Origin of the sequence: Dysgonomonas sp. PH5-45 (assembly GCF_029893235.1) — a bacterium.
Classification (GTDB): Bacteria; Bacteroidota; Bacteroidia; order Bacteroidales; family Dysgonomonadaceae; genus UBA1309.
Genome location: NZ_JARXWE010000009.1, coordinates 1 through 81,703, shown reverse-complemented (window position 1 = coordinate 81,703; position 81,703 = coordinate 1). Strand labels below are relative to the sequence as shown.

The window sequence follows — 81,703 nt, the reverse complement described above, 5'->3', positions numbered from 1 at the left end:
GAAAGACAAACTGAGTATTAAAAAGAGGCTATATAAAGCAGCGCTGGATACTCAATATCTCAGGAAACTATTGAAAATTTGATGCGGTTGCCCTGAATGATTGTATATAAACTCTATTGAATGTATAGTTTTCTTTATCTTTGGCTGTATTAATATTCTTGTATAAATCTATTATTGTATCCGGTGTTACTGGTTTATTGCTTTTTCTGTACTCAATAATCAAATCGTTTATTTGCGTTCGGACTGCTATAATTAAATTATTATGCTGTTGGTTTTCTTTTTGTGTTTTTTTATTTGATGTTATAAGCAATCCGGATGCCTCATCGAATTCCGCCAGATCTGTGTATATCCCCAATGAAATATATTTTCTATTACCTTTGTCAGATAAGAGTATCTTTATCGGATATTTGCCAAATTTATTTGTGCGGCGATTATCAATGATTGATTTTATTATCATATTTCCTATTTTTTTTGCACAAAATTTGCACATTTTCATTCACAAATATGCTTATTTATGCTCAAACAACGTGCAAATAGGTGTATAAATAATCAGATAGAATATTTACAAGGGGTGCTTCATTTATAAAAAACGCCAGGAACCAGAGATCACCTCTAGTTCCTGACTAACCCTAAATTTCCGAGTGTTTAGAATAACTTCCTATTCTAAATTTAGAATGATGATTGAGTGGAAAAGTATTGTCCTAAAATTTTTAGAACAGTGTTTTTCGTTGTAAGATTAAATGATTTATTGTTCGTTTTCCTTAATCTTGAAATATTCTTTTTGAAATCCTTATATTCAAAGGTAGTAAGGAAAAGGAATAAATAAAAGAAGGTGAATACCCAACTTAGATTTTTGTCGAGTCTCACTTTTTTTAATCTGCTGCTATTTAGATGATTATTCGATAAGTTTCGGTTGAACCATCTAACTTTTTATGACAAAAAAGAAGGGGGATATAAGGGGTATTTGGTCTATTAATAAGTGTCTTCCGGACAGTTTTCGTTGAAAAAATCGAAGAAACTTCCATATTCTTTTATCCCTAATTTGCGGCGGATAGACGACTTCTTTGTGTGGATAGTATTTACTTTCAGTTTTGTTATAATAGATATTTCTGTATTGTTCAGGCCTGCATAACTCATACAGCATATTCTGAATTCGAGTTCGTCGAGCTCCGGGTATTTTGTTTGTATCTTATCAAAGAAACCATTTTGAACTTCGTTCATCGATTTATAGAGTTGATTCCAATCCATGTTTTCCTGTCCGTAAACTACTTCGTTAAATTTTTTGAGGAGTTTACTTCCTTTTTCTCTGTCTTCTTCTTTGAGGTAGCCCTCAAGCAAAGCTGCTTTTTTAAGAATATCGAAATGCTGAATCAATACATTTCTGAAAGATTTTTCTTTATGATTGAAGTTTTTAGCCATTTCTTTCATATGCAGTATCTTGTGCTCTGCATCCAGTAGCTCGGCTTTGTTTTTGAGGTTTTTCTTATAAAGAATAAGGACAACGATGAGGATTATCAATACGAGTGTCATTGTAGCAAGCAAATACCATTGTTTTTCTATCAGAAGACGGTTGTTTATGTTTTGTATTACCTCAAAATCGTATTTCTTTTGTACATCGTGTACAACTTGCTTGTTCCTGTTCATAAAGTTATCTTTCAGGTAATTTATGAATAGGTCTTTATATTCGAGCGCCTTCTCGTGGTTTCCGTCTATTTTTTCTATGTTGGCCAACAGTCCGTATATTATAGCTCTTTGTTCGGTATTATCCTCCCTTGTTTCGTTAATAGCCATGTTGGTATATATACGTGCCGAATCGTTTTGATTGTTCGACAGAAAAATATTGGCCAGATTGCAATAACTCATCACTCGCTCTTTGCTGCTGGGCGAATATGATATAGCGTGTTTTGCCACTTTTTTTGCGTTGTTTATATCGTTCATGCTTTTGTAGGCAATCCCCATATTTTGGTTGATATAAACATATTCGGAAGAATCATTATGGGTTTTGGCTAACAACAAGGCTTGATTGAAGTATGCGAAACAACTATCGTAATTGTTTTCCAGCAGATAATTAGACCCGATAAGGTTGCATGTTTTTATCTGGTTCTTATAGTTTTCCGAATTAAGAAAATGTATTCTTGCCTTTTTATATTGCTCGATAGCCTCTTTGGGGTATAGTTGTATGTAATATAATTCTCCAATTGCACTTTGCAGCAGTCCTTTAAGGTTTTCGTCGGTTATTGATTCGCCATGTTGTTGAGCGTCCATGTAAGATTCCATTGCCTCCTTATGTTGCTTCCGTTCTTTCAGAACTAATCCGGAGTAGTAGGCCGATCGGAAGGTATTAAAGTCATCTTTTTTGTTTTGGTAATATTTCTTTACACTAAATATTATGGTGTCCAGGCTGATGTCTTGTTTAGTTTTGTGTTTTGCCGATACACGCAGCAAAAGATATTTATTGTGTTGGTCATTGCTTAGCTTGCCTTCTTTGATAATTGAGTCGAGAAGGTGGAGTGTACTATTGGGATGTTTGTCTAAGATATTTTCGGCTTGCTCCAAAAGGGAGTTTGTTTTTTCGTAACGGAAGTTGCACGATGTAGCAAAAAAACCATAACAAACACAAAGAATAGTAAAAAGGTTTAGGGTCTTATTCATGTCTATATATTAAGGTGTTAGACACTGCAAAATTAATAATATTAAGACTTGTATCTTCATAAAATATTATTTTTTTGATGTTTAATAAAAATTAAGTCTGTGTGCGCATATTTTAAAACATATGTAAAATAATATCCAAATGAGAAGCGTTTACTATATTAGTGCTATCAAAAGTTTCGTTGATTTCTATAATATCGAATATTTAGTAAAAGAAACCATGTCATAAAAAATATAATGTAACTCTTCGTGTAGTTCCTAAGGTTTGTTTTTTCGGATCTTTAGAATATAAAATTTAGGAGATAAACAATTTTAAAATTGAATAGTATATGAGCAATATTACATCCTCCGAAGTGCTTGATTGGGCAAAAGAGTTTTTGGCAAAAGCCGAAAAAGAACTAACTCCCGCAGAAGTAAAAGAGCAAGTTAAGTACGCTTCTCTTATTCAGAAACCCGAAAATAAGACCTTATTGTCTAAAATGCTGGACGAATCGTCGCAGATTAAAGATAACAAAAAGCTGGCAAAAAGGATAAAATTGCTCATTGAAGAATATGGTGTTCCTGACTTTTTTAATGCTTTTGATAGGTTTACACTCCGCTTGTTTACCCTGATAGGTTATCGGTTTGATGCTATTGCGATACCTATTTTCAAAGACCGTTTACGGAAGGAAACCAACAAAATTATTATTGGCGAGGAGCGTCCTACACTGACAAAGCACCTGTCGGACAGATGGAACAGCAAAATAGGACAAAACGTAAACCTATTGGGCGAGGTAGTTTTGGGCGATAAAGAAGCCGATAAACGCTATCATCACTATCTGGAGGCACTGAAAGAACCAGATATTAACTATATTTCTATCAAGATTTCGGGGATTTATGCTCAAATACATTCTTTGAACTACGAGGACAGCAAAAAAGAGCTTTGTCGCCGGATAGCTACCATATATCAACAGGCAATAGATAATCCGTATGTGGATGCAAACGGCGTGAAAAAACCGAAGTTTGTAAATCTTGATATGGAGGAATATAAGGACACGGAACTTACGCTGGATGTCTTCAAGACCGTACTGAGTATGCCTCAGTTTAAGCATTATATGGCCGGAATTGTTATTCAGGCTTATTTGCCCGATGCGGGTTTGTTTCAGCAAGAATTATTGGAGTTTGCCCATCAGCGTGTGAAGGAAGGTGGTAGCCCTCTGAAAATGCGCTTGGTGAAAGGAGCCAATTTGCAGATGGAGAGCATTATTTCTTCTCTGAAAGGATGGCCTAACCCTGTTTTACCGACTAAAATTGAAGTAGATGCAAACTACTTCTATATATTGGATATCGCTTTGAAGCCCGAAAATGCTAAGGTGTTGCACGTAGGTGTTGCTTCGCACAACTTCTTTACACTTGGCTATGCTCATTTGTTGAGCAAGAAGAATGGGGTGGAAGACGAAGTCACTTTCGAGATGCTCGAAGGTATGGCCAATAACCTGCCCCGTGTGGTACGAGCCATGGATAAACAAATTATCCTTTATACGCCGGTTGTAAGGAAGGCTCAGTTCCTCAATGCTATTTCTTATTTGGTTCGCCGCTTGGACGAAAATACAGGCAAGGACAATTTTTTGAGCTATTCGTTCAACTTGAAGATTGATAGTAAAGAATGGCAATTTTTGGCCGATCAGTTTATGCAAGCTTATGCTTTGAAGGACAAAATTACGCCTACCGTATTTCGCACACAAAACAGGAATCTACCAACGAAGCCCGATGAAAATATCCTTATTTTCCATAACGAACCCGATACAGATCTCGATTTGACGCTTAACCGTGAATGGGCATTAAGTATATTGGAAAAATGGAAAAATGAGATTCGCTCCGAGAACTTTGTTGTTCCCGTACAGATAGGAGATAAGGAAGTTGTAACCGACAGCAAGAAGAAGTATTACGACCGCAGCCGTAATGATGAGGTTTGTGTTTGCGAGGCTAATCTGTCGTCTTTAGATCAGGTAAAAGAAATCATTTCAATTGCTGAAGCCGATGCTTCTCAGTGGAGAAAAACAACCATCTGTAAGCGCAACGAAGTGTTGCATCAGGTTGCAACAAACCTTTGCAACAAACGTGGCGATCTGATAGGTTGCATGGCAGCAATAACCGGTAAAACGTTTGCCGAAGGCGACGTTGAAGTGTCTGAAGCCATTGACTTTGCCCGTTTCTATCCGATCACGATGAAGCAATTCACTCAACTTAAATCAGTAGATATAAGTCCTAAAGGTGTAGTTTTGGTTGTTCCACCTTGGAATTTCCCTTTGGCAATACCTGTTGGCGGAGTTGTTGCAGCTTTGGCAGGGGGGAACTCGGTTATAATTAAACCCGCAACTGTGGCATTGCCGGTAGCTTGGGAGTTTGCAAAATGTTTCTGGGAGGCAGGCGTTCCTAAAGATGCTCTTCAGGTTGTATCTCCGGCCGAGCGTTCTACTCTCGACTATCTGACTTCGCATCCATCCGTGAAGCATATTATCTTTACCGGAGGAACTGATACAGCTTTCCGCCTTCTGAAAACTAATCCACGCAGACCACTTTCGGGCGAAACAGGAGGGAAGAATGCTATAATCTTAACAAGCAGCGGCGACCAAGACCACGCCATAATGAATGCCGTAGCATCTGCTTTTGGTAATGCCGGTCAAAAATGTTCGGCTTGCTCTTTGTTACTGGTTGCCAAGGAGATATATGAGGACGAAGATTTCAGAACCAAACTAAAAGACGCTGCCACAAGTATGTATGCCGGCAGTGCATGGGATACATCGAACATGGTTGGCCCAATGATAACCAACGATAATGATAAATTGCTTCATGCAATCAATAATCTGGAGCCGGGCGAATCGTGGCTGATTGCTCCGGGATTTGTGGATGAGAAAAAATATATACTCAAACCGTGTATCAAGTGGGGAGTGAAGCCCGGTAGTTTTACTTTCCGGAACGAATTGTTTGCCCCTCTGATGGGAGTGGTTTGTGTAGACGATTTGAAACAAGCCGTAGAATACGTTAACTCGTCGGAATATGGCTTAACATCGGGTTTGCAGAGTTTGGACGATGCCGAGATAGATTATTGGAAAGCCAATCTGGAAGCCGGAAACTTATACATAAACCGGGGTATTACCGGGGCTATCGTGAACCGTCAACCTTTCGGCGGAATGAAGCGTTCGGCCTTTGGCGGAGGCATCAAAGCGGGAGGCCCTAACTATGTGTCGTGCTTTGTAAACTTCTCCGAAAAACTTGTGCCGGCAACAGAACCAAACAAACCGATTGCTCCTTTCGATGGTTTATTGGCAAACGCTGAATGTAAAACACGTCTTAACTTTGCATTCAATAGTTATAGGGATGCTTGGGACAAGGAATTCTCGCAAGAGCGGGATATAAATAACCTGTATGGGGAATCGAACGTATTCCGTTACCTATCGCTCAAAAATTGTGCTTTCAGGATTCAACCAACCGATAATCTGTGTGATATACTTCTTGTAATATTGGCATCTGTCATAGCAAATGCCCCTCTTACCATAAGTATTGATAAAGACAACCAGCACGTTGAGTCTATAAAGCAAGCTGTGGCCACCCTTCCCGGCATCAGGATTATATACCAGAGCGAAGAGCAGTTTATCGCGGATATGGATAATTATGAGCGCATCCGTACATGTTCGGCCAACCTTTCGGACGCCGTTTATGACAAGGCGGCAGAATTGGGTAAGTATATTGCAACGACAGCTCCGCTTGTTGAGGGCAGAATAGAACTCCTTCATTATCTGAAAGAGCAGAGCGTAACTTACGAGTATCACCGTTATGGAAGTATATTTGGTGAGAAATAAATAATAAAGGTTTTTATCAACTATTTTGGGCATCGTTACCAAAAAACAAAGGAACTTATCTTCATTGACAAGTTCCTTTGTTTTTTATAGGGTAGATTTTTATTATTTCAGCTTACCTAAAGCTTCTTTCACCCGTCTGAAAGCTTCTATCAGCAATTCGTCGGAAGTGGCATACGAGAAACGGATGCAATCGGGCGACCCGAAGGCTTTCCCTCCAACGCAAGCAACGTGACCTTCTTCAAGAAGATACATAGCAAGGTCGGCCGAGTCTGCTATTGTACGCCCGTTATATGATTTTCCGAAGAAATACGAACATTCGGGGAAAGCGTAAAAAGCTCCGTCGGGTTTATTTATTTTGAAACCGTTTATATCCTTTACCAAATCGAAAACAAGGTTACGGCGGCGTTCAAAAGCTTCGCGCATAACTTCTACACACTCCTGACTACCTGTATAGGCGGCTTCGGCGGCTTTTTGTGCTATGGACGAAGGACCTGATGTATATTGTCCTTGTAGTTTATTGCAGGCTTTGGCTATCCATTTGGGGGCAGCAATCCATCCCAAACGCCATCCGGTCATGGCATATCCTTTAGACACTCCGTTGATGATAACAACACGTTCGCTAATTTCGCCGAACTGAGCTATACTCTCGTGTTTGCCTACGTAGTTGATATGCTCGTAAATTTCGTCGGCAATGATAACTATCTGTGGATGCTTGGCAAGCACATCGGCAAGAGCCTTTAGTTCTTCTTTCGAGTATATGCTTCCTGTTGGGTTTGATGGCGAGCAAAGGATAATAGCCTTTGTTTTGGGTGTAATGGCTTTTTCTAACTGCGCAGCCGTTATTTTGAAGTTTTGGTCAATTCCGGCAGTAATGATAACGCTCTTACCTTCGGCCAATTTAACCATTTCTACGTAGCTAACCCAATATGGGGCGGGTACTATAACTTCGTCGCCGGGGTTAACAACGCTTAGCACAACATTGCAAATGGCTTGTTTAGCTCCATTCGAACATATAATCTGTTCGGGAGCAAAGTCAAGGTTGTTCTCAACTTTAAGTTTATTGCAGATAGCTTTTCGCAGAGAAAGATAACCGGGAACCGGCGAGTAGAACGAAAAGTTTTCGTCTATCGCGTTTTTGGCGGCATCTTTGATGTGTTGCGGAGTATTAAAGTCGGGTTCGCCTACACTCAGGTTAATAACATCAATGCCTTGGGCTTTAAGCTCCGAACTTTTCTGAGACATTGCTAAAGTCTCCGATTCGGATAGGTTTGCAATACGGTTAGAAGGTAGATAATTCATTTGTTTATTTCTTTAGTTTTCTATTTCAAAATTTAAAATCCACAAATGTCTGAAAAATATTGATTGGCGGAATATTTTTTTATATGTTATGCAATAATTTATTCGCATAATAAGCCTCAAATAACTCAGATAAGGGTTAAATTACACAAAAAAGTAATCAGATTGAAAGTGTTTTATCTCCTTCCACCCAATATGCGGAGCATATAAAGGAACAGATTGATAAAATCAAGATAAAGTGATAAGGCTCCCATCAAGGCTATTTTCTGGGTGGTTTCGTTTATTTGGCTACCATGTGCTTGTATGGATTTTTTGATTCTTTGAGCATCATAGACTGTCAGTCCCGTAAAAATGAGTACCCCGGCATAGGTTGTGATCCAATATAAAGTGGAGTTTGCCCAAAATATATTTACAACCGATGCTATGACTAAACCAATCAGAGCCATCAGAAGTATGTTTCCCCACGACGATAGGTCTTTCTTCAGGAAAGTGCCTATCAAGGCCATTGTAGCAAACATGCCGGCCGTAACCACAAATGTGATGGCTATGGATGAGGCTGTATATAAAAGGAATACGAACGATAGCGTTGCTCCGTTAAGCACGGAATATATAACAAACCAAACTGTTGCCGAAAAAAAGGATAAACGGGTTATTCGTGCCGACAGATACCATACGATAGCAAATTCCCCGATAATTAGTCCGTAAAATACCATTTTGTTTGTAAAAATAGCATTCAAGAGGATAGGAGAGTTAACAACAACGTACGATGTAAGTGCTGTCATTATTAAAGCTAATGTCATCCATAAATAAACGTTACGGAATAACATTCTGCTGGCCGTTTTGTCTACCTCCTGTGTGTAGACAGCGTGTTTTTGTAATGATTCTGATTCCATTTCTTTTTCTGTTTTTTGCAAAGGGAATTTATGTCACAAAAAAGATTATATGTTACGCAGGGTATGCCCCATTTTTTCTTTTTTCGTTTTTATATAAAACGAATTGTGAGGATTGGGTGCTATTTCGATAGGGATATTTTCCACAATATTTAATCCGAAAGATTCCAATCCGATGCGTTTCACGGGGTTGTTTGTAAGCAGTCGCATTTTGGAGATGCCAAGCTCACGGAGAATACTTGCTCCTATGCCGTATTCGCGTTCGTCGGCTCTGTATCCTAAATGAAGGTTCGCATCTACTGTGTCAAGACCTTCTTCTTGCAGCTTATAAGCAGCTATTTTTGCCATTAGGCCAATTCCGCGACCTTCTTGGTTGAGATAAACGATAGCTCCTTTTCCTTCTTTTTGTATCATCTCCATGGCTTTATGAAGCTGTTCGCCGCATTCGCAACGTTTAGAGCCGAATATATCGCCGGTCATGCAAGAGGAATGAACCCGTACCATGAGTGGTTCGTCTTTTTCCCACGTACCTTTTATGAGGGCTACATGCTCCATTCCGTTCGATTTTTGTCTGAATGGTATCAGGCGGAAATCGCCATATTGGGTGGGCATACACACTTCTTCGCCACGTTCTATAATGCTTTCGCGTTCCAGCCGGTATCTGACCAAATCGGCGATAGATACCATTTTTATATCGAACTTCTCGCCAAACTCTTTCAGTTCGGGAAGCCGGGCCATTTCTCCGTCTTCTTTCTTTATTTCAATCAGAACGGCAACAGGATGCATACCTGCAAGCTTGGCAAAGTCTACCGCTGCTTCGGTGTGGCCTATACGGCTGAGAACTCCTTTGTCTCTTGCCCTTAAAGGGAAAACATGCCCCGGACGGCCAAAATCTTCGGGTTTAGCTTTTGGGTCGGCCAATGCCAGTATAGTCTGTGCACGGTCGTACGACGATATCCCTGTTGTGCATCCTTTTCCAAGGAGGTCTATCGAAACGGTGAAGGGTGTGGCATGTGTCGATGTATTATTTGTAACCATCATTGGTAAATCGAGTTCTTCGCAGCGCTCGTGGGTTAAAGGTGCGCAAAGCAATCCCCGGGCATGGGTCTCCATGAAATTGATTTTTTCGGGAGTCACGGCCTCGGCTGCAATAATAAGGTCGCCTTCGTTTTCACGGTCTTCATCATCTACAACGATAATGAAATTTCCTTTTTTAAACTCAGCAATAGCTTCGTCAATCGTGTTTAATACTATTTTGTCCATAAAACTAAAGGATTATGTGTCCGGATTAAAAAAAAATGAAATAAAAAGAATGATTTGAGGATTAATTTCCCGCCTTTTTTCTTTTTCGCTTAAATACCTTTACAAAGGTAGTTGTTATTTTGTTGCCAAAGTGTAGAATTTTATCGGCTTTTTTGTGCCCCAGAACTTTTATGGCAAACTTGCGGTAGGCATCGGGGTTGAACAGTGCTGAATCGTTGTTTGCCTTATAGGTGAGAAATACCCCTAAAGGAAACAGCACAAACGAACTGAGCCAAACTCCTGCCCATGCAACCCAAACCCCGTCGCGCGCCATTTTATAGCCAACATTATCTATTATATAATAAACAATGAATAAGACAACCGATATAACCACCGGCATACCCAGCCCGCCTTTGCGAATGATAGCACCCAGAGGCGCACCGATAAAGAAAAACACCAGACAGGCAAAAGAAAGGGTAAATTTGCGGTGAAACTCGGTATAATGCTGCCGTAGGCTTTTCTTTGAAATATCTTTAGGCATAGCCCGGTACATCAAATCGTCTCTTCTTATCTGAGCCTGTGCGGCGGCTTCGTTGTATACTTGCATGCGTTTGTTGTGGTCGAAGGTAGATAACAGCGAGTCGAAGTTAACGGCTTGTATGTTTGCCTGCTCTTTTTGCTGTTCGGTAGCCTTGTTATTGCTGTTAGGCGATGTGTCGGTGTTAAAGTCAGACAGAAAAATGCTCCGGGTTATTTCCCTGTCCAACATATTCATGCTGTCTACTACAACCGATATAGAGTCGATAGAGTGCGCAAGTTCGGATATACCTTTGGTTACTTGCGAGCCTTCCATAAACGATTCGTCAATCCGGTTAAAATTGGCGTCGAAGGGAATAACTATTTTCTTTTCTCTGAAATTTTCTCGTGTGTATGGTATATACGACGACTGCCCCGATACTTTCATATCTTGCGTGGCATTAGCAAATTGCTGTCCGCTATACAGGTTGAACAACAAAATGTCTTTGTTCTTCGAATCTTTTACTTTTGCCGAATCGCAAACAATAACCCTCATGTTATTAAATCCTTGCGATGTATCGTAGATCATCACATCAAATAAAGTTCCTGTTTCTTTATCTTTCGATTTAACATATATATTGAAGTTGTCAATGCCATTATAAAAAGCCCCTTCGGGAATTATCAGTTCGGGCGATTTGTTTTTGACGGAGCGCAAGAGGGTCGAAAACTTTACATTAATTACCGGGATCGCATTGTTCTGGAAAAAGAAAGCACCAATACTAACCATGCAAATAAAAATGATAAGTGGGCGCATGGTTTTCAGGAGAGGTACTCCGGCGGCTTTTGTGGCCAATAGTTCGAGGTTTTCGCCTAAGTTACCGAAAGTCATAAGCGATGCCAACAAAATGGCCAGAGGCAAAGCCAGCGATACCAAATTGAGCGCGGCATAGAAAAACAGTTCGGCAAATACTGATAGCTCCAGCCCTTTGCCTACCATGTCTTGAATATACTTCCAGAGGAATTGCATCAAAACGATGAACAAACAAATACCGAAAGTCATAATAAAAACCGGTAAAAATGTTTTAAGAATATATAAGTACAATCGTTTGATGCGTAACATCTTTTGGATATTCAGAAATTTGCAGACAAAGGTAGCAAAAAGCCGATAAACAGAAATAAGCAAACGGAAATATATCGTTAAAACATCTTATGCGGGTAAATATTTGAATATAAATCAATTATTTTAGAATATGAATGTGCGGGAAGGAAATTGAGTATTTTTTCAGCTTCAAACTTGCATGATTTAATTAATTCTTCTATTTTTGCACTCGCTAAACGAAGATGGCGGGATAGCTCAGCTGGTTAGAGCGCATGATTCATAATCATGAGGTCGGGGGTTCAAGTCCCCCTCCCGCTACTGAAAAGCAAAAGGTTTGCGCTTGAAGAGTAAGCCTTTTTTATCTTTATAGAGTTCGGGATGTAGCTCAGCCCGGTTAGAGTACACGTCTGGGGGGCGTGTGGTCGCACGTTCGAATCGTGTCATCCCGACTAATGGTTAAATAGTCTATATATCAGTTTATTAATCCGATATATAGACTATTTTTTTATTGCTATAAAATTAGTATATTTCGGATGTAAGACGATAAATCCAGATAAAAAACGATTAAAACGTCAAAATAACGTCAAAGAAAAAAAAGAAAATTATGGCAACACTGAGACTAATAATAGACAAACAACACCCAAATAGTAAAAATAAAGTTCCTATTAAACTCGAATTTGGAGCTAAATCAAAAAAAAGTCAAATTTCTTTAGATGTTTATGTGGATGCGGAAAACTGGGATAGTAAAGAAATGATTATTCTCCCAACAAAACCCAAGTCAAAAAAGAAAAATGTATTAATACAAAATGAATTTTCACGAGCAGAAGAATTTATTGAAAAACTAAAGTTAAAAGGTAAGTTTTTAGATAATGCTAAATATCTTAGAGATCAGTTTATTCAAAGCGATAAAGAACCTATTCTATTTTCTGAGTATTTTAGGGTATTTATTGGATTAAAAACAGGTAGAACAGCAGATATATATAGAGCGACTTTAAACAAAATAGAAAAACACTTCGGTTCCGATATCAGATTTACTGATGTTGATTATGCATGGCTCGATAAATTAGATAAGATAATGCAAACAGAAAGAACTTTAAATACCAAAGGTGAAATAATAAAATCCGGCTTAGAGGTAAATGCCAGGGCTATCCATTTCAGAAATATAAGGTCTGTTTTCAATTATGCAATTGACAATAACATAATTGGTTTGGAAATTTATCCTTTTAGAAGATTTAAAATAAAAAGAGAAGAGACTATTAAAAGAGCAATAAAAATTAAAGATTTGATCCTTCTATTTAATTATAAAGGCAGTAAACAAGAAAATTGGGCTGTCGATATCTCGAAAATGATATTTTATGCAATAGGTATAAATATAAAAGACTTATATCATCTCAATGATTTTTCTGGAACATATCTGAACTACAAAAGAGCGAAAACAAATAAACTCTATACAATATTTATAGAACCAGAACTAAAGGTATTATTAAATAAATACGCTTCCGAAAGAACTTTAATGTTCACTACTCAATTCAAGATGTATAACTCTTTTGGTAAAAAATTAAATGCTTACTTAGCCATTATCTGTACGAAGATTAACATCCCTAAGATAACGACCTATTCATTAAGGCATACATGGGCCACTTTAGCAGCGGAACTGGAAGTTCCTAAAGAAACTATTGCTGCCGCTCTTGGGCATGGAGGAAACACAATAACAGATGTATATATTAAATTCAATCAAAATAAGATAAACGAAGCGAACAGGAAAGTTATCACATATATAGAAAACACAAAAATAAAATATAATGCTATTTCATTAATTTTAGAGTGCTTGATAAGAAATAAAGAAGACGCGCAATAATAAACTTTGCGCGTCAACCAATTTAATAACCAAACATTAAAACTTATACTTGCCACTGAACCAATGGTAATTACCTCTTTGGTAATAAGGGTCGGTTTGTAACGGAATTTGTGGCTTTTTTCTTAAATCTAAATTATACTGGTATTCAAAACCAAGATTGTGATAAAAAATACCTCCTCCAAGACCTAAATACTCTAAAGTAGAATAAGATCCGGAAACAAAAGGTTGCCATACTTTTTCTCGGGTTGTGTTGATGTTTTTATATACCGGAGTGAATTCGTAATCTATTCCTGATAATTTATTATACTGAACAACAGGAAATAACCGCAATTTCCCTTGCTCTTTATTGTCAAACGCAACCAAATCGTATGATCGTTTTAATATATAATCGGCGATTATTGCGGCAGTATCGACTTCATAATAAATATATTCAGTTGTAATTCTAACACTTCCTGTATCTATGTACTGGATTTCAACCTCTTTCATTGGAAGTATTGGTTTTTCAGGTTTTTCTTCTTTTACTGGTATAAGCTGAGTGTCACTTACGGACCCGGAAGTTGACTCACCTGGTATATATGATACTTCATTTTTCAGATCGATGGAGGATCGACCTACAAAGAAGAATACCAATCCGCCAAGGATAAAAGATATTATTGATACGATGGTATATTTTTTCATTCACTGTATTTTTTATAAGCTTGACACATTGCTATATCATAAGGAACTCTTCCTGTTTTTTTAGCCATATCTTTGTACCCTGCACCATTATAATAAGTTGCTACAAGATGCCAGTTTTTCTCTTTGAGAGCCTTTTGGAGCTTAGGTAGAGCTTCTATATATTTGCACATTTGATAGACTTGTTTATCAAGTCCTGATTTAGCGTCATCCCACATTTCTCCGACCGAATTATACCCCAACATTTTATAATTGAAACCCATTATCTGCCCTAAGCCAATGGATGTGCTTTCCATGGCAGCATTTGGGTTTATTGCAAAAGCATCATTGAAAGCTATCCATTCTTTAGCCTGTTTCTCCACTTTATTGACAGACCACATACCTGTAGGTGCGTATGGTGCTTTCTTTCTAAACCATGCGGGTTCAAACTGAATCATAATTTTACCTGTTCGGAGATCGAAGCCTTGACCTGATGATTCAACATCAACAAATGCCTTTAGAGCGGCTTGTTCATATCCAAATAAAGCTGCATTTTTTATTATCGCATTAATTACTTCCTCTTTCATTTTCTTCAATTTCTATTATGTCGGTTTTTTTACCGAATATTTTGAATATGTTTACTTTTACATTCTTTCCTTTTGAGGCGAAATAGTTCACATAAATACTCTCCAGCTCAACTCCGTAAATAACCAAAAGTATGAGTATGGGTAGCAAATCTATACCAAACGGAAGCCCAAAAGCCTGACCAAATGTATAGGCTAATACAACCCATAGTATATAACTGCTTATTTTGTCAAGAGTCCTTCTGATCGCTCTTGATTTCTTAACAGCTTCTTTTCTGTATTTTGAAGCAGCTATACCAAACTTCAAATCTGTTATTGTGAGGACAAAAGCAAGAATCAATAGCCATTTAGCCCACAGGAAGAATTCCAATAATCCTACTAAAAAATGATCAGTATATGTCATTACTAATATATCATTATCTGTTATTACCATTTTATTTTAACTTTGCATCATTAGAAAATCATTTATTGATTGCCTCTCGGCTAAAAAGATGCGAAAGCAGATACCTTTCGTGTCTCAACTTACAGATACCGCAAATATCTGTATGGGTCGAGAGGTTTTTTATGGACTTATGTCTTCAACATCCACTAATTCGAAATCATTTTCGGTTTCTTTTCTATTTTTCTTAAGATGCGAGGTATATCCAAAGTATAAGTTCCCATAAAAGATTATGCTATCGTATTTCCTTTTCCAAGCTTTGCCCGGCCCCGGGTCGGCAAGGTCAGGAACCTGTTCTGTGAAAACAGGCTCCTCGATTCTTGTTACAATTTGTTTTTTGTCTTTTTCTTCCATATTATCCTAAATTACTAAGTGGGAAAATTTTATTGTAGTATGCAAATTGCGACCAGTTTGCCGCAGCTTTATAAGCATTAACCAGTCCATCAGGAACATAAACAGATACAGATGAAGTGATTAAGCCGTTTTGCTGCTGTAACATAGATAATGGAATCAAAGTACTTGACCTGATTACTAAAACTGCATCCGCGGCAAAAGGAGTACTACCAGTCCATTGTCCTTTACTATTCATTGTCGATAACTGTATTCCGGCAGGTTTATAACTTTCCGGCATGTCAATTCGTTGTATAGCCCTTTGATTACCACCAATATATAACCGAGAACCCGACACACTGTTACACCTTATGTTTCTGAGGTCAATATTTCTCACACCATTTTCTATAACTAACTCGGTGAAGTTATTGCCTGATGTATCGTTTATAATCAGATTTTGAAGTACCGGTAAGGCGTCCAATAGGTGTAACTTTCCTTTCAGCTGAGAAGTACCGTTGATTATCAGTGTTTCCAGATTCGGTAGAACAGGAAATGAAGAATCATACAATTCTTTTAAGGTAACAGATTTCACATCACTACCCCAAGAGAATGTTGCTTCTTGAGCATCATCTATAAGGGAATAAAATCGTTCATCGATATTTAGTGCCGAGTAGCCTTTCAATGGCAGTACAAACCTGTATACTTCAATGGAATTGATAATCTGTTTAGCAAGTATAATCCCTTTACGAGCCGTCTCAACATAGCGCCCCGAAAGCAAGAATTGTTCGATTGAATAACAGTTTTGCACCGTGTTATACCCAAATTTAGGAGCAGTATCAAGAGTTTCGGAATCTGTATATATGCCCAGCTTTTTCAGGGCTGGCAATGTATTTAATTCCGCTTTACCAGCCTGAATACTAACTTCGGTAAGGGTATCACAGTTGTTAATCATAGTACCTGTGCCACCCCAGTAACGGGCTTCATTAAATTTAACTACACCCGAATTGGTTAAGAATCCCGCTGGAATATTAGTAAATTGCACCTCGTCTTCGGATATTTCACCATCTTTGTTAGAATCGTATTTTGTAAGAGCCAGCTGTTTCATTCTCTCGTCTTCAAACTCTATCACATCCAAAACTACGTCATACGTTACGGTTAATTCAGGGAATAACTCCCGTACTCTATCTAACGTTGCTTGAGAAATAGAAGCAAAACGAATCTTACCCGTAACTACCGCAGTCGAAGTAGTATTACCATTAGCGTCCTCTCCACTCATACCGAGCAATGCTGTGATAGTTTTAGAAGATTCATCGTAGGCATTAATATTAGTAATACGAACCTTTCCGAGTACATTACCCGTAGTCTCAACAGCTTGTTTCACTAAAGCATAGCCGTCAACATGAGGCGTATTGTCCACGACAATAGTATTCAGCTTCGCATATCCTTCGACAATGAAGTTGACAAGGTTAGGTTGGTTTTTCAAATAAATAGCCGTAACAGTAGCAGGGAGATTCAGCGTTTCCAGTACTCCCTTACCCGGCAGGGCTACACCGGTAATGGCCGAACCTCTGGCCTCGACAGTTTTCAGTGAATAACAACGTCCCAACTCTAACGCTTGGTTCAAAACCTTACAGTTGGCTACATTGATAGTCTTTAATAAGGTGTTATTTCCCAGCGACAACGTTTTCAGAATGTTGTTTGCATATCCGACAGCAGTGTTACCCAATATAAGGTCTTCGAGAGCGACACATTCTACAACGTTTACCGATTCGCCTGGATAAGCCCCCGACAAATCTCCCAACGATTTTATACCTCTTGCACCATAAATGAACACCTCGGTATTGTTGTACTGAATATTCGGAGGGGTAAGCTTATAGGTTTGTCCCGTTTTCCCACGCCCAGCACTTAGCTGATAAGAAGATACCAAAGCTCTTACATACATAGGCATCCCGATACGGATGTTCAATTCCACTTTAGCAGGTACCGCCAGATTACCGGACGGGGTGTTTACACGAATATGCGCAAATTTTGCCCGATAGTCGCCTGTGAAATATTTGCCGTCCATATAGTAGAAACGATTCGTTAACCACCAAACACGGTGCCGCGAACGGCTTCCCTGTAAGGCATACAGATAAGAGTCATCTCCATCGTCAACCAACGGGCCGATGTACTTGAATTGTCCGTCGTGATTATAGACGGTTTCGCACCATTTTTCAGACTGTCTGTCCTGGAATATTTTCAAAGCGGCATCTAAAGACATCGCATTCTTAATCCGGAGTTCAGCATATAATTCTGCCAGTTCTGCCTGATAAGCAGCTTCAACCAATGTCCACAATTCTGAGTTCCAACCGTTCCAAACGTGAGAACTACCATATTCATCCTTAGTTTCGATATCATAGTTGAACGACATACGTCCCTCATTGTTGATACCGATAATGGTATCGTTGTCATAGAAAATAAAGTACCAGATCAAGTCGCCCGACGCGCTCTTCTCCCCATAAGTGGTTAACATCTGGTTTTTGGCCCGTTGGTCGATAGCCCCAAATAGTTCTGTTGCCAAGCAATAGAATACAAGCCACTTCTCATTAAAGTGATTCTTACATTCGCTCTTAAACTTTGTAGGATTTCCGATACAGGAAGCAACCCACGACCACAACGGTTTTATGTTGGTGGCATTATCGTTTCCGTCAGGATAGCGACCTTCCAAATCATTCAACCATGCCGGAATAGTCTCCCCCTTACCGTTTACGATGGTAGATGTCCAATCCGCACCTTTGAATAGGCAGATATTAGAGGTATTATTCAAAAACTCCCAACACTCCATGCCCGGCTGGAATCCGAACACCTGAGTAGACGACTTGTCATCATTGAAGTTATATTTACCTAAAAATGTAGGTGCATCGGATTCGTTTTGCTTGTGGAAGATAAGGCATGGATAACCGAATACGGTTGTACGCACCCTTTCATCATTGGCTTGTGGTGGTATGGTATAGTTCAATTTCCGCAGAGCTTCGTCCACAAGAACAGCCATACCCGTATTATGTGTACCGGACGATTCCGCAAAGTCGGCTTTCATACAGAACACCTTTGCCGGTATTTGGGTTCCCAACATAGAATAAGTAGGTGATGTTTGCCCCGTCTCGGTCATAGTGATAGGCTCTTGAAACTTGAACTTGTAGTTCTTACGTGGATATGCTTGTGAGGAAGTACCCTGTACGTCATTTTGGATATTCTTTCCCGACCACGATAGAGAAGGATTCTTCTTGTCCTCATACAACATATCGCAGTTTTTCTTATCCCCCTTGAAAGTAGGCAAATCGCCGACAATAGTTAAACAAGGAAGCCAATCGAGTGCCTTGGTATAATCAATCTCTCCAAAATCGTTCAATATATTATTGAACTGATATTTTTCTACTTTTTCATCGAAATTCTCAATATCAAAGATATAATTGCCGAATATCTGGTTAAAATCCAAACTGTTGTTATACCATCTGATAGTGTATAGCATGGTTATACATGCTCTGTCGCCTGTACCAACTGAGAATCCGGGAGAACTACTCTGTGACAGGTTGTCCGTTGACGAGAACTGTATCGATCCCGACATGATTCCATCAATGTACAACAATAGCAACCGGTTTTGATTGGTTCTCTGAACAACGAATGATACGCTTACTTTTGTAGAACTATCCAGATTGGCTGTGATTTCCGTTTGGGCCGATTTCAGGCGAATATAGTTAGGCTTCACCTCGATACCAATACCATCGGCAAAGCAACTCATGATAACAGCTTCGGGGTCTACTACATCCTGCGTAGCAAATTCCACAGTAAAGGTCATGCCCTCCTGAAGAATACCAACACCGAAAGGCTTTATAGCTACGTTTATTTTACTCTCGCCAATGAGCCTCAAATGGTTGTTCCCGTTTACGTCACGATGCCATCCGTCATCCGTCCACATAAAATCAGAGAAAATAGCATCGTAGTCTCCATATTTCCATGAAGCCCTGTCTGCTGCGGAGTTCGATTTGCCGATAGCAGAACCTTTGTACTGCAAGTTTCCAACCTCTTCCATGATATCGTATTCGGATGCTTCAACTTCGAAGGTAACCGCTTTCATTACTCCCCGACACTGTATCCTCAGTTGGAAAGTCCCCTGTTCTTGTGCTAAATAGGACCATATCTGGCGCGTACGTTCAACGTCCAATGTCTGAACAAGCACATTGTTTACTAACAACTCAACACGGGCTTTCTGATTATCCGGATCATAAATTACGAACGGAATCTCAACAATCTCGAATTGGCGGACTTTGGTTTTGTTGAAGGATATAACAATAGCCGGCTGAGATAGCCCCTGACTTGTGTTGATGAACTCATAATAAATCTCATTACTTTTCAGGTTGTAGCCGCCAACGGTACTCTCGGCGACAACCCGGATAGAGTTCGTACCCGGAACAAGTCCTGTCAGATTCTTCGTGAATTGCTTATTGGTAGAATCCGTTACATCGGGTGCTATTTCAGCACCATTTAACCAGAACCGGATTGTTTTGGTTCCCGTTCCTTGAACAACATAACGGAACTGAACGGGTTCCCTATCGTAAAAAATATCATCTGCAAATGTAGATGTCAGTAACAAAGAAGCTACCTGTATAGTGTAGTTCAGTGTACGGTAATTGTTGTAACTGTCGGTAACACGTATTCTCACAATATTGGAGCCGTCATTCAGATAACCTTTCAGGTTGATGGAATTATCACCCTGATTTATCGTATCCGTCATTACGGCAAAGTTATTTACAAGAATGGTAAGGGTACCAGGGCCTGTTTCGGAATCATCCTCAGTATCGACAGACGTCCAGTTATAGTTCAGTATAGCATCTTCTCCTTTGGAAACGACAATAGTAGTAGCCCCGATAGCTTTCATCTTCATAACGACTCCTGTTGACGGACCTGTTCCGCCACCACCTTTGGGGATGATCACACGACCGACTTCCACACCGTTAGATGTGCCGATAATGGCCATGTTATTTTCGTCAACGTCTTCGGACTCAAGACCATCAATCTTACCCAGAATAGCACTATTCACCGAATCGAATTTGATTTTCAAATCTTCAATATCAAGCAATAGCGGTGTAAGGTCACGTTTCAGGGCATACTGTGTCCAGCTGCCATTATTACCCCACGAACCGATAGTTTCACCGACAAACTGGTCCAAATACCAAACACCATCGTTTAACTTATAGGTGATGATTTGACCTATGATTCGATCGGGTGTTTTAACTGTATTACGGGCAGTTTCAGAATTGGTATATTCCTTATTTTCCTTGTAAGACAAATTTAGAATTCCCGAAGGCAGTTCAATAGCTTCTCCGACATCAGTTCCCTCAGAAGTCAGTTGTAGCTTATTTTCGTCAGTCAGGCGTACACCATCGGCTCTGGTTTTAAGAGCATCGCGAAGGTCTTTGTCTAAATTCGTCATAGACGTATTGATGTCCTTCACTGTGTCGTTTACAAGTTTGTTAAGTGTTTGCAAATCGGCACTCGTAGCTATTTGTACCCAATTAGAATCAACATTCCAATTAGTGATATCGGCTCCGATAAAGAAATCGTACACCCAACCAGTTTTTAACTTATATAAGATGAGCTGTCCCTGCTTTTTATCAGAATCTTGTACGGCTGCTCTCGCGCTGGTAGCGTTATCATAGTCGTATTTGTTTGTCTCCTCTGAGATGTTGAGTATACCACCCGAGCCTACGGACTCCCATGAAGAATCAGCCTTCCATGCATCGTCATTCGTAACATTAGATATGGTACAGTATTCTACGATCACCTTCTCCTTTGTCTGGTATACTAATATCTGGTCTCTACCTCTTGATGCGGCAGGAACCGCAAGCCTAGCTTGTTCGGAGTTAATGAATGTAAAATTACCTGTTTCAGCCGATACATTTAAAAAGGATGTTTTCGGTACTCTCTTTTTCAAAGCTTCTGTAATTGCCGCTTGGGACATAGGGGTAGTAGTGGAAGTTCCTTCCTGCTGAACGCAAGGATCCCCTCTGTATGGCAAATCATTCCAAGAACGAATGCCATCGCCAAGCTTATATTGGTCCGTATCTAATTCGTAACCAACTTCTCCTTCCATAAGGATCGGGTTGATTTGAGCCCAACGCTCTTTAGTGTCCCGCCTATGCTGAAATCTGTCCGCCATAATGTATTATTTGTTAATTATTCTTTTATATACTAACCTAGTGCGTTTCCACAATCAATTGTTCTAGCTCCTCCGTACCGTGAATCAGCTCTCCCACCGTCAAATACTCGGGAAGAAGACCCAAAGGCTACCCAATAATCATCATTGATCCAATCAGATATGTTGTTGCCGGTAAATTGTTCTGCAATCCAGTCTCCTGTCGATAGCTGATATATAACTACCTGTCCCGAAGCTCTCAGATAATCCGGAGTATCTAAACGCGCTTCCTTTTTATTTGCGTAGTTATATTTATCCTTCAGTTGGGAAACATTAAAAAATTCTTTTCTATCTGTTTTATCCTTTACCGCTTCTTTGATGTATTCATCTGCCTCAGTTCCGCCAATAGTTATATTTGTAGACCCAAAGAACATATCGAAATTGATCGTTCCTGCATCTATCTTCATCTCGACTTTAGCAATTCCATTATCCATAGAAAGCCCTTCGGGTCCACAATCGATATATGGATCCAAAAGTTGGCAAGGAATACTCTTTCCAATCTTTACCTCGCTTCCCTTTGATAGCTTTACCACTATGTTAAAAGCTCCGGCATTAAGGTTTCTGGTCTGATCAGCAGATAGATCTATTTGGAAGGTATTCTTATCTATATCCGATATTGTGGGTATTATTTTCCCAGAATAAGGAGTAAATAATTCTACTGTTTTAGTATATCCACTAATATCCAATAGCTCTGCCGGAGTCTTATTATCATAAGCAGCAAACTTAATATTCAGCGATTCTCCTTTATAAAACTTTAGTGTTGTCATCAGTTTCAGTTTTAGAGTTTTGATTATCACTGTTTTCTTTTTCGGTTTCAACAGCTACACGCTTGTTTTCGTCAGCAGCAGCATACGGATGTATGTCGGTGGCGGTTTCTACCGATATAGTACCTTGTGATTTACTATTGTTTATATTCGATATTATTTCTGTATCATTTTGAGGTATGTATGGAATTATTTTTCCAAAAACCTTAAGTCGTCCCAATTGTGCTGAACTCTTAGACTCTATCCCAATCCCATAAATGAACAAGCGCAACATCCTGTCAATAAAACCGTCCCATTTTTTTGCTTCGGATATAGCTTTCTCTACAGCGGAGCTAAACAGCAATTTCACAGTTATACCTGGTAAGTCTCCACTCGTTTTAACGGTTTCCGGTGAAAATGAAATAGTATGGCTTCCTCTGAATATCTCTTTAAGCATGAAATCCATGAGGTTCGTAACATTTTTCGATTCGTTTGCCTGTAATAGTTTTCCATCGGCATCACCATCTTCCCCTGCTAACACCTTGCCTCGCTCATCCCTACCCGGTAGAATATCGACAGACCCTTTCAAGAAAAGAAGGGGGTCTCCATAATAGCGGACGCTTTCCGCCCAGAGTGAAGCATGAAGCTCAAAATCTTCAATGGGTTTTTGAACTTTATTCCAAGCGACATCCCCTCTTTTGTAGGCAATAGGAATTTCTTTAAATCCGTGAGGTTTAGGATTAGCAATCAGTTTAAACTCATACCCATCTTTTTTGTACCTGTATTTTAGCGTATCATCCCAGACATCTAAAAATTCAGAAGAGCTGTCACCATCAATATCCGAATAGTATATACCGAAAAGGATCAACTCGTCATATTCATCGTAATGAGGCAATAAGCAATATCCGTCTTTCCACGAATAAACTTTCCAATCAAGCTCTCCCCTTTTGTTAAAGAATTGTAGCAGGGCTGTGTCTCCTGTTGTCAGTTGGTTTTCGACATTTTCTGATAAAGCAATATCCATATTTTTTGATATGTAAAATTGCTTCAGTGTAGTAAAGTATTTTTTATCCTCTGTTGTTTGGGTTTCGTTTGCGAGAGTCAGTTGGAGATCATTCCCTGTCAGGTGTACTTTCTGCTTTGTAGCGATAACTTCTTGGAAAGGAAAAGCCATGCGAGTTACAGGAATTGTATCTTCTCTCTCTCTTTCTACTTCTACAACATCTCCGTCTTCGTTTACTATATCCTCTTTGTAAGTTATCAGCACCTTTTTGTCATCTAATACAAAACGGCTATGTATCGCATGAGAATATGGATCCAATTCATCCAGAAATGTATCTTGGGATACGACATATTCCCTTCGCCTTGGTAAAGTGGCTATGGTTGCTACATCTGTAAATCCGCAGAGAGGAGATACATAAGGTGTAACTCCTCTGGTAAAAGGCTTCTTAATAAGAATCTTCTGTGGATTGCCTAACAACTCCTCTTTTGTACGTCCCATATTATATATAGCGTAATCGATGTTTATTTTTTATTATATGCGGCTTTCTTAGTTCTAAAGCCTCCCTCATTATCCAAGCCTCAGTAAAGTCTGGAGATTTATTTATCAGGGTTTTCATCTCTGATTTCTTTATCAAAGCTTTTTTCCCATCTGTACCATCTTCTTCCCAACGAAACGCTCTACGCTCCTGTTTCAAATGAGATTTTAGCGTCTTTATCTCTTTTACTTTTTTTACTTTATAATTTTTATTGAGTAGGGCTTGATTAAAAGAGTATCCCTTTTCTTTTATGCGATTAGCCCATTTGTCTGCACATTGGCTTTTCAGGTTCTTATAGTTTTCGGAATTTTCTACTTTCCCATTATTCAGGAACTCGTAAGCTCCTCTGAAGAATCCTGATAAATATGATCCGGAGCCATTATCGTCATACACAATCATCTTGTCGGGTATACTGTGTTTACGCTTTAACCGATTGATGATTGCAATAGCTACATTAGATTCGCATTGGGGTATTACCTCTATATCTATCAAATGAAATCCTTGCCATACATATATCACCATAGCATCGTCACCTTTGAGTGCAGCATCTATGGTCATGCACTTGCGGTCATTCACTTGCCGCTCCATATTATCCAATACAGCGTCCATGTCGGCAACTGACACCAGCTCATCATCCTCACTGGAAGCTACATTCCAGTTACCTAATAATAGTTGAGATGTAATAGTGTCTCCGGTAGTTGTCAATGAACCGAAATAGGACTGGTCTTCCCCACCTATCAAAGCTTTATTCTCTGCTAACACACCTTCGATGAACGTAAAGGACTTGATGAAATTCATCGGGTCAATTATTAGCCCTGTTTTCTTTCTCATCCTGTCAACAATAGGTTTGATGACATCTTTGCATTGTTCGTATACTTCTTCTTTTGTATCACCCCAAACAACACTTTCTACTGTTTTCCCTGTAATGTAGAAGTATCGTATTTTACCATCTCGGTCTGGTCTGATGAATCCATCGTCTCCGATATACCAATCGAGCCAAATACGAATCCAATGAGTAGAAGATGGGTTGCAAGAAGCTAAAAATTGTGGTCGTACAGAACATTTTCCCCCTGTCCGGTTACGTGAAAACAGATAAGCAAAAACAGGAAACTCTATTCCTGTAATTTCATCTATGTATATAGTTGTAATCTGCCGCCCTTTCCATATCTGCTCAATCACTTCCATATTTTGATTCTGTAAGTGGTTGAATTGGATAGTAGCTCCGCTTCCACATCTGAATTCGGCAGGATCGGTTTCTCTCCATGTTCCCGAAGCTTCAGGAAACAGAGCTTTGGCTGAATCTACAAGTCCTCCTTGCGATTTGGTATCTTTTAGTGTATTTCGAAGAGCCACTCCTCTGTAGTTTGGTTCATCAAAACCATACATGAATTTCATCAGATTACCAAAAGTTTTACCAGCACCGGCACCTCCTCCATTAAAGATGACATCGGCATTACAAGCTAAAACTTTCTGCTGAAATCCTGCTTGTGGTGCTATGTAATCCTTCGCTTCAGGTATATCTACATTAGCCTCAAAACGATTTATGAACTCATGTTTCTTCAAGTTACCTTAAAATATTGTACAGCAAAGAAAAAAGAAATTAGTTTCTTTTGCAACTATTTTAGTGTTTTTATTCACTGAATTAAAATAATCTTATATATTTGCACAAACAATTGTTTCAGAAGTAACTAATTTTTATGAAAGAAAAAATCTTACCCATACTTGAAAAAGCTGTAAAAAACAGCACATTTTCAGAGAGAACCTTTTCAGAAGTAGCTGATGCTATGGCTAAAGCTGCAACTACAGCAGGAATAACAGACGATAAGCTAGAAGCATTCGTAAATGATATGCTCCCCATGTTCAATACGTTTCAGGGGGATGTTAATAATCAGATTTCCGAAGCTGTGAAAAAGGTAAAACCTTCTAAAAAAGAAGATGGGAAAACAGAAGAACCCAAAAAGGAGGAAAAGAATGATCCAGACAAGCCTTTAACATCAAAGGATATCGCGGCAATCGTTGCAGAAGCGAATAAACCATTGATGGAGAAGATAAACGGATTTGAAACTTCTTCTAAGAGATCGGCTATCGCTCAGGATGTAAAAAAGCAATTGATGTCGCAGTATAAGATTAAGAGTGAACTGTGCGATAAAATAATCGGGCGCATCGAAATTACTCCTGAAAGTACAGTCGAAGATATTGCGAAAAACGCTTTGCAGGAATATAACGAATTAGCATCAAATTTTGGTCTTCAGGAGGCAACAACCGAAATACCGGGTTCTGACAGAACACCTCCTCCTCCGGATGTGAAAGATATTGATGCAATTCTCGATAAAATGACATAAAAAAAAATAATAAAAATGGCAATATCAGAATTAACAGGAACTTCTAAACAGACCATCATAACAGGTAATGACAATGTCGTTATCGTTGATGTCTTTCAGGAAGTGCGCGGTGGGCGTACACTCGATGTTTCCGGTTTTACAAAACCAGTAATCAATGCAGGGCATTTGGTTATAATGGAAACAGCGACTAAAGAATACAAGCCCATGCCTTTAGCTGCTTCAGGTACCGACTATGCTGCTCTTCCGGCAGGACACGAGTATGCAGGAGTTGTGATCCAAAGCAAAGAAACGAAGGACCCGAGAGTAGGAATTCTTCTAAGAGGAACTGTCAATTATAAGGCTGCACCTTATGACATGACCAGCATCCTTGACGATGTGAAGGAAGTGTTGAATCTTATAAAATTTGTGGAGGACTAACATTATGGAACAATCTTTATTTTTAGAATACATTATTTCCCATTTTCCGGCGTTGGTTCTTCGACATATTGAAAAACTCAATGGCAAGAATCAAACTGCCCTTACTTATCTACACAGAATTCTTCTTGATAAGAAGTTCTCTGTAGATGGCAGATGGGCATCTGTTATAGGTAATTACAACCGCGTTGCGGCTGATGTAGTAGCAATGGATTCCAGTCTTCCTTTGAAGAAAAGGGATTCTCTCGAAAGAGCTACAGGGAAAATACCTAAAATGGGTATGGAATTGTGGTTGAACGAAGAGCAAATGACCGAGATCGACACACTTATCGCTCTGAAGACACCTATAAACGAAATCATTGCCAAAATATTAGCCGATGTACCTCGTGTAATCGATGGTATTTTGGAGCGTTTGGAGTTGATGTTCCTCGAAGGATTATCGACAGGGATAACAGTACAAGACGACAACAAGAATGTGGGAACAGGAATCCGTCTTGACTACGGATATCTTCCTGAAAATCAATTTGGGGTAGCCGTGTTATGGTCAGATGCTGACAATTCAAAAGTGGTGGACGATATCAACCGTGTCAAAACTAAAGCAAGCCGCGAAGACGGAAATACTTTGGAATACGCTTACGGTGATTGGTACGCTTTCCAAAATCTTATCAAATCGAAGCAATTCAAAGAACAGTTTGCATTCAACAAAGGATTCGTAGGTAACAATATACCTACACCGACTATTGAACAGGCGAATACTGTATTCAAAAGTTTGTGGGGCTTCACTTTTACCGAGGTGAACAGGACTATCAAGCTGGAGAAGAATGGTGTACGTTCTACTATTACACCTTGGGCAGAAGGGCGAATTGTCTTCACTTCCGATTTGAAGGTTGGGGCTTTGGTTTGGGCATCGCTTGCTGAAGCTAACCGAAAAGGACAAATCAAAACAGCTACATATCAAACTGCGGATGAGTATATTTTGGTATCGAAATACCACACAATAAAACCATCTTTTGCGGAATGGACCGCTTCGCAAGCTCGTGTTTGTCCAGTAATAACCAATGTTGACCGTATTTATACGCTCGACACTAAAACAATTCAAGCATGAAGGTAGTAGCGTTGACAAACTTTAGGGACATTGACAATTTCACTAAATCGTATGTCGAGGGAGAAAGTTATGAATTTCCTGATAAAAGGGCTAAAGAATTGATCAAGTCTGGTTTGGTTCAAGCTGAGGGTAAATCTGCAAAGAAGGGAGACGAAGATATCTCTTCAAGAGAAGCAGAACTGATTGAGGCCAGAAAAGGTCTCGAAGGTTGGGCGAACCAACTTAAAGATCAAGAAGCAAAGCTAATTGAGCGCGAAAAAGAAGCAGTCAATACAGAAACCAAGTTATCTCAAAGAGAAACAGAATTGGAGTCTAAGGAGTCAGCTTTTAGCTCTAAAAAAGCCGAAATGGATTCCCAAGCTGAGGAGTTGGAAAATCTTAAAAGTGCATTAGAGTCACAGCAATCCGATCTTGAATCTAGGGAAGCAGCTCTTGTTGCAAAAGAAGAAGCCAAAGGTAAAAAATGACCGTAATTGATTACATAGAAGGATTAGTTGCATTCGAAGTTCCTCAAAAAGCTTCGGATGCCATCCTATTTGCTCGCGGAATAGATGGGGAGATGATAGCCTCCGACTTAACTCAAAAGCAAAGGGATCTTATATATGCTGATCTTCTTATGTATGGTATAACAAAGCCATCGTCATCCGGAGGTGAAAAGAAAGCACACGGAGGATTTTCCCATACAACCAAAAGCGAAACTTTCACCTACCGAGATGATTGGTTTAAAGCGGCAATGGCTATTTATAAGAAATATGGAGACCCTAAATATGATCCGGGATCTTTAGTGAAAATAACCAACGCATCGAGTAGATGGAAAAGAAGATGATATGGACTTTGTAGAATTTCCACATAGTTGTAAAGTATTCGATTCAATAGTTGATGAAACCCTACCACCGAGCCAAAGAGTTCCCGATGAGAAGGTTATTGTAGAAACGATATGTGACATACAAGCTGCGGGAAAGCCTACGGATTCAAACTATGCTATTGATGCAGACTATATTGTCTATATACCGATTATACGGATGCCTAAAATACAAAAAGGGTCTAAAATCGAATTACAGTACAGCGACATAGACAAAAGAACAGGTATAGTTAGGCAATACGAACCTAGTATGATGCTCGGGAACAGAATATGGGTTAAAGAAATTGATAACTGATGAAGATTAGTTTTAGTTCTTCTCCTAAAAATAAGGCGGTCGTTGAGGCCAGTATCACGAAAGTGAATCAGATGACCGAAAGCTTAATACTGAATGCTTACAAGCAAATTGGTCAGGCGAGTCTCGGTTACGCTGTCCGCAACAGAAAATGGGAGGATTATACCGGAAACCTTCAAGATTCTATGGGATACGGTATTTTCAAAAATGGTTCTTTGGTATTCTGGGAAACTTTGGATAGCAAGCAATATGAATGGCATTACGGACATCGGGTTACTAATGTTTCCGAATTCCCTTATGGAGCACAGGCTGCATTACAAGTGATGAACAATAATATCGACTTATTCTCCAATGGCTATAAGCTTCTGATTGTAGCTGGAATGGGGTATGCTTTAAATGTTGAAAACATCCATTTGCATGAGGTACTCACACAAGCTATGGCATTTACAGAAGATAATTGGAGAACATATTTTAAAGAAGTGGCATAATGGTAAACAAAAACTACAGCACTGAGCGAATTGAAGACACTCTTTGGGACTTGTGCCAGAACGTAGCACGTGTGTCGGACAAGGTGTTTGTTGGTAAACGCCCGGACTCGGCAGAATACCCAATGGAAACATTTGTTGTTGTGACAATGCTCACAGCAATGAAAGATTGGGAGGCTTATGGAAAAGGCGTAGTTCGTATAGCCATGTATGCAAAAGATTTACAGGGCGGAACTAAGAATAGTCCTGCATTAAAGAAAATGGGTGATGCCATAATGGAGCACTTACCTTATCAAACCGATGATTATCTGTTTGACTTCTCTAGTGAGAGCGGTTTTCCGGATAAGAGCGGATATAACATAAAAGCAATAAATGCTTATGTGGTAACCCTAACAAGAAAATAAAGGGAAAAACCCTCAACATATCGCACAGGAGTCGCAGACTCTTTTATGGGCTTGCGCACAAAAAAGTATTAACGAATAAATTTTATAAGTAATGGCAGATTTGAATCTAACCAAGCCCGCAGGGTCATTAGTGGCCAACTTAGGTTTATCCATCGGACAAGCCGGTATTTACTGGGCTGATAGAGGGATGGTAACGGATACTACCGTATGGACGCATTTAGGTGTCGTATTGGTAGGTACCGGTTCTATTACTGATGAGGCAGCAAGCAAAACAGATATAAATGTAGAGGAGTTGGACATTCCTATATATACAATCTGGGAGAAAAACGGAGGAATTATGTACGAAGGTGATATTCCTGACCTTTCTCTTGCTTCGGCTAAACTTCTGTTAGGAGCAGAACAGAGTACAACTTTTGACAATGTAGTAGGTCTATCCGGACAAGCTTTCGTCAAAGAAGGAATGTTTTGGTTGAAGCCTAAAGTTGGTGGTAACGGTATTGTATTTACGAACGCATCACTTGTTGCTAACATAACAGGTAATACGACTAAAACTGAAACTCTTAACATCCATATCCAAGTATCGGCAAATGCAGGTGGGGGTACTGGCTTCGAAGAAAAAGCTGTTCTGATGATCGGCAAGTAATAGACTTTCAAGTAATAAACCTAAACAGGGGGTGGGACATACTCCCGCTCCCTGTTTCCTTTTTTAATAAAATATATGCAAGAATCTACAATAGATAGTCAACATGAGCAGGGAGCTCTTCTGTTGAACAAAGCCATAGGTTTGAAAATAGGCAAATATACCTACCGATTCAAACCAATGAAAAAGTATACCAATTGGCGTATTTCCTTTCATCTGGTGTCTCAAAAAAGAGCTAATCCTAATTTAGCTGCTACTGTTGGAGCTATGAGATTCTATCAGAAAGAACAAGCCAAAGTATTATCCCTTGGGCTATTAAATAATTATTGGCTGATACTCTTTTTTCACTGGATACATTGGCGAATATTATTTCATCGCTTGTCGGAAGAAGAATACTCACAACTATTGTCAGCAGTTATTGATCGAATGGATGCAGGTTTTTTTTTGCTCAATATCGAGACAGCAGAGAGGATAAACTCATTGATGAGAAAGCAGACTCCGGAGGAAGTTTCAACTTCCCCAGCAGAACCGAAGCCGGATTAATGGCTTCCTTCATGGAAAAGTACCATGTTTCAAGAAAAGATTATATGAATATGCCTTGTGCTCTGATTTCTTTAATGATGTTGGATGCTCCAAAAGTATTATATGGTAAGAAATTGACCGACCACACAAAAGAAGAAATAGAAGAAGTCGCAATTCAAAACAGGGATAATCAGCCTACAGCTATGTCAATGGCACAAATATTAAATAAGGATGGCCACAAATAACGATTTAGGATCTTTATCCTACTCACTAAATATAGACATATCTCAACTTCCGGATACAATTAGGAACGTTGAGAAACAGCTATCTGGTATAAGCACTGTAGCTGATATATCTACTCGTGTAGATTCCAACCAACTGATTGGAGCAATAAAACAGGCTTTGATGGCAGAGGATTTCAAACTGAAGGTGACTTTGGACGATAGTTTCAAAAATACCATCAGTAACGCTGCATCCTTACTTAGTAATGCTACAAATGGAAGTGGGGGGACTAACACTACTGCCCAATTAGGATACATAGATACCCTTATCCAAAAACTAAAAGAACTTGAAACACAATATAAGAATTTACCTAAAGGAGCTGATACTTCCAGATTAGTTCAGGAGTTTTCATCGGTACAGTCTGAACTAAATAAGGCTGGTAAAAATTTGTCTTCCGTATTTAATAAATCTTGGGCTGATATAAACAAGATGGCCGAAAGCACTATTGGCGATCTCAAATCCAAAATAAAATCACTAGAGCAATATAAACTAAATATTCCCTTAAGCAATCCGGCAGAAATAACGAGGGTGAGTGACCTTATAAATAAATTGAAAGGTGACATATCCTCTCTATTTCAAACTCAACAAGTAAATCCTTTTCAACTACCCGAGAATTCAATTAAAGAAATAGAGGCTAAAATAAAAGCCCTTAGAGAAGTAAAGGATTTTGCCCCAATCAACTCGCAATCGTTTATAGATGCTGAAAAAGCAATAACCGGATTGCGAGATAAGCTTGCTTCTATCGGTCAGCTTAATCTACAACAAGCCTTCTCTTTACCCGAGCAATCTATTGAGGAAATCAAAAGAAAGCTGAGAGAGATTGAGGCTTTGAAAATAAAAGCTCCTATTAGTTCTTCCGATTTCAGTGACGCAACGAAAGAAATTGAGCGTCTTAAGAAGCTGCTTTCCGACATAAATAATCCACCTAAAGTCAACCGTTCATTCGCTGAAGTTATGGGTATGGGTACAAATACCCTTAACCAAATAACGGAAAAATTGAATGAAATACGCAGATTAAGAGGTGAAATAAATGTCAATAATCCAAACGGAATTTCGCAACTCAATTCGCTTAATAAAGCCGAAGCCGATCTGTTAAGGCTTCAGCAACAAAGATTAGGTGTCAATAAACAGATAAATGAGACTTACGCATCTCAAGCTAGTCTTGTAGACAATCTGACTTCTAAAGCTCTGGCATATTTCAGTCTTGAAAAAATGCAACAGTTCGCGAACAAACTGATTGAAATACGCGGAGAGTTTGAAAAACAGCAAGTAGCCTTACAGGTTATACTTCAAAGTAAAGATCAAGCTGATAAATTGTTCTCTCAAGTCGTTGATTTAGGGTTGAAATCACCTTTCTCAATCATGCAGTTGAACTCTTACGTGAAGGGGTTGGCAGCCTATAGGATTGAGACAGATCAGCTATTTAATACAACAAAAAGGTTAGCAGACATATCTTCGGGACTAGGAGTAGATATGGGTAGACTTATATTAGCTTACGGACAGGTGAGAGCGGCTTCTGTACTTCGTGGTCAGGAGGTCCGTCAATTTACGGAAGCAGGGATTCCCTTGATAGAAGCTTTAGCAGATCAATTTACTAATTTGGAAGGGCGTGTTGTATCTACGAATGAGGTATTCGATAAGATTTCCAATAGGCTAGTTCCTTTCGAAATGGTACGCGATGTATTGTTCGAGATGACCGATGCCGGAGGTGTTTTCTTCAATATGCAGGAGAAGCAAGCCGAGACTTTAGGTGCAAAATGGAAGAACTTACAGGATGCTATTGATGTAATGTACAATAGCATCGGACAGGATAATGAAGGCTTCCTAAAAGGTATGGCTGAAGGTCTAACTACTATGACCGAAAACTGGAGAGCCATCCTTGGTATATTAGAAAGCCTAATAACAGCTTTTGGGGTTTACCGTCTCGGTATCATGGCTACTGGAGGAAGTATGGATGCCTTGATCGCTAAAACAATGCTTTGGCACAGAGGTAGCGATGCTGCGATGAAGAAATTCATTGCTTCCCAAACAGGTATTACTGGTGCTTTTACGAGGATGGGAATTGCGGCTAGAGGTTTTGGCGCACAACTCAAAAACTTATGGGCTACCAACGGTCCTATGTTATTAACAGCAGCAATAGTCGGTATTGGAATTGCTATATACAACACTTACAGAGAATCGCAACGGCTGAAAAAAGAATTAACAACGATTGCTGAAGGTGGAGTTAAGGAGATGGAATCTCTTATCAAAGCACATGATGAGCTGATTGAAAAGTTGGATAAAACAACAAAAGGGACTATCGAATATAAAGAAACGAAAGATAAACTTTTATCTCAATTCGGGGAGTACTACGATAAAATGCGTGTTGAAGCTGAAGGGTATACATACATAGCAGAACAAGCCCAGTATGCTGCGGCATCCATCCAAAAAAAGATGAAAATGTCGGCTATGGAAAAAGCTATGACAGCCATTGAAGATTCAAAAGGAAAAGATCGTAATGAAGCTTATGCTGTGCTACTATCTAAACTACCAAATCCAAAAACTCTTAACAGAGGAGTAAATCAGAAAGGCGGTATCGAAGAAGAGCATATTAAGAATTTGGCAGATCAAATAGCTAGTAGAGTTCAATCTTCGGCTGACTTTAATTTTTTGAAACATGGGTATAGTGATTTTAAAAAAGAGGTCCTTAAAGTAACAAACGAAGTATCACGAGAATACGGATTGTCAAAAGAACAGCAGGTTTATCTATCATGGAATGCAAAGGAGTTAACAGATTATGTTGTTGCCGTAAAACAATACAATACTGAGATGGAACGTGCATCTAAAGTTAATGATGCTGTGTTTGGTTCTTCCACGATGATGAAGTCTATACCAGGTGATGCGCGATCTCCTAAACAACTGTTAGACGATTTCAACGAAGCTGAGAAAAAGATTAAAAAAAATCTCGAAGACCGAGAGAACCAGATAAGAAATAGTGAGAAAAATGAAAATATAGCTGCTGAAAAAATAAACCAAGCTCGGGCAGATTCGTATAAAAAATTAAAAGCACTATCTAAGAATTATAATAATTATAAACTATCCGAATATGATGCTGAATTAAAACGGGTAGAGGTTACTTCGTCTAAAATAAGAGATGCGGTAAAGAAAACATTGGGTTATGACAGCAAGTATTTCTCTCCTTTTAGTGCTTTCACGGATGCTAAGAGTATGCAGGATGCTTACAAGTCGCTCAAGGAAATTTTAGCGGACCCGACCAAAAGTGATGAAATTGTTAAGGATGCTAAAGACAGAGTTGAGGCTCTCAAAAAAGTAGCGGGGGAGCTAGGCGTGAACTTGGATCCTAAATCTTCCCAAAAAGCAGGAAAAGCAGGAAAAGCGGCAGAGGATGCCCGATTAGCCAAATACAAAGCTGAAATAGCGTTGGTAAAAGAAGCTAACGGTGCTTACAAGAAATATCTGGATGTGTTGGATGAGTCTAATGCTAAGGCTAAAGTCGAAGAAAACTTTGCCGCTCAATTCAAAGGTTTGGGTATCGATATAAAATATGCATCAAATGAATTAGCCTATTACCAATCTATATCGGACAAACTTTCAAAAGGAACTTCTAAGAAAGATGTTGCTTTATGGAACAGTGTCAATAAAGAAATTGGAGGTACTCAATCGGAAGAAGAAATAGAGGCGCTCAAAAAACAATGGCAAGACCTAAATGATCTTTTCGATCTCAAGAAAGAAGCTTATGCACTTCGCGATATGTATATGCAGAAAGGTGTAAGTAAAGAAGTTTCCGAATCGTTTGTAAAACAAATATATGGTGACATTCCTATTGAATTTGATAATTTTCAAGATGATGTTTCTGCTAAATTATCCGATGCTAGCAGCAATTGGGGTTCTGATGCTGGAAAAACTTTTAAAAAGAGATTTGGTCAGGAAGCTAAAAACTCATTCTTAGAGATGTTGGATAAATTCCAAACTACTCAACAAAAAATAGATGGTATAAACTATAAATACACTCAGATATTTAAGGATCTGGAAACCCAGAAAAGTAAAGTATCTGCGGAAGTGTATGCGGGTATGGTAGCCAATGCGGAAACAGCAAAAGCCGAAGAATTAGCGGCTGTTACTGCTACCGCCATTCAAATGACTGATGCATACCAAAGGATGTTTGGCAACATATCTGAAATGTCGGAAAAAGAGTTAAACTATCTCATTCAAAAATGGAAAACAGCCTTAGCGGAGGCTAAGCGAAATATGGATGGGACATTTTCTATACGCATTGACGGAAAAGAGTTTAAGACCACAGAACAACAAATAGCATCCTTCACCAAGAAAGTGTTGGCTAGTGAAAAAGAATTGCGCTCAAAGAATCCGTTTAAGATACTCATAGACAGCATAAAAGAACTTCAAGAAAACTCTCTCCTCAAAGGTAAACTGAATGACGAGTTATCGCTATTGAAAGCTGAAAGAGATAAAACAGATAACCCGGAAGATATAGATAAACTAAATTCAAAAATTGAGGAGACAGAAGATAAGCTGAAAAACTTAGATGCGCAGAATGCTACAACGTGGTCTAAAATGGCCGCAGGAATAGATAATGTGACTAAACAAGTTACTGATCTTGCTAATTCTTTTATCTCCCTTTTTGAAGCTCTCGGAGCAGATGAAGACACAACTGATACTCTTAATGACATTGTTGGTATTGTTGGTGGTTTAGGTGATACTGCATCAGGTGTAGCTCGAATAGCGTCAGGAGATATTATTGGAGGATTATCACAAGGCGTAAAGGGTATTGCTGGTGTTATCTCTTCCATTACATCTTTGAGTGACCGTAAGCATGAGAAACAAATACGCCGCTTACAAGAAGCCATTGATGCTTCTAAAATAGCATACGAACAACTAGGCAGAGCAGCCGCAAAAGCTCTCGGCAATGCCGAGTATGACACGAAAAAACTACAAATAGCTGAGCTAAAAAGGCAACAACAACTTATTCAAGGTCAGATAAAATCGGAGAAGGATAAAAAGAAAACCGACAAAAATAAAATCAAGAATTGGGAAGAAGAGTATCGCCAATTAGGTTATGAGATAGAGGATATTATAACAGAGATTACCGAAAGCCTCACTGGTAGTATCAAGGATATGGCTAATGAAATGACTAATGCGTTAGTCGAAGCCTTTGAAGCCGGAGATGATGCTCAAGAAGCTATGTTCAAATCCATAAAAAACAATCTCAAACAAACCATATCCAAACAGTTCCAGAAAACTGTTGTCGAGAGTGCACTTGCCCCTCTGTTCAAGAGAATGAATGAGATGTTGGGCATCGATGACCAGGGGAATGCTACTTACAAAAGATTTACTCCCGAACAGGTTAAGGAACTCATCGGTATGGCCGGAGATATATCCGAGGATGTGATGGATATCTTCAACTCAGGAGGATGGAAAGAGATATTCGATGCTCTTACCAACTCGGGAGAATTATCAGGCTTGTCGAAAGGAATACAGGGACTAACGGAAGATACGGCTCAGATTATCGAGGCTTACTTGAATACCATAAGAGATGTTACCATATCGATAATGATTAATAGTGAAAATCAATTGTCAGTATTGCAAGCCTCGCAACTAATACAGTCGCAAATACTAACGGAAGTTGCAACAATGAGTTCTGCCACTGTCTCTATGAACAACGCATTGAGGTCGGTCATAGCGCAGTCTAATGGAGATAATGGTGCCGGAATAAGAGTTTATATAAAATGAGGGTCACAGACCCTTTTGTTACCCATTTAACTATAAAACCAAAGAATGGAATTATCAGATTTATTATTAAATGAAGCTATAAATAAGGGACTTTGCAGACCTTGGCAGGAAAACTGGAAAGGTGACATGGACTCTCTTATGTCTATGTACAAGAGGGGTATAGATTTTTGTATCGAACATGATTATCCTTCGCTCGATATAATACGAAGGTATCTGAAAGGGAAAACTGAAGATTATAATATCTATGTCGATTCGGATTCGGAAGCAACTGTGTATGCCGATACTGTAGTCGTTCTCGGGGACAGTAAAATGAAAATATGGATTGCCGATTATGGAGTGGTGAGCCTATATCTTCTCCACAATTCAGAAGTATTGATATTTTGTGGCCCCCATTCTAAAATAAGCGTTGAAACATACAATGATTCTGTAGTAAAAGTGAGGAGGACAACAAATGTATCTGTTTACAGATACGATAATTCCATAGTCGAAGGTGATAACGTAAAAATATATAATCGTGAACGCAATGCAACGTAATTTTTTCATACAAAAAGCCAGTGACGAAGCGAAAGATATATTTGCCGAATGGGGAGTTGTTATAAACGCTACACGAGGACTGTTAGAGATACCCAATCCTAAAGAACCTTTTAGCCGTGATTGGGCTGAAAGTCAAGGCGTAGAATTATATATTCCTGATAAGGCCATATTCGCAGATAAAGAGGTGGAACTGGATGTAACCTATTATGGGGCTCATGGTAGAGACCAGTTCAACAAGTTTATAACATACCTTATTCAACCCGGTAAAAACCAATATACACAAGAGAACAGAGATGGCGTTTTTCAACTTTTCTCTCCTTACCGGAATACAGGGGCAAGGCTTACTTACAAAAGTATGTCGTTCTCGAAAGAAAAATATCGGGGATACTGTGTAAGCAAGGATCTGGTTCAGGCGACATTGAAATTCAGATGCCCGAATGGGTTATCTTTTGGAGCATCTACTTATGGAAGAGCATCTAATTCATTGACATTTGAAATAACAGAGGGTGAGAATATCGATGTTTTTTATTCTGATGGAACTCGGGATCTGGATAAAACCGAAACTTTTACGAAAGATAATATCCGATTCTGCATAATTAATCCGAGTAGTATTAACGCTATAAGGGTCACAGACCCATTTATTTAACTTAATTCACACAATCATGGAAACTTTTTATATACAACGTGGGGATGATGAGTCCATAAACATATATGACAAATACAAAGTAGATGTCAAGGATATAATATCACTGAAAAATCAGGAGGAGGTAGAGCTAGGTAACAGTACAGCTTTGTTCAATACTATAGTGGAAGTAGCTGTACACCCCAATCAGATGAACTTATTGTCGAATCTTACTTCATACATAAGTAACCGCACCAAAGGGCAGTATGACAAATCGGCAAGAGGTGAATCAAAGGATGGAGTTTTTCAATTAATAGATGTAGATAAGGCTAAAGGATATCGTCTGAGCTACATATCCATTAGGGATACCGGTAAAAAAGACGGTAAATGGAAACTACTGGAATTATTATTCCTGAATGAATTACCACAGTCTACCTTAGATGTATCTGATGGGTTATTCATTGGTAACTCGGCCAGTGATATCTATTTCTCAGATGGTACATTTCTAAAAGATATCCAAAATAGATATATCCCTAATACGAATGAATGGGCTTTGGTTGTTCAATCTGATGGAAGACCTTACGAAACCGGAACTCCTGTATTCGGAGGTAACAATTATGTCGAAAACTCACAAACAGTAGAAGTTCAGGAAGGGTTATACATATTACGATGTGAGATTTCCCATAACGGTCAAACATATCCTATCTCTAGCTATGATATGGGAAAAAGTTGGATTATGCTTAAGCCTTTACTTCAGGAGTTTATCAACCGCAAAGAAGCTATACTTAGATTTCCGGCGGATGTACCTGTTATGTACTATGCCAAAGAACTATTGCCTGAAATAGAACTTCCTGCGGGGTTCGGGATGTTGGAGTCAAAAGACCTTTTAGCTCTACAAGATATTTTAGAACAGGCAGATATGTGGAATGAGTTTTATAACAAAAATACTTTGTATGGTTTTGTAGAATACTTGGCTCTAAACACAAAAACTCCCCGATCTGCATTCTGGTGTAAAAACAAAAAGGGTGAAGTTACAGGATTCCAATTTATCCAAAAAGGATTCAGAATTATCGTAGAGCATATCCATGTAGAGGATTATACTTATTTACCGATAATCGGTATCTACAGAAACTAAGGTCAAAGACCTTTTTATTAGTCGTTTGAGAATTAAAAACAAACCATCATGTTGCTTAAAATATATAATCCATCAGGGAAACTCGTTACCGCAACTCAGGACTTCTCTTATTCAGGAGCTGCAATGGGCGAGAAGACCATATCTTCGACTTTACTTTCGGCACAGAAATTAAATCTTCCGCCGAATAGTTATGCAGAGTTCAGAGGAGAGAAGTATCTAGTTCGGAACGAACCGTCCATAAAACGAACATCGGCAACGGGTATAAGAGGTGATGCGTTTCAGACATCTATCGTTTTCACGTCCAAGCAATATGAACTTGTCGACTGCGACTTCATGGACTATGTGTTGAATGATGATATGTATTACACAGGTATGGATTCGTTTTCATTCTATGGAGATGTGTATGATTTGTGCCGACGTATACAGGCAAATCTGGATGGTCAGTATTCCGGAGCCGAAAGATGGGTAATACTTATGCCATGTAAAGGATATGACGACCCTCAACCTGTGACTAATATAGGCTGGGGCGACAGAATATTGGAAAGTGAGACTTTACAGATATCACCATCCAATGAGAATTGCTGGAATGCTTTGACTAGATCCAACAGCGACTTCGGTTTCTTTTTTTATTTGGATACTGCTAAGAAACTTATCTATGTAGGCGTAGAATACCCCGAATTCAGAGTAGAGAACGAGCTGATCACATTCGAATACGGAAAAGGTAATGGGTTATACGAAATACAAAGAGATGTAGAGGCAAATACCGTTATTACGAAATTACGCGTAAAAGGTAGTGACCGAAATATCGACCGGAATTATCTGAGAAACGAGTCATTTCCTCGATTCACGCAAAATTTGCAGCTACCTGTATTTAGAGACACCCGACATCAAGCCAGACCAACAGACTACTTGTTAGCTAATCAAAATCTGATAGACTATTTCGGTGTACGTCCGGGCAGTAAAACATTTGATGACATTTACCCATCTATCGAAGGTATGGTAGACGCTAATAACAATCCGATCGATACTATCGGGGGTGTAGAAGATATAGACGATACGATTAAGGAGAATGGGGATTTGGTACAATCCTACTTCTATGTGTACTTGTATGATCTGGGATTTGACATAAACGAATATCTCACATCAGAGGATGCGACCCTATCAATGAAAACCGGATATTGTGTTACCAATTTTAAGATAGTAGAAGCTTCTCCTTTGAGTTCTGCGGATCCGCATTATGCTGATGGTTGCCGATGGAAATTCAGATTAGAAAAAGATGTCACTTCATCCGCTAATTATATACTGCCTTCAGGCAATGTGAAACCCAAGAAAGGAGATAAGTTTGTTTTACTCTACATTCTTATGCCTGAGAGCTATGTAACTGGGGCCGAAGAAAGACTGGAAGAAGCGGCTCAGAAATATCTGGACGAGAACTCCCGCAGTAAAATATCCTATACAGTTAATCTGGATGAAATATATTTAGCAAATCGTCCGATTGTTGCCCGAGCCTTGAAAGAGGCTATAAGTATGCGAATCGTAGATAATGAGTTAGGTGATATGGAAGCGGACGATGGTAGTTTTTATACAGTCAAATCTGTTCAGAACCTTGTAATTACCTACAAAGCGGAACAACAGATCCCATCCTATCAGATAACGCTGGCGGAAAAAATAATATCGAATCCGATAAACCGTATTGAAAATGAAATAGGAAATATAGCCGAGAATGTTCAGAATAATGGTTCGCAGAATACAGTTAATCGCCGGAATGGTATTCGCAATAGTCGTAATCTCCGTGCTCTTCGGGATAAGATATTCGACACGGACGGCTACTTCGATCCGGAGAATATTCGTCCGAATAGTATTGAAACCGGGTACTTGGCAGTCGGAGCCAAAAGTCGGGATTTTACGACCAACAAAATAAGCATGAAGGCTTATAAAGAAGATGATGTATTTAAGGTGTCACTTTCTACAGGTTATATCAATCATCGTGCCCTTTGGTGGGGAGGTGGTGACGAAGCTCCCGCAGATGTCGATAAATTTACTTGGGGTATAAATGATGCTGCCAGTCAGGAATTATCTGAAAACGATAAAGATTATTATATCTATGTAAAAGCAGAACGGAGTACGGGGCTCGCTGAATGGTTCGTCTCAACCGACAAACTGCAATATGATTTTGACAAGGATTATTATTACTTGCTGTTAGGTGTTATCTATCCTGTTCAGGAAGACCGGAGAGATATATCTCTTGTAAATGGCATGGCTTATATATCAGGTGGAGCTATTTATGGAGATGTCATCAAATCGATCAACTATGTGGATGATGATTCTAATGAAGGTAGTATGTACGACTTGAACAATGGTAAAGTTCGGTTGGGAAATAAATTCAAAGGATTACTTATTGATATCGTAAATAAGGTATTTTTATTATTCGGAGTAACGTTAGAGTTTAAAAACGCTAATGATGAACTTGTCTCAAAAATTGATGGTGACACAGGAGCTGCCATGTTTGGGAAAGGGGCTAATACCTTTAGCGAGAACGGAGATGTATCGTTAAGCGGCGGTGTACATAAATTTAATGCTGATAAGTCTATGGATCTTGCAGGGGGTAATATCCTGTACGATTTATTAAATGGGTTGCGGCTAATGGGTAAATTTGAGAGTAATAAGGATGGTAACTGTATAGTTATTGATCCTGTTACTAGGTCTTTACGAATGTTGCATGGAGATTTAGTTATTTTTGAACTTGATTTCTTTGTTAATGACAGTTTTGCAGGACCACGTATGAAATTCTATTTGTACAATATGCAAACAGGAAAAATTCACACATCTGTATATATTGATGGGGGAGCAATAAAAATACAAAAATCTGATAATAAAGTATTTTTTATCGCAGATGCTTACCAATCTAAAATATGGATAGATGCGGAATCTCTTCCACAAGGCAGGGATAATGCTTATCCTAGAGAAGTATACATGGATGGTGAAACACTAAAAGTATTCCGATATACGGATTAAACTATCTATTATTTAGGCATATAAATCCACGATGTTTTGTCAACTGAAGCTACTGGGTATATATAATAGGAATCAGCATAGAACATATCTTTATTTTTATCTTTTGTGTATTTTTTAGATAAAGATGTAACAGTTTCACTATACCTATCTGTAGGTTGGTTTTCTATAACAACAGTAATTTCGGTTAGTTTATCGTTTGTAAACATATAATTTATGACATATTGCAAATTACCTTTTACTTCTTTGAAAGATGCTTCTGCTCCTTCGACAAGATCTCTTGTTTCGCTGGCTTTTACTTCTTGTTTACTTTTACCAAAAAGTAATAATGGTTCATTAAAAATAAGTTCTGCGTTTGGATTTATAGTTCCATTGTTCCCTCCATCATCAGTAATAGGGTCGTCACTAGAACAAGCTGTTAGTAGACAAATCGAAAACAGTATGTAAAATATCTTTCTCATCAGTATATAATTTTTTAGAACATTACAAATATATGAAAATAATCTATAACAAATTATTACCAACCAAAGGCTTTGTCGCCTTAAATTTATTCGGCGTAATATTTGCCCGAAAAGAGTATAAACCGATATCGGATAGAACAATCAACCATGAGTCCATTCATACAGCGCAGATGAGGGAAATGCTTTACTTGTTTTTCTATATCTGGTATGGCATTGAATGGGTTGTTCGGCTGCTACAATACAAAAATAAAAGGGATGCTTATCGTAATATTTCCTTCGAAAAGGAAGCCTATTTACATGATATGGATCCTGTATATTTAAAACACAGAAAACTTTATAATTGGTTCAGATTGGTTTAAGCAAAAACCGCTCCTATCTATCACAAATAAAGAAGCGGTCGATCGTGTTCTAAAAAAAATACTATGAAAACAAAATTTTCAAACTCATGGAATTACAAAAATAGTGGCAGCCTAACGATATCAAGCTTGCTTGAAATATCTGAGGCGCATCCTATTTTATACAAATATACAAATTAATTTGGTTTTAGTGTATAAAGCAACTAAATTTGTCTTTAACAATCAATCCTTTAAGTATGGGAAAAAATAATAACAAATCACTGAAAACCGGTAACTACGAATTCAGAGCCTATAATGAAAAAGTCGTAGTAGATGTAAAACGACCCAAGTATATCAAAAAAGGGGATGAGACCGTTCAGGATGGATTCTTACCTGTGCCTGTTTTTACGCTTGGGTACAGTTCGGAACAATTCGGGTATGGGCTTCTTCGTCATCTCATGGACCAGAAGGACGGGACTGCGTTGGAAAACTTCGGAGCAATATCGTTCGCCATGAATAGCTTGTTCGCTTCCAATGCCGAATTTCGTAACGAAGTGCAAAACCTGATAAATAAACACCTAAATCCTGATGGGCAAGAAGCAAACAACGGCTAAAAACCTAAAAGCAAATGCCGCTCGAACCAAAGACGATCTTATCTATGGTGCGTGTATGCTATTTCTGTTATATGGAAATAAACAAAGGGCTTGGCGCGAAACTGCCGGGTATATATCCGAAGCAGAAAACTCCAGTGCGGCACAACCTTTCTTTGCTTCCGAAAATGCCCAACGTAAACTGGCTCAGGCTCAAATAGAATTTGAGGAGTTGTTGGATAAACACCTGGCAGAATATGCCAAAAAGAAAGGATTGTTCTTCCCCTCCGAAGAAGCTGTCGGTGACGCTAATGCCCGAATGGAAGCAATACGTAAAAATCTGGAGGATGGTGTACGTACAAAAGAAGATGTACTCCTCGAACTAAACGACCTGATAACGACTACAAGTGACCCCTTTCTTAAGCGCGACTATTACAAAATGTATATTGATGCCACCAATATGAAAAAATCCGATGAGTCAAATGGCGCACAATCTTGCGTAGTCGTTCTCCCTGAAAAAAATAATATCAATCTATTGGGCTATGAGCTACACATATCTCCTGATAAAAAACAACGGTTTATGGAAGAAGTGAGGAAAGCCGGAATTGTGTTGGGTTAAAAATCTGTAGTAATTTCTTCGTCTTCACTTATAGCTGTCCCATCGGGACGAACAAATACCATCATCACTTCGACTCCATTTTCGAAATATAATCTTTTAAAATCGTCAATCGTTCGTGCGATACCTATCAAACAACTAAGATGTGGATTGTAGAAATTCACACTTCCGCCAGCATTGATAGACTTACTAAGCCTGTCTACAATTAGCTTTTGATATTCTTCTATATGCTTGTTAGGTATATCTAAAAAGGTCTTGTGGAGTCGTTGAACATCTTGAAGTTGCTGGGTCTTGTCCTCAGATTCTTCTATTATTTTACTGTTAGTTAGCCAATCGTTTATCTTCATGGTACTGCCTCCAATTTTCATCTGAAAGATATAAGTCCCTCTGAGATTGAACACCCTTTCTGTTGTAAAAACTCTATTTCTTCGCTGGATAGTTGGGTCGTATCCAAATCGGCAGATGCATAACCATCCTCAAATTCCAAAGGTTCGTTTGTATATTTACTAATAATTTCTAATACTTCAATCGTATCTCTTAACGTTTCTGGGTAATTCATAATACAACCTCCAATTCTTGTGATTAACTATTCAGGCTTAAATATATTCATTAATTCTGAAAGTACATATAAATCTTGTTTCTTACCAATGGATATAGCCTCATCAGAAGCGTTCATATCTGATAGAGTTACATACATTCTGGCATACGCCATACTTATCTCTGATAAACTTTGATAGAATTTATCTAAGCCGTCATATTGGTTTGATATCCAATTATTCAATTCTGCTATTTGAGCTTGACTTAAAGTTTTCATATATCGTAAATTTTAAATATTTCTTTCTTATAGATAATTTTGTAGAAAAATCATTACTGATTTCGCTCTACTAATCGCAATACACTACTGGCTATCCAAAGTTTACCTGTTGGCGTTCGCAATCCCTGATCGTTCAAACTATCGGCGATTTCTTGTCCTGTCATACCTAATTTTCGTAATCTGATTATTTCCGGAATAGCTTTTTTATTTGCCGGATCCTTCTGCGATTTTTGTTTGTTAGCCTCAGCTCCTTTTTTACGTCCTGCAAGCGTGAAATTACTGGACGTACCTTTACCTTTCTTGCCTATGGAACTACATATTGAGGAATATATTTTGTGCTGCTGTCTGTAATAACATAGATCCACTATAACTCTCTCGCTTAGAAGAGATACATCACAACAAACAATATTTTCAAAACCGATCTCTCTGCACACTCCTATTATTCCTTTGGGTGTGTCGCCCAAATGCTGCAATAGAGCTACCACTAATATTATTTTATTTTCGAGAGCATATTCCGCAGCTTGTTTTAGATTGGTTTTGCCGATATACTTTTCAATTATTTTTCCTTGGATACATTTTGAAACAAAACAGAAATCATATTCTACTTTTTTCTTTTGCTTATTAGGCGAGTAAAAAACATATTTTTTCATATCTATGCTCTATTTAATAGTCTGCCGACAGAACTGGGAATCCAAGGGCAACCTTTGGGTGTTCTGAATTCATTTTTATTTAGTTCGTCTGCAATTTCTTGTAGTGTGAGTCCATTTTTTCGTAATACTAACGCAAATGCAGCAGCTTTTTTATTTGCGGGGTGATTAATAGATTTTAAGCGGTTAGCCATAGCTCCTTTCTTTTGAACGTCATGGGTTAAAGCCTCCTCCCATCTAGGATTCCCTAATTTTACTCCATTCGATTTTTTTATATCTAACGCAGATCTGGTGCGTTGACTGGTGCGTTTCCTTTCATCTTGTGCGAGAATAGCCATTATTCCAATAGTCATAGAATTGGCGTCAGGCATATCACAGCAAACAAAATTTACTTTTGAATCTTGTAGTGTGAGAATGAAAGGAGCATTACGACTTAGTCGGTCTAATTTAGCAATCAAAAGTATTGCATTTTGTTTTTCACAGTCATCAATAGCCCGGATGAGGTTTGGACGGTCATTCTTTTTCCCGCTTTCAATATCTTGGTACTCAGTGACTAATTCCCCTCCGTGTATGGACAAGAATGTACCGACATCTTTTCGTTGTGCATTAAGACCAAGCCCCGATATACCTTGTCTTTGTGTTGATACACGATAATATGCTACATACTTCTTTTCCATATTGATTTATTTAAAAATTGGGTGATATTTTAAAAAAGTTCACGTTTCTTTTTGTTCAGTAAGTATATTATATTCTTAGGGTAGATAAATATTCAATTATATTTTGTCCACTATATTCAAACGCCATGAAGTCTTTTAACATATACGTGTTGTTTTTAAAAATCTCTTTACTTATAATATTTCCGTTATCGTCAAAAAAATGTGGTTGCCTTGCCCGTACATCCACCCATTGCCACATATATAGTCGAAAAACATATCCCATTGTATAATTACAGCATGACAATATACGCCGTTTGGGTAACTTCTTATTTTCTCATCAAAAGAAATACTGAATTTTTCAGAGGCATTATTCCTTTTAAAAATTAGAATAGCTTCATTTACTATTTTTGAAATTGTTATTGTCATAGCTTATTTAGGATTGAAAGGTTTGAAAATCTCTTTAAAGAATGAAAGGATCATTCCAATGACTATAATTATTAGTATAAACATGATTATTTTATTTTACAAGTTGATAACTGTATCTGTGAAGATTACGTTTGCTTAATAGCAAATACGCATTGCGAGTGTCTTTTTCTGTATCAAAATTAAGTACATCACAAAAATCCGTTTCATAGTTATTCAAAATTTATAGATTAGGCAGTAAACAAAATAGCATACTGCCTAATTCTGTGGTTATTAGAAAAGCAATACATCGTTATGTAAGTCAATAAACATCTCCGCAAATTGTTTTGCCCGTTCGGGGGTTTTAAAGCAAAGGTGGGAGCCGCCACCAGTGCAGGCATTCGAGTAATAGTACGTCGAATCGTTGAAACGGAAACCTTCTTTGTATTTCCAAAACCATGCATAATATTTTCTTTGGCTGTCGTTATCGTAGTCTGGGATAAAATTATCTTCTTTGTTCCATGCTTCGGCGATAACCCATAATCTATAGTTGCTTACTAATGCTTTTGCGTGTGTAGCCGGCAACATTGATACATCTGGTAAATTCGGCGCAATTTCTAAGTATTTACAGCAATTTTCGAATGTGCTTAAATCAATCTTTTTCATATTTTCTTTAGTTATTTGGTTTATATATTTTTCGGGGATTATGCTCATATCAGAACCGAACAGGTTGTTCCACTCAGTATAGGAGCTATTCAGATCGGAAGCAATACTTTGCATATCACTATCACTTAGTTGCATGACTATATCTTCGTCATACCCATAGTCAATAAGAGTTTGACGTGATATAGTGTGTATCTCAAATTGTTTGTTTAATCTGTCCATATTATTAATCTTTTAAACGTTGTTTATAAGTCTCTTAAATACTGCGTATTCTGTTTTATCCAGCGACATAAGGAAGCGCGCGCCATCAGCATATTCCTGTAGATCATCATCCCAACTCATGCACTCTTCAACTTTGTTCAAGATGGTAGTTAGTATAGAGTATTGAGCAGGAGTTAATTCCAATTTTATCTTTTCATAACTATTCAATTTTTAGATGTGTACAGAGAATAAATATAACCTTTGCCGCCTCTGTAGGCTATTCCGTTTTTAAGGTTTTTCATATTTTCGTTAGTGGATTCGGTTTTGTTATAATACAGGTCGAAAGAGTCGGATCCATTTTCATCTACAGAATAAAATTCTGTAAGGCGTTTAATTATTTCGGTTTCATCAACTTGATAACTACCATCTAAATAAATAACAGTTTGGCGGGTGTGTTCTGGATTTTGTATATCTATAAACAAAACCGTTTCGCTGTTGATCCTTAATTCATCCGGATCCCCTTCAAACCATGCTAACACGTCATCGATTTCGCATATCTCCATTGTTTCACGAACTAAATCGTTTTCGTATGCATTTTCCCAATTTATAATAGCTGTTTTCATTGTTCTAATCTTTGATAGGTTATTAACTAGCAAACTTTAATTTGCTTGATTCGATAAAGAAGTCTTCACCTTCGGTATATGATTTTATAAGCTTTTCGGCTTCGTCTTGTTTTTCTGTGGGTACTGGCTTTGTGCTGTTTTTATAATATCCGTAATCGGCTACACTATGCCCTTCAGACTGACAAAAACAAACTAACTGCTTTCTGTCATCGTAATAAAACAGAAGTACCTCGTTATATTTAGGACAATAACGAGGTACAATATATAATTTTGTTGTCATGGTATTTTAATTAAAATAGTAGTGATTTTTTAAATATAAGTGCGCTTCTGTATCCATCTCAGACCATTTCAATAGCTGTGCTTTTGCAATTCGTTTGAAGGTAAGTTTTTGAGGGTCGAATTCTTTTATAAATTCTATTCCCTTTTCGTTACTATGCTTTTTCAATACAGTCGCAAGCTGGTCAACTGTGCAAATGAATAGAGATTCATTATAACTAGCCCACATAAATTTAACAGCTATTATTATGCGACATCCATTAATAATGCCACTCATATAATCATTATTTGCTTTCATAATGTTAAAGGCTGGAACGTCTTGAATCATTAATAAATTTAGTTTCTGTCAATAATTCTAGTTGACTAATAGCTTCCTTCGCTTCCTTTCTCCATCTGTCAACAATACCAAAATGTTGTAAAGCTTCACCAAAATATACCTTGTTGAATTGGGTTTCTATCAATCCATTGTTTTTTTGTGCAATATAGCCTTGTATATTATCATATTCCTCGTCTGTTATTCTAAGATATTCAAGTGCAGTTTTTCTGTCTTGCGTAAACCAATAATACCCATTTTCTGTTGCATACATTGGTGCACCCGAATAATCTGAAAGATGCAAGTCAACAAATATTTTAAATTTAGGGAAATACTTCAATATCTCATCATGGCAGCAACCCCCGCAGCTATGATAATATTGTCCGTTTCCTTTTTTCTCATAAATATCAGCGGTTATTGCAAAATCTTGGTGTCCGTTTTTACATTCATCATTAAGTCTTATTTTTACAACTATCTTTTTACTTCCTACTATTTTAACAGTTGAGAATCTGAGATCATTAGATTGTTTCTTTGTATTTGTTGTCATATCTTTACACCTGTATAGGGCAGGATTTAATTTCCCCTATATGAATTGATTTAATTTTTAAATTGATTCGGTTTTTAACCGGTGTGCGTCTTTGGTCGGATTACACACCGGTTTATTTTTAGGTCCTTAAGGTTAACCAAATAACCAGAAGGAAAACACAGCCTTTTTAAGTCTTAGCTTCGCTTCTTTCTATTGTTCGCATCGTTCATTCGTCAACACCTAACTAAAGAAGACTTACAAACCAGAGTTAAAAGGCTGGGAGATTATTATAATCTATCTATAATGGTTATAATTAGAATTACACCAAAATAGACGAGAGCAGAAAAAGCAATATAAAATGTTGCTTTATCCAAAAACTTGACTATTTTTGCTTTCATACTTTTTAAGAGTATTAATAAAGCGGGGTTGTTAAGTTGTTCAGGCTCAAACCTCGCTTTGTTGTTAATAATTCAAGTTGATTATTACGTGTGTTTATTTCTATTCGGATAAGGATTGCGACCCTTGCAACACGTGTGCGTTATGCTATAACTCCGAAGTTGTTTAATATTATGGTTACTCTTTCCTGTCGTCCAGTTTCACCCGATCCCGTTAAACTCGGTTATCCATTTTTCAATACGTCAAAGGTCGCTAACCTGCATTAGGGTAAACGGTTCGATCCGTTTTCTCGGTTCTTATTTTAGGGAGACCGCTAAACCTTGTAACATCCAATAGTTAAGAGTTGATATATTAATTTTAACGTGTTTGGCAGGTAACACAGCCTGGCAGATTTTTAAACGTTATATGTATCTGCAAAACGGTTTTGGGTTTTATCATAACACCGTTGTGTTTCCCTTAACTTTCTAATACAAATATAGAACTTTAGTTTCGTTTATGCAAATAATAATAGAACTTTCTTTCTTGTTTAACTTTTATTAATAGAACTTTAGTTGTGTTTTCAGATATAAAGGTTTTCTTTTGTACAAAAAAGTATGGAAAGGAATATAAAAGATATAATCAAAGATATTTGTAAGCGAAAAGGAACTACTTTAAGGGCTTTAGCTGAGAGTATCGGGACTTCTGGCGATAGTTTAGGGACTACGCTCGCAAAGAATAATCCTACATTAGACACGCTTCGGAAAATATCTAAGGCTCTGGGTGTACCTATATCTGAAATAGTAGACGAGTCACAAAGGCCCCATGTTAATAACCTTTGCCCACATTGCGGAAAAGAAATACATATATCAGTATCATAGTTGTGGGACTTATGATAGTAGGTATTGTTGTGTTTTGGGATTCCTTAAAAAGATATTTAGATAATGAAAGAAACTAAAGTAAGTAATAGAAACATTATTATCCCTGGTATATTGTTACTAATAATTATAATTTTAGCAATTATACTAGGAATAATATCTAATCGCACGGAAGTAAGTACAGAAAATAACACTCCTATTGGAGTGGATTCTACCTATCAAAATAATAACGTTGAAACATCGCGCGGATATTCTACAGATCCTAACTACAAACCAACTGTCACGCCGGACGGTAAATACCACACAATAGACGGCAAAGCCAGACAAAGACAATACCAAGGAAGCAAAGAACAAAAAGAACATTTAGACGAGATGGATCGCAGAGGCTGGTAACTGTATCAGCGTGTTAACGCCTATAAAAGCTAACTACAATATAACAGAGAAAGATAATCACATTAAAACGCATCCGATTTCAAGATGTAATACACTGATAATAAACAGATTAAACCGAATGGTTAAAATCAACTCTTAAACGACCGTTTAAGAGTTGAAATATTAATAATGTTAACCTTGTAAAATATTGACTATCAGAATTTTATATTCATTGGTGGCTATTGCATACCCCGCCCCCGCTTTGTAGATTCGGAATACGCCCAACCCGATATCGCTTTTATTTTTTTTATTTTTTTCTGGATTTCTGATATTTATATTTAATATATTGAGTACCAGTTGTATATGTGTATTTTTAGCTTTTTATTCTTCTTATCCTATAATCTTATAAATGTAGAAACGCATTTTAAAGCCGAATAAGCCATTATTTTTATATCAGATGAAGTGATGGTCATCTAATGGTGTAAAGTTTAAAACTCAGTTGATATAATCACTAAATTGACTATGTTTTGACTATTAGTTATCCTGCTTTTATCTTAAAAGGATAAAATGCCTCCTGCTTTTTACCTTTCTATTATAAGAAGAATAGATATTCTTGTATATTTTTGATTATCAAGAGTAATTAAAATAAAAAGAGGTACGATTTGAACACTAAAAGATGTGCATTTCGTACCTCTTTTGTTGTTTTATTTATATCTTTGCTCACAATATGTCTAAATCCACTGAAATAGAGTCGAGAAATCCTTTTTTAGAAGGATTGTATTCCGTTAAGACTAAAAACAGGCAATCTGTTATAGCTAATGGCGGAGTCGTAGATGTTGTGGATACTAAGACAGGTGAAGTTCAAACAGGGTTCAATACGGTTAGCCGTATGAAATTGTTTGATGCAGAAGGTTTCATTAAACTGTATCCTGCCGGACTGATCGTGTTCGGTGATTTGTCTTCCCGAGCTCAGAAAGTATTGCTTTATTTTCTCTCTGAGCTGAAATATGAGGATACGGTTTATTTTGTACTGAACAAGTGCAAATCATACACCGGTTATACGGATAAAAGCCATATCTATAAAGCTATATCTGAACTTAAGGATAGAAAAGTTATAGCCTCGTCAGATAAACCCAAGTATTTCTTCATTAATCCTCTGATGTTTTATCGTGGGGATCGACTGAAGTTGATTCGGAATTAAACGTATTTGATATTTTTATTCTGCTTTTGCAGAATTAAATAATAAGAGTGGAATTTTCTAAAATGTTTCTGATTCTTCTGCCATTGTGCCATTATTCTGCTTTTCGCCAATAAAATTCCAATGTCTTTGGTGTAAAACCCTAATCTTTCAGCCTCATTGATTATAAAAACATGGCTTAAATATTGTTTCCCGCTACTTACTTTATCTTGACATTTGAATATCACAATACCTTTATTTCTGAGTATCCTGTAAAATTCTTTTAGGCTATCTATATAAAACTGATGTAACTCTTGTTCATTAGGAAATACCGAGAATCGTTTAGCTATTATGTTGGATGCATCATCTTTTTGTAAGGATTTACCCATAGTAGCCAAAAATGGAGGATCAAAAACAATAGTATCTACGCATTCATTATCTAAAGGTAAGTTTCGTGCATCTGATTGTATAACTCCTTCTACCTGAGGTGCAATGTCGAATTTCAACTTGGGCTCTTCTATTCCGGTTTTTCTATAAAAATTTCCAATACTGTAGGTAGGATCAACATCTACAAATCCTTTAGTAGAATGTATATCCAAAGCTGCTTTTATAGCCTCTCCGTCTGAGTTGAATATAGATTTAATCATTTTTTTTCTTGAATTATTAATAGCCAAATACTTTCTTGTGAACTGTGTGTACATTCCCTTGAACAGATTCTGTTCCTTTTTCAGCTCTTATGTTTTTACCAAGGTGGGTAATTATATAACCATTACGCACCAGATGATCGATCTTCCATTCGTTGTTCATCTTATCGTATGTTTTTGAAGTTTTTTTTGGGGGGGGGGGCACAGACCCTTTTATTTGAGTTTTATATTAAGTAATGTTGATCGTGAGAAGACCGAGTCTAAATGAAATCATTTGCTTTTTATATGTAAGTAGGAACCATCACTCTCTGGAGTCTTTGGCCAATCCCGATTTTTATTTATGATAAGTTTGTCCTCAATAGCTTTTTTAAGACTTAAGTAGTCTATTTTTTCTATGTCACATATACTGAACAGTAGTCCGAAACAATCGGCTATTTCGACTATATCTATCTTCCCTTTTTCTATGGATTCCTTCAATTCAGCAACCTCTTTACTTAAGTGGTTTACTTTTCCTACTGTAGTTTGATTAGGGAATTGCGTGGATGCCCATGATCCCCAAGTTTTAAATAATTTTTCCATTTTTAAATTCTGTTTTATTTTGTTCTGTTATATATTTTTTTGCTCTAGCATTGAGAGCTACCATTAAGTAATCCTGTGTTTGATCTTTGGATTGTAAGGATTTTAGAACATCTTCATCATAAGTTCCGGGTACTATCAAGTGATGGATTATCACTGTATTATTTTGCCCTTGACGATGAAGCCTCTTATTGGCTTGTTGGTACTCTTCGAGTGACCAAGGGATGCCGAACCATGCTACTATGCTTCCGCCATCCTGAAGGTTCAACCCATGCCCTGCGCTTTTGGAATGCGTCAGAAGAACAGGTATTTTACCATCGTTCCAGTCGTCTTCATCCTTGGCTGTTTTGAGTATTACAGGTTTATATGGTTTGAGCCGTTTCATAATCCGGTCTAAGTCACTCTGGAATTGGTAAAAGATAAGAACCGATTGGCCATTGGCTGTATCTATGATTTCTTCTAACCTATCCAATTTGGCTTCATGGACCACATGGTAATTCTTATTACTATATTTATTACAACCTTCGGGTCCGTTTTCTGAATAAAGAGCCCCATTAGCGTATTGCAAAAGTTTATTGGATAGAGCTGCCTTATTATCGGCGGTTATAACATCTCCATCGACAAAAGATAACACCTGTTCTTTTTCGAATTCCAAATAGGATTCCATTGTCTTGTCGTCAAGTGCTATTTCCTCCATACGTGAGAGAACCGGAGGTAATTCCAAGTAATCCTCCGTTTTCATAGAGATACAGATGTCACTTATTTTCTCATGTATAATTTCCTCGCTTCCTTTATTGAGCTTGTAGTTGAATACTACATGGCCATTAGATCTTCCGGGAGTAAAATATTTTGTCCTATATTGAGTAACATTCTTCTCCAATCTCTCTCCTTGGTCCAATAAATATACCTGACTCCATAAATCGATAAGTCCATTAGGGGCTGGTGTTCCTGTCAAGCCTACTACTCTGTCAATCTTGGGTCTAACCATTCGCAAAGCCTTAAAGCGTTGAGATTTTGGACTTTTGAAACTTGATAATTCATCGATAACCAACATCTCGAAAGGAAAATAGGATCCTCCGTAATAATTGACTAACCAGACAACATTTTCCCGATTTATGATGTATATGTCGGCATCTTGCTTTAAAGCTTCTTTTCGTTTTTTCTCGGGACCTAATACTTTGGATATAGTCAAATGCCTCAAATGTTCCCATTTGGTTATTTCTTTAGACCAGGTATTCTGCGCTACTTTAAGCGGAGCTATTATCAACACTTTCTTTACAGACAATAGTTCAAATATCAGTTCGTCAATGGCAGTAAGGGTAGATACTGTCTTACCAAGACCCATTTCGAGAAAGAGCCCTGATGCTGGATTGTCTATTATGTGTTGACGAGAATGATCCTGATATCCATGCATATCACTCTTTCTTAACATACCCAATCTGTTTTAAAAAGGTTTCAAGATCTCTTATAGTTTGGTCTAACGATTCCTGACTGTCGATAACACCAACGTTGAATCCCATGTCTTGTAGCAATTTGATTTTAACTTTCTGCATAAGTGAGGGTTCTTCTCCTGTCGTTTTAATCTCACGCCACCAAGTGAATCCTCCGGGTATTAGAATCTCCCTGTCCGGATAACCTGTGTCATAAAAAGAAGAAAACTTGATTGCTTTACAACCAAGTTTCTTACAGGCGGCAACGAGTTTTCGTTCTAGTAATTTTTCGTTCATAAAAGTTGATTAAGGTCGCAGACCTATTTATTATTTCAGCATGATATAACAGCAACCAAAAGCTACCTTTCGACAGCCGGACGATGCGCATTCACTTCTGTTATTTTGAGGGTTACTCGCGCGTACGCGCGTAGGGTGTATGCAATTAGGCAGCGATATACCAATATATAATACCTAATAAATATTACTATTAATATAAATATGTAACTTTGTAACTTTTATACTCCAAATTGTTTGTAATAAACACTTTGGAGAGTTACAAAACAGGTTACATTTATATAATTTATAGTAACTCTGTAATTAAAAAGGTTACAATTTCTTTAAAAATGTAGCTGATGTGTACCTTATTTTATTCGGTAAAAGCCCCTGACAGATTTGCCTTCGACCTTAATTACTTTTTCCTCCCAACCTTCAATTTTACGCATCGCATTTCGTATACGTTTTGCATCAGACGAAGCTATTTTTATGTCGCCATTGAAACGCTCACACCAAATATCAAGAACGGAGAACTTGTCTCTTTTTACTTCCCCTTTCGGTGCAAGTTCATCTCCGTTCAGGAATAGCTTACGAGAGCCGAGATCCATCTCCTTCCAGTTTTCGGGCCACTCTATGTCGAGGTATTCTCTTATAAGTTCTTCCCATTCATCAATACTTCGGTAATCGTCCTGCATTCTACGAGCCATAGCTTCCGTATTTTTGTCGAGGAATAAGGATTCTCCATTTTTATAGATTTGTACGGCTTCTGCCCAAATCTGGTCTACTTCGTCTTCCAATCGTCTAAAATCTTTTGTTGGCTCCTGAACATACGTCCTTATAGGCCAGAAACGTCTGTTGCCACTCGGATCATTCAGGAAGTTATAATCATTAGATGTTCCGAAGAATACACACTGACGAGGGAAATAGCCCTTTTCTTCTTTAAAGGCTAACCGACATTCGTCCTGTCGGGAGCTGATGAAGGATTTTACCTTTTCCGCATCTTTACCTCTGAATCCGGCAAGCTCCTGAATCTCTTTGATCCATACACCGAGAACCTGTTCAACATCTTGGTTTGTTCCTTTCAGGTCAAAGTTGTCGGAGAACCACCCTTTGTCGGATTTACCTAGTTTCTGAAGTGTGACGCTTTTCCCGACACCCTGCTCTCCGACAAGGACTGACACATAATCGAATTTTACACCCGGTTCGAAAATTCTAGCTACCGCAGCAACCAGACTTTTAAGCGTGACCGCTCTGGTATATGGTGTATCTGCCGCACCCAGATTATCAATAAATACGGTTTCTACTCTTTTGACTCCATCCCATTTCAGACTATTCAGATAATCACGTACCGGATGGTATCTGTGCATATCGAATGTGTTGAGTTTAGCTATTTTGAGCTTTGATTCGTGGGAGATATCGAAATTACGTTCGAACCATTCGCTTAAGTGCCCATTATCGAAGTTGTTCCAGATATTCATACTCTTATCGACTCTACGCCAAGGAAGATTGCCCATAACATCATTGGTATTCCTAAATTCGTTATATGCAAATTTTCCTTTAAATGCTTTGTGGTTTTCGAATATCAACCGGCAGTTGGTTATTGATGCTTTAGTAACACCTTTGGAGTCCACATCCAGTTTTTCTAGCCAAGTATCGTCTTCTACTTCAACAACATCTTCTTCCGTAAAATCTTCAAAATCTTCTTTTGCGGATTCCAGTCTTTCTTCGGCAATGGTTTTCCGAACTTCTCCATCTTTTGTTGCAAATTCCTGCATAGCGATATAAGATGGAAGTTTATTAGCCGGAGTATTTTCTTTACTATCAGTGTCTTTTATTCCAAATTTATGTACACGAACCAAATCGAAGGCATTACACAGCTTACCACTCGCAGGATCGGTCCCATGATGGGAAAAGGCAAAGAGATCATCGTAAACCACTAACCCCGCAGCCGTACTTCCATGCTTATAGGTAAATCTGTTCTCTACATCGCAAGCTTCGTATTCTTCAGCTAAGAATTTATCAATGGCTTCACTAATAGAGTAAGTGCGACAGAAAGCTCCCACGATCCCTTTTTTCTCGGTTGGTATTTCCTGTTTTTTGATTTCGGAATGCACGGCTTTATCTACTCTTTCGCTGATAGGCCAGCTACTAGCATCCGTCCAATCGGTATATGAATTTAGAATATCGTCTGCCGACATCCATTCTCCATCCGAATATTCGAAGATGTAATCTCCATCTTTTGGCGAACTCGGCCAATACATTAACCGGCAAACATCGAAGGTTGTATCATCGAAAGCGTTGATATCGTACTCATTAGCAATATAACGAGCGATTGGTTCGTATTCTTCACGCGAAACCTCTCTATCTAAAGGTACAATCAGACGCAGACGCGGTTTATCCGGAGAATGTTTATGAGTTGAATAGATAGCTCCGGCGAATCCCATTAATTTGAAATCAGCCCAAATATCCATTGTTCCGAAATCAATATCCAACGTAACGAGTTGTCGGTGAGAGACGTTTTCTATCTTACGTCTACCTCCGGCAATGAATCCGCCAACAAAACCTCCAATATCTTTTATATCGGATTGCATGGTTTTATTCATCCCCAGATATTGAGAAAACGTTTCATGTGTTCGATGGGTATCTTTAATCCGGTTCAAGAAAGCAGACCAATCAACTGTCTTATTTTTCCAATTGACTTCTTTACGGCTTCTTCCTATGGCGATATCTAATTCACCATCATATTTTATTTGTAGTTTATCACTCATATTTATTAATCTATAAATCCTTTTACGGTGAGAGATTCAGGGTCACAGAGTAATTTCAGATCTTTATTATTCTCATACTTTACGTAAATAGGTTGTTTACCGTTGATCAATTCGTCTTTATGGTAGGTTCGTCCCGATAAACCAGATTTGGTTAATACCAGATATCCCGAATTTTGATGTTTCATTATTCAAACAATTTTAAAGTTCTTTCAAAATCAGCTATGGTCTTAAAAATCATATAGGGTATTTGAGGAACAACGGCATTACCAAACGACTTTACAGATTCTTGCCTCCATTTATTCCACGGTTGCCAAGGGTTTCGGGGTTTTCGTCCATCAAGAAGGGCGTTAGTGTCCATCCTACCGGAAAGCCCATCATCTCTGCTACAAACAGGGGGTTGAGTTGGAAAGTTTTTCCAATTATTTTTCCATATTCCGGGCGTTTGGAACTGTGATACTTCGCTTGGATGAAATCTGGATATGTTGCCATTGAGTTGGTCGGGGTCGGAAGTAGGCTCAACGTTGCAAGATCGTGAAGCTCTACAGTCCAACCTTGGTTCAACTTTTGTAGTATACTCGGGGTAATCGATGTTCTCCCGTTTCGATGATTGTTCGCAAGCGGTGTTGGGAGTAATTTCATATTGTATAATATCTCCGGGAGTCCTTGTTGCTTGCTGTTCGGCCCTCTGCGTTTGAAATCCTGCGCTGTAGGTGTTGGAAGCAATACCTTGCTCAAAGCGGTTTCTGAATTGTTGTTTTTGTCTTTTAGCCTGTTCGGATGTATTCCCCCAGTCATCGTTGTTCGAACAGTAGGCAATAATCCAGATACGGTATCTTTGGTGCGGAGCGTTGACACCGCAAGCTGGCAGTAAGAACGGCCAGACTTCGTAATCCTCATTTTCCAAATCAGTGCACACCGTGTCGAGAACCAACCCTCCATTCCAACTAAGTAATCCACGAACATTTTCCGCAATGACCCATCGGGGGCGAATTTCTCTAATTGCTCTGAACATTTCAGGCCAAAGGTATCGGGAATCGTCTGTTCCATTGCGTAATCCTGCTGATGAGAATGGTTGACAGGGGAATCCACCGGTAAGTATGTCCACCCCCCCCTTGTGTGGGGTGAAGTCTGTTTCTTTAATGTTACCATAAGATATAGAGTTTGGAAAATGATATTTTAATATTTTATTGCAGAAAGGATCTACTTCGGAGTGGAACACATTATGCCATCCCATCCATTCAGCTGCAAGATCAAAACCACCTATACCGCTAAAAAGAGATGCATGATTCATATTTTCTTATCCGTTATATGTTTTATTAATCTATCCCGACCATCGGTAAAATAATCGGAGTCTTTTTCTATAATTACGACCTCATATCCTAAGTCGAAACAGGCAATTGCCAGACTCATGCTTCCTCCGTGAGTGTCTAATATTTTCCATCCGGGTTTGGCGTAGTCTAGCAATAAGCGTTTATATAGAAGCACTGGTTTTTGTGTAGGGTGAATCCGTTTTTCATTCAACTTCTTATTCCCTTGTTGTATTGTTGGTTCTTCTAAGCTTTTTGCTTGCCTGAATCCGCTCCATAGTAGTTTTATATCAATCTCAGAATCCAGTAAGCTACAATAGGCTCTTTCAAAACCTTTAAAACTTAATTTCTCGGGAACGCATTTATCCCATTTAATTCTTCCATTTCCAATGTTGGGAATATTCAGATAATCAATGCCCCATATAATCTGATGTACTGACACATCGAATAGTTTCTCAAAATAAGAAAGACCAGGAGTTTTTAGGTCCCAGTCTTTCTGCTTGTATTCTGATTTTCTTACATTGAGTGATTTGCCATTTTTCTGCTTTACAGGCATCACCGTTCTCTTTGTAAACGGCATTTTGGTAACATCCAACCCATAATCTACATCCGGTATTGCCAGATCAAATTGAAAAGGATAAAAAGTATCCATAATTTCATAACAATCGCCTTCTATAAGTGTTACGCATCCGAATGTCTCAGCTTTGAAATTAGATATCATCGGTTTCGTAACTCGATGATAGACATTACAGCATAATTGGCGATATCCATAAGAGTATCTTCAACACTTTCGGTATTTACCTGTGCCGATTGTTTTCGGATAGTTAGGGATTTCAGACGATTTAACTTGTCTTCTAAGCGAATACAAGGCATCGCTTCACCATACTCTTTGAAAGATTTTCCAAAGCTGTCTCCATAATCGGCATTCTTGCGTTCGTACAAATCCGACATTTCAGATGTTATGCCTTTAAATTGATCTATTTTAGGTGATTGATTTTTCATAATTCTTTTAATGTTGCTTGATTAATGTTTAGTTTTTAGGGTATAAAATACAGCCTTCAAGCCCACAATTCTCTAAGTATTTTACGTTTTCTTGACCATACGCTATTAAAATAGATCCAGCACCAGGGCTGTTTCCCATAGAACCGTCCGGTTTTATGAATTTTATTCGTTTACTCAGAAATAATATTGCATCAGCTCTTTTTAAGACATACTCTTGGCACCATTTGGAATCTGTACGATTATATACTAAAGCAATTCCATTCCCATGCTCAGATAATTTTTGCATAAATTGCCCAATCAAAGGATTCTCGTAAGGAGGATTAAGGAATATACGACCATGCCATGATTGGGTAAGACCATTGTCTCTTTTAGTATAGTATTTACAAGCTGTTTCTGTGATTATATTCTCTGGGGATGCAGGATCAAGATCAAAGGACCACCACCCACCTAAAGCTTCTATTATGTAGGGAGGAGTGTACCATTCGACAGTGCTTTTCTCTCCGTTTCTTTCAAAAGTTGAATTCATTATTATTGTTTAATCTCTTTTTTTTCTCTAAATACACATCCATGTCGTCAAGTCCACAAAACCCATTGCATTCTACTAATGGTTCAGGCTCTCGACCTTTGAACATTGATATATCTTTTACTTCCGGATAGTCCGGGTGTGGTAATAAGAACACAGGAACATATCCACCTTTCTTCTTAGCTTCATTGCTCTGGTCTTTACAAATGGTAACCGGTTCGCCTTTGAGATTCGTAAGTTCATGTTCTCTCATTGCCATCTTATAGAACTTATTGTATTCTTCTCTTTTTCTTTTTTGCCAATAACCAATTCCACCACGAGTACAACCTGTTTTATCACAGTTATTATTTTCATAGCCTTTTATATAGGGCTCCGGTACTTTAATTCCAGCGTTATCTAATATTTTAATACAATCTTTTTTGAAGTATCCATACAACAACAATGGATAAATAGCGTTAAGTTTAGGATTATTTAAAGTCATGGGAACGGCTCTTTTTATTGCTTCTTTCATATCGTACCCGAACACTTGATGTGCCCAAGTATTTTCTTTTTCCCATTGTTCTCTAACTTCCCTCTTTAACTTGGTTGAGCAAATTGCGCCTCCAGCAACACTGAGTGAAAGATATTTATACCAGACTTCCTCAATTGAGTTAAATTCTTTGCTCGATATAATTTCGATTTTAATGCCATACCATTTTTCACAATCTTTCAAAAAGCGGTATGTATCGTCATCCTCGTTCCTTGTATCTTGAAAGATTACTCTGACTCTATTAGCTCCGAAAAGATCAATCGCTAGTTTACAAGCGACAGCAGAGCTAGCACCACCAGACCACCATGCAATAATATCTTTATCCATTATTAATCTTTTTTGTAGAAGTCGGTAACGTAGCCTTCTGCGTTTAGGGGCAGATCTGGAGCCCACGGCATTGGACGACTCATTATTTCACACATTTCTCCTATGCTTCCAAAGCCTTCAATTATGTCTCCGATACCTTCGTCATGTACATGAAAAACAAGCGGATAGTTGGCTTCTTCCAGCCTGAGCATAGATTCGCATAAGCAGTCTCTCGCAATAGCCTGAGTAATGTTTTCGACAAATTTTCCTCCGTAAGAATCAATATCACCCCACTTGTTTTTATCATCGAGACCTTTGTACTGTATTGATTCTTTTGTTCCGAAAGCTGTCTGTTTTTGAATAACTCTGGGTTGTGGATATGCTAGAGAACGGCCTGATGGTAGTTTAGCGAATAGTATCCCTTTGCGCATATAAAAGGTTACTCCGTTAACTGTGTTAGGTTTACCTTCTTTTATTGTTAATATTACGGCCTTTTCTACGGTATACCAAAGTTGAACTATATTCTTATTGGATTTTCGCCAAGCTTTTACTATTCCCGGCATCTCTTCTTCTATCAGTTCCTTTTTGATATCCATAGCTTTTAAGGCTCCCACAGCACCTTGATAGCCAAGTGCTAGTTCTGCAACCTTTCCTCTACCCCTGAGATCTTTTGTTACTTTTTCCAGTGGTACACCAAACATAGCAGATGCAGATGCTTCGTATATCATTCCATGAGTTTTGAATACGTCCAATCTCCATCTTTCTTTCGCCCACCAAGCTAACACACGTGCTTCGATGGCACTAAAGTCAGCTACATATAGTCTATGACCATTAGAAGCTATGAAAGCAGTACGTATTAGCTGAGATAGCACATCGGAAATATTACCAAACGTTAGTTTAAGTATATCATATTCTTTATTATACACCAATTCACGGGCTAACTCTAAATCCTTTAGTAGATTTCGAACTAGATTCTGGAGCTGTACTATACGCCCTGCAAACCGTCCAGTTCTATTGGCTCCATAGAATTGCGTAAGACCTCTTATCCTGCCGTCTTTGCACACTGAATTTAGCATGGCTATGTATTTCTTGATAGAGGTTTTGGATAGTTGTTGCCGAAGTTCTAACAAGCGTTTGACTTTTTTATCATCAGCTCGATCAATCATATCAGGTATATCATTTTTCTTCAAAGATGTTATCTCCTCTGACATCTCTTCTGATAACCATGATTTAAGTTGGGCAGCACTATTGGGGTTATCCAGACCCGTTATATCTTTTGCTTCAGCTAATAATTCATCGGTACAAATATCATTGATGTATAGAGCTGATTCGACAAATGATAGGTCTAATGCGACTCCTCTTTTATTGATTTTCTGGTCTAAATACCATAATTGTCTTTCTTTTTCCGGTATGTCGAAAAATGCTATTTTCCGTCTTATGGCACGTTCTACCTCTACGTCCATACCATTGTACTCCTTATATAGATTCCATTTGTCTACGTCATGGTGGGGTAGATTACGAGTTCTTCCCTGATTTACTTTTGTAGGCTTACAGGGAACTGAAAAATAACGGATCAAAGCTTTACCAGCTTTCATTTTCTCTTCGGGCAACTGTAATACTTTGGATGCCATATCTAAGGAAAGAGGTAAACCGAGCATAGCCGATTTGACCATAGAGCATTCCCACTGAGTAACATCAAGATCCAAGTTGAAGTAAGAGGATATACAAGTTATTTCGAATGCTGCATTCCATGCTGTCTTGAGAATAGTTGAGTCCATTAAGGCTTCTAATATTCCATCCGGCAACTCTTCTTCTTGTGCAAGGTCAATAACTGCTACAGGGTCATCATCATAAGCAAATCCGAATAAGAGAATAGCAAAATCGGGAGCTTCAGCATATCTGTAAACTCCCGATTTCGTTAAATCCTCCGAACTATATGTCTCTATATCTATTGATAATGTTCTCATGGTAGTATAATGGGATTTAGTACAATAAGATGTGTAGGAGGAACAACAGCCGATATTTTGTCAGTGCCCTCCATGTATATTATTGAGTTTCCATTGTCTTGGATAACAACTCTACCATAAGGAACTTCTATTCTAAAATCGTTGGGGGCTATTATTAGCCAAAATTGTTTTATTTCCATAGATCATTTGTTTAGAGGTTGTACTTTCCACCAATTAAATTGAGAAGGATCCGCATTTGATTCTCGAACAAAATCTCCATGATCAACATATACGAATTTGTCTTCTTCCATTATTTTACAATAGCAATTTAGGTCATCAATTTGAGGAAGTTCAGATATAGTACAAAACGCTGTATCGTTTAATTTCAGGTCTTCTCTTTTACATGGGATTAACTCACAGGTAATTCTAAGCATTGATGAATGAAATGGGTAAACAGCATAATCGCCAGCTCCCATTACAATAAAATGACGACCATCGTTAAATCCGATTGCAATACCGTCTCCGAAATCGCAAGAATACAGGAGTATATTGCTTCCTGAGAGTATTTTGAAATCATTCATATCAGTAGGATATTTTTAATTTACTTGCCGTAATTCCTTGTGCTATTTTCTGCTTTTTTAAAGATTGTAAAAGGGCAAAAGGTTTATCAGCAGCTAATATTTCACGATGATTACCATTTATATATGTGAGTTTTCCGGTTTTTGGTTTATCACTATTTGGCATTTTGAGAAATATGAAAAAGGTGCAAAGCTTTATACTTCACACCTTTCTGGTTATTTAACTTATTGATTGGCGACAATTATCCCAATAGAGGATCAGCATCGTCATCGAAATAGTCGGCGAAATCAGAAGTTGCATTCGATCTTCCTGCTAATTTTTCACCATCTTCTACTTTTAGAAGGTTATTGAGTCCACATCCAACTCCTTTGCTAACATTTTCAAAATTGTATGGATAAAAATTAACACTGGCAAGACAATAGCAGCCACTATAAAACTCATCTTCATCAGTTATATTTCTTTTCTTTTTATCTACAATTCCGGGTTTAGTGTCGCTGGAAGCACCAATAAAATAAGAATTTGCGTATGCCGCATCATCAGGATAATAGGCATCTCCGTCTTTTAGTACCTCTTTCATATTGTTCGGTACTTTACCTCCCCATAAGTTAACTTTTCCACTTTCGGTAGCTTTTGCAATAGCTTCTTTTATTGCTTTGACAGTAGCTACATCATCTTTTGAGATGATCAGTGAAATTGAATACTTAGGTTTGTCTCCCGCTTTAATAGCTTTCGGTTCAAACACGTTAGCGTAACTGGCTCTTACTTTACCAGTAATTACATTAAATGATTCTGTTGCCATAAAAAAATGAATTAAATGTTTATAATAAATTTATTCGAATAATCCTTCGAAATCGGATACTGCCGAATTCCATTCAGGTCTTTTGTCCGCAATATCTACTAATGATGGTTTACCGCTAGGCTTAATTATCAGGCTACCGATAATAGTTTCCATTTCCTTTTTACCTAACGCTTTTTCCATTTTGGTTAAGCCAAGTAGGTTTTTTTCATAGATGATTGCTTCTTTATATCCGGCTGCGATAAGAGCTTTAGCTACTTCATCCGGATTTGAGTATATTCGGTTACTTCGTCCCTCGACAAGTTTAAGCCCTTCGAAGTTCTCACCATTCAAGGCTTCTGCCAACGCAAATTCTTTTACAGAGTTGATCCATTTTACAATAGTGTCTCCTTCTTTTATGATATAAGCTACATCCAGCTTATTCATAAGATCTGGATTTTTGTAATGGCTATCCGTTATGGGTTTCATCTGTTTATTAGCATTCGCTTTACACAGGGCTTTAGCCCTACAAAACCGACAATGATCACCTGGTACATAATTTCCTTTACCATCAAAAGCAAGTTGAGCTCTGGGTTTCAGTTCTTCTTCCGCCCATTTGAGAAGTTCTTTTACCGATATTTCGAATGTGGAAATGTTATCTATACGAGGCTGGTAAATGGTCATCCTAATCGTTTCTATTTCGAATAGAATACTAAATTCTATATACGCGCCAAGTGCATATATCATCATTTGCTTATTATTTACAGCATCTACCCGAACGCCTTTTCCATGTTTGTAATCCGTAAAATCTAAAATCCGGTCAGCTACAATAAAGCAGTCTCCTGTTCCGAATCCTTCAGGAATAAATTGGGTCAGATCAATCTTTTGCTCAACGAATATTTCTGCATCAGATGTATGTTTTTTTGCAGCATTAAATTTTTCTACTACAAAAGTTGCATATTCATCGGCGTATTCATACATCGAACCGGAATAGTATTTGTCTGCCTCGATTTCCTTGAACAATTTGTTGAATTGCGCTTTTGTGAGCAGCTTTAGTTTCTGCTTGATAAGCAATTCTCCGAGGGCATGGGCAACTGTTCCTTCTTCGGCTGCTTCGCTTGTGGTGTTAGGAAAACTTTCTTCCAGACGAGCCGATGGAGTGCAAGCCATCCAACGACTTGCACCACTCGGGGATAATACAGCGTGTCCCATTTTAAAGATTGTTTAGGAAATCCCAATATTCTTGATAGTGTTTTACATCAAGAGTTGTCGGATTTGAAGCGTTGAACTCAGCAAACTTGGCTTCAATAGCATCTCGTTTACTTCTGTCTGCTGTAATTACTTCTTTGACCTTAGCGCGAAGCATTTCCACAGTGATAGCAGAGGAATTCGAATCAGCAGGAGGTTCAGACGTACTTCCTTTACCAGAGGACTCCGTAGAAGTATCTTTTTCTTCGGTTTCTGGTGAAGTAACACTTTCTGTTACGACCGAACTTTTATCCGCTTTAGATTTTCGTGTTTGTCTTCCGGTTGATTCTTTCTCTTTTTCGGGAGATTCAGTGTTCTCCAGCTGTTTTTCAGGAATAGCTTTGTTACTTGATAGATATCCAAGAAAACCCGATAAAATACTGTTCAATTCAGGAGTAATCCCGATAGTTAGTTTAAATTCTGTTTGGAACATAATGATTTAATTTTAATAAATAAAGCCCAGAACTTAAATTGGTCGAAGATCTGGGCATATATAAACAATGGATTCGGTTTATTTTAAATGTAGGGAAATTAGCATTTCCTCGTTTTTGATTATTGATTTCATAAGATTTCTTGAATTACAGTGTTTAGCCCACCCAAGATGCGAGCAAATAGACCGTTTGTATATTCTTAAAGAGGTATTCTGTTTTTCAAGTTTTGCTACTTTCTTACAGAGGTTTTTCTTTATTCTTTTCCGTAATAGAATGTGTGAATGAAAGAATACATAACCTATAAAGTCTATACCATTAGTATCCACAGGAAATATTTGGTAATTACTTTTTAGATCTAACTCTAACTCTTGTTGTAGAAAATCTCTTATTCTTAATCTAGTTTGATGGAGATAATCTTTGTCTGAAGACAATATTACCATATCATCGGCATATCGGTAGTAGTATTTAACCCCAAGATTTTCTTTCAGCCAATGGTCAAAATAAGTCAAATAGAGATTCGCTAAATATTGAGAAAGATAGTTACCTATGGGAAGCCCCGGAGCGGAATCTATTATCCCATCCAATAGGCTGAGTAACCTTAAATCTTTTATCTTTTTGCGGACAATGTCTTTAAGAATATTGTGGTTTATGGATGGGTAGAATTTTCGGATGTCTAATTTTAAACAGTAATGGGTATTTTCGTAATCTTTAAGATCGCGTCTTATGTGTTTTAATGCTTTATGTATACCTCTACCTTTTATACAGGAATAGGTATGAGTTATAAAGATAGGCACCCAAATACTTTCGAGAACATTCATAATAGCATGATGTACCACTCTATCACGAAACGGAAGTCTGTAAACAATTCTTTCTTTTGGCTCAAATATGCTGAAAACTTTATATTCCGAAGTCTTATAGGTTCCTGAGATAAGTTCACAATATATTTGGTTGATATTGGCATCTAAGTTTTCTTCAAACTTTTGAACTCCATAGGATTTAGACTTTCCCTTTCGTGCTTTGGAGTACGCTTCATACAAATTACTTATAGAACAAATACTATCATATAAATTGTTTAATCTTTTCATCCTTTGCTTATCTAATTAGGGTTTTCGGAATTCCTACTAACCCTGTTCAATTATATTTTATCTTTTACCTAGAGGTAAGGTCTCATTCTTTTTTATAATATATAAAATTTGCATAGGTGGGAGCTGCTACCAGTGTTGGCATTCGAGTAATTGTAGTTCGAATTGTTGAAACGGAAATCAGCCGAAGAACAGTAGGCGGAAAGCAGCACCAGAAGAACGACAACCTGTTTATGAATTATCTCAGTTGAATATCTCTCCAGATAGGAAGGAATTGTTCAGCACAATAGGTTGATAATTCTTCTGTTCGGAAGCAAAGGCGGGAGCCGCTACCAGCGTCGGCATACGAGCAACAGTAGCGCGAATTGAAGAAACGGAAAACAGCCTTTTCCATAATAAACCAAGGCCACCATTTTTTTTCATTGGCATTATCCCAATCAGGGGTCCATCCTTCGTTAAGAGCTTCTGCTATAACTGACATTTTGTATTGAGCTACAAAATAATCTTTCATATTCTCCGGTACATTTGAAAAGTCCGGCACATTTGGTCTGCCTGTTTCTGCTAAAGCATCCTCAAATGTTTTGATCCGATCTCTCACGTCCTGATTTTGAAATACTTTTGCTCCATACAAATTTTCCAAAAGTAGCTTACCATTCTTATCGGTATCTCTCCATGCTTTAAGAGCATTAACTTTACTAACTTTTAATTCTGTCGTATTCATAATATCTATGTTAGATTAATTACACAATAAATTCCTTCCAGAAATCCAAAAATTGCACTCCGGCATAATCGGATAGTTCTTTCGATTTAAAGCAAAGGGGGGAGCCGCTACCAGCGCGGGCACCCGAGCAATCGTAGTACGAACCGTCGAAACGGAAAACAGCCGAAGAACCATTGTGTCTGAACCAAGGGTAATAGCGTTTTTCTTCATCGTACACTTTGGCCACCCATCCTTCATTCAAGGCTCTCACGATCTGGGCAAGTTTGAGGTAGGCTATATCATTTTTATTTAACCCTAATTCTCTGCAAGCAACTTCATCTATTTGAGTTTCCCCGAGTTCAGCACAAGCATCCTCGTAAGTTTTGACACGATCCATGATACTTTGGTTGTTGAAATTTACATTCGGATAAAGTTTTTCTAATAAGGCCTTACCTCGATTGTCTGTTTCTCGCCACGCTTTTAATGCGTTTGATTTTTCTACTTTTAATTCCATTTTATTTATGAATTTTGTTTTCTGCGATATTGCATTGTAGAGAGTACAGGGTTCGAACCTGTAAGTACGGGGGACCCGAATGTTTCAACCTTTTGCATTCTGTTCGGGTCAACACAGAAATTCTCGATTCAACGACAGGGCTTATTGTCCTTCCCCTAACTATTCGGCAATGGGTTTTTATGCCTTTCTATGCGCGTCTACCAATTCCGCCAACTCTCCATATACTCGTCTTTCCGAGTTGTCAGATTTAGAGTTATCTCTCAAAAATATGTTGTCTCCTCCCACATTTTTGTTTTCCACCAATGCGAGGATAGTTAGCTTCCGACTAACGAAAGGAGTAAAATAGTTTGTTTTACGTGCTGCCTTACGCTCACACAGCCTCACATTTTACTACACAACTCAATGTGTAAGCTGCCAGTTTAACTTGGCAGAGTGGAGGTTTAAATATGTCAAAGAACTTGTCCCAAAAACCTTTCGAAAAAGGACGAGTTTTCTAAGGCTAACTCATTGGTGAATTAGCTGGATTCAGAAAAATCTATTTCGGATTATTAGTGGAGGAGGATGGATTCGAACCACCGACCTAGCGTTCCTTCTCGCTCTACCTGACTGAGCTACTCCCCCTGTTTATTTTTTTAAGTATTAAAAACCCATCATGTTCAGACACCAAATACCCTCTATTAGAATGGTACTCCATCATTTCTGTTAGTTCTTGGGAGTCTTTACAACTTTCTTTATCTCTGCAAGATTTTATAGCATACATAAAAATTCCTATTGTAATGAAGAGTGTTATGCCAAGTAAGATTTCAAGGAGGATATCTTCTGTTGTCTTGAATTTGTTCATTTCCGTACTCTTTTTTCGTTTCTTATTGTTCCGTTCTTATGGAATTCCAGTTGTTCCATAAAGGTGTCAAGATCTTTTTTTTCGTAAATGATTCGTTTACCCATTTTTCTGAATGGAAGCTTATTCATATCGCGTGCATCACGCAATGTGTCAACACCAAACGATGTGTATAGACAAGCCTCAGTTTCACTAAGCCATCTTTTTAGGGAGATATCACAAACAGAGGTTTTTATCTCTATCTTCTTTCCCTCGTAGTATTTTTCTTTAGCTTTTTCCTCTCGTAGAGAGTATCCATTCATAGAGTCCGAATGTTCGCTTCTTCCAATCATAAGTATTTTACTTTATACGTGTTACTTGGACTGCATCGACTAAACCATCTTCAGTAGCTTCAAATGAATACCCCTTCTTGTTTAACCGACTAATAGTATTTCGGACTACATTAGCCTTGAATTGCTTATTTTTGATAAGCTTTGGCTTTCCTAATGGGAGCGCTTTTAACGTGGCAGTCAATGCTGGTTTGCTTACTATTTTTACATTTGTTGCTTCTGTATTCATGTTTTTTTTCTTACTTTAGCCTTAATATAAATTTTTGCACCTATGGTTAGATGGATTGGTTATAATCACAATGCAAATATAGTAAGCATATGATAACTTTTCAGACTAAAATAGTTAAAAGTTATCATATGCTTACAATTTATAATTATTCTAAATTAATAATTATGGAAAATAAAGTATTACAGAGGATTAGGATATTCATAAAGAGTAAAAATATAACCATAAAAGCTTTTGGAGAATCCATAGATATTTCTGAAGGCACATTAAAATCAATGTTCAACAGAGGCACAAATCCCAGTGCTGATATGCTTATAAAGATAGCAAATGAGTACCCAGATATTTCTTTAAGATGGCTTCTTAAAGGGGATGGGAGTATGCTTAATGCGAGCAATTCTAATCCTCTCCAACACGCTCCTGTTGTGGAAGAAGCGTCTACTGTAAGAGAACCTCTAGCTGAATACTTACCCACTTCAAACTTTAAATTAGTCCCATTAATCAATTTAGATATTGCAGGTGGTACAACTAATCAAGAAATAGATACGGCCCAATATGTGGAAAAATACATACCATTTGTGGATGCGCAAAGTGGGGATATAGCTTGTCCTGTCACAAATAACAGTATGTCGCCAATATATCCTCCGGGAACTATTGTTCAAATTCGAAAAATAAAGATGTGGAAAGAATATATTGAATATGGACAAGTGTACGTAGTTGATTTGGTAGATAACCGTAGGCTTATCAAGCAAGTGAAGAAAGGTAGCGGAAAAGATAGATTTGTTCTATCATCCTTTAACAAGGATTATGATGATAATGAAATAAATGTGGATATGATATATTCTATGTGGCTAGTTATCGCGAAGTATGAGAAGGTGGTAATGTGATATGGGTAAAACAGCAATAGAAAGACTAATTGATTTTATTGACTATCTAAAATCCGATAGGCGAGGAGGCAGAACTAATTTTGAACGAACTGTAGGTATATCTGAAGGATATATTACGAATGCCTTAAAGAAAAAAGCGTCAATAGGAACAGAAGTTATATCGAAAATAGGTGTTGCTTACCCTGAACTTAACGTAAATTGGCTTCTTACAGGAGAGGGGCAAATGCTCAAAACCAAAGATAATAACAGGTCAGAACAAGCAATAGAAAAATATATACAGGAGATAGAAGCCTTGAAAATCCGTATTAACGACTTAGAAAAAATAATTGAAACTCAAGATACGTTAATCTCGATGCTATCTAAGAAATGAAGATATTTATATGTAAGGCATCAAAATAACGTCAAACAAAAATTAGAAACACGTATATTCCTTTATAAATAAGATGATTGTGGATTTTTAAGAAACGTCTGGGGGGCGTGTGGTCGCACGTTCGAATCGTGTCATCCCGACGGTTGAAACAGAGAGGTTTACGATAAAAAGTAAACCTCTTTTTTATTTGTGCGTGACGGATTCGTGACGGTTTCTCGGTTTGTTTTTGCATATAAATTGCCTTATCTTTGACTTAAAAAAATAACAAAGTTTAACTCACTCCCATGAATAAAACAGACTTCAAAGTAGCCCTTTGTGGCATTAACCTTGAGTATTTCGATGACAGTGCTACTACCATCGACCATGATGCCTTTGCTAACCTGATAGACAATTATTCGAGAGAATTACCTCAGATCAAAGAATATGAATCTCATCTGTGGAAATTTGGTCATTGCCTGTATTTAGACAAAATTGATTTTGAAACACCTCTATTCCCATCCTTTCAGTATGCAATTGACCTGTTAGAAAAAGCAAAGTTCCTTATAGACAATCAAAACGCAAAAATTAGAGTTACCAATAAGGGTAGCATAGCTCAAAGTATCGAATTGGATAATCCAAAATGTATCAAGGCGTTACTCGAAGAAGTTTGGAATGAAATAGAAGAGTTGAAGCTAAATACGTTTATGATAATCAAGAAAAACGAAGAAGAATTTATCGTGAATGACCGAGAAATGCTTGTGGATGAGTTGTCAGAGGCATATGAATCATGTTTCAAATTGGAACAGAGAGATCTACTTGATAAGAAAATCAATCAGTTGAGATATTGGAGAGTAAAAGATGGTGAAAACAAAAGAAAGAAGCCTGTTAAGAAATTTATTCACATGGGGATACATGCATTGGCTTTACTTTTACGTATTGATGAATATTATGCAAACAGGAACATCCTTGATTCGATCGATGAGATTAAGCTATCAAACACTATGTGTCGTTTCATTGCAGATTATCTAATACTTTTCAACCTATATGACAGTCAAGATTTTCTTCAAAGTTCGAAGCCATATTTAACAATCCGAAATTTATATCGACAGCCACCTAAAGACGCCGCCCCTATGCTCTATAAAGAGATCATGAAAATTACAAATGGTCTTAGTGATACAATCAAGAAAATTAGAGTGGTAAAATATCCTCCTGAAAATTGAAATTACCCTACCACTTCTAACCGATTGAACTTCAACTGTCTTATTACATCTTTGCATCGAACAAATCAAATAGAATGCAATGAAACAAAGATCATTTGAAGAAATCAAAGAAAAACCTTTGATTTATCTTACTGTAGAAGAGTTTATATCTTTACAGGAAACATTCGGGAAAGAAAGTCAGAATAATACTGTTCAATTCCCAGAAATCATGTCCATTGACATGGCAGCACGCTTTACAGGTTATAAGAAAAGTACACTTTACCGCAAAACGAGCGACCATACAATACCATTCTTCCGGCAAGGAACTCGAGGAGGTCGAGTTTTGTTCAGAAAATCTGAACTTGAAGAATGGTTGCTATCCAATAAGCAGGAGACCGTTAAGGAACATATCGAGAGGTTAGAAACTGAATTAAAGAATAAAGGAAAAAGGAAAATCTCTTGATATGGAATCAAACAAAATCACAGCAGAAGGCATAATTGATGATGCGCTTCAATGCCGGGAGAAGCTATACGCATCAGACTTTCCTATACACGCACTACCCAAACAGTTACGAGAAATTATCCATGTTACAAGCGAACGACTCAATTACCCACCGGATTATATTGCAATGGCTCTTTGTTATGTCATTTCAACTTTGACAGGAAATACCCATGTTGCCAAGTTGAAAGAAGGATGGAGTGAGCGATGTATCCTCTATCTGGCTTTTCTCGGTCGCCCGGGAACGAATAAATCACACCCTTTATACTTTGCGTTGCGCCCATTACTAGACTCTGATGCCAATAATGCGCTAAAATTCAAGAAAGAGTATAAGGAATACGAAGAAATCCTTTCTTATTCCCGAAAAGAACGTGAAGAACGAGGACTTGATTTGCCAGAAGAGCCCACGTTAAATAAGTTTGTTGTATCTGACATTACCCCGGAATCACTTGCCTTTTTACACGAGAATAACAAACGAGGTATATGTTTATATTCTGATGAATTAGCTTCGTGGTTTAAGAATTTCAATCGTTACTCCAAAGGTTCAGAGGAACAGTTCTGGCTCTCCGTATTTTCCTGTAAACCGATCATATTAGATAGACGTGGAGCCAAAAACTCAGTTTCAGTAAAACACTCTTTTATCAATGTAATTGGTACCATCCAGCATGGAGTGTTAAAGGAACTGGCAAAAGGAGAGCGTAGTCAAAACGGCTTCTTAGATCGAATCCTCTTTGTCATTCCAAGCAATCTTGAAAAACGCTATTGGAGCGAAGATGAGTTGTCAACTCATGTAATTCCATACTGGAACGGTCTTGTTCAAAAATTGATTGATATTGATTTTGTGACTGATGAAACAGGCGATCCAATCCCACGAGAACTAAGTTTCAAGCCGGATGCAAAGAAGAAAATCTACGAGTGGCAACGAACAAACACCGATCAGTGCAACCAAGAAAAAGACGAGATTATGATGGGTATATACTCCAAAATGGAAATATATGCTATCCGTTTCTGTCTGATATTACAAATGGCTCGTTGGCTATGTGGAGAAGCCGATAAGGATTACATTGACTTAAAAAGCGTAGAAGGAGCTATTGAAGTGATCGAATACTTCAAGAGAACGGCAAAAAAGGTCCAGTATATTATCAGTTCCTCCGATCTTCTGGAGAAAATGGATATGGAGAAACAAAAACTCTACAATGCCTTACCGTATGAATTTGCCACTAAAGATGGAATTAGAGTTGCTGCCAACCTTTCTATTCCCGAAAACACATTCAAGAAAATAGTGGGAAAATGGAATGGCAATCTACTAGAGAATTTTAAATACGGCTACTATCGAAAACTGTACTAGTGGCACACTGTCAACTCTGTCAACCCCGACAGTTATCGCATTGATAATCAACAAATAAACTGTGCGTAATTTTGAAATTCCGAGTACACACTTTCGGCTTTTTTCGTTGAAGTGTGCATCCGAAAATCGGATTTTCAGGCACACTTTTCAGGGGTTAACTAACTGATAACCAGTAGCAGTTTTACCAGTGTGTACAAAGTTGACAGTGTGCCAAAGGAGGGAAAAATGAATTATCGATTTCACTTAGAAAAATACAAAACTCCGAGTTCAAGACATACTTGTCCGGCATGTGGTCAGAAGCGAATTTTCGTCCGCTATGTTGATTCGAAAGAGTCTATCAAGTTCCCTAATTATGTTGGCAGATGTAATAGAGAGCAGAAATGCGGTTATCATTATACACCCAAACAATACTTCATAGATAACCCGACAGAAAAAGAAGAACAGCAGACTTTCCCTATTTTTCAAAAACATGATCGAGAGACCGTAGAACCGGATTATTTAGATCAGGCTTTGCTAAACAAAAGCTTAAAACATTATGATACAAATAATCTATTTCTATTCTTTCAATCTAAGTTCGGTTATAGTGTATCAGAACTACTATTCAAGAAGTATCAAGTTGGGACAGCCAATCATTGGAATGGATCAACCGTATTCTGGCAAATCGATCAACAAGATAGAATTCGTACAGGGAAAATCATGCTATATGATCCACAGACTGGAAAAAGAGTTAAGAAACCTCACAGTCATATCACTTGGGTACATTCGTTGCTAAAACAGGAGAACTATCAACTGAAACAATGCTTTTTCGGAGAACATTTATTGCGTGAGAATAAAACCTCTCCTATAGCCATAGTTGAAAGTGAAAAAACAGCAATGGTCGCTTCAATTTACATCCCACAGTATATATGGATTGCTACCGGAGGTAAAAACGGTTGCCTGAACCAAGACAATATGCTTGTTCTGAAAAACCGCAAAGTTGTTTTATTCCCGGATTTGGGCGCAAAGGATTATTGGGATATCAAACGCGAGCAGATGTCGGATCTTGGTATTGAAGTAATCGTTTCCGATTATTTGGAGAGATATGCTTCTAAGGAACAAATCAAAGAAGGTTATGATATCGCAGATTTCCTTATAAAAAGCAGTCCTCAAAAAAACATCTGTCAACAAATGATAGAGAAAAATCCAATGCTCAACTTGCTTATTGAGACTTTTGAACTAAAGGTAATTTGATTGACGTTTAATCTAATTCTTTCAATAAGCAAGTTTATGTTTCGGGTACCCGAAACTCTACAATCCCGATGGTCTCACAAATAATTACAGTAAAAATGAAAGAAAAAAATATCGGACGGCCTGCAAAAAAGGCTCACGAAAAACGGAAATATCAAGTTAATATAAAACTAATGACAACGGAGTATTATACCCTAAAGGGGAAAGCAAAAGAAGCAGCTCTTTCCCAGACCGATTATGTACGTGCTTGTATTTTGGATAGCAATGTCATTCAACGCATGACGCCAGAAATCAATGAGCTGATCCGAAAGCTTTGTGGAATGGCGAATAATCTGAATCAGGTCGCCAAAAAAGCTAATCAAGCGGGGTATATTGAGATCCGGCAAGAATACCTCTATCTGGCAGAAAGTATAGATAGCATTATTAAGACAATGAGAGGATGATAGCAAAAATAGTATTAGGGAGCAGCTTTAGCCGTGTTGTCGATTATATGCTAGACAAAGAAAAGAGTGCTGAGATTGTAGATAGCAATGGTGTTCGGACAAGAGATAAAGATAGTATTATTGATAGCTTCTTGACTCAACAAGAAATGAACCCTAAAATAAAATGTCCGGTTTATCATATCTCACTTGATTTTTCATCGCAGGATAAAGACAAGTTATCCAATGAACGAATGGCTGAGATTGCCAGAGAGTACATGAAGAAGATGAATATAACAAATACTCAATATGTTATTATACGGCATTATGACAAAGAACACCCTCATATCCATTTATGTATAAACCGGATCAATAATGAGGGCAAACTGATCTCTGACAAGAATGACCGATACAGAAGTGAGAAGACCTGCAAGGAGCTTACTCTAAAGAATGACCTCTATTATGCCAAAGGAAAGGAACGAGTCAAAACGCATCGGCTAAAAGAGCCTGATAGGACAAAATATCAAATATATGATGCGCTTAAACAAGCCATGCCAAAATCGAGTAACTGGTCCGATCTCCAATCGGAACTCACCCGAAAAGATATTGAACTTTCCTTTAAGTACAAAGGGAAAACGAATGAGATACAGGGAGTTGTTTTTAGTAAGAACGGTTTTTCTTTTAGCGGATCTAAGGTTGATCGGAGTTTTAGTTACTCAAAAATCAATCAAGTTTTTACAGGAGAAGAAAAAATCTCATATTCAGCAGAAAGAGACTCCAACTTCGTGGAGCGATCAACAGGCAAGACCTCTCCTCTGCAAACTATTATAGAAGCTCCTTTGGGTATTCTGGGAGCAATGGGAGCTTCTGCCGGAAGCTCTGACAATGAAGATTGGAAACGAAAAAGAAATCGTAGTTATTAAAAAATCATAACAGTATGGCAAAAAATGATATAGCAATTATTAGTGAAATGTTTGAGGAATTCAAACAAACATTAAATGAGATCTCTTCTAAAGTGGATGCAATGCATAATGAGGATGAAGCGAATCAGCCGGATCCGGAATATATGCGTCTTATCGAAAGGAGCAAAGAGACCGGTAATAAAGTTGATGATCTGTTCCATTTTATTAGACATGAGGTAAAGGAATGCCAAGGAGAAGTGGAAAAACGAATTAAGGAGCAAACGACAAAACTTGTCGGCTCTCAAAAGGAAACAGAGGAAGCTCTTCGAAAACTCTCTTTGGTAAAGGATACATTTGCAATTAGTTTCAAATCAATCAAAACTCTGACAATTCTGCTTTCGACAATTGTACTATTATTATGTTCCATTCATACGAACATATCTCAATACAAGGAAAAATGTCTTTTGCAAGATAGCGATTTGAAGTACAGGTATATTAAACTTCAAAATGGTATTTCAGAAAAAGAACTTCTTGAACTTGAAGATCTTTTCAATGATAGTAAAAATACTGATTTGCTCAAAAAACTAAAAAACAGTATTGAAGAAAGAGAGAAAAAGATCAAATAGGATCACTCGTTGGGACGGGTGATCCCGCCCCTTGCCGTTTGGCGATCCCCGAGCAATGAGTATTTGTCTTATTTTCCTCTTATGAATTCATGGATTTTTTGTCCATCCGGTGAAAAAATAAAAGTCGCATCCAGTTCTTGCCGGGAGGAGAGTTTCGGGTTCTGGAAGGACAATTTACATTTTACGCTTTTGGCAATTAGTTCATTTTTATCTCTTCCTGCGTAACGACCTAGATAGTCCGGTCGCCATGATTTGACTTCCTCCAAAGTTGATTTGGCGTTATTAAGCTTTTCTGTTGATTCAGCCAGAAGCATTTTATGAACAATATCACTTTTCTTCTTTTCGTGTTTGGCAACAGATTGTTGCCAATGGTCAACATTCTTTTGAGCAGATTCTAATTTTTTCTCATATTCTTCCTGATAGTGTTTTTCAAGGATGGAAATACTGTCAGAAACCAGAATGTCGGAAACTTCCGATTCGACAAACTTAATTTTCAAGTCAGTTCGAATTCCTGATTTTGAATCCGTTTCCAGATAATCAATAATGGTGTTTTCTAAAACCGAGTTTTGTGAATGACATCCATTTAGCGCTAAAATGGGAATGACAAATAGCAAGATCTTTCTCATGTGATTTTTGTTTTATGTTGTTTGTAGCTGATTTGATAGCTGTATAATATCCTCTGCAATGGATATTTGCTCTTTGTTGTAGTTGTCAAAATGAAAGATTGTGATTTCTTCCTTTTCAATACCCGGAAGAGGTATTGTCCTGAGCAAATCTTCCATTTGAAGGAGGACTTGAAAATCGTGAAATAAGCTCCACTGTTTATCCATTTCCACTATTCCTAAAGAAGAAGTAGCAGTAGTTTCTTCTTTATTAGCCTTATAAGCGTAGTATATGCTAATAAAGTGATGATAGGGTATATCTATTTGTTCATCAGCTTTGACTAGCCAAAGATCCAGAAAGTGATTGGGGATAGATTCTAATACAGCATCGGGATTTTGCCTTACATAATCGTAAGTTTCTTGATAGATAGAATTTGTTTTTGTCATAACTCTTTGTCTTTATAGAGTTCCACGACAAAAAAGAAGACGTGGAAACTACTAACTTATCCGTTTCGAGGCTCTGGTAAGCCCATAGTCCAAATAAGCAGTAGCTCCACGCCTATACGACATGGAGCATCCTCGCTTATTACCCTAGGACTATTGAAATTTACCAGATTTCGAAACAGGATAATAACGTGAATACTAAACCAATATGTTTAACGGACGAATCCGTTTGTTTTCTGATTACAAAGATACGTTTTTTTAGCGAAAACTTAAATTTTAGATAGAAATCCAGCATCTTTATTTAAAGAAGTGCAGAAATAAGTATGAAGAAGTTCTCTGTTTTTCAAATGTTTAGTATCTTTGCTGGTGTAATAGCCTGAATGTTTATGGAAACAGTAAAATTTATTGACCTCTTTTGCGGAATAGGCGGTTTTAGACAAGCAATGGACGAAGCGTGCAATGAGAATAATCTTATTCCTGATTGCGTATTTTCATCTGATATTGACCCTGCTTGCCAGTTCAGTTATGAAGAAAATTTTGGCGAGCGACCTTTTGGTGATATTACCAAAGTGGATGAAAAAGATATTCCTGACCATGATATTTTATTTGCAGGTTTTCCGTGTCAGCCGTTCAGCATAATTGGACAAAGACAAGGATTCAATGACATTAGAGGTACTTTGTTTTTTGATATTGCAAGAATTTTAAAACACAAACGACCTACGGCATTTGTATTAGAAAATGTAAAACAACTTGTCGGACACGATAACGGAAAAACTCTGAAAATTATTATCAAAACCTTACAAGATTTGGATTATCATGTTCAATATGCCGTATTAAATGCGCTTGATTACGGTTTGCCTCAAAAAAGAGAACGAGTTATTATCGTCGGACACAGAGAACCGATATTTTTCTCATTCCCTTCGCCGATAAGACCTTTCAAGCCACTTTCTGAAATTCTTGAAAAACAAGTTGATAAAAAACATTATGCTTCGGATTATATCTTAGAAAAAAGAAAAGCAAAACATAAATCAGCTTATAAACTTTCTATATGGCATGAAAATAAGGCAGGAAATATTTGTTCTTATCCATATTCTTGCGCTTTGCGAGCAGGAGCGTCTTATAATTATTTACTTGTAAATGGAGAAAGACGGTTGACGCCAAGAGAAATGTTTCGTTTGCAAGGATTTCCCGATACTTACAAAATCGCAGTAAGTGATAGTCAAGCACGAAAACAAGCAGGAAATGCAGTCCCTGTCAATATTGTTAAAGCAGTTATTTTAAAACTATTACCGTATGTTGCTTCGTCAATGGATATAACTTCGGTATTAAGAGATTATGAGGTAGAATATGGAACAAGATAAATCGCCTAAACTTAGAACAGTAAACAAGTCTGTTTCAGCATTTCCGCCAAATGAATTTCCAAAAGATTTTCCATTTCTTCTTGGGAAAGAATTGATTTATCTTCTAGCCTCCAAAGGAAAGCCGGAATTAGAAGGCTCTGATTGGGAAAATATTTTTGCGAATTGTATTGGTGCAGAATGGAAACCTTCAAATGTTGGACTTGATGATGTTGTAATGGGTAATACCGCTTGGGGCGCAAAAACTGTAAAAGCGGCTAAACCTTCGACTCAGAAAAGAGTAAGGCTAATTTCAGGAAGGAATTCCCCAGTTTATTCGTTTGGAGAACGCATTGATACAAGTGCCAACCCAGAACTTATAGGAAAACTTGTATTAGATATTTGGAATGAACGAGTTTCCGCAATTAGGGAAAAATTTAAACATTTACGCACCGTCGTTCTGATGAAATCAAATGACTTGTCAGAAGTTTGTGTCTTTGAGTTTGAGACAATTCGCTATGATCATGAACTTTATAAATGGGAGTGGAATAAAAATAATAATTTGATTGGAACTGACAAAAAAACAACTGAGCATCGTTTCACATGGCAACCACATGGCTCTCAATTTACAATCATTGAAGATGTTCCTCAAAAAAGTTTGGTAATCAGGATAAAACAGCCACAACCTCTTGACAAAGAAGAGGTGTTATCCGCGCTTGGATTTGATAAATCATGGATTACAATTGTTCAAAAAAATAGATGATATTTACCAAAAGAATAGCGTAGTCAAGTCATACAATAAATGAAAATCACAATAAATCTGCAAAATTACACTTCATTACTTTGTTTAGAGTCAACAAAATAGAAACGCTTCCAGCTTTACAAAGATAGCGAACTTAAAAACGAATAATTGAGATTGAGAAATAGCACCCAGTAAGTAGTTTGGTATAAGTGGCGATGTAGGTTCGCAGAAATAGTTGAGTAAATTTAAAAGTTTATAACCCGTTCGAGTGGGCTGTGGTCGGTCACAAACGCCAAGCCTCCAGTCCTTATGTTAATGTCGGCAGATTTGTAGAAACAAAAGAAGAAAATATGAACGAATTAAAAATACATTTTGAAAATTGTTACGGAATTAAAAGACTTCAACATACTTTTGATTTCACAAAATCTAAAGTCCAAATAATTTATGCACCGAATGGTGCTATGAAATCTTCTTTTGCAAAAACATTTGAAGATATATCATTTGAAAAAGCTTCTGAAGATAGGATTTTTTCAGACAGAGTAAATCATAGATCAGCTCTTGTCGATAATAGAGATATATTAAAAGACGAAGTATTTGTTATTAATAGAATGCAAGAAGCAGACTTTAAGGGAGCTTCTACAATTTTAGCAAATGAAGAACTCAAAAAAGAATATGATTCTATTAATAATGCGAATCAGTATTTAAAAAATTAGATAAATAAAAGCGATGGCAATTTTGCCCATCGTATGTATGAGTAGTCCGGCAGTGGATCTTACTTTTTGCGCTCTTTGAATTTTTGTATTTTCATTCAACCAATTGAAGAATGATTCTATGGGTTGTCTAACTTTAGAAACAGCAGTAGAAAA

Annotated in this window: 87 protein-coding genes, 3 tRNA genes and 1 pseudogene; 38 read left to right on the top strand and 53 right to left on the bottom strand. The window is 37.8% G+C overall.

The window, feature by feature from the left end:
• Positions 1 to 67 precede the first annotated feature (67 nt).
• Both M2132_RS05215 and M2132_RS05210 read right to left on the bottom strand, forming a co-directional pair.
• Positions 68 to 457, bottom strand: coding sequence for an Arm DNA-binding domain-containing protein (locus tag M2132_RS05215; RefSeq protein ID WP_280672027.1), 390 nt, complete (start codon positions 455 to 457; stop codon positions 68 to 70).
• Positions 458 to 972: 515 nt separating this feature from the next.
• Positions 973 to 2,652, bottom strand: a complete 1,680-nt coding sequence (locus M2132_RS05210) for a hypothetical protein (RefSeq protein WP_280672025.1) — start codon at positions 2,650 to 2,652, stop codon at positions 973 to 975.
• Between the two features lie 326 nt (positions 2,653 to 2,978).
• Here M2132_RS05210 and M2132_RS05205 point away from each other — a divergent pair, with 326 nt between their 5' ends.
• Positions 2,979 to 6,491: a bifunctional proline dehydrogenase/L-glutamate gamma-semialdehyde dehydrogenase gene (locus M2132_RS05205; protein WP_280672023.1), complete on the top strand. Its 3,513-nt coding sequence runs from the start codon at positions 2,979 to 2,981 to the stop codon at positions 6,489 to 6,491.
• A gap of 102 nt (positions 6,492 to 6,593) precedes the next feature.
• Here the strand turns inward: M2132_RS05205 and M2132_RS05200 are convergent, their stop codons facing one another.
• The 4 genes from M2132_RS05200 to M2132_RS05185 form a co-directional block, all read right to left on the bottom strand.
• Positions 6,594 to 7,790: a pyridoxal phosphate-dependent aminotransferase gene (locus M2132_RS05200; RefSeq protein ID WP_280672021.1), complete on the bottom strand. Its 1,197-nt coding sequence runs from the start codon at positions 7,788 to 7,790 to the stop codon at positions 6,594 to 6,596.
• 173 nt (positions 7,791 to 7,963) lie between these two features.
• On the bottom strand, positions 7,964 to 8,680 hold the full coding sequence (locus tag M2132_RS05195; protein WP_280672020.1) for a Bax inhibitor-1/YccA family protein: 717 nt from the start codon (positions 8,678 to 8,680) through the stop codon (positions 7,964 to 7,966).
• A gap of 45 nt (positions 8,681 to 8,725) precedes the next feature.
• On the bottom strand, positions 8,726 to 9,940 hold the full coding sequence (locus M2132_RS05190) for a bifunctional 3,4-dihydroxy-2-butanone-4-phosphate synthase/GTP cyclohydrolase II (RefSeq protein WP_280672018.1): 1,215 nt from the start codon (positions 9,938 to 9,940) through the stop codon (positions 8,726 to 8,728).
• Positions 9,941 to 10,001: 61 nt separating this feature from the next.
• Positions 10,002 to 11,555, bottom strand: coding sequence for an LptF/LptG family permease (locus M2132_RS05185; RefSeq protein WP_280672017.1), 1,554 nt, complete (start codon positions 11,553 to 11,555; stop codon positions 10,002 to 10,004).
• Positions 11,556 to 11,778: 223 nt separating this feature from the next.
• On the opposite strand from M2132_RS05185, the gene M2132_RS05180 reads away from it, so the two are divergent.
• From M2132_RS05180 to M2132_RS05170, 3 genes are all read left to right on the top strand, one after another.
• A tRNA-Met gene (locus M2132_RS05180) sits at positions 11,779 to 11,852 on the top strand.
• Between the two features lie 56 nt (positions 11,853 to 11,908).
• A tRNA-Pro gene (locus M2132_RS05175) sits at positions 11,909 to 11,983 on the top strand.
• Positions 11,984 to 12,138: 155 nt separating this feature from the next.
• Positions 12,139 to 13,392, top strand: a complete 1,254-nt coding sequence (locus M2132_RS05170; RefSeq protein WP_280672016.1) for a phage integrase SAM-like domain-containing protein — start codon at positions 12,139 to 12,141, stop codon at positions 13,390 to 13,392.
• A gap of 36 nt (positions 13,393 to 13,428) precedes the next feature.
• Here the strand turns inward: M2132_RS05170 and M2132_RS05165 are convergent, their stop codons facing one another.
• The 8 genes from M2132_RS05165 to M2132_RS05130 all read right to left on the bottom strand — a co-directional run bounded on the left by M2132_RS05165 (position 13,429) and on the right by M2132_RS05130 (position 25,475).
• Positions 13,429 to 14,070 (bottom strand): hypothetical protein, encoded by a 642-nt coding sequence (locus M2132_RS05165; protein ID WP_280672015.1) that lies wholly within the window; start codon positions 14,068 to 14,070, stop codon positions 13,429 to 13,431.
• A complete protein-coding gene (locus tag M2132_RS05160; RefSeq protein ID WP_280672013.1) occupies positions 14,067 to 14,633 on the bottom strand; it encodes an N-acetylmuramidase domain-containing protein in 567 nt (188 codons plus the stop codon). The genes M2132_RS05165 and M2132_RS05160 overlap by 4 nt, the downstream gene beginning before the upstream one ends.
• On the bottom strand, positions 14,614 to 15,063 hold the full coding sequence (locus tag M2132_RS05155) for a phage holin family protein (RefSeq protein WP_280672011.1): 450 nt from the start codon (positions 15,061 to 15,063) through the stop codon (positions 14,614 to 14,616). Before M2132_RS05155 ends, M2132_RS05160 begins: the two co-directional genes overlap by 20 nt.
• Positions 15,064 to 15,192: 129 nt before the next feature.
• On the bottom strand, positions 15,193 to 15,423 hold the full coding sequence (locus M2132_RS05150; protein ID WP_280672010.1) for a hypothetical protein: 231 nt from the start codon (positions 15,421 to 15,423) through the stop codon (positions 15,193 to 15,195).
• A 1-nt stretch (position 15,424) separates the two neighbouring features.
• Entirely contained in the window at positions 15,425 to 21,595 is a 6,171-nt protein-coding gene (locus M2132_RS05145; RefSeq protein ID WP_280672009.1) for a hypothetical protein, read from the bottom strand.
• A 32-nt stretch (positions 21,596 to 21,627) separates the two neighbouring features.
• Positions 21,628 to 22,398: a hypothetical protein gene (locus M2132_RS05140; RefSeq protein WP_280672008.1), complete on the bottom strand. Its 771-nt coding sequence runs from the start codon at positions 22,396 to 22,398 to the stop codon at positions 21,628 to 21,630.
• Positions 22,376 to 23,875 carry a phage portal protein gene (locus M2132_RS05135; RefSeq protein WP_280672007.1) on the bottom strand — a complete coding sequence of 500 codons (1,500 nt, stop codon included), beginning with the start codon at positions 23,873 to 23,875 and terminating at the stop codon, positions 22,376 to 22,378. Before M2132_RS05135 ends, M2132_RS05140 begins: the two co-directional genes overlap by 23 nt.
• A gap of 1 nt (position 23,876) precedes the next feature.
• Entirely contained in the window at positions 23,877 to 25,475 is a 1,599-nt protein-coding gene (locus tag M2132_RS05130; RefSeq protein ID WP_280672005.1) for a terminase large subunit domain-containing protein, read from the bottom strand.
• A 134-nt stretch (positions 25,476 to 25,609) separates the two neighbouring features.
• Here M2132_RS05130 and M2132_RS05125 point away from each other — a divergent pair, with 134 nt between their 5' ends.
• The 16 genes from M2132_RS05125 to M2132_RS05050 all read left to right on the top strand — a co-directional run bounded on the left by M2132_RS05125 (position 25,610) and on the right by M2132_RS05050 (position 42,314).
• Positions 25,610 to 26,254 (top strand): hypothetical protein, encoded by a 645-nt coding sequence (locus M2132_RS05125; RefSeq protein WP_280672003.1) that lies wholly within the window; start codon positions 25,610 to 25,612, stop codon positions 26,252 to 26,254.
• A 15-nt stretch (positions 26,255 to 26,269) separates the two neighbouring features.
• A complete protein-coding gene (locus M2132_RS05120; protein WP_280672001.1) occupies positions 26,270 to 26,671 on the top strand; it encodes a hypothetical protein in 402 nt (133 codons plus the stop codon).
• A 4-nt stretch (positions 26,672 to 26,675) separates the two neighbouring features.
• Positions 26,676 to 27,773 carry a major capsid protein gene (locus M2132_RS05115; protein WP_280672000.1) on the top strand — a complete coding sequence of 366 codons (1,098 nt, stop codon included), beginning with the start codon at positions 26,676 to 26,678 and terminating at the stop codon, positions 27,771 to 27,773.
• On the top strand, positions 27,770 to 28,240 hold the full coding sequence (locus tag M2132_RS05110) for a hypothetical protein (protein WP_280671999.1): 471 nt from the start codon (positions 27,770 to 27,772) through the stop codon (positions 28,238 to 28,240). Before M2132_RS05115 ends, M2132_RS05110 begins: the two co-directional genes overlap by 4 nt.
• On the top strand, positions 28,237 to 28,599 hold the full coding sequence (locus M2132_RS05105; protein WP_280671996.1) for a hypothetical protein: 363 nt from the start codon (positions 28,237 to 28,239) through the stop codon (positions 28,597 to 28,599). Before M2132_RS05110 ends, M2132_RS05105 begins: the two co-directional genes overlap by 4 nt.
• A gap of 1 nt (position 28,600) precedes the next feature.
• Positions 28,601 to 28,930 carry a hypothetical protein gene (locus tag M2132_RS05100; protein WP_280671994.1) on the top strand — a complete coding sequence of 110 codons (330 nt, stop codon included), beginning with the start codon at positions 28,601 to 28,603 and terminating at the stop codon, positions 28,928 to 28,930.
• Positions 28,930 to 29,415 carry a hypothetical protein gene (locus M2132_RS05095; protein WP_280671992.1) on the top strand — a complete coding sequence of 162 codons (486 nt, stop codon included), beginning with the start codon at positions 28,930 to 28,932 and terminating at the stop codon, positions 29,413 to 29,415. Before M2132_RS05100 ends, M2132_RS05095 begins: the two co-directional genes overlap by 1 nt.
• A complete protein-coding gene (locus tag M2132_RS05090) occupies positions 29,415 to 29,816 on the top strand; it encodes a hypothetical protein (RefSeq protein WP_280671990.1) in 402 nt (133 codons plus the stop codon). The genes M2132_RS05095 and M2132_RS05090 overlap by 1 nt, the downstream gene beginning before the upstream one ends.
• Positions 29,817 to 29,916: 100 nt before the next feature.
• On the top strand, positions 29,917 to 30,459 hold the full coding sequence (locus M2132_RS05085) for a hypothetical protein (RefSeq protein ID WP_280671988.1): 543 nt from the start codon (positions 29,917 to 29,919) through the stop codon (positions 30,457 to 30,459).
• A gap of 75 nt (positions 30,460 to 30,534) precedes the next feature.
• On the top strand, positions 30,535 to 30,999 hold the full coding sequence (locus M2132_RS05080; RefSeq protein WP_280671986.1) for a hypothetical protein: 465 nt from the start codon (positions 30,535 to 30,537) through the stop codon (positions 30,997 to 30,999).
• Between the two features lie 11 nt (positions 31,000 to 31,010).
• A complete protein-coding gene (locus tag M2132_RS05075) occupies positions 31,011 to 31,223 on the top strand; it encodes a hypothetical protein (protein WP_280671985.1) in 213 nt (70 codons plus the stop codon).
• Complete coding sequence (locus M2132_RS05070) at positions 31,210 to 37,008, top strand: tape measure protein (protein ID WP_280671983.1); 5,799 nt, start codon at positions 31,210 to 31,212, stop codon at positions 37,006 to 37,008. Before M2132_RS05075 ends, M2132_RS05070 begins: the two co-directional genes overlap by 14 nt.
• A gap of 126 nt (positions 37,009 to 37,134) precedes the next feature.
• Positions 37,135 to 37,542: a hypothetical protein gene (locus tag M2132_RS05065; RefSeq protein WP_280671980.1), complete on the top strand. Its 408-nt coding sequence runs from the start codon at positions 37,135 to 37,137 to the stop codon at positions 37,540 to 37,542.
• Positions 37,532 to 38,188, top strand: coding sequence for a hypothetical protein (locus M2132_RS05060; RefSeq protein WP_280671978.1), 657 nt, complete (start codon positions 37,532 to 37,534; stop codon positions 38,186 to 38,188). Before M2132_RS05065 ends, M2132_RS05060 begins: the two co-directional genes overlap by 11 nt.
• Positions 38,189 to 38,204: 16 nt before the next feature.
• Entirely contained in the window at positions 38,205 to 39,299 is a 1,095-nt protein-coding gene (locus tag M2132_RS05055; RefSeq protein WP_280671976.1) for a hypothetical protein, read from the top strand.
• A gap of 48 nt (positions 39,300 to 39,347) precedes the next feature.
• The gene (locus M2132_RS05050; RefSeq protein WP_280671974.1) at positions 39,348 to 42,314 is read left to right on the top strand and encodes a hypothetical protein; all 2,967 of its coding nucleotides are present in this window, start codon (positions 39,348 to 39,350) and stop codon (positions 42,312 to 42,314) included.
• Positions 42,315 to 42,322: 8 nt separating this feature from the next.
• Here the strand turns inward: M2132_RS05050 and M2132_RS05045 are convergent, their stop codons facing one another.
• Positions 42,323 to 42,772 carry a hypothetical protein gene (locus M2132_RS05045; protein ID WP_280671972.1) on the bottom strand — a complete coding sequence of 150 codons (450 nt, stop codon included), beginning with the start codon at positions 42,770 to 42,772 and terminating at the stop codon, positions 42,323 to 42,325.
• Positions 42,773 to 42,804: 32 nt separating this feature from the next.
• Between M2132_RS05045 and M2132_RS05040 the strand changes: the two genes are divergently transcribed.
• The 3 genes from M2132_RS05040 (at position 42,805) to M2132_RS05030 (ending at position 44,316) form a co-directional block, all read left to right on the top strand.
• Positions 42,805 to 43,131: a hypothetical protein gene (locus M2132_RS05040; RefSeq protein WP_280671970.1), complete on the top strand. Its 327-nt coding sequence runs from the start codon at positions 42,805 to 42,807 to the stop codon at positions 43,129 to 43,131.
• Positions 43,132 to 43,364: 233 nt separating this feature from the next.
• A complete protein-coding gene (locus M2132_RS05035) occupies positions 43,365 to 43,721 on the top strand; it encodes a hypothetical protein (RefSeq protein WP_280671967.1) in 357 nt (118 codons plus the stop codon).
• Positions 43,696 to 44,316 carry a hypothetical protein gene (locus tag M2132_RS05030; protein ID WP_280671966.1) on the top strand — a complete coding sequence of 207 codons (621 nt, stop codon included), beginning with the start codon at positions 43,696 to 43,698 and terminating at the stop codon, positions 44,314 to 44,316. Before M2132_RS05035 ends, M2132_RS05030 begins: the two co-directional genes overlap by 26 nt.
• On the opposite strand, the gene M2132_RS05025 is transcribed toward M2132_RS05030, so the two are convergent.
• The 10 genes from M2132_RS05025 to M2132_RS04980 all read right to left on the bottom strand — a co-directional run bounded on the left by M2132_RS05025 (position 44,313) and on the right by M2132_RS04980 (position 49,455).
• Positions 44,313 to 44,660, bottom strand: coding sequence for a hypothetical protein (locus M2132_RS05025; RefSeq protein WP_280671965.1), 348 nt, complete (start codon positions 44,658 to 44,660; stop codon positions 44,313 to 44,315). The two genes, M2132_RS05030 and M2132_RS05025, sit on opposite strands and share 4 nt — an antisense overlap.
• A 17-nt stretch (positions 44,661 to 44,677) precedes the next feature.
• Entirely contained in the window at positions 44,678 to 44,872 is a 195-nt protein-coding gene (locus M2132_RS05020; RefSeq protein WP_280671964.1) for a hypothetical protein, read from the bottom strand.
• Positions 44,873 to 44,899: 27 nt separating this feature from the next.
• Positions 44,900 to 45,127: a hypothetical protein gene (locus M2132_RS05015; protein ID WP_280671963.1), complete on the bottom strand. Its 228-nt coding sequence runs from the start codon at positions 45,125 to 45,127 to the stop codon at positions 44,900 to 44,902.
• A gap of 53 nt (positions 45,128 to 45,180) precedes the next feature.
• Complete coding sequence (locus M2132_RS05010; protein ID WP_280671962.1) at positions 45,181 to 45,777, bottom strand: recombinase family protein; 597 nt, start codon at positions 45,775 to 45,777, stop codon at positions 45,181 to 45,183.
• Between the two features lie 2 nt (positions 45,778 to 45,779).
• Positions 45,780 to 46,451, bottom strand: coding sequence for a recombinase family protein (locus M2132_RS05005; RefSeq protein ID WP_280671961.1), 672 nt, complete (start codon positions 46,449 to 46,451; stop codon positions 45,780 to 45,782).
• Between the two features lie 675 nt (positions 46,452 to 47,126).
• Positions 47,127 to 47,717 carry a hypothetical protein gene (locus M2132_RS05000; protein WP_280671960.1) on the bottom strand — a complete coding sequence of 197 codons (591 nt, stop codon included), beginning with the start codon at positions 47,715 to 47,717 and terminating at the stop codon, positions 47,127 to 47,129.
• Between the two features lie 203 nt (positions 47,718 to 47,920).
• Entirely contained in the window at positions 47,921 to 48,319 is a 399-nt protein-coding gene (locus M2132_RS04995; protein ID WP_280671958.1) for a hypothetical protein, read from the bottom strand.
• A gap of 22 nt (positions 48,320 to 48,341) precedes the next feature.
• Complete coding sequence (locus M2132_RS04990) at positions 48,342 to 48,599, bottom strand: hypothetical protein (RefSeq protein ID WP_280671957.1); 258 nt, start codon at positions 48,597 to 48,599, stop codon at positions 48,342 to 48,344.
• Between the two features lie 6 nt (positions 48,600 to 48,605).
• Entirely contained in the window at positions 48,606 to 48,893 is a 288-nt protein-coding gene (locus M2132_RS04985; protein WP_280671955.1) for a hypothetical protein, read from the bottom strand.
• Between the two features lie 4 nt (positions 48,894 to 48,897).
• The gene (locus tag M2132_RS04980) at positions 48,898 to 49,455 is read right to left on the bottom strand and encodes a hypothetical protein (RefSeq protein WP_280671954.1); all 558 of its coding nucleotides are present in this window, start codon (positions 49,453 to 49,455) and stop codon (positions 48,898 to 48,900) included.
• Positions 49,456 to 50,423: 968 nt separating this feature from the next.
• Between M2132_RS04980 and M2132_RS12105 the strand changes: the two genes are divergently transcribed.
• The 3 genes from M2132_RS12105 (at position 50,424) to M2132_RS04970 (ending at position 52,257) form a co-directional block, all read left to right on the top strand.
• On the top strand, positions 50,424 to 50,687 hold the full coding sequence (locus M2132_RS12105) for a helix-turn-helix domain-containing protein (protein ID WP_280671953.1): 264 nt from the start codon (positions 50,424 to 50,426) through the stop codon (positions 50,685 to 50,687).
• A gap of 63 nt (positions 50,688 to 50,750) precedes the next feature.
• Entirely contained in the window at positions 50,751 to 51,077 is a 327-nt protein-coding gene (locus M2132_RS04975) for a hypothetical protein (RefSeq protein WP_280671952.1), read from the top strand.
• Positions 51,078 to 51,783: 706 nt separating this feature from the next.
• Positions 51,784 to 52,257, top strand: coding sequence for a hypothetical protein (locus M2132_RS04970; RefSeq protein WP_280671951.1), 474 nt, complete (start codon positions 51,784 to 51,786; stop codon positions 52,255 to 52,257).
• Here M2132_RS04970 and M2132_RS04965 read toward each other — a convergent pair.
• The 25 genes from M2132_RS04965 to M2132_RS04845 all read right to left on the bottom strand — a co-directional run bounded on the left by M2132_RS04965 (position 52,254) and on the right by M2132_RS04845 (position 70,262).
• Complete coding sequence (locus tag M2132_RS04965) at positions 52,254 to 52,880, bottom strand: hypothetical protein (RefSeq protein ID WP_280671949.1); 627 nt, start codon at positions 52,878 to 52,880, stop codon at positions 52,254 to 52,256. The two genes, M2132_RS04970 and M2132_RS04965, sit on opposite strands and share 4 nt — an antisense overlap.
• A gap of 16 nt (positions 52,881 to 52,896) precedes the next feature.
• On the bottom strand, positions 52,897 to 53,040 hold the full coding sequence (locus M2132_RS04960; RefSeq protein ID WP_280671947.1) for a hypothetical protein: 144 nt from the start codon (positions 53,038 to 53,040) through the stop codon (positions 52,897 to 52,899).
• Between the two features lie 107 nt (positions 53,041 to 53,147).
• Positions 53,148 to 53,456 (bottom strand): dATP/dGTP pyrophosphohydrolase domain-containing protein, encoded by a 309-nt coding sequence (locus tag M2132_RS04955; RefSeq protein WP_280671945.1) that lies wholly within the window; start codon positions 53,454 to 53,456, stop codon positions 53,148 to 53,150.
• Positions 53,440 to 54,885 carry a DEAD/DEAH box helicase gene (locus M2132_RS04950; protein WP_280671943.1) on the bottom strand — a complete coding sequence of 482 codons (1,446 nt, stop codon included), beginning with the start codon at positions 54,883 to 54,885 and terminating at the stop codon, positions 53,440 to 53,442. Before M2132_RS04950 ends, M2132_RS04955 begins: the two co-directional genes overlap by 17 nt.
• Positions 54,869 to 55,180, bottom strand: a complete 312-nt coding sequence (locus M2132_RS04945) for a hypothetical protein (RefSeq protein ID WP_280671941.1) — start codon at positions 55,178 to 55,180, stop codon at positions 54,869 to 54,871. The genes M2132_RS04950 and M2132_RS04945 overlap by 17 nt, the downstream gene beginning before the upstream one ends.
• A gap of 344 nt (positions 55,181 to 55,524) precedes the next feature.
• On the bottom strand, positions 55,525 to 57,924 hold the full coding sequence (locus M2132_RS04940) for a virulence-associated E family protein (RefSeq protein WP_280671939.1): 2,400 nt from the start codon (positions 57,922 to 57,924) through the stop codon (positions 55,525 to 55,527).
• 184 nt (positions 57,925 to 58,108) lie between these two features.
• Positions 58,109 to 59,215, bottom strand: a complete 1,107-nt coding sequence (locus M2132_RS04935) for a DNA cytosine methyltransferase (protein WP_280671937.1) — start codon at positions 59,213 to 59,215, stop codon at positions 58,109 to 58,111.
• Positions 59,212 to 59,952, bottom strand: coding sequence for a DNA methyltransferase (locus tag M2132_RS04930; protein WP_280671935.1), 741 nt, complete (start codon positions 59,950 to 59,952; stop codon positions 59,212 to 59,214). Before M2132_RS04930 ends, M2132_RS04935 begins: the two co-directional genes overlap by 4 nt.
• Complete coding sequence (locus tag M2132_RS04925; RefSeq protein ID WP_280671933.1) at positions 59,949 to 60,233, bottom strand: nucleotide modification associated domain-containing protein; 285 nt, start codon at positions 60,231 to 60,233, stop codon at positions 59,949 to 59,951. Before M2132_RS04925 ends, M2132_RS04930 begins: the two co-directional genes overlap by 4 nt.
• 28 nt (positions 60,234 to 60,261) lie before the next feature.
• The gene (locus M2132_RS04920) at positions 60,262 to 60,759 is read right to left on the bottom strand and encodes a DNA N-6-adenine-methyltransferase (RefSeq protein WP_280671931.1); all 498 of its coding nucleotides are present in this window, start codon (positions 60,757 to 60,759) and stop codon (positions 60,262 to 60,264) included.
• Positions 60,743 to 61,612 (bottom strand): phosphoadenosine phosphosulfate reductase family protein, encoded by an 870-nt coding sequence (locus tag M2132_RS04915; protein WP_280671929.1) that lies wholly within the window; start codon positions 61,610 to 61,612, stop codon positions 60,743 to 60,745. Before M2132_RS04915 ends, M2132_RS04920 begins: the two co-directional genes overlap by 17 nt.
• A 2-nt stretch (positions 61,613 to 61,614) precedes the next feature.
• A complete protein-coding gene (locus M2132_RS04910; protein WP_280671928.1) occupies positions 61,615 to 63,558 on the bottom strand; it encodes a DNA polymerase in 1,944 nt (647 codons plus the stop codon).
• A complete protein-coding gene (locus M2132_RS04905) occupies positions 63,555 to 63,737 on the bottom strand; it encodes a hypothetical protein (RefSeq protein WP_280698216.1) in 183 nt (60 codons plus the stop codon). Before M2132_RS04905 ends, M2132_RS04910 begins: the two co-directional genes overlap by 4 nt.
• 3 nt (positions 63,738 to 63,740) lie before the next feature.
• Positions 63,741 to 64,118 carry a hypothetical protein gene (locus M2132_RS04900; protein WP_280671927.1) on the bottom strand — a complete coding sequence of 126 codons (378 nt, stop codon included), beginning with the start codon at positions 64,116 to 64,118 and terminating at the stop codon, positions 63,741 to 63,743.
• 1 nt (position 64,119) lies between these two features.
• Positions 64,120 to 64,281, bottom strand: coding sequence for a hypothetical protein (locus M2132_RS04895; protein WP_280671926.1), 162 nt, complete (start codon positions 64,279 to 64,281; stop codon positions 64,120 to 64,122).
• Positions 64,282 to 64,357: 76 nt separating this feature from the next.
• Complete coding sequence (locus tag M2132_RS04890) at positions 64,358 to 64,915, bottom strand: DUF2815 family protein (protein WP_280671924.1); 558 nt, start codon at positions 64,913 to 64,915, stop codon at positions 64,358 to 64,360.
• Between the two features lie 30 nt (positions 64,916 to 64,945).
• Complete coding sequence (locus tag M2132_RS04885) at positions 64,946 to 66,103, bottom strand: DUF2800 domain-containing protein (protein WP_280671922.1); 1,158 nt, start codon at positions 66,101 to 66,103, stop codon at positions 64,946 to 64,948.
• 1 nt (position 66,104) lies between these two features.
• Positions 66,105 to 66,572, bottom strand: a complete 468-nt coding sequence (locus tag M2132_RS04880; protein WP_280671920.1) for a hypothetical protein — start codon at positions 66,570 to 66,572, stop codon at positions 66,105 to 66,107.
• A gap of 78 nt (positions 66,573 to 66,650) precedes the next feature.
• Positions 66,651 to 67,655, bottom strand: coding sequence for a reverse transcriptase/maturase family protein (locus tag M2132_RS04875; RefSeq protein WP_280671918.1), 1,005 nt, complete (start codon positions 67,653 to 67,655; stop codon positions 66,651 to 66,653).
• A 235-nt stretch (positions 67,656 to 67,890) separates the two neighbouring features.
• On the bottom strand, positions 67,891 to 68,373 hold the full coding sequence (locus M2132_RS04870; protein ID WP_280671916.1) for a hypothetical protein: 483 nt from the start codon (positions 68,371 to 68,373) through the stop codon (positions 67,891 to 67,893).
• Positions 68,374 to 68,392: 19 nt separating this feature from the next.
• On the bottom strand, positions 68,393 to 68,866 hold the full coding sequence (locus M2132_RS04865) for a hypothetical protein (RefSeq protein WP_280671914.1): 474 nt from the start codon (positions 68,864 to 68,866) through the stop codon (positions 68,393 to 68,395).
• 552 nt (positions 68,867 to 69,418) lie between these two features.
• Positions 69,419 to 69,487, bottom strand: a tRNA-OTHER gene (locus M2132_RS04860).
• Complete coding sequence (locus tag M2132_RS04855; protein ID WP_280671910.1) at positions 69,465 to 69,707, bottom strand: hypothetical protein; 243 nt, start codon at positions 69,705 to 69,707, stop codon at positions 69,465 to 69,467. Before M2132_RS04855 ends, M2132_RS04860 begins: the two co-directional genes overlap by 23 nt.
• Positions 69,704 to 70,036 (bottom strand): helix-turn-helix domain-containing protein, encoded by a 333-nt coding sequence (locus M2132_RS04850; protein WP_280671908.1) that lies wholly within the window; start codon positions 70,034 to 70,036, stop codon positions 69,704 to 69,706. Before M2132_RS04850 ends, M2132_RS04855 begins: the two co-directional genes overlap by 4 nt.
• A gap of 7 nt (positions 70,037 to 70,043) precedes the next feature.
• Positions 70,044 to 70,262: a hypothetical protein gene (locus M2132_RS04845; protein ID WP_280671906.1), complete on the bottom strand. Its 219-nt coding sequence runs from the start codon at positions 70,260 to 70,262 to the stop codon at positions 70,044 to 70,046.
• A gap of 164 nt (positions 70,263 to 70,426) precedes the next feature.
• On the opposite strand from M2132_RS04845, the gene M2132_RS04840 reads away from it, so the two are divergent.
• From M2132_RS04840 to M2132_RS04800, 9 genes are all read left to right on the top strand, one after another.
• Complete coding sequence (locus M2132_RS04840) at positions 70,427 to 71,143, top strand: S24 family peptidase (RefSeq protein WP_280671904.1); 717 nt, start codon at positions 70,427 to 70,429, stop codon at positions 71,141 to 71,143.
• Between the two features lies 1 nt (position 71,144).
• Positions 71,145 to 71,513 (top strand): hypothetical protein, encoded by a 369-nt coding sequence (locus M2132_RS04835; protein ID WP_280671902.1) that lies wholly within the window; start codon positions 71,145 to 71,147, stop codon positions 71,511 to 71,513.
• 284 nt (positions 71,514 to 71,797) lie between these two features.
• A complete protein-coding gene (locus M2132_RS04830; protein WP_280671900.1) occupies positions 71,798 to 72,712 on the top strand; it encodes a hypothetical protein in 915 nt (304 codons plus the stop codon).
• Between the two features lie 79 nt (positions 72,713 to 72,791).
• Positions 72,792 to 73,154, top strand: a complete 363-nt coding sequence (locus M2132_RS04825) for an AlpA family transcriptional regulator (protein ID WP_280671898.1) — start codon at positions 72,792 to 72,794, stop codon at positions 73,152 to 73,154.
• A gap of 1 nt (position 73,155) precedes the next feature.
• Entirely contained in the window at positions 73,156 to 74,538 is a 1,383-nt protein-coding gene (locus tag M2132_RS04820; protein WP_280671896.1) for a DUF3987 domain-containing protein, read from the top strand.
• Positions 74,539 to 74,763: 225 nt separating this feature from the next.
• A complete protein-coding gene (locus M2132_RS04815) occupies positions 74,764 to 75,768 on the top strand; it encodes a DUF6371 domain-containing protein (protein WP_280671894.1) in 1,005 nt (334 codons plus the stop codon).
• A gap of 95 nt (positions 75,769 to 75,863) precedes the next feature.
• Positions 75,864 to 76,208, top strand: a complete 345-nt coding sequence (locus tag M2132_RS04810; RefSeq protein ID WP_280671892.1) for a plasmid mobilization protein — start codon at positions 75,864 to 75,866, stop codon at positions 76,206 to 76,208.
• Complete coding sequence (locus tag M2132_RS04805; RefSeq protein WP_280671890.1) at positions 76,205 to 77,107, top strand: relaxase/mobilization nuclease domain-containing protein; 903 nt, start codon at positions 76,205 to 76,207, stop codon at positions 77,105 to 77,107. The genes M2132_RS04810 and M2132_RS04805 overlap by 4 nt, the downstream gene beginning before the upstream one ends.
• A gap of 14 nt (positions 77,108 to 77,121) precedes the next feature.
• Positions 77,122 to 77,712 carry a hypothetical protein gene (locus M2132_RS04800; RefSeq protein ID WP_280671888.1) on the top strand — a complete coding sequence of 197 codons (591 nt, stop codon included), beginning with the start codon at positions 77,122 to 77,124 and terminating at the stop codon, positions 77,710 to 77,712.
• A gap of 68 nt (positions 77,713 to 77,780) precedes the next feature.
• Here M2132_RS04800 and M2132_RS04795 read toward each other — a convergent pair whose 3' ends face one another.
• On the bottom strand, positions 77,781 to 78,338 hold the full coding sequence (locus tag M2132_RS04795) for a hypothetical protein (RefSeq protein ID WP_280671886.1): 558 nt from the start codon (positions 78,336 to 78,338) through the stop codon (positions 77,781 to 77,783).
• 12 nt (positions 78,339 to 78,350) lie between these two features.
• On the bottom strand, positions 78,351 to 78,761 hold the full coding sequence (locus M2132_RS04790; RefSeq protein ID WP_280671884.1) for a hypothetical protein: 411 nt from the start codon (positions 78,759 to 78,761) through the stop codon (positions 78,351 to 78,353).
• Positions 78,762 to 79,144: 383 nt separating this feature from the next.
• Here M2132_RS04790 and M2132_RS04785 point away from each other — a divergent pair, with 383 nt between their 5' ends.
• The 3 genes from M2132_RS04785 to M2132_RS04775 all read left to right on the top strand — a co-directional run bounded on the left by M2132_RS04785 (position 79,145) and on the right by M2132_RS04775 (position 81,550).
• Complete coding sequence (locus tag M2132_RS04785; protein WP_280671882.1) at positions 79,145 to 80,119, top strand: DNA cytosine methyltransferase; 975 nt, start codon at positions 79,145 to 79,147, stop codon at positions 80,117 to 80,119.
• Positions 80,106 to 80,858 (top strand): hypothetical protein, encoded by a 753-nt coding sequence (locus tag M2132_RS04780; RefSeq protein WP_280671880.1) that lies wholly within the window; start codon positions 80,106 to 80,108, stop codon positions 80,856 to 80,858. Before M2132_RS04785 ends, M2132_RS04780 begins: the two co-directional genes overlap by 14 nt.
• Positions 80,859 to 81,187: 329 nt before the next feature.
• A complete protein-coding gene (locus M2132_RS04775; RefSeq protein WP_280671878.1) occupies positions 81,188 to 81,550 on the top strand; it encodes a hypothetical protein in 363 nt (120 codons plus the stop codon).
• Here M2132_RS04775 and M2132_RS12045 read toward each other — a convergent pair.
• Positions 81,539 to 81,703, bottom strand: a pseudogene (locus M2132_RS12045) (transposase); the annotation flags it as partial. The gene M2132_RS04775 and the pseudogene M2132_RS12045 sit on opposite strands and share 12 nt — an antisense overlap.

Coding starts and splice junctions, on each gene's coding strand:
- M2132_RS05215 (WP_280672027.1), bottom strand. CDS start 457: ATGATAATAAAATCAATCATTGATAATCGCCGCACAAATAAATTTGGC.
- M2132_RS05210 (WP_280672025.1), bottom strand. CDS start 2,652: ATGAATAAGACCCTAAACCTTTTTACTATTCTTTGTGTTTGTTATGGT.
- M2132_RS05205 (WP_280672023.1), top strand. CDS start 2,979: ATGAGCAATATTACATCCTCCGAAGTGCTTGATTGGGCAAAAGAGTTT.
- M2132_RS05200 (WP_280672021.1), bottom strand. CDS start 7,790: ATGAATTATCTACCTTCTAACCGTATTGCAAACCTATCCGAATCGGAG.
- M2132_RS05195 (WP_280672020.1), bottom strand. CDS start 8,680: ATGGAATCAGAATCATTACAAAAACACGCTGTCTACACACAGGAGGTA.
- M2132_RS05190 (WP_280672018.1), bottom strand. CDS start 9,940: ATGGACAAAATAGTATTAAACACGATTGACGAAGCTATTGCTGAGTTT.
- M2132_RS05185 (WP_280672017.1), bottom strand. CDS start 11,555: ATGTTACGCATCAAACGATTGTACTTATATATTCTTAAAACATTTTTA.
- M2132_RS05170 (WP_280672016.1), top strand. CDS start 12,139: ATGGCAACACTGAGACTAATAATAGACAAACAACACCCAAATAGTAAA.
- M2132_RS05165 (WP_280672015.1), bottom strand. CDS start 14,070: ATGAAAAAATATACCATCGTATCAATAATATCTTTTATCCTTGGCGGA.
- M2132_RS05160 (WP_280672013.1), bottom strand. CDS start 14,633: ATGAAAGAGGAAGTAATTAATGCGATAATAAAAAATGCAGCTTTATTT.
- M2132_RS05155 (WP_280672011.1), bottom strand. CDS start 15,063: ATGGTAATAACAGATAATGATATATTAGTAATGACATATACTGATCAT.
- M2132_RS05150 (WP_280672010.1), bottom strand. CDS start 15,423: ATGGAAGAAAAAGACAAAAAACAAATTGTAACAAGAATCGAGGAGCCT.
- M2132_RS05145 (WP_280672009.1), bottom strand. CDS start 21,595: ATGGCGGACAGATTTCAGCATAGGCGGGACACTAAAGAGCGTTGGGCT.
- M2132_RS05140 (WP_280672008.1), bottom strand. CDS start 22,398: ATGACAACACTAAAGTTTTATAAAGGAGAATCGCTGAATATTAAGTTT.
- M2132_RS05135 (WP_280672007.1), bottom strand. CDS start 23,875: ATGGGACGTACAAAAGAGGAGTTGTTAGGCAATCCACAGAAGATTCTT.
- M2132_RS05125 (WP_280672003.1), top strand. CDS start 25,610: ATGAAAGAAAAAATCTTACCCATACTTGAAAAAGCTGTAAAAAACAGC.
- M2132_RS05120 (WP_280672001.1), top strand. CDS start 26,270: ATGGCAATATCAGAATTAACAGGAACTTCTAAACAGACCATCATAACA.
- M2132_RS05115 (WP_280672000.1), top strand. CDS start 26,676: ATGGAACAATCTTTATTTTTAGAATACATTATTTCCCATTTTCCGGCG.
- M2132_RS05110 (WP_280671999.1), top strand. CDS start 27,770: ATGAAGGTAGTAGCGTTGACAAACTTTAGGGACATTGACAATTTCACT.
- M2132_RS05105 (WP_280671996.1), top strand. CDS start 28,237: ATGACCGTAATTGATTACATAGAAGGATTAGTTGCATTCGAAGTTCCT.
- M2132_RS05100 (WP_280671994.1), top strand. CDS start 28,601: ATGGACTTTGTAGAATTTCCACATAGTTGTAAAGTATTCGATTCAATA.
- M2132_RS05095 (WP_280671992.1), top strand. CDS start 28,930: ATGAAGATTAGTTTTAGTTCTTCTCCTAAAAATAAGGCGGTCGTTGAG.
- M2132_RS05090 (WP_280671990.1), top strand. CDS start 29,415: ATGGTAAACAAAAACTACAGCACTGAGCGAATTGAAGACACTCTTTGG.
- M2132_RS05080 (WP_280671986.1), top strand. CDS start 30,535: ATGCAAGAATCTACAATAGATAGTCAACATGAGCAGGGAGCTCTTCTG.
- M2132_RS05075 (WP_280671985.1), top strand. CDS start 31,011: ATGGAAAAGTACCATGTTTCAAGAAAAGATTATATGAATATGCCTTGT.
- M2132_RS05070 (WP_280671983.1), top strand. CDS start 31,210: ATGGCCACAAATAACGATTTAGGATCTTTATCCTACTCACTAAATATA.
- M2132_RS05065 (WP_280671980.1), top strand. CDS start 37,135: ATGGACTCTCTTATGTCTATGTACAAGAGGGGTATAGATTTTTGTATC.
- M2132_RS05060 (WP_280671978.1), top strand. CDS start 37,532: ATGCAACGTAATTTTTTCATACAAAAAGCCAGTGACGAAGCGAAAGAT.
- M2132_RS05055 (WP_280671976.1), top strand. CDS start 38,205: ATGGAAACTTTTTATATACAACGTGGGGATGATGAGTCCATAAACATA.
- M2132_RS05050 (WP_280671974.1), top strand. CDS start 39,348: ATGTTGCTTAAAATATATAATCCATCAGGGAAACTCGTTACCGCAACT.
- M2132_RS05045 (WP_280671972.1), bottom strand. CDS start 42,772: ATGAGAAAGATATTTTACATACTGTTTTCGATTTGTCTACTAACAGCT.
- M2132_RS05040 (WP_280671970.1), top strand. CDS start 42,805: ATGAAAATAATCTATAACAAATTATTACCAACCAAAGGCTTTGTCGCC.
- M2132_RS05035 (WP_280671967.1), top strand. CDS start 43,365: ATGGGAAAAAATAATAACAAATCACTGAAAACCGGTAACTACGAATTC.
- M2132_RS05030 (WP_280671966.1), top strand. CDS start 43,696: ATGGGCAAGAAGCAAACAACGGCTAAAAACCTAAAAGCAAATGCCGCT.
- M2132_RS05025 (WP_280671965.1), bottom strand. CDS start 44,660: ATGAAGATAAACGATTGGCTAACTAACAGTAAAATAATAGAAGAATCT.
- M2132_RS05020 (WP_280671964.1), bottom strand. CDS start 44,872: ATGAATTACCCAGAAACGTTAAGAGATACGATTGAAGTATTAGAAATT.
- M2132_RS05015 (WP_280671963.1), bottom strand. CDS start 45,127: ATGAAAACTTTAAGTCAAGCTCAAATAGCAGAATTGAATAATTGGATA.
- M2132_RS05010 (WP_280671962.1), bottom strand. CDS start 45,777: ATGAAAAAATATGTTTTTTACTCGCCTAATAAGCAAAAGAAAAAAGTA.
- M2132_RS05005 (WP_280671961.1), bottom strand. CDS start 46,451: ATGGAAAAGAAGTATGTAGCATATTATCGTGTATCAACACAAAGACAA.
- M2132_RS05000 (WP_280671960.1), bottom strand. CDS start 47,717: ATGGACAGATTAAACAAACAATTTGAGATACACACTATATCACGTCAA.
- M2132_RS04995 (WP_280671958.1), bottom strand. CDS start 48,319: ATGAAAACAGCTATTATAAATTGGGAAAATGCATACGAAAACGATTTA.
- M2132_RS04990 (WP_280671957.1), bottom strand. CDS start 48,599: ATGACAACAAAATTATATATTGTACCTCGTTATTGTCCTAAATATAAC.
- M2132_RS04985 (WP_280671955.1), bottom strand. CDS start 48,893: ATGAAAGCAAATAATGATTATATGAGTGGCATTATTAATGGATGTCGC.
- M2132_RS04980 (WP_280671954.1), bottom strand. CDS start 49,455: ATGACAACAAATACAAAGAAACAATCTAATGATCTCAGATTCTCAACT.
- M2132_RS12105 (WP_280671953.1), top strand. CDS start 50,424: ATGGAAAGGAATATAAAAGATATAATCAAAGATATTTGTAAGCGAAAA.
- M2132_RS04975 (WP_280671952.1), top strand. CDS start 50,751: ATGAAAGAAACTAAAGTAAGTAATAGAAACATTATTATCCCTGGTATA.
- M2132_RS04970 (WP_280671951.1), top strand. CDS start 51,784: ATGTCTAAATCCACTGAAATAGAGTCGAGAAATCCTTTTTTAGAAGGA.
- M2132_RS04965 (WP_280671949.1), bottom strand. CDS start 52,880: ATGATTAAATCTATATTCAACTCAGACGGAGAGGCTATAAAAGCAGCT.
- M2132_RS04960 (WP_280671947.1), bottom strand. CDS start 53,040: ATGAACAACGAATGGAAGATCGATCATCTGGTGCGTAATGGTTATATA.
- M2132_RS04955 (WP_280671945.1), bottom strand. CDS start 53,456: ATGGAAAAATTATTTAAAACTTGGGGATCATGGGCATCCACGCAATTC.
- M2132_RS04950 (WP_280671943.1), bottom strand. CDS start 54,885: ATGTTAAGAAAGAGTGATATGCATGGATATCAGGATCATTCTCGTCAA.
- M2132_RS04945 (WP_280671941.1), bottom strand. CDS start 55,180: ATGAACGAAAAATTACTAGAACGAAAACTCGTTGCCGCCTGTAAGAAA.
- M2132_RS04940 (WP_280671939.1), bottom strand. CDS start 57,924: ATGAGTGATAAACTACAAATAAAATATGATGGTGAATTAGATATCGCC.
- M2132_RS04935 (WP_280671937.1), bottom strand. CDS start 59,215: ATGAATCATGCATCTCTTTTTAGCGGTATAGGTGGTTTTGATCTTGCA.
- M2132_RS04930 (WP_280671935.1), bottom strand. CDS start 59,952: ATGATATCTAATTTCAAAGCTGAGACATTCGGATGCGTAACACTTATA.
- M2132_RS04925 (WP_280671933.1), bottom strand. CDS start 60,233: ATGAAAAATCAATCACCTAAAATAGATCAATTTAAAGGCATAACATCT.
- M2132_RS04920 (WP_280671931.1), bottom strand. CDS start 60,759: ATGAATTCAACTTTTGAAAGAAACGGAGAGAAAAGCACTGTCGAATGG.
- M2132_RS04915 (WP_280671929.1), bottom strand. CDS start 61,612: ATGGATAAAGATATTATTGCATGGTGGTCTGGTGGTGCTAGCTCTGCT.
- M2132_RS04910 (WP_280671928.1), bottom strand. CDS start 63,558: ATGAGAACATTATCAATAGATATAGAGACATATAGTTCGGAGGATTTA.
- M2132_RS04905 (WP_280698216.1), bottom strand. CDS start 63,737: ATGGAAATAAAACAATTTTGGCTAATAATAGCCCCCAACGATTTTAGA.
- M2132_RS04900 (WP_280671927.1), bottom strand. CDS start 64,118: ATGAATGATTTCAAAATACTCTCAGGAAGCAATATACTCCTGTATTCT.
- M2132_RS04895 (WP_280671926.1), bottom strand. CDS start 64,281: ATGCCAAATAGTGATAAACCAAAAACCGGAAAACTCACATATATAAAT.
- M2132_RS04890 (WP_280671924.1), bottom strand. CDS start 64,915: ATGGCAACAGAATCATTTAATGTAATTACTGGTAAAGTAAGAGCCAGT.
- M2132_RS04885 (WP_280671922.1), bottom strand. CDS start 66,103: ATGGGACACGCTGTATTATCCCCGAGTGGTGCAAGTCGTTGGATGGCT.
- M2132_RS04880 (WP_280671920.1), bottom strand. CDS start 66,572: ATGTTCCAAACAGAATTTAAACTAACTATCGGGATTACTCCTGAATTG.
- M2132_RS04875 (WP_280671918.1), bottom strand. CDS start 67,655: ATGAAAAGATTAAACAATTTATATGATAGTATTTGTTCTATAAGTAAT.
- M2132_RS04870 (WP_280671916.1), bottom strand. CDS start 68,373: ATGAATACGACAGAATTAAAAGTTAGTAAAGTTAATGCTCTTAAAGCA.
- M2132_RS04865 (WP_280671914.1), bottom strand. CDS start 68,866: ATGGAATTAAAAGTAGAAAAATCAAACGCATTAAAAGCGTGGCGAGAA.
- M2132_RS04855 (WP_280671910.1), bottom strand. CDS start 69,707: ATGAACAAATTCAAGACAACAGAAGATATCCTCCTTGAAATCTTACTT.
- M2132_RS04850 (WP_280671908.1), bottom strand. CDS start 70,036: ATGATTGGAAGAAGCGAACATTCGGACTCTATGAATGGATACTCTCTA.
- M2132_RS04845 (WP_280671906.1), bottom strand. CDS start 70,262: ATGAATACAGAAGCAACAAATGTAAAAATAGTAAGCAAACCAGCATTG.
- M2132_RS04840 (WP_280671904.1), top strand. CDS start 70,427: ATGGAAAATAAAGTATTACAGAGGATTAGGATATTCATAAAGAGTAAA.
- M2132_RS04835 (WP_280671902.1), top strand. CDS start 71,145: ATGGGTAAAACAGCAATAGAAAGACTAATTGATTTTATTGACTATCTA.
- M2132_RS04830 (WP_280671900.1), top strand. CDS start 71,798: ATGAATAAAACAGACTTCAAAGTAGCCCTTTGTGGCATTAACCTTGAG.
- M2132_RS04825 (WP_280671898.1), top strand. CDS start 72,792: ATGAAACAAAGATCATTTGAAGAAATCAAAGAAAAACCTTTGATTTAT.
- M2132_RS04820 (WP_280671896.1), top strand. CDS start 73,156: ATGGAATCAAACAAAATCACAGCAGAAGGCATAATTGATGATGCGCTT.
- M2132_RS04815 (WP_280671894.1), top strand. CDS start 74,764: ATGAATTATCGATTTCACTTAGAAAAATACAAAACTCCGAGTTCAAGA.
- M2132_RS04810 (WP_280671892.1), top strand. CDS start 75,864: ATGAAAGAAAAAAATATCGGACGGCCTGCAAAAAAGGCTCACGAAAAA.
- M2132_RS04805 (WP_280671890.1), top strand. CDS start 76,205: ATGATAGCAAAAATAGTATTAGGGAGCAGCTTTAGCCGTGTTGTCGAT.
- M2132_RS04800 (WP_280671888.1), top strand. CDS start 77,122: ATGGCAAAAAATGATATAGCAATTATTAGTGAAATGTTTGAGGAATTC.
- M2132_RS04795 (WP_280671886.1), bottom strand. CDS start 78,338: ATGAGAAAGATCTTGCTATTTGTCATTCCCATTTTAGCGCTAAATGGA.
- M2132_RS04790 (WP_280671884.1), bottom strand. CDS start 78,761: ATGACAAAAACAAATTCTATCTATCAAGAAACTTACGATTATGTAAGG.
- M2132_RS04785 (WP_280671882.1), top strand. CDS start 79,145: ATGGAAACAGTAAAATTTATTGACCTCTTTTGCGGAATAGGCGGTTTT.
- M2132_RS04780 (WP_280671880.1), top strand. CDS start 80,106: ATGGAACAAGATAAATCGCCTAAACTTAGAACAGTAAACAAGTCTGTT.
- M2132_RS04775 (WP_280671878.1), top strand. CDS start 81,188: ATGAACGAATTAAAAATACATTTTGAAAATTGTTACGGAATTAAAAGA.